The following is a 115,343-nucleotide window of genomic DNA, read 5'->3' on the forward strand; positions in this document are numbered from 1 at the left end:
CCTCATCAGGAGCAAGCTCCATCAGAGATCCGCTCGACTTGCATGTATTAGGCACGCCGCCAGCGTTCGTCCTGAGCCAGGATCAAACTCTCCATGAAAGGAGCTTTCACGGCAGGGCTTCCAGAGGAAGTCCCGAGAGTGAAAGTCTCCAACGCATAGAGCCTTTGAGGCTCATTCACTGCTGGTTTGCCTTCCGACGACCGAAGCCGTCTTCCGACGTTTTTGTTTCTTACGCTCAATGTTCAGTTTTCAAAGAACAATCGGTGTTGCTTGTCCGCTCCGTTCCCGAAGCAAGGTCTTTATCTTACCTCATTCGCCGCCGTCTTGCAACCCTCAATTTTTACCAGATTCGATATTTTTCGAGGATATTCGACTTTGCGAATTCATTCGTTATCCGTCCGTCTCGCGGCCGGAATTAGAATATATCACGTTTCATCATAGATTGGCAACCCCTCAAAATATTCCATTTTAAATCGGGAGTGCAATCTCTATCGTCGTCCCCTCGCCCACAACGCTCTGGATCGCCAGACTCCCTCTATGAGCTTCAATAATCCGGCGGCATACCATTAACCCCAGCCCCGTTCCCTGTTCCTTTAAAGAAAAAAACGGTTCTCCGATTTTCTCCAACCGGTCCTCAGGAATTCCGACTCCTTGATCGACGATGCGGGTCAGAACCATGCTCTCGCCTATCTTCTCCATCGATATTTCAATGCTGCCGCCTGATGGCATGGACTCGATAGCATTCTTTAGAACGTTCATATATACTTGCTTGATTTGGTTCGACTCGCAAGGAACAAAGTATTCGGGAGAACTCGTCGTTAGCTTCATTTCTACATTGAACAGCAACGCCTGAGGATTCATAAAGACAATAACGCTATTCATGAGAGTCAAAATATCGCATTCGATGAAATGATTCACCTGAGGTTTGGCCATGCCCAGAAATTCGTTTACGATATAGCTTATTCTATCGATCTCCATGAGCATGATGTCAACGTAAGCGGTATTTTGGACTTGTAGCAACTGCAGGAACCCTTTGAGAGCGGTCAGCGGATTCCGAATCTCGTGCGCCACGCCCGCGGCCAGCTCCCCCGCGATCGATAGCCTGTCCGACCTGCGGATCATTTCTTCCGTTCTTTTGCGCTCGGACAAATCCCGAATGACCAATTGTACGACGGGATTAGCCGAAGTCCGATTGACGCAGATGGAAGCCACCTCGATGTCTACCAACTCCCCGTCCAGCCTTTTCAGCTTCATCTCGATGAAATCCATCATTGCGTCTATTTGTACGACTTTCGTCATTCTCTCTACAATAATCGGAAGATAACTGGAACAGAAAAAGTCCACAATCGGCTTCCCGACGAAATCCTGGTTGGACTGTCCCTTCAATAGCTTAACGCCTACATCGTTAACAAAAGTAATCATACCCGCTTGATGTAAAATGATCGGTTCGGGGGATAGCTTGATTACTCGGCTGAACTCCTTTTCCTTTGCAGCAAGCTCCAGCTCGGCCCGTTTGCGGTCCGTCATATCCCTGATTAAGAGCTGAACGGCCGTTTCCCCCTGAAAGTCGATCACGACTGCCGTCGCTTCCACATAGATGAGGCTTCCGTCGAGCCGAATCAAGTGTTTCTCCACGCGGTCGGACGATGCGTTGCCAGACATCAATTCCGCAAGAGCCGTCGGCAACTTGACCATTTCTTCAGCGGGAAGGAATCGCGAGACATGCTGACCGAGCAACTGCTCCTGACGATCGGCGCCCATAAGACGCAAAGCGGCCTGATTCACGAAAGCGATCTCATAATTCCGATAAACGACGATCGGCTCGGGCGAGCGTTCTACTAATACCCTGTAGCGTTCCTCGCTCTCCCTCAGCTTGTCCTCGGCTCTCTTTTTCTCCGTCGTATCCCTTTCGATCGCGATGACCGCGACTAGGACCCCTTCCTCGTCGTGTACGGGCGAGATGGTCACGTCTGTATGAAAATAGGTGCCCTGTTTCGTCTTCTTGACCGCTTCGAGCACCGTGATTTGTTCTCCGCGCCTAATTCGTTCCAATATCTGCTTGGATTCGACTCGGACGGCCGGGTCCAGAGGAATTTCCTTGCCGACGATCTCCTCCCGGCTCCAACCGTGCAGCTCCTCGAATTTCTTGTTTGCTTCCAACACAATACCGTTCAGATCGACGACATATACCGCATCCGAAGTCAAATTCAGGAAAGCATTCAGAAGCATTAATCGCTTATTGACGTCTAAGAGCAAATTTTCGCTAATGTTAATCACCCTGAATATGAAATGAGATACTTGAGATACTATTCACCATTCCTCTGCAAAATCCTGTATGTTAACGGAAGCTCCGTAAAAGAATGCTATCTCCTTATCTCTCACTGAGCGAATAATCCGTCCATCGAGCCTGATTGTTGCGATCCAGCTCGTTATCTCCGCCCCTCGAACATCGTAAAAAGCCCTCGGTTCCCGATAACGGGAAAGCCGAGGGCTTTTCTAGTCGAGTTCTATTCACGGGACTTTCCCATCTCCATAACTGAACCGCTCGGCATCGAACCGCCCAGATGCTTCAACCACCCCTTGTACTTCTCCAAAGAAAACGCCGGAAAGCCGAGCAGATAATGATTGCCGTACGTCTGACCGTCGACGGTCCAGCGGATGAGCAGCATCCGTTGGTCGCTATGCGAGATCCGAATGCGGCCCAGCTCGATATTGCCGTTAACGGCGGAGACGAACGGCCCTTCCAGCAGGTTCTCGCCCGAATCGGCGTCCCATACCCGGTACGTTCCCCGCTTCTCCTCCAACGTATCGTTGGACAACACGACCCGGACGTGCCAGTCGGACGGCTCGTCGATCATGACGCACAGATCGCGATGCACGTTTTGCAAGTATTGGAAAGCCAGCTTCTTATTAAAATAGTAATCGACCACCGCATCGGAAAACTGCGGCCAGCCGTCGATCATGTTCCACCAGATGATGCCTGTCCTGCGCCATTTTTTCAGCCGCGTCATCTCGACGAAAAACTTCTTGGCCTCGGCCTGGGAAATTTGCGAAGCCAGCGCGAAGTCTTCAAGCCGGTCCGGCACCTCGCCGAACAGCTCCTTGATCTGATTGGCCATCAGCCCGATCCGGTACCCCCACGTCCCCTTTGTGCCGATCGGATCGGAGGCGTGGATCGCCCACTGCTCGTTGTCTTGCCAGGGCCAGAGATGGTCCGCGTCGATGAACCGCTTGATCGATTCGACGTCCGGACAGCCGTGATAGCCGATTTCGCTGACGAAGTGCATTTTGCTCTCCGTATAATATTTGCTCTTATAGTAATCCCGGGGTCCCCACAAATGTTCCTCCGGCAACAACGACAGGTCTTTCTTCTCCCAGAAGCCGGGCGACAGATACGGAGAGCTGGGCAGATAGGGCCGATACGGGTCGCATTGGGAGACGACCGCTGGCAGCACCTCGCGGGAAATCCGGTTAAGCGCCGGATCGATGCCCCGGTTGAGGCTGAATTGGTCGATCTCGTTGTCCCCGCACCATAGAGCGAGCGAAGGGTGGTTTCTCAGCTTGCGCACGACGAAACGCGCCTCCTCGCGAATTTTCGCGTAAAACTCCTCGGTCTGCGGATACAGCCCGCACGCCAGCGAGAAATCCTGCCACACCAGAAATCCTTCGCGATCGCAACGGTCGAAGAAATCGTGATCCTCGTAGACGCTGCCTCCCCATACGCGGACAATATTGCAGTTCATTTCGGCGAACAGATCGAGCATGCGCGGGATGCGGGCCTTGTCCTTGCTATGGAACATATCGGCCGGCACCCAGTTGGAGCCCTTGCAGAAGATCGGGACCCCGTTGACTTTGAACAGAAACTCTCCCGGACGTTCCGCCGAAGTCGTCTCGCTTCTGATCAGCTCCACCGTGCGAATGCCGAACGTATCCGTCCGCTCCGCCAGTACGTCGTCCCGGTGGCGCAGCTCCATGCGAACCTCGTACACATTCGCGGCCCCGTAACCGCGAGGCCACCATAGATGGGGATGGTCGACCCGAAATTCAACATTGCCCGAGGAAAAATGAACCGGACAGCACTTCTCGAACCGGGAGGTTCCGCAAGTACCGACGATGCGCAGTGTAAGTTCGCCTAATAGCAAAGGGTCCGCTTGTACGCTATAAAGCGCTCCGATCCATGCTCCTTTATCGTCGGCGCTTCGCGTATAGAAATACGGCTCCTTGATTTCCGTTTCCCGGTGAACGGCAAGCTCGACGTCCCTCCACAGTCCTGCGGACACCGCGCGGGGCATAATGTCCCAGCCGAAGCCGTGAGCCGCTTTGCGCACCCAGAGCTGCGCCCAGTTGTAGTCCATCGCCCACATCGACGGATCGTATTCGCGCCCCATCGCCTCCAGAACCGGCGATTGCAGACGGATATGAAGGCGGTTCGCTCCCTCCTGCTTCAACTTGCCGGTGACGTCGAACATATGCGAAATCAGCATATTGTCGCTGCTTCCCAACTCCTCGCCGTTCAGCCAGTACGTCGCGAGACAGTCGACGCCATGAAAGACCAACTCGATCCGGCCGTCGCCCTGGCGAGGGACCGGCGTCTCAAACTCTTTCTCGTACCACCATTCGTACAGCTCGTATTTTTTCAGTTCGCCGATCCGACTCCCTCCGTACGGGTCCTCCAGCCTCCCTGCCCGCTGCATGTCCAACTCCACGTTCCCGGGCACTTCGGCCTCCAGCGAAGTCGGTCCGCCATCCTTCAGCCGATCGGGATGAATCATTCCGCTCTCCCGCTGCGGCAAGCCGTATAGCTTCCACGTTCCGTTAAGACTGATTGTTCGCACTCCGTTCTCCTCCGTTTCCCGCCGTTCCGTCCGCTCGCGCAAGAGAGACGGCAGTATCTATAGATTGGCGATCCGGGCTTCCTCCGCCACGGATAAGCCGGCGTAATCCCCAACGCGCTCATTTAATTCAGCCGGAACGATGCGGCATGCGGACAGCGACAAGGATAGCCCCTCGCTGGCCAGCGCCTCCGTCATCGCCGACTCCAGAAGCTCGCGCTGCCTGGCGTAAATGCTGCCGATCACGATTCGCTCCGGGTTCAGCATATCAACCAGAATCGCCAGTCCCCTCCCAAGCTGCCGGCCGACGAAGCGATAGATTTCCCGCGCCAGCTCGTCGCCCGCATGGGCGGCCTCCGCAACGGCCAGCGCCGTAACGGAAGGGATATCCCGCTCCCGAGGGCAGAACGCGACCGCTTCCCCGCGGGCCAGACGTTCGGCGGCAGCCTCCCGAGCCAATTGGGCGATTCCCGCTCCGCTGCAATAGCCTTCGAAGGAGCCGGCTTTGCCGTAGCCGACCGGTCCGTCCGGCTCCAGCCGGACATGTCCGATCTCGCCTGCCATATCGTTCGTTCCTGTATGCAGCCGACCGCTCAAAATCAAGCCGGCGCCCATACCCGTACCGAATGTCAGAAACACGACGTTGGCAGCCCCCCGACCGGCCCCCCACTTCCATTCGGCCAGCGCACAGGCGTTGGCGTCGTTCTGCAGGGCGACGGGCACTCCGAATCGCTGCCGGAACGGCTTAAGAACGTCGATCCGGTCCCAGCCAGGCAAGTTCGGCGGAGAAAGCGCCAGCCCCCGACGGCTGTCCAGCGGTCCGCCGCAGCTTACGCCGACGGCATCCGGAGAGGAGAAGCCATGCTTGGCAAGCAGCCGCTCCAGCTCCTCCGCCAAGCGGGACAGTATCGCATCCGGTTCTCCGTTCGTAGGGAAAGCGACTCTATCGATCAGCCGAATTCCCTCACTCTCCGCCCCTCCCGTCGCTCCCAGACAAACCGCGCACTTCGTCCCCCCGATATCGATTCCCGCCAGGACGTTCATGATCCGAAAAACTCCTCTTCCAGGCAGATGCACAGGCCGTGATAGATCGGAAGATGCCGCTCCTGCACGTCTGGAGTCGACTGCCAGGGAACGCGGATCGCCACCTCGCACGCCTCGCGCATTCTTCCGCCGCCCTCGCCGGTCAGACCTACAGTGCGCAGCCCAAGCGTCTTCGCCACCTGCATCGCCCGGATGACGTTGGGCGAATTGCCCGAAGTGCTCAACCCGATCAGCGCGTCTCCCGGCCTCCCGTAGCCGTACACCTGCTGGGCGAAGATCATCTCCGCGTCGACATCGTTGCCGTACGCCGTCAGGAGCGCCGTCTGGCTAACCAGCGAGATTGCCGGCAGAGCCCCCTGCAAGCCTTCCGCCAAGCGGGCTCCCTCCAGAGGATCGCTGCGCAGAAACCTCTCGCGCTCCTCCGGCGGCAAGCTTCTTTTCTTCATAAAGCCCTTCATCAGCTCTCCGACGATATGCTCGCTGTCCGAGGCGCTTCCCCCGTTGCCGCACAGCAGCACTTTACCTCCTGAGCGGTAAGTTTCTATTAATAATTCCAGCGCGCGTCCGATATCCGGCAAGCAAACCTCCAAATCCGGATACTTGCGCAGCATGGCCTGCCAAACCGGCTGGCCCCGCATCTTAGCTTCATCTACTTCGCTCATGACGCTCCGCCTCCCGCCGGCTCGGCCAATCTCCCATTCCACGCTTGAAGCGCCCGAAGCTGATAGTCCCGATTGTTGTCGCCCGTTACGCTCCAATCCTTCTGCGACCAGTAATCGTACACCCACAGCGCGGCCAGCGGCACGTCCGCCTTCTCCATCGCTTCAAGCAATTGCCCGAATCTCCGTTCAGCCAGTTCATGATCGACGAGCCCGCCTTCTTCCTCCGCTTCTCCGACGCCGAACTCACCGATAAAAAGCGGCTTTCCGAGCTTACGGGCCGTTTCCTGCATCAAGCCTAGCGTTTTATCCGTATCGAGAGGTGCGCCGAAGCGCGTATTTTCATATAAATAGTAGTGAACGGAAAGCACGTCCAGCGGATCGGGATTGCCCTCCTCCAGAGCAAGCGCGAATTGCTCCTCCGTATCTTGGTCGAAAGTCCCGCGCTCCCGTTGGTTCCATTGGCTAGGCCGCGGAATGCTGCCGCCGCCGATGACGACTCTATGCTTGTCGTACTTCCTGACTTCTTCCGAGAACAACCGATAGGCGGTAGCGACCATCTCCCCCGTTAAGTCGTCCTCCTCGCTTCGCTCCATCGCCGTACCCAGCTCGCCTGCGATTGCCGGACGATTGTCGGCCGCGTTCGGCAGGTCCTGTTCCAGGTTATATTCGTTGCCGAATTCCCAGCCCCAGATCGCCGGGGAATCCGCGTATCTGCCGACAACGTCGGCCACGTACCGACGCATGAACGCGATCGTTCGGCTCTCCGGGTCGCCCCAGCGATTGCGAGGCTCCTTGACCAGATCGGGCACGTTCGAGTGATACCAGAATAATGAAGGAATCAATCCGATTCCGCGGTCCTCCGCGGCTTTGACGAAATCGTCCATGAGTTCGAAGTATCGCTCTTTGTTCTCAAGATACAGCTTGTTGTCGTTCGGCCAATACCCGCCCGCCATAAACCGGATGAACGGAATTTGATACTCGGCCAGTACGTCCAGGCCGTTCCGGTATGAGGTGTCGGTCGGATCGGCCAGCGTTCGCGAGAACGCGTTGAAGTAATTGACCCCGACTCCCTTATAGGGTTTGCCGTCCTTCGTAAGTACGCCGTTCGCGTCCACGCAAAGCCCGGTCGCTTGGCCGCAGCCGGAATCGGGCCGTTCGCTTCCGGTGCAGCCGGATAGCATCGGCAAACATAACATAGCCGCCGACAACAGCATTGGCGCTCGCTTCATCTCTGTTGCTCCCCTCGTCGAGCCGGTATGCGCCCGGCGCTATCGTTGTTACAGCTTAATGCCCGAAGACGTTAGCCCTTCCACGTAATATTTGCTGGCGAAGGCGAAGAGAAGGATAAGCGGAACCGAAGAAATGACGTATGCCGAGAACAGCAGCGGATAGTTCGTCTCCGCCCCCTTCGTGCTCAGTTCCGCCGAGAAATCCCGCAGCGCCACGGCAATCGTGAAAATCTCCCGATCGGTAAGGATGATCGAAGGACCGACCAAGTCGTTCCACACATTCATGACCTGCATGACGGCCAGCGTCGCCAGAATCGATAACGAAACCGGCACCGCGATCCGGTAGTACAAGCGAAAATTCCCGCAGCCGTCCAATCTGCCGGCTTCGAACAACTCCTCCGGGATCGAGGCGAAAAAGCCTCTCAGCAGAAAAATCCCGAAAATCGGAGCGCCGAAGATGCCGGGAAGAATGAGTCCCCATAAGGAGTTGACCAGCCCGAGATCCCGGATCAGAAGATACCAGGGAATGAGCCCGAGAATGCCGGGCACCATCATTAGCGCGATAATGAAATAGAACAGAACCTCTTTGCCGTAAAATCGCATTCGCGCGAATACGAATCCGCCCAGGGAGGAGAGAAACACGCCCCCGACCGTAATCAGCCCGGCGACGAACACTGTATTCCATACCGGTCGACCGATTCGCTCCCACGCCGGCTCGAGGTTAGAAAACCAAAGAGGCAGCGAAGGCGCGAACTGATTATATTGGAATTCCAATCCGTCCTTCGTAAATCCGAACAGCAGAATGGCTAGGGGATACACGCTCATGAACAGCAGCAATAAAATGACGAGATGCAGCAGCAGTTGCGCTTTGCTCTTGGCCATCTTCTTCACCCCCGGTCCGATTGAATATATTTCATGCTGACGATGGTCAGGAGAAGCGCGAACAGGAACAGCATCAAGCCGATCGCGCTGGCGTAACCGAAATTGTTATACGTAAACGCCTGCTTGTACATGTGGTAGCCGGGAACCATGGAGGAATAGCCCGGCCCTCCGTCCGTCAGCACCAGTTGGCGGCCAAAGTCCTGCAGTCCCCCGATCATTCCCGTAACGATGAAAAATTTGATCTGTCCCGTCACGAGCGGAATATCGATGTAACGCACTCTTTTCCACGAGGTCGCCCCGTCAAGCCTGGCGCTGTCGAGCACCTCAGTCGGGATGTTCATCAGCCCGGACAGATAAATCAATGGACCGATCCCCGCCGCCCAAGGAAAACCCATGAACAGCATGGAGAACAACACCGTGCTTCCGTCGCTGAGCCAGCCTCTCTTCCACGATTCCAGCCCCAGGTAATCCAGCAGCGAATTAATAAGCCCGATGTTCGGATCGTAGATGAAATTCCAGACAAGCAGCCCGACGACGCCGGGAACGACCAGCGGAACGAGCAGGACAACCCGGTAAAAGTATTTCATCTTCGGATCGCGGACGAAATAGATCAACTCCGCTACGATCAACGGCACCGTAACTCCGATGACGAGTCCTCCGAACAGCAGGATCAGCATGTTGGGAATCGAATTCAACAACACTTCGTCGTGCGCCATTCTGGTGAAGTTGGTCAAGCCGACGAACGACCATTTGTCGGTCGCCGCGTCCCAATCGAAAAAGGCCTGCCCCAACCCGCGAATCGGAGGATAATAAGCGAACAAGAGCAAACCGCCGATGATCGGCAGCAGCAAGAGATAGGCTTGCAAGCTTTCGCGCCATTGACGGCTCATCGTTATCCCCCTCCCAGTTGAATGTGTCCGTTTTTGTTCGGCTTAGGCTTGCCGCCGTCCTCTTCGCCTTCGGCATCCGTTCCCGACGGCTTGACGACGGGAATGTCGACGAAAGCCTTCTTCTTAATGCCGATAATCTTGCCGACGGAAATGTCGGTAATCGCGATCCGATTGTCTACAATCGGCGTAAAAGGCCCTTCGCGATACGAGTAGTAGTCAAACGAGGCTTCGCCGTCGGCATTTGTCTTGATTCGACTCGCTTTTAATTGGCCGTAGCCTTCCGTGCGGACAAGGGTCAACTCGTCCCCGCCCCGCGGAGTACCGTCCGGATTCGTTACTGTGATCCGTACTTTCATCACGCTTTTACCGTCCGCGGGCAGGGTTTCCGTCTCCAGGCTGGAACGAATGACGACCTCCCGATTGTTCTCCAGCAGTCCGATGACGACCAGCACTGCCGCGAAGACCAGCACCGCAAGCCAAATCCATCCTTTGCTTCTCATTCCCGTTCACCTCGGCGACGCGGAAAGGGGGCTATGCCCCTCCCTCCCGCGCATGATTCCTTACCACTTCGACGTATCCAGCTTCTGGGAAGCGATCACCTGATCGGCTCCGGTCCGGAACGCTTTCTCGATATTGGCGAAGAAGGTTTTGTCGTCCATCTTGTTATCGACCCAGTTCGTTACGTTGCGGCGAACGGCATCATACGTTTCCGAATCGAACCAGACGTTCATGCCGAAGTTAATATCCGGGAGTATAGGCGATTCGGATTCCTTGATTCCGTCGAATAGAGAGAGAGCTTCGGCCCCTTTTACCGTCGGACGTCCGACCGGAATTTCGTTAACCAGATATTCGTTGACGTCCGCCTTGGTCAAATAATGAAGAAATTGGATTGCCGCATTGGTCGTTCCCGCTTTCTCGACGGTCGGCTTGACGATCGCCAGGTTGAACATCGCTTGGATATTTTTCGGAAAGCCTTGCTGCTTCTCATAATCCGCCGCCAGCGGCGTCGAGTCGGACCCGATATACGGTTTCGAGAACATTCCCCAGCGGAACGAACGCTTCGTATCGCTCAGCTCCGAGCTCAGCTCCCACATTCCTCCTTCGCGTATTCCGGCTTTCCCCTGCTGCCATAGCGGCTTCATATCCTGCGTCGCCCAGCCCTGCGGCCATAACGAGGCGAACGCCTTGTATTGCTTCCACACTTCTTGCATTTCCGGTTTGTCCTGGGAGACGATCCCCTTATGAATGGAACGGATCCATTCATCTCCAGCCATCTCCTCGGGCGTCTTGGCGCCAGTGTAATTGTACTCGCCGATGAATTTATTCGTGAGAATCGGTACGGAAACCTGAAGCATCTGCCATAACGTAGGTCCTTTGTTCTCTACAGTCGGAATAATCGGGATGTATCCGGCCTCCTTGATCTTGGTAAGCGCGGATACGAATTCGGCCCATGTGTTCGGAACGGCGAGACCCAGCTCTTCGAAAATATCAATATTATAGAAGAAAGTCGTGGAATCGCCTGCGGCTTGCATAATCGGAACCGTGTACCTCTGGCCGTCGCTGAACTTCGTAATAATCTCCGCATTGGTAAAGGTGTCCAGCCATTTCGCATTCGCATCGACGTACAGGTTGGGTTGATCGAGATAATCGTCGATCGGCAGCAACCAGCCCTGGCCGACCATGTTCTGCGGCGTATCCGTCGCCCAAGTAATGTCCGGAGCGTCGCCAGAGGCGATCTTCGTCGTCATCCAGGTCAAGTATTCCTCTTGCGAGCTTGTGGGCGCTTTCAAGATCTCCACGCTAATGTGCGGGTTCTCTTTCGTAAAATCCTCGATAATCTTGTCAAGCGCCACTCTTGGAACCGGCGTGCCTTCCGTCGGCGTTTTGTCTTCTGTTGGCGTAAACATCTGGGTTGTAATTCTTAACTTCACCGGCTTGTTGTCGTCCGGCTGCTTTGAAGCGGAAGCCGAAGACGGCGCAGAGGACGAAGGCGAACCGCTATCGGTTGCGGAGCCGCCGCTATTGCCGGAGCAAGCCGTCAGAGTAAGTGCGACGAGCAGCAGAATCAGCAGAGCGGAGCTTGCGGAATTGCTCAATCCCTTTTTCATGTAGAGACCCTCCCGAAATTTATTAACCACAATTTGATATTATTTTCTTTTTATTAATTAGTCAAAGATTAATTTTTAGTTAATTTTCCGAGATAAATGCTGGATTAAAGCAATTCCCAATGTTAAGATGTAGTTAATTCATACTTCCGCTTCATGGCTATTATTGTTAAAATGAGACTATAAATGTATACCCGGGGGTTTCCATGGCGAAAAAAGTCACTTTGCTCGATATATCCAAACAGTTGGGCTTGTCGACGGCAGCCGTCTCCAAGGCGCTGCGCGGTCTCGATGGCATTAGTCCGGAAACAAGAAAAGCCGTCATGGATACGGCCATAAAGCTAGGCTACAAAGACTTCGCAGAGAGCGCGCCTGCGCTTTCAACGTCGCATACCTCCCAAAGCGGACGGGTGCTGTTCGTCGTCGATCCCCGCTTTATGACCGAGGCTCATACGATGGCTTCCTATTTCTTCATCGATAAGACGTTGAAGGAGCTCGGCTTTCAATCGTCCCTGCAGGCTTTGTCGGTATCCGGAGAAATGACGGACGAGGCCGTCTTCCGCGACAAGGATGTCGTCGCCTTGTTTTTGTTCGGGAGAATTTCCGCGAAAAGCGTAGAAAGGATGGTCGGCTTGAACAAGCCGATCATCCTTCTGGATCATGAATTTCCTTATGCGGAGATCGATTCGGTGATGGTCGATCACTATGAGGGGGCATTCCTGGCGGTACGGCACTTCGTGCAAAACGGCCACATTCGCATCGGGTACATCGGCGACAATAAGCTGTCTCCGGGATTTCTCGCCCGCTACCGCGGCTTCTGCGACGCGCTCGATTTCTGGGGGTTGGAGCGCCGCTCCGAATATATGTACGACGTTCATTTCGCCGATTCGTTCGGAGACATCCACTTCGATATAATTCCGTCCAAGCTGGATTACGGGAACTTGCCGTCCGCCTTCTTCTGCGCGAACGATCCGATAGCCTTCGTCGTCAATCACGCTTTGACCGCGCAAGGTATCCGCACGCCGGACGACGTGTCGATTATCGGCTTCGATAACCTGGAGTCTTGCCAATGGCAATCCCCGCCGATCAGTTCGCTCGATTATCAGCGGGAGCAGGTCGCCATCCAAGCCGTGAACCTCATGCTGTGGCGTATGGATCACCCGGATGCGCCCCGCAACAAAATTATGGTGAAGCCCGAGCTGGTCGTACGCAAATCCGTGGCCCCTCCGGCAATAAAATAAACGAAAGAGGCTGTCCCATAATTAAAAAGAGTCGTACGAAAAGATGATCGATAGAGAATGTTGCCGTGCATGCATCTCTATGAGGCAGTCTCCAGGAGATACATGCACTTTTTCTGATCGATCATCTTGTACAACTCTGCTTATGGGACAGCCTCTTCGCGCACAACCATCAGCAAATCTTTTCCTTCTGCCAGCGGATCGATTCATCGTACTTCGAATAATGGAATCCGATGCTTTCCCAGTATCTCTGCAAATCTTGACGCTGCCAGCCCTCGTACAGTTCCTCCCACGTATACGGACCGTGCGGCAGCAGCGAGCCGGGCTCGATGACCGTGTCCGGCTTCAAAGCCTGGTACCTGAAATCGCAGGACATTCGGATTTGCCCCGGCTCCTGGTTCGGCATCGACTTGTGAACGGTCAAGCTATTAAAGGTCAACACGTCTCCGGCTTCGAAATCGATCGTCTGCCATTCGTAATCAAGGCCGCACAGAATCGTTTCCAGCCCGCCGGCTCCCGGCGCTTCCGTAACGCCCAGCAATCCGGCTTTATGACTGCCTTTCAGCACAGCGAGACCGCCTAACTGACGGGAAACGTCTCCAAGAGGAATCCAGGCCGTCCAAGTTTCGGTTTCTCCTTGTATATGAAGAAAATCCTGATGAGACGGCGTGATTGTGGCATCTCGATGGGGCAGCATCACCCGGGCGATATTTCTGGGATGGGGGAACGGCTCGTAGCCGAATAACGTGCGATACATGGAGAGCAGCTTTTCGTGATGGGCCATTGCATGAAAAGACTCCAACCCCTGAATCGCCCGATAGATATCCCTCGTCACCCCTACGCCATTCCAGCGAAGCTCTTCGTCGGAATGGCGATTAACCGCTTCCACATCGGCCATCCCGTCGATCAGCGAATAGCGGGAATCCATCAAGCCGCGACTTTCCAGAATCTCCATGACTTCAAGCCTCAGCTTCAGTACGGTCTCCCGCGGAATAAGCCCTTTGAAGAAAAGCATGCCGTCCTTCTCCGCTCGGCCTCGAAGCGCCTCGGAATCGGCAAGCAACGGTGAAGAGTCTAGAAACGTCCCTGCGATCGGACTTAGATTATTGTCCTTGACCGGCTGTTCTTTCACGATTCATCTCTCCTTGGAATATTGATTTTGATGCCATATTATCATAGAGAGAAGATAGAAGGATTTAGCGGCAGCCGGGTCGTATTTGTCATTTATCGGCTTTTTCGTTTATCGTCAGGAGGTATCGCCCATGTCCGACAACGAGCGCAAATTCAACCCTATCGTTCATTATGCAAATCGACTTGCCTGCCGGCCGGGAGAGACGTTCGGTCCGAGAGTAATCGATGATTATCAGTGGCTGTACGTTGAAAAAGGGAAGGGCGAGATCACGATCAACGGTCAAGTGCACCCCGTGGAATCGGGTTGCCTGCTCGGCTACGGCCCGGAGGTTCCGCACCGAATCTCCGCCGATACAGACGATCCCTTCGTCCTGTTCGGCTTGCACTTCGCACCCGATGAATCCGAATACGTCGACCGGCCGCATCATCCCTCCGTACGCAACATCGAGCATTCTCCGGAAATCGTTCACGGCTCCTCTGCCTCGGACGACGTTCCGAACGCCCTGATCCCCCCCTGCTCGCTAGTCGGGTCATGGGCGCTTCCTTTTTTCGAAGAGCTGGTTAAGGAATTTGATCGTCGGGACGAATATGCGCCGCTGGCTCTTCGCGCCGCGATGATTCGACTTTACGTTCGTCTACGTAGAACGGCCAATGCCGATTCCGCCCCGACCAGGCGCAACGACATCGTCGAACGGATTCGCACTGCGCTCGAAAAGCGTGCGGAAGAGGATTACCGGATGGAGTGGCTGGAGGAGATCACGGGGTATAGCCACGACTACGCCTCAAAAGTTTATAAGGAAATCGCCGGAACCTCCCCTCATTCCGATCATCAGAGGATGAGGCTTCAAGTCGCACAAAGGTACCTCGAAACGACCGGGCTGTCGGTGACGGAGATCGCGGATACGCTGCAATTCGGGAGCATTCATTATTTTTGCAAATGGTTCCGCCGTATGTCCGGCTTGTCTCCAAGCGCTTATCGTTCACGAAAACGGATGATCTAACCTATTGCGAACGCCGCCTCAATCGATTAGGATAATCTCAAGTAAACTTATCGACATTGAGGTGATTTGAATGCGCGAAGTTCCTATGAGATATGTAAAGGCAAACCAAGCGGGAATCGTGCTATCGGTTATTTTATTTTTCCTGCTGCATCAGATTTGGATTTTAGCAGCCCTGTGGGCCATCCAATTGGCCGGACTGCTTACCGAGGGAAAGCTGAATCTATTTGTACAGATCGCCAAGCTCGCGCTTAAAAATAAAGGAGAAGAAATGCAGGCGCTTGAGCTGCAGCGCTTCAACAATCTGCTGGCCGTCCTGTTTCTTACGCTTGCGCTAGTCTTTTTCGGCCTGGGCTGGGACATTGCCGGATACGCCTTCGTAGCCATGCTGCTGTTGGCAGCCGGGGCGGCGCTGGTCGGGTTCTGCATCGGTTGCACGATCTATTTCTGGATCAAACAGATACGCGCGGGGCGTTTTCGCCGGAATTAACGGCAAATCCCCCACATACTTTGGTGCATGAAAATATAATTATACGAATATATATTGCGACGGCATCGTCAAGACAAAAACGGCACAGGTTGCCGTTCCTTGAGGTCGACCAGATTAAACGGTCTATGCGTTACTCCGGCCGTTGGGCAATAAGGCACTGATTTGGCCTCCGCTCCACGGCTTGGTTGACACCAGGGCACTTTTTTGGCCTCCACCTGACTCAGACGGATCGATTTAGTCCCTCCCAGACACTTATTCACCTGTCATCGGCTCAGACGGACCGATTTAGTCACTCTCAGACACTTATTCACCTATCACCACTCCGCGGCTTGGGTAGCATAAGGGCACTTTTTTGGCCTCCATTCCGCGGCTCCGGTTGGCTAGAGCATAATCTAATCGGCTGGACCGTGGAGTGAGTAGGTTTAGGCTTAAACTGACAACATTGGGGACTCCCCGCCTTTTGCCTTCAACCGTTGAAAACGGTCAATTTGCCTTTATCTCCACAACCTCGCCTCGCCTCACCGCTCCGCCCCACCACGTTACGTCACGTCACGACTGCCGAATCTGTTTAAAAGAAGAAAAAAGCCCCTGCCCCACTTGTAAAGTGAGCGCAGAGGCTTTATCGATTTGTTCTATTCCGTGCCGCCGAGAAGGCGAACCAACTCTTCCTCATCCTCCAGCACGGGAACGCCGAGGTCGCGCGCCTTGGTCAGCTTGCTGCCTGCGCTCTCGCCCGCAATGACGAGGTCGGTTTTCTTGGATACGCTGCCTGACACCTTTGCACCGAGCGCTTCCAGCTTTTTGGCGGCTTCGTCCCGCGTCATCAGCGTTAACGTACCGGTTAGCACAACCGTTTTGCCGAAGAGAGGATGGTTCGCGTCCGCGCTCGCAGCGGCCGGGGCGGCAGCTTCCGCCCTCACGCCAAGCTCGCGCATCCGGGCGATGCTCGCTTCATTAAGCGGGTCGCGGAAGTAGTAATAGATGCTCTCAGCGACGATGCCGCCGACGTCCGGCAAGCCGATCAATTCTTCCACTTCCGCGACCATCAGGCGGTCCAGGTCTCCGAAATGATCGGCCAGCATTTTCGTCGTCGCCTTGCCCGTATTCGGAATACCGAGCGCGTTCAGGAACGAAGCGAGCCCGCGGGACTTCGACTTCTCCAGCGCATCGAGCAAGTTGGACGCCTTCTTTGCTCCGAACCGCTGCAATCCGACCAACTGCTCCAGGGTCAGGCTGTATAGATCAGCAGGCTCCCGAACGCCGAGCTCATCATACAACTGCTCCGCCGTCTTACCGCTGAACGTCTCGATATCCATGCAATCGCGCGAAGCAAAATGGGTGATTCGTCCGATAATTTGCGGCTTGCAGCCGAGACGATTGTTGCAGAACAGATGAGCTCCGCGCATCTCAAGCGGGAAGCCGCAGCCGGGACATACCTCGGGAACGGCGATCGCCGCTCCTTCCTCGTCATCCGCCTTGCCGAGTATTTCCGGAATAACGTCATTGGAACGGCGAATAAAGACCCTCGTTCCGAGCGCATTCAACAAGTTTTTCCGTTCGATGTCGCCGATGTTGTTGAGCGTACAATTTTGCACGGTCACTCCGGCCAACTCGACAGCCTCCACGCGAGCAAGCGGAGTCACTTTGCCTGTACGGCCCAGCTCCCAAGAGACGGACTCGAGCACGGTTGTCGTTTCCTCGGCCTCGAATTTGAAGGCGACGGCCCAACGAGGAAATTTGTCCGTATAACCAAGCGCCTCGCGCGTTCTCATATCGGTCAGCTTGACGACCGCTCCGTCGATCAAATAATCCAGCTCTCCGCGACGTGCGACGATCGACTCAAGCTCCTTAACAAGGTCGTCCACATTCGAAAAATAGGCGATGTACGGATTCACCGGAAACTTATTTTCCCGCAGGAACGCCATCATCTCGCGGTGGTTGGCGAACGAAATTCCGTCCGAAAAACCGACGTTGTAGAAGAACGCGTCCAGCTTGCGCGAAGCCGTCACCCTCGGGTCGAGGTTGCGGAGCGCCCCGGCGGCGCCGTTACGTGCGTTCTTAAGCGGCTCCGCCGCCGTTTCGTTATACTTTTCCAGCACGGAGAGCCGCATAAAGCCCTCGCCTTGAACCTCGACCGTTCCGCCATTGTACCCGACCGTCAGAGGAACGGTCCTAATCGTACGAACCTGGGCCAAGATGCCTTCTCCGACTTCTCCGTTCCCTCTCGTCGCGGCCTGCGTCAACTCCCCGCCGTCATAAGTCAGATTAAGCGACAGTCCGTCGAACTTCAGCTCGACGACGTACTCCGGATCAGGGAGCGGCTGTTCCGGATTTTTGGCGTTGTAGTCGGCAATCAGCTTATTGACGCGCGCCAGCCATGCGGTCAGATCCTCGATATCCTGCGCTTTGTCCAGGCTCCACAGCCGGGACAAATGGCGGTGAGGCTCAAAGCCTTTCAGAATGTCTCCGCCGACTCTACGCGTCGGGGAGTCCGGCAACACCGTGCCCATCGACGCTTCAAGAGCGGTCAATTCGTCGTAGAGAGCATCGTATTCCTTGTCGCTGACCGTCGGATTATCCTCCGTATAATAACGATGGCCATGCGCATTTAACTCGTCCACGAGGTTCCGCATCCGTTCCAGCAATTCCATTTGCGCCATGCACGTTGTCCCCTCTTAATTAAAAGTAATCTCGGGCTTCTCTTAAGTGTGAATGTTCAACAAGTTCGAGTGATCAAACTCCGACTTACTGAACAACATCTACGTCTATTGTAGCTCGGAAAGCCGCCAAATGATACCCGGGAGCCAGTCGCCTTCATTGAAGGAGTTGGAGCTTGCTCTAGACCGACTAAGTCAGCTTGCAGCTCCAGCTTCCATGCCATTAGCCGCTCCAGGCCGACTCAGTATGCTTCGATTTCTCGCCGCTCCCATCGCGAACTGAACTCTCCAGAAAGAAAAAACTGCATAGAATTTAATTCTACGCAGTTTTCTAAAAACCTTTGAATATTCTGTTTGTCGGAAAAGGCTAGCTTTGCGAGGCTTCCGCAGCAATCTCCGCGGCGGTCAGCGCATAGCGATACAGCTTGACTTCGTCGACCAGTCCGTCCATCGTCCGCGCGGAGTTATGGCCGATCGTTAGCGACAGCTTGTTGGAAATATCGCCGCCGAGCAGCGAGGCGTTCTCCCCGACCAGCACCCCGTCTACGTACAGTCTCAACCCGGCGTCTCGATCCGCGACGGCGGCGACATGGTGCCACTGGCCGTCCGCATATCCCGCAGAGGATTGTACCTGATCCGCGGTGCTGCCGTAATCGAGCCAGAAGCGGATCGTATCGTCGCTTTCGATTCGCAGGGCGTAGCTGGCATTCGTATCGCCTTTGTTCGCGATATATTTGAACGTGCCGGACACGTCGGTCTTGAACCAGGCGGTTAAGGTGAAATCGCCGTCCGTGCCGAAGTCGTAGGCGCCGGAATCCGGATCGCCCAGCTTGACGAACTGCCCGCTCCCGCCGAATCGAACGGCTCCTCCGGATCTGCCCACGGAGCTGCGCGACGCACCGTTAAGCAGCATGCCGTATTCGTAGCTGTTGGCGTCATTAGCCGTCACGATCCCCGCACCCGACTCGTCGAAGCTCCAGCTTCCGGCCATGCCGCCCAAGCCCCGTACTTCTTCTTGGCCAAGGGCGTAGTTGTATAGCTTGACCTCGTCGATCAGCCCCTTCATCGTTAAAGCCGAATCGGCGCCGATCGTCAGCGGCAAAGCGGTAGTCACGCTCCCGCCGACCATCGTCGACGTCTGCGCGGCAAGCGCTCCGTCCACATACAGCTTCAGCCCGTCATCCCGGTCGGCCGAGCCGACGACATGGTGCCACTTGCCGTCCGCATAGGAGACGGCGGATTGCACGGCATCGTACGTACTGCCGTAATCGAGTAGGAAGCGCAGCTTGCCGTCGGCTTCGAAACGAAGCCAGAACGCGGCGTTCGTATCGCCCTTGTTCACGATGTATTGAATTGAGCCGGTATGGCTCGTCCGTACCCAGGCCGACACGGTAAAGTCCTGCGACGTCCCAAAATCGAAAGCTCCGTCGGCCGGACTGCCCAGATCGACGCGATCTCTCTCCGCCGCGAAGCTCAGAGCGGCGCCGAAACGGCCCTCCGCGCCTGGAACGGCGCCCAGAATCGCGCCGCTTCGTCCCGCTGCCGAATCGTCTGCGGCGACGGTGCCGGCCGTTTCGTTGAGCGCCCAGCTTCCCAGCAAAGACCGGTTCCACCAGATACGGGACACGATCGTGCTATTAGGCTGCAGCGACTTCCATTCATTGCTCGTCACGATGCTCAGCTCCGGCGTCACGTCCAACGTTCCGAAGTTGCCGAGCTGTGCCCGGTCCGTCGTATTGGGCATGACGATGCGCTCGGTTTCTTTCATCAACCGCAGCGTTGCCGGATTCACCTCCGCCATCCATAGAGGCGCGCGGTAACGGAACATATCTTCATTGATCGAATCCTGACGGGTGTATACGAGATAGAGGCCGTCCGGACGCGCGATCCAATGCATCTGCGTGTTCATGCTGCCGGACACGGGAGTGCCGTCCTCCCACAGCAAATCGACGGCAGGCTGCCAGAGCAGGCCGTCCGCGCTTTTGGCCAACCGATTATAGGAATCGTCCCGGCTGGTCAGAAAATATTCGCCGCCGAACCGGGTCAACGACGCTTCGATGCCCGATCGGTTGCCGTTCAACCCGGTGTTCGCCACTGTGCCGCTCATGCTCTGGTAGACCAACGCGGTTCCGTCGAACGACGCGGTCACGACCTGCAAGGCGCCGGAACCGGCCGTCGAATGAATCGGCCATAGCACGCTGCCCGTCTGCTGGTCGACGTAAGGGTAAGAGCTTCCCGCATGACCGTATACGGGCGGCCAAGAGAATAACTGCCAATCGGAGCTCCACGTTCCGGAGGACGGATCGTACACGGCATAGGCGGGATAGGTTTGCCTTTTGCCATAGGAGGCGTCGTAGGTTTGAGCCATTCCGAGCAGGAGCACCTTGCCGGTGGCGGCATGGTAGACGGGTACGGGATCGATCAGCATGCCGCCGTAGCCGTTCGGCAGCGTCTTCCATTGATATTGCGGAATAACGGAATAAGGAGTCCAGCTCTCGCCAAGGTCCGTGCTAATCGTATAGCCGATGTCGTAAAACACGTCGGTATGATTGTCGTTCAAATCCTGGGAGGCGGTGCATAGAATCGCCGGCCCGCCCGCCTCTCCCTGCCCGGGAATGGCGGCGCAGCGAGTGTGCGTCCACCAAAAGTCGTTGGAGCCGTCGTTCTCGTATATTCGTTTGGGCTCGATGAGATAGTCGGCAGCGGGCGAGGCCGCGGCGATAGGTGCGGATAACGCCAGAACAAGCAGCGCGAAAACGGCAAACGGACAAACGAAGCTTATAGCAGTCGCGTTATTTTTCATGGTATTCGTCAGCTCCTCGATCGAAATAGGCAGCACATGCGATTCAAACCATTCCGTTTCCTGTTCCTCTGGCGTTTACGCTCTTGTACCCGCCGCTTGTCGCAGCGTTCCGTTGCCTTCGTAAAAAACGCGGATCGCCGCCGTCTCCTCCTCCGTCAACTGCTTAAGAGGCTGCCTGGTCTTCGGAGTGCGGATGATGCCTTGTGCGTAACAAATGTATTTCTCGTACGGAATGACGTCGAACCGAACCATGTGGGCGATGACCTCGTTGGCCTCGGCCTGCAACGCGGGGAGCTGCTGCCAACCTCCCCGCGCAGCCTCCCGATACATCCGGACGAACAGCGGCGCCATCATATTGTAAGTGCTGCCGATTGCGCCGTCGGCCCCGGTAAGCGCGCCGGCCGCATACACCTCGTCATGGCCGTTGAAGACGAGAAAGTCTTCGCCGCAGCGAGCGCGAATCTGCTGCATCTCGAACAGGTTAAGCGAGGTGAACTTGACGCCGATGCATTGGGGATGCCGCGCCAGCTCTTCGTAGAAGTCCATCGACAGCTGGACGCCGGTCGCGCCCGGGTAATGGTACACGATCATCGGCAGCGGCACGGCCGCCATAATGGCATAGTAATGCTCCTTGATCTGGTCCGCCGTCGTTTTATAGTAGAACGGCACTACCGCCGACATCGCGTCGACGCCTTGCCCGTGCGCATGCCGCGCCAGCTCGATGGAGGCTTCCGTGCCGATCGCCCCGATATGGGCGATGATCTTCGACTTCCCTTCGGCCGCCCGCACAACCGTCTCCAGCAGCGACTTCCGCTCCTCCCCGCTCAGGATAAAGCCCTCTCCGGTGCTGCCCCCTACGTAAAATCCCGTTACCTCCTGCTCCTGCAAATGCTGGACAAGACGAACCAGCGATTCGTGGTCGATGCTGCCGTCCTCGTGCATCGGCGTAACGAGCGCAGTGTAAATGCCTTTGAAATCGTTCGATTGGGTCATCTTCAACAGCTCCTTTTATGTGCGTCCGTCGGAAAAATCAACCTTTCACGCTTCCCGCGGTCATGCCTTCGATCAAATATTTCTGAATAAACGCGAACAGGACGATAATCGGCAATATGACGATGACGCCGCTGGCGAGCAGGCCGCCCCAGTTCGTGGAGCCCATGCTTTCCATCAGCTCGGCGATGCCGACCTGAACCGTCTTCGCTTCGATCGAGTTCGTCAGAATGAGCGAATACTGGTAATCGTTCCATCCGAGAATAAAAGCGTACAGCGCGATGGATACGAGTCCCGGCAAGGCGAGCGGAATAATGACGGTGAACAGCGTGCGCCATTTGCCCGCTCCGTCGATAGCCGCAGCCTCCTCAAGCTCGGTCGGAATCGTGCGGAAAAACCCGCTCATGATCCATACCCCGACCGGAATCGTCAATGTGCCGTAGATCATGACCAGAATCGCCTTCGTATTGAGCAGCGAAAAGGCCGCCGCCATTTTGTACCACGGAATCATAATCAGCGGGCCTTGAATCATCTGCGCCAGCACGATCAGGACGACGACGAGTCCGACGCCCGGCACCTTATAACGGGCCAGCCCGTAGCCGCTAATGCAGGAGATCGCGCCGGTGATCAGCGCGGTAGCGCCGCACGCGACGATGGAGTTGAGCAGCAGCCGGGGCAATCTCAGCCCCGCGTCGCCCAGCGCCCAACGGTAATGCTCCCAAGTCAAGTTGTCCACGATCCAGGTCGGTACGGACAGGAATATTTCGTTGTCCGGCTTCAGCGTCGTATCGATCAGCCAAGCGAACGGCAGCAGCGTAAAAGCCATCAGCAGCGCGAGCCAGACGTAATTGGCCGTTCTTTGGACCAACGATTCTTTCATAATGCGTCACCTCTATTCCAGATTCCGGCCGAACAGCCGGGCGTACAGGCCAACGAGAACGAGCACCATCGCCATGGACAGTGCGGCGATCGCGGAGCCTTTGCCCAGATCGAAATACACGAACGAATTCGTATACAGATAGGTCGGCAATATGCTGGTCGCATATCCCGGCCCGCCGTTCGTCAGCGCCCAGATCATCTCGAATTTCGTCCAGGAGGACACGATGCTGACCAGTCCGGTCACGTACATGATCGGCTTGAGCATCGGCAGCGTAATTCGCGTAAATCGCTGCCAGGCGGAGGCGCCGTCCATATGGGCCGCCTCGATCATTTCCTTGGAGATGCCCGTCAAGCCGGACAGCATCATCAGCGTAATGTAGGGGAACCCCTTCCACGCCGACGTCAGCAGCAGCGCGGGCCAGACCAACACCTCGTCCCCGAGCCAGACGATATTTTCCGAGATGAAGCCGGCCAGCTTCAAATAGTGGTTAAACAGCCCGTAATGACCGTCGTAAATCCACTTCCAGACGATGCCGATAATGACGACGGGCGACACCCACGGAACCATCATCAATCCCCGCCACAGCCCTCTCATCCGGATTTTCCCGAACAGGATCAGCGCCGCCGGAATGGCGATGGCGAATTGCAGCACGGTGGAACCGAGCACCCACACTAGGCTGTTCTTGAATATACGCCAGAAGGCGTTGTCGTTCATTAGCAGCTCCTTGTAGTTGTCGAAGCCGTTAAACGACATGCCGCGCCCGGAAATGAGCGAGTAGTCGTACAAGCTCAGCCGGACCGTCTCCACCAACGGATAAAATTGAAAGATCACAATATAAAGGACGACGGGCGCCAGCAAAAAATACCCGAAGCCGAATTCCCGAAAAAACGCCGAAGCGCGTCTCCGCCGCTTGCCGAGCGACGGAGCCCGTTGTTCCATCCGCAGTATGTCGGACATATCTCCCGCTCCCTTTCTCTGCTCCGTACCCCTTGAAGCCAAGAGGAGCCGCAGTGCCTCGGCACGCAGCTCCCCCGGAGTCCGGCCCTATTCCAGCTTGGCCTTGATTTTGTCTATGCCGTCCTTGATGGCGGCGTACGTATCCTCGACGGTCGCCTTGCCGGTCAACAGCTTCACCATCTGTTCCTGCACGACGACCTCCATCTCGCTCTGTCCCGGAATCTTGTCCATCGGGACGCCCGATTCGTCCAGCAGACGGCTGAAATCGTTCAGCAGCGTCTTGTGGCCTTCGATCGCCTTCGGATACACCTTCTCGGCCTTCTTCATGATCTCGTCCAGGCTTGTGCTCTTGATCGCCGTTACGTTAACGACGGATGCGGCCGTACTGTTGAATTCCTGGGACGACCATTCCTGCATCAGCCTCCAGGCGATCTCCTTGTTTTTGCCGTTCTTGAACATCGCGATCCCGACGTTGGACACCGGCGCCTTGGCCGAGGAGGAAGACGGACCGTGCGGGTAAGCAATTGTCCGCGACACGTTAACGATATCCGGATTGATGCTGTACACGTTGGCCGTGAAGAACGTCCCAGCCGCGATCATGCCGACTTCGCCGTTGCTGAACGCCCGGAACATCTCCGGATAGCCCCAGGTAAGGTGCGCCTTCGGCTGATACGGCTCAAGGTTTTGAAAATGGCGCAGCGTCTCCAAATATTTGTTTTTGCTCGCATCCGAAGTATCGCTCAGCAGCAAATCGTTGCTGTACGCCGCCGTAAAAGGCACGCGGAAGGCGAAACGCGCCGTGCCGAGCGGATAGCCGAAGCCGTACTTGCCGTCCTTCGTCATCGCCTTGGCCGCTTGCTCGACGTTCTCCCAAGTCTGCAGGTCCTCCAGCTTCATCCCCGCTTCGTTCAGCATCCGCTCGTTGACCATCAGCGTGAAGGAATTGGCAAGGTTCGGCACTGCATACAGCTTGCCGTCCTCCTGGGCGTACTCCATCGTGCCGGGGAGGAAATCCTCCTTCTTCAGCTGCTCGCCCTCCCGCTCGAAGTACGGCGTCAAGTCCTCCAGCCCGTTCAGCCTCACGAGATTCGTCACGTCCTGCGTCTGCGTCAGATCGGGTACGTCGCCCGAATTGAGCATGACGGCCAGCTTCTTCTCCATATCCGCCCACGACAGATACATATATTCGATATTGACGTTCGGATATTTCTCTTTCATTCTGGCCTTGAACTGCTCGGCCAGCTCCTTCTCCGCCTCGGACGTTCCCGGGTAGACGAAGCGAATGTCCGCCTTGACCGTGTTCCAGTCGATCGCTTCTCCGCCTGCCGATGCCGGCTGGCTGCTTCCGCTCTCCGCCGCTTCGTTCCCGCTGGACGCTCCGCACCCGCCGATCAGCAGCATTAGCGCCAGCGCCGCCGCTCCAAGCCCGAACCCCTTTTTTCCTCTGAGCATGCTTCCCATCATCCTCCCGTTTCGACTTGCTTAGCTTGTGCACACTCTCATCTTACTCGCCGTCTCCCAAGCCAACAATGCGGCAATTTCAAGATTTGGTGGACTTCGTCAAGAACCTCGTCTCCGGGAGCGATTCCCTTATTGAATGCCAAGAAAGCGTTTGCTAATGTAGTAAATGTAGTAAAGCAAGAGATCACGTCTTACTGCCGACGGAGGACCCGCCATGCTCGTATTCAGACAACTGCAGACCAAGCTGTTCGTCTCCTTCGTCCTGCTTGTTCTTATCCCGCTGCTGACGCTCGGCTTCTTCTCGTTCCGCACGGCTACCTCCTCGCTGGAGAAAGAGACGAAGCAGAATCAGGCGCAGACGGTGCGTCTCATAGGCAACAACATCAAGCTGATGCTGGACGACGCCGGAGAGATGACCTCTTATATTATGAACAACGTCAGCCTGCAAAGCTTGCTGAGCCAGGACGGCAACGGTCCGGTCAGCGTGGAGCAGGCCGCGGCGCTCGCTTATCTGGACAACATCAAGTCGGCCAAGAAATACGTCAGCTTCCTCGTGATTTACGGCAAGAACGGATTTCTGTACCGGGATTTCAGCGAATTTTTCCGCCAGGTCATTCCGTATTCCGATTTTATCGAGATGCCGCTGTATACGGCGGTCGCCGCGCGGGACGGCGAAGCTTTCTGGACGTATTCCAGCACTCCGCTCTTTACGTACGGGCACAGCTACAACGAGATTATGGTCGGACGCCGCATCGTGGATCTGTACGACCGGGACAACAAGCTCGGCCTGCTGTTCATGGGCGTCAACCGCGACTCGATCGGCAACATCATTCAGGACATCGAGATCGTGCGCTCGTCCAACATTTTTATTTTCGACGACAACTACAATCTCGTATCAAGCAAAACCCGCGACAACGAGCTGAGAAAAACGCTGACGAACGACATCGGGCTGAAGCAGAAACTGTTCCTGGAGACGCATTCGGATAATTACGAGATAGGCGGTAAAAGCTACGCCGTCGCCAGCGCCGTCGTCGAGCCGTACAACTGGAACATCGTCAGCCTTACGCCGATGGAGGTGATCCGCAGCGAGCACCGCATCGTGCTGAACGCGACGTTGGCGCTATCGCTGTCGCTGCTCGCCCTCGCGGCGATCAGTTCGGTGTTCCTGTCGCGAACGATTACGAAGCCGATCAAGCTGCTGCTGCGCTCGATGAACAATTTCAAACGCGGAGATTTCAACCAGAAGGTCGAGGTCGTCTCGCGCGACGAGATCGGCCTGCTTACCCATAAGTACAACGAGATGGTCACGGAGACGAACAGCCTGATTCAGAAAGTATACGTCAGTCAGACGAACCAGAAGATGATCGAGTTGAAAACCTTGCAAACCCAGATCGAGCCGCATTTTCTGTACAACACGCTCGATTATATTTTCCTCAATTCCAAGATGAACGGGGATGAGAAAACGGCCAAGGTTACGCAATCGCTGACCGAGCTGTTCCGGCTTTCCCTGAACAAGGGGAAGGATTACTATACGATTCGGCAGGAGATCGGCCAGGTGAAAGCCTACATTCACATTCAGCATGCCCGCTTCCCGAACCGTTTCGTGCCCCGCTACGAGATCGATCCGGATATTCTCCCGTTCTACACGATGAAGCTGCTGCTGCAGCCGTTGGCGGAAAACGCGATTTTGCACGCGTTTAACGCGAAGCGCGAGCGGCCGGGCACATTGACGATTACAGGGCGGAAGCTGGACGGGGAACGGGTGGAATTCATCGTCGAGGACGACGGCTGCGGCATGGAGGCGGAGCTGGCGAATTCGCTGCTGTCCGGGGACGGCGGCGGGCTCGGCGAATTCGGGGGATCTCGCGGAGGCGGTGACTCCGGATCGCCCACCGGAAAGAGCTCCGGATCGGGGTATGGCATTCGCAATGTCAACGAAAGGCTGACCATGCTGTTCGGTGCGGAATATGCCCTGCGCATCGAAAGCGAACCGGGCCGCGGAACGAAGATCAGGCTCGCCATCCCGCTCATATCCGACGACAACGAATGGAGGCTGCTCTATGAAAATCATGGTCGTTGACGACGAGCCGATCGTGCCTCAGGCGCTGCGCGCCCTTATCCCTTGGGAGGAGCACGGCTTTACCTGGCTGCCCCCCGCCGAAAACGGCGCCGAGGCGCTGGAGTTGATCGAGCGGGACAGGCCCGACTTGCTGCTGCTCGACTGCCGGATGCCGGGCTTGACCGGGCTGGAGCTGCTGGAGGAAATCAACGCGCGCGGACTTCCGATCAAATCGGTCATTCTGAGCGGACACGACGAGTTCGTATATGCGCAGCAGGCGATCAAGCTAGGAGCCCTCGACTACCTGCTGAAGCCGCCGGACCTCGATCAGCTGCTTCATGTCGTCCTGTCGGTCAAGCAAAGCTGGGAGGAGGAACGGAAACTTAAGCATCAGCTCACGGATCATCTGCCGATGGTTCGCTTCCGCTTCCTGACCTCCCTGCTGGAAGGCGCCCGTTTTAACGAGGAGCTGTTCGAGGAGAAGACGGGTTTTCTGCAAATTCCGTTGCGCGTCGGTCCCATCTATCTGGCGATCGTCGACCTGGAAGAGGATCCGGACGATCCGAAAAACTATTCCTACGAGGATCAGCAGCTCATGAACTTCGCCGTGTTGAACGTCTCTGAGGAGACGCTGGCAGCGTGGCCGCACAAATTCATGATCTGTCCCGGACACAATCGATTCGTGTTGCTGGTTAACGTCGCGGATGCGGACAAACGGAAGTTCCGCAACGATCTGCGCGCCCTTGCCGACAATCTGCGGACGACGCTCCGCTACTCGGCGATGATCGGAGTTTCGGCGCATGGATCGAGCCTGAATACGGAGGGAAAAAGCCTCTATCAATCGGCCAAGACGGCGCTGGAGTACAAATATTACACGGGTCCCGGCGAGGTCGTGTTCGTGGAGGATCTCGAATGGGAGAACGTCGTCGCCCCCGATCTGGAGCTTCCCGCTTCCGCTCCCGTCGACGAAGCGCTTCAGCTTGCGCTCAAAATCGGCAGCCCCGAGCAGTTAGACGCGTGGCTCGGCGACTTTATCCTTCATTTGAAAAGCAGCGATTACCCCGTTCAGGTGACCAAGTCGATCGCCGTCAAGCATATGGTGACGGCAGCGGACTCGCTGGCGACCATGCATCCGAAGCTGACCCTCGACGATTTGCTGCCTCCGCCGCAAATCTCGCTGTTCTTTGCGGCGGCCACGCTCGACCAGTTGGCCGGAGAGCTGCGCCGCTACTTGGACGGGCTGCTGCGGCGGACGCTGGACTTGCGCAAGGACGGCAAAAATGCGGTCGTGGAAAAAACGAAGCTGTTCATCGCCGAGCGCTTTCGCGATAACATCACGCTGGAAACGGCCGCTCAAGAGGTACACATGTCCCCCGTCTACCTCAGTTTTCTGTTTAAGCAGGTCGAAGGCGTCAATCTGTCCGACTATTTGACCGAGACCCGGCTCGGCGAGGCAAAGCGGCTGCTCGCGACCACCTCGCTGAAAACCTACGAGGTTGCGGTTCGCGCCGGCTATGCGGACGAGAAGTATTTCAGCCGCTTGTTCAAGAAGAGAACGGGATTGACGCCGACCGAATACCGCAATCGGGAAGCGTGATAAAGCCCGGCAGCGCGGCTCCGAGGAGCTCCGCTGCCGGGCTTTGTAGTTAGACTTTGGTTACGGGAGCGAACGCCGCAAGCAATCGCTTGACGCCGGTCGGCGCCGGGAAGGCGATCTGTAGCTCGGCGTCGTTGCCCGTTCCTTTGACGGAGACGACGGTTCCGACGCCCCACTTGGCATGCTGCACCTTGTCGCCGGCGGCGATCGCCATACCGTCTCCGACCGGCTTGGCCGCGGAAGGCGTCTGCGGACGGGCAACCGATGACGAGCCGCCTGCCGCGCCGCCGTTCATCGGAGAGACGGTTGGACGCGCGCCGAGACCCGAAGGCGGATAACCGCCTCCTCCTCCTCCGCTTCCCGTCGTCGAGCCGGAACCGGTGTAGGAGGAGCCTCTCTGAGAACCGTAGCCTGAACCTCCGTAAGAGGAACCTGAACTGCCTCCGCCTATCCGAGAGCCGTAGCCGCCGTACGAGCCTGGACGCGCGCCTCCTGCCGGAGCGAACGCCTCCTTCAGCTCGTTCGGGATTTCCCCAAGGAACCGGGACGGCGCGTTCGAGCTTGTGCGGCCGTATAGCAGCCTCATTCTTGCGCAGGTCAGGTACAGTTTTTTCTCCGCGCGTGTAATGCCGACATAAGCCAGCCTCCGCTCCTCTTCCATCTCCTCGTTGTCCATCAGAGAACGGCTTCCCGGGAAGACGCCCTCCTCCATACCGACGATGAAGACGATCGGGAACTCCAAGCCTTTGGCGCTGTGCATCGTCATGAGTATGACGGCGTCGCCGTCGTCTTCCTCGTCGTCGCCCATCGAATCGATGTCCGCGACAAGCGCCAGCTCCGTCAGAAAGCTGAGTAGAGACTTGTCTTCGTTGCGTTTTTCGAACTCCTGGGTAACGGACAGGAATTCTTCGATGTTTTCCAGCCGGGCCTTGGACTCGAGCGTATTCTCGCGCTGCAGCTCCAGCCGATACTCGGACAGTTCCAGCAGCTTCTCGGTCAGCTCCGTTACCGACAAGTAGTCGGTCATCGCGCTGAGGTTACGGATCAAATCGCGGAAGCTGCCGAGCGCCGACTTGGCCCGATTCTGGATATCGAGATGGTATAGACCATCGCCAAGCAAGCCGTCTCCTTCGTTCAGCAGCCGCAGAATCGAGATGCCTTTGCGGGTCGCTTCCGCCTGCACTTTCGTCATGGTCGTATCGCCAAGCCCCCGTTTAGGCTCGTTGACGATTCTTAGCAAGCTGTTGTCGTCATCCGGATTAGAGATTAAACGCAGGTAGGACAAAATATCTTTGATCTCTTTGCGATCATAGAACTTGATGCCGCCGACGATCTGATATGGGATTTCCGACTTGATCAGAATTTCCTCTACGACCCGCGACATCGCGTTTGTTCGATACAAGATCGCATGATCGCCGTAACGTCGGCCGCCCTGACGATTTTTGCGAATTTCTCCGGCGACGAAGTAGCCTTCCTCATGCTCCGAGTCGCCTTGATAAATCGTAATTTTGTCCCCGCCGGCCTGGTCCGTCCATAGATTTTTCGCTTTGCGGCCAATATTATTCTTAATAACCGAGTTGGCGGCGTCCAGAATGTTCGAGGTGGACCGATAGTTCTGCTCCAGCAAAATGCTGCACGCTTCGGGATAATCCTTCTCGAAGTTGAGAATGTTCGTAATGTCCGCGCCCCGCCAGCGATAGATCGACTGATCGCTGTCCCCCACGACGCAGAGATTGTGGTGCTTGCTGGCCATCATTTTACAGAGGGTATATTGCGCTTTGTTGGTATCCTGGTATTCGTCTACGTGAATATATTTGAATTTGTTCTGATAGAAATCGAGCACTTCGGGGGCGTCCTTGAACAACTGGATCGTCAGCAGCAGCAGGTCGTCGAAATCGAGCGAATTGTTCGCCTTCAACCGCTTCTGGTACTGCGTATAGACTTTGGCGACGATGGATTCGAAGTAGTCTCCCTGCCGCTGATCGTACTGCTCGGGGGACACCAGCTCGTTCTTGGCGGCGCCGATGGCGGCCTGAACGGCTTTCGGCTCGAATCTTTTGACGTCGAGGTTGTTGTCTTTCATGATGTTGCGAATAACAGACAACTGGTCGCCGGAATCGAGAATGCTGAAGCTCGAACTGAAGCCGATTTTATCAATATCCCTGCGCAGAATGCGCACGCACATCGAGTGGAACGTGCTGACCCAGATGTCCCGGCCGGACGGGCCGACCAGCTTGGATACGCGCTCCTGCATTTCTCGCGCCGCCTTGTTCGTAAACGTGATGGCCAAGATGCTCCACGGCGCCGCCAGACGTTTGGAGATAATATAGGCGATGCGATGCGTCAGTACTCTCGTCTTGCCGCTGCCCGCTCCCGCCATAATGAGCAGCGGACCCTCGGTCGTGACCGCCGCTTCCTTCTGCCTCGGATTAAGTCGATTGATTGAATCGTCGATATCGATGGAATGTTCGTTATCCCTTTCGAAGAACATCTTTTTGCTCCTTTACCGCTTGGTTAACCGCGTTAACTGTAGCCAACGCGGCAGCCAGATTTTCGTAAATAATATTGCCTACGACAACCGTATCCGCTCTCAGCGCCGCTTGCGCCGCCTTGTCGGGGCCGTCGATGCCCCCTCCGTAAAAGAGATGGGCTTGATGTAGCGTATTGCGGATGGTCCCGAGCAGCTCCATATCGCCGAACGTCCCGCTATACTCGACATACAGCACCGGCACGTTCCACAGTCTGTCGGCCACTTGAGCGAAGGCGACCGCTTCGGCGGGAGAGATGTCGGCGTCCGCTTCGGTCAGCTTGGCGACGGTCGCATCCGGATTTAGCACCAGATACGCTTCGCCAACGATCGAATCCCATGGCAGCAGATGTCCGAATTCCCGAATGGCGGCCGCATGATGGCCGATCAGCCACTCGGCCCGCTTCGTATTCAGCACGCTCGGGATAAAATAGCCGTCGAAGCCCGGCACTCCGCACGCCGGATCGGACAGCTCGAACGCGCAAGGAACCTCGTACCTGCGTATTCGGGACATCAGCTCCACCGTGTTGTCGAAGGTCACCCCGCTCGAGCCGCCGACGAGGATCGCATCCGTACCGGAGGCGCATACCGCCTCCAGCGCTTCGTCTCCGATGTCCCTGTCGGGATCGAGCTTAAACACATGTTTCCAACCGCTATAAAATGAGGGGCGCATACAGCCTCCATAATTCCGCATAATGTAAAATGCCGGCAAACGATTCCGCTCTAATAGAGTCGGCTAACTAGGGCGTGTCTGAATACTCCGAGGGCAGCAAATTTTGCCGAATTTTCGTTCCATGCAAGGAACTTTTGTGAAGGCGTACCGTAGGTACGTCAAGCAAAAGTGACGAAGCAGGGGGCGAAAAGGCGGTGAAAGGTGCCCCTGAGCGGGTTTTCAGACACGCCCTAGTAGAGGGGACTCAAAAGTAACGTAATCCAAACATCGGAAACCTGCAAGCTTGGCCAACGCGCTTGCAGGTGCGTAACATCGCGGTTGGACGCTCTAAGCTTGGCCAACGCGCTTGCAGCTGCGTAACATCGTGGTTGGACGCTCTAAGCTTGGCCAGCACGCTTGCAGCCGCGTAACATCGTGGTTGGGCGCTCTAAGCTTGGCCAGCACGCCTGCAGCCGCGTAACATCGTGGTTGGGCGCTCTAAGCTTGGCCAGCACGCTTGCAGCTGTGTAACATCGTGGTTGGACGCTCTAAGCTTGGCCAGCACGCTTGCAGCTGTGTAACATCGCAGTTGGACGCTCTAAGCTTGGCCAGTCGTCTTACGCATCTCCAAGCGAATTCATTACGTTATTTAGGGATCGCTCTTCTAGTTAATAGTCTACAGGAAATCGGCCGCTCTTCCAACCTGGGAACTAGAACTAATTTAGCCTCGGCTCAAAGTGGTGAGCAAGGCAGTCATGAACGATTCATTCGAAATAAATCTGAACGAATAAGCACGTAGGACGGTCTAATACCTGCCGTTCGACCTGATCCCAGACAAATAAGACCGCGCAGCGGTCTTATCGCTCACACCCCGGCTCCGTTCAGACGAATAAGACCGTGCTGCGGTCTTATCGCTCACATCCCGGGTCCGTTCAGGCGAATAAGGCCGCGCAGCGGTCTTATCGCTCACATCCCGGCTCCGCTCAGACGAATAAGACCGTGCTGCGGGCTTATTACCCACATCCCGGACTCGTTCAGGCGAATAAGGCCGCGCAGCGGTCTTATCGCTCACATCCCGGCTCCGTTCAGACGAATAAGACCGTGCTGCGGTCTTATTACCCACATCCCGGACTCGTTCAGGCGAATAAGGCCGCGCAGCGGTCTTATCGCTCACATCCCGGCTCCGCTCAGACGAATAAGACCGTGCTGCGGTCTTATTACCCACATCCCGGACTCGTTCAGGCGAATAAGGCCGCGCGGCGGTCTTATTCCAGCCGTCCGTCCCGTTGCAAGGCAGATAGGTAAGCAAGTCGTTGGGAAAAAATTATGAAGTCATCATTTCATAAGCAATGTCTTCTGTCTTCTTGAACTTCCTCGTCTTGAATGCAGCATGTTTCACGATTAATTCCTTATTCTTGATTTCAAAAGTAAAACCTTCGCCTGAGAGATTGCCGTTTTTTAAAGACAATCGAACATAGTTTGGCTTGGCGGAGCCTTCTTTTTCTATCCTCGCCCACCACTGGTAAAACAGAACTCGTTCCGTTCGATCCTCATTTTCCCATACCCCTGAAAATTCAATCATCATTTGTGTATACTTCACATATTTCCGGCTCAACTCATCGTTTGCAGCTCTCGACAGCAGCAGATTCGCATGATGAAATTTGCCTTCTTTATATTGGTCAATTCCGTAAGCGGAATTCACTTTTTTGAGGAACGTCACTGCCTCTCTATGATCCTGCAGCTCCTTGAGAACATCGATAGCTTTCGTATATTCTTTTGCGGAAAAATGGCGCTTGCTTATGTTGAGTTTTGCTTGGTAGAGCAGCTCCTCGCTGTCCGAATAACTTCCGAGCTCTTCGTATGCCCGTGCAGCGTTCTCATAATTTTCCGCTTTCATTTGCCGGGCGGCCCTCTGGTATTTCCTTTCCAAGCTACCCTGCGAGGAAAGCTGCAGCTCGATCGTATCCCGAAACTTCCAGAAGGATTCCTTAACACTTACATTTTCCGATTCGGTATATTTGTTCACCCACATAATAACAATAAAGACCACGGTCGCAAGCAACAGCAAATTTCTTCCTAATCCTCCCGGCTTGGAGGAAACGGGAGCGGTTTTCTCGTAGCTGTTCACTTCTTCGCTGCGATTTGTCTCGTCTTCCTCAACTTCGTGGCCTGTCTCCTCTTCCTCTTCCTCTTCCTCTTCCTCTACTTCGAGGTCTGTCTCTTCTTCCGCTGACGCTCCCGGCTCCTCTATCCGCGTTCCGCACAAGCGGCAATAGAGATCCCTCTCGGTCACGGGCTGTCCGCACTGGACGCAATTCATCGCATGTCCCCCTATTCAAACAACTATAGAGTATCATGCTCTCCCAAATTCAGGCAATAAACATCTCCGCTGACGACTTTTTTCGGGATCGAAGGAAAAAGTTCAAGCCGGCGGATAGGCCGCCGGCTTGTTCGTTGTGGATGTGCGCAAATGGGATTATTCCTGAAAATTGACGTCCCGTTAGAGGTTAGCGTCCCAGCTTTTCCTCCAAGTAGGCCCGAACCTCATCCCGCAAGTCCGGACGATCAAGCGCAAAATCGATGATCGTCTTCAAGTAGCCGAGCTTCTCCCCCGTGTCGTACCGAGTCCCCTCGAACTTGTACGCATAGACGGACTCGTCGTGCATCAGACGGTAGATCGCATCGGTCAATTGGATTTCTCCTCCGGCCCCGACGTCCTGGTGCTCCAAAATATCAAAAATCGCAGGCGTTAAAATATAGCGCCCGATAATAGCCACGTTCGACGGTGCGTACCCCGGTGCGGGTTTCTCCACGACCCCGCGGACTTTCATAATCCGTCCCCCGTCGCCTCCGGACGGATCGGGATCGACGATGCCGTAGCGGGACACCTCTGCGTCCGGCACTTTCTTCACGGCGAGCACCGAACCTTGAACCTGATCGTACACGTCAATCATTTGCCGCAGACACGGTACTTCCGACTGGACGATGTCGTCACCGAGCAGTACGGCGAACGGCTCGTTCCCGATAAACTTGCGGGCGCACCAGATTGCGTGTCCAAGCCCTCTCGGCTCCTTCTGGCGAATATAATGAATATCAATCAACTCGGACGGCTTCTGAACCTCCGACAACAGGTCCAGCTTGCCCTTGCTCAGCAAATTGTGCTCCAACTCAAACGAGCTGTCGAAATGATCCTCGATAGCGCGCTTGCCTTTCCCGGTCACGATCAGAATATCCTCGATGCCTGCGGCAACCGCTTCCTCGACAATATACTGAATTCCGGGTTTATCGATAATCGGCAGCATTTCTTTCGGCATCGCCTTCGTCGCCGGAAGGAAACGCGTTCCCAGTCCCGCCGCCGGAATAATCGCCTTGCGAATTTTCATCTTGCAGGCATCCTCTCTACAATTACATTGCGAGCTCGCCCGCCCTGCGAGAGGACGGCCCTGGAATGGATGGCAGCCGTCCGACCCCGATGCAGACAACTCCCTGCGCATTCAGGCTCTCGGCGTCCAAGATATTCCTTCCATCCATAATTATAGGCCGATTCATCCAACTTTTAAAGTTATCTGCCTGAATATGCCTGAACTCGCTCCAGCCAGTGACGACAATGGCAGCGTCTGCGCCGCAAAGCGCCTCCTCCGCGGACGCGCAGATCGCGACCGAAGCAGGCAGCACGGAACGGGCCGCAGCGGCGGCTTCCGGATCGTATGCCGTTAATACGATGCCGGGATGGCGGCGGTTCAGCTCCGCAATGAGGCGCAGCGACGGCGCGTCCCTCATATCGTCGGTTCCCGGCTTGCAGGAAAGACCAAGTAGAGCCACCTTGCGGCGGGCCGGGTCGGACAGCGCCGCTTCCAGCTTGCGCACCATGCGCAGCGGCAGCATTGCGTTAGCGCGTACTGCGGCCTCCACTAGCGTCTGGGGCGCTCCCGCATCGTCGGCCATACGGACGAGCGCATGGGAATCGCGCGGCATGCTGGAGCCGCCGAAGCCGAGACCCGCCTCCAGAAAATACGGCCCGATCCTCGGATCGAGTCCAAGCGATTGCGCCACCAAAGGGTAGTCTGCTCCGACCTGCTCCGCGAATGCGGCCATTTCGTTCGCGAACGAGATTTTGACTGCCAGGCAGGCGTTGGCGGCCAGCTTGGCCAGCTCGGCGCTTCTGCGATCTACCGCAATAATCGGCCCCGGTAGTCTGCGATGAAGCTGCGTAAGCCGATCCGCCGCTTCGGGGGTAGCCGTCCCGATCACAATCCGCGCCGGCTCGAAAAAGTCGCGAACTGCGTTGCCCTCCCGCATGAATTCCGGAATGGACACCACTTCCACCGCGCAGCTCGCCGGCAGCCGGCCGCGCAGACGCGACTCGGCCCTCTCCGCGGTGCCGACCGGCACGGTGCTGGCGATGGCGATCAGCCTTGGGCGGTCGCCATCGGCCGGCCATGCCTCGATGCGGTCGATTACCTTCCAGAGCGCGGCGAGCGACATATCGCCGCGCTCGTCCGCAGGCGTAGCGACGGCAATAAACAGCAGCTCCGCCTCGTTCATAACTGCCGACGGATCGTTACCGAAGCTTAGCCGTCCGGCAGCAAAATTCCGCAGTACAAGCGATTCCAACCCCGGCTCTCGATATGGAACGATTCCCTGCGACAACTGCGCGATCTTCCCTGAATCGCCGTCCACGCATCGCACTGTATGTCCGAGCTCCGCAAACCCCGCACTCATCGTCAATCCGGCCGCGCCCGCTCCCACAATCGCCATTTTCATATTCCGAGCCTCCTCTATGTCCAGCGCACTCATGCGCAATGTTGACTTGAACCGATTGTAGCATCGGAATGAAAACGAGAATGCGCGATTGTGTTAGCGGAGTGTAAATTATGCGCAAAACCCCGCCCCCGCAGCGAGCGGGAACGGGGCCTGGTCATGCCGTTTATTTCACCAGTTGACCTCTAGTAACGCCCAACTGATTGATTGCTTTAAGCTTGCGCCAAACCTCGGTGCCGGAGATACGGCCGTCGATGGCGGCGCGGTAGAGGGTGAGCACCTCGTGCACCTTGTCGGCGCTCTCTTCGAGAAACTCGACGCGATAGGAGCGTACGCCCAGCTCCATGAACAGGTCCAAGTACTCCGAGCCGGACTGCTCGATTGCGTTGTATACCGTATTGCGGCAGCCCTCGTCCACGCGCACCGGATGGGACATGCCGATCCGGTCCTGCAGCGACGCCCGCTTCTCTTCGCACGGACGGCCGCAGTTGGTGTAGTTCGTGCCTTCGCTCATGAACGTGCAGTAGACGCAATGCTCGGTATGGAACATCGGCATATGCTGGTGAATGACGACCTCCAGACGGGATGTGTCCGCCCGGCGCAGCATATCGACCATCTGCTGAATGTTCAAATCGTAGGAAGGCGTCACCCAGTCCAAGCCCGCTTCGCGGAAAAGATTGACCGTCTTATGGTTCGCCACGTTCAGCGAGAAGTCGCCGATCAATAGCGGATGCTCCTGCCCCGGATTCTCCATGCGATTCTTCAAATAGTAGTACAGCGCCCCGGTGTTGCGTACAAGCACGGCATCCGGCTTCAGGTTGAGAATGTTGCGATGGTAGCCGTTCTCGCCCGGCATATGAATACGCGGCGTTACCAACGCAATTCTCTTGCCCGCCTCGCGGCACACTCGAATCGCATCCGGGAACTGCTTAATAAATTCGAAGTCGGCATAGATCAGCTCGACCTCCGTCTTCGCCACCGCTTTGACCTGTTCCAGCGTCCGACACAGCGCAGTCAGCTTCACCTCGCTTGGCTTCACGCTGACATCGACCGCATCGGAATCGAAGGCATCGGCAAACTCGTCGATTTGCCGCTTCACATATTGCGGCGGCAGCTCTCGCATCGCCTCAAGCTGCTCGACGGCTTCGCGGCGCATCCGGTTCAGCTCGCTCTTGGGCACGATGACGTCGCCCTTCAGTCCGACTTCGAGCTGGTCCAGACGGTACAGAGACCCGCCCAGCCGGCCCAACTGCTCGCTCAGCACCTCATGTCCGAGCGGCCGCTTCTCCGCGCGTTCCAACGGCATTTCCGACTCTACGGCCACGGTCGTTCCCTTGCCCGTATCCGTCCAAATCGTTCTAAGCGGCACGCCCTCCTGTCCGAATACCGAGACGGCCAGCGGGAACGTGCGATACGGTTTCTCGGTTTCGAAGCTGGCGCGCAGACGGCGATCCAACGCCGGATCGCTTGTTTTCCAGATCCGGTCGCCCTCGTGCACGCGGTTGAGGTCGATGTCGTTGCGTCCCGGCACGATCTCGATTCGCAGCCCTTCCGCCGCTTCTCCCTCCAGCTTGGCTCCGGACACCCGCACGTCGTAGACGCGTCCGCCTTCTTCCTTCTTCGTCGGATCGCCCGCATCGAAAACGATGCCGTCGCCGCGTTTCAGCGGAGCTTCCAGCTTACAGATCACCGCGTCGCGCAATATTTTCTCGACTTTGCCCAGATAGACGCCGCGGCTCTTCGGGAACGTTCCTTCCACAAGCTGCTTGTTGTTCGTCCCTTCCAGAAAGCCGTGCGTAAAGCCGCGCGAGAAGCTCTGCTGCAGCTCCCGGACCTCCTCCTTCGAAGGCCCGTTCTCGTCTCCGGCGAAATATTTATCAATCTCTTTAGTGTACTTGCTGACGACGTTAGCCACATACTCGGGGCTCTTCAGCCGCCCTTCGATCTTAAACGAGGCGACGCCCGCCTCGATCAGTTCCGGCACGATGTCGATCGCGGCCAGATCTTTCGGAGACAGCAAATACGCAATGTCGCCCATCGGCTGCTGTACGCCGTCAACCATCAGATCATACGGCAGTCGGCACGCCTGCGCGCATTCGCCGCGGTTCGCCGAACGTCCGCCCCAGACCTCGGAAGTGAGACACTGTCCCGAGTAGGAGACGCACAGAGCGCCGTGCACGAACACCTCCATCGGCAGCTTCGCCTGCTCGCCGATTTTCTGAATTTGCTTCAGATTGTTCTCCCGGCCGAGCACAACCCGTTCCATCGCGAACGGCTTCGTGAATTCGACCGCCTCGGGCGACGTAATCGTCATCTGGGTCGAACCGTGGATCGGAAAATCGTGCGAAATCTCGCGGATCATTTTCACCAGGCCCAAATCCTGAACGATCACCGCATCCACTCCGGCGTCGATGCACGCTTCGATCAGCTTGCGCGCTTCCGGCAGCTCGTCCTCGAAGACGAGAATATTAAAGGTAAGAAAACCTTTTACCCCGTACTTGTGCAGAAACGCCATAATCTCCGGCAGCTCGTTCATCTGAAAATTGTGCGCCCGCGCCCGCGCGTTAAACTTCTCCACGCCGAAAAACACGGCGTCGGCCCCATTGGCCACCGCAGCCCGCATACACTCCCAATCTCCGGCCGGCGCCAGCAATTCGATATCTTCACGCCGCAAATCGGCTTTGTCCACCATGTTGTACCATCCTCCAAACCGCTCCGGACGAGCGGTATTCGCTGATCTCATTATTGCGCTTTACGACCGACCAGGTCAAGGAAATTGGGTTTCCAGCCTCTCCATAACCAAAGAGGCCGCCCCTCGTCGACTCCACGGGAGCGACAGGGCAGCCTCTCTTATTCTTGACTCCGATTTAACGAGTAAATGCGAACGTGCTGAGCGCCGCCTCCATGTTTTTCACATTAAAGTCGCTGGCGTTGGCCAAATAGTAGAACCCCCATACGTTGTACACTTTGTCGCCCTTCAGCACGAAATAATTCGTAATCCGATACGGAGTGCTGTCTTTATTGTTGGTCTTATCCTCGAAGACGACCTTCTTGGCGGTAAATCCGGCAAATTGGACGGTTGTGTTCTCGATGATTTTGATCTTGGAATTTTTCCCGGAAAGCTCTTTATAATAATCATCAATCGTCGATGTGAGCTCGCTGAATGTAACCGATTCGTCCTCCCAATAATTTACGCCTGCCCCGACCCCGGTCGTGGTGTACTCCATCTCGGTCTCTTCCAGGCTTTTCTTATCCCCTGTCCAATACTGCGGAAGCGTGATCCGATAACCGTATTTCTCGCTCGTTCTCGTCACGACGGCGCTGCGATCGATATTGTCCAATTCGTCGGCGAGTTCGCCAAAATTGCTCTCTACCGTCGCAAAATCAGCCTTCATGGAGCGAAGTACGTTATCCAACAAGTTGGACTGGGCGGCCGGGGAATCCTTCGGATAGGCTAGCTCTGTATAATAGCGGTACTCCCCCTCGATCGCGAAAATCTCGTACTCCTCCCACCACTTCTCCGTATCCCAGGAATAAGCAAGCTTCATCAACTTGGCGGACACGCCGTTCCAGACGACGTTTTTGATTTCCGGCTCCTTCCGGAAAGCAGTCGCGAAAGTCTGTTCGAAGCGAGCTTGCTTACGCTTAATCCACTCATCCAGCGTATCCCCCGGAACAAGAGAGGTGACGTCTAGGTACAGATACCCGCTATCCTCCAAGTAAAACCACGGAATGGAGGCTTCCGTGTCGGTCTTCCACTCTTTGGGAAGCTTGACGCTGAGCCCGTAATCCTCGTCGGCAAACGTCTTGAGGCCGTTGACGATCTGCGTCAAATCTTTGACCGAAACGTCCGAGCGGTTAAAGGCAGTGCGGAAGCTATCCAGCAATCCGGTGGATTTCGCCAGCTCCTGGGCCGTCTTCGCCTTCTTGCCGAAAATGACGATATACAAAGAGTCGTTGGCTTGGATTCCCCGATATTCGAAGAAGAATCCTCCCTTATTCTTCGTGGTCACCCGCTCGTAGGCTGCGGCTCCGCTTCCGACCGTCTTTTTATCGACGACTTTCTCTCCCTCGTCGAAGTAGCCGTAGATCGTATTCCGCGTTTCTTCCATCGTCAGCTTGTCCTTCGCTTCCTCGACGATAACGGCCAAGTAGTATTCCTTCTTCACATCCTCGAATACGACGATATCGCCGTCCTGCGTCTGCGAGCTCATCGTCAAACCGGTCGGATAATTCATCGACCAGCCGTAATAGCTATCTCCGATCTTGGATTTGCCGGCATCGGTGTCGATGTTCTTGCCTCCGGCGCTCTTGTCGTTGACAGACACAAACTTCAGCACGAGCTCCTGAGTCGCCGCATCTTTCGCCAACGTCGCCTCGAAGCTCTTGGCGATAATCGACAGCGGAACCATCGTGACTCCCTGTTTGCTGGCCGGAGCGACCGGAAGCGTCGTTTTCTTCCCGTCGATCGTTGCGTCTTTGCTGCCCAGAGTAACTACGATTGTATGAGTGCCGTAAGTGAGCTTAATAATTTTGTTGTTCGTCAGTTGAACCTTAGCTCCGAATCCTTTCTTATTCGTAAACACGCTGAGAGGAACCATAACGGTACCGGATTCTTGATACGGAGGTTGAATAGATACGGACTCTCCGTTGATTTTCATCTGTTTGCTGCCGACCTTCAGACGGATTTCCGTCTTGCCCGGAGCCTCATCCGCATAAGCCGGAATGGCGCTTACCGCCAACAGTACGACCGTCAGCAGAAGCATAACGAAGCCTTTTCCTTTATGAAGCATAAATAAATGAACCCCTCTCCACCTTAACGTCCCTAAATGTTAATGCCCCGAATATTCGGACAAAACCAGCTTGCGAGTCACCAAGTCTCCGTCGGACAGCAGCGTCACGTTGACGGTCTGACCCGGAAGAAACGCCTTCAGCAGCTCGTTCAGCTCGACGTTCGTCGAGACTTGTTTCCCGTTCACGGAATAGAGCTGATCCCCGGCGGAAATGCCGACTTTCCTCGCATTCGGCGAAGCGGCTTCGAGCACGGTCATCGGCTCCTCCGTTGGAAGCCCCACGACGGCCGACCAGCTCTCTTCCAGCTCCAAGCCAAGAGAGGCCCTCTTCACTTTGCCGTATTTATCGAAATGATCCAGCACGTATCGCACCGTATCCGCTGGAATGGCGAAGCCCATACTATCGATATCGACATCGACGAACTTCATCGAGTTAATGCCGACGACCTCTCCTTTCAAATTCACGAGCGGACCGCCGCTATTGCCCGGATTAATCGCCGCATCCGTCTGCAGCAAATTATAATCGGAAGAGACCGAGCGGTTCATCCCGCTGATCACGCCCACGGTGGCTGTATTGCGCAGCGAGAAGGAGACGGGCGTTCCAATCGCGATTACCGTTTCTCCCACCTCCACCTTCAGCGGAGCCGCGGCAAGCTTGGCAGGCTTGAAGCCCTTCGCATTGATCTTCACCAGAGCCAGGTCGCTTGCCGGATCGATCTGCTTGCGGGTTCCGGTATATTCCTTGCCGTCGGACGTGACGACAACGATTCGCTCCATATCCTGAACGACGTGCGCATTCGTCACAATCCATCCGTCGCTCTTGACGAATACGCCCGTTCCGTGGGATAGCGCGAACCGGCTCGCGTTTTTCTCGTCCGCCGGTTTTCCGATGATCGCCACGACCGAAGGCGATACTTTCTTGATCACGTCGGGTACGAGAGAGGCTTTCACATACAACTCGCCGTCAATGACCCGAGTCGACGGCCCTTCCTTACTCCCCGCAGCAATAACGCCGCTCGTTGACATCGTCAAAGCCAACAGCGCCGTCGCCAGCATCATGACGACTTTCCGTTGCCGATTTCCTCTCAACAACTTCCTCTCCCAACTTTTTCAAATAAACAGATTTACTTTATCATAGATTCCAGCGAATGGAAATGAAAAAATACATACGTCGAAACGTTGCACGAAATCACAAAAAAACAAGCCCAAAGCTCCGCAGCCTAGGCTTGTTTATGTATCGCGGTATTTTCCTTACCAGCCGCTGATCATCTTGAAATCAGCCGCAAGGAATACGAGAAGACAGACCGTTCCAAATCCGATTGCAAGCATGTTTTTACGAGGCCTCTGCATCAGCAGACGCACTAAACCGATTGCAATGAGAACCGTGAAAATCAACATGAAAATGTCGAAATGCGAGTATGTGCTCTCCACAGCTTCCGTTGCCGCTTCGGCTAGAAACATAAAGGGGACCTCCTTTATCTGACCTAATGAACCCATCTTTATCTATGTTAGCTTCTGAGCGTCTCCGTTGCAAGTCCAATGTTGGTCTCGTAACAACTTTGTCACACAATCCGAACCCCGGCTCGACCGACCTGCGTTAGGGTTAGTATCCGTAAGACAGAAGGATCGTATTCCAAAATCCGGTTGGGTGATAAATGATTTGCACCTGCGTTCGGATTCCAAAGAATGGGAAGTGTCGTTTTGTCCATACTAATGGAGAATCCAAGAAAGGGGCAGAACACGACATGAAACGTTATTTGCACGCTTTGCTGACCTTTACCGCGCTGGCCCTCGCCATCCCGGCGGTTGCTTCCGCCCATCCGGACGGTCATCACCACCACAATCACCAGCAGCCGGCCCGGCCGAACATCGATTGGAGCGCGATGCCTGCCGATATTCAAGCGTTAAAGACCCAGCTCGATCAAATTAAAACGGAGCAGAAAAGCTTGTTCCAACAGATGAAATCCCAGAACGAGCAGATCAGGGAAGCTGGAAAGGCACTGTCGAAGGACAAGCGCAAATCGCTCAAGCAACCTGCCAAGCAGCTGATCGAGAAAATGAAAGCCTCCAAAGAAGCGATCCGCGAAATGCGTGATCTTAAGCGTGAATCATGGAGCAGTTTCCATGAGAATGCCGAGAAGAAGCAGTGGGCTGCCGCCAAAACCGATATGGAAACGATTGTGAAGCAGAAGCGGCAAATTATCGAGAAGCAGCAAAATATCGTTAGGCTGCAGAAGCAGCTGATTACTTTGATTGGCCCTTCGGCTCAATCCTAGATTATGGGCGCCCCACTACCTGAAGATCACGCAGTGATCGGCCGCGATGCGGTCAGGCGGTGCGGGCGTCTTTCTTATTCATAGGGAGATCGCCCGTCCAAAATGGCTCTTGCCAGCTGCGTTCGGTTTTTAAGGCCGTATTTGGACAGCATCGCGTTGACATGCTTCTTCACCGCCGCTTCGCTGACGAACAAAGCGGCTGCAATATCCGAATTGCTCAGCCCTTGGGTGAGCAAGCTTGCGACCTCCTTCTCCCGCGGAGTTAGCGCCGCCATAATCGCTTCAATCGTTCGTGGAATCTCCTCTGCTGCTTCCGCTTTAGCCGCGGCCCCTGCATCCGCATTGTGGCCTTCTATGAGAGCTCCCCTTTGCGGCACCATTTTGCGTAAATAATCCTTCAATCGATTGCCGCGGGTATCAATCTCGTAGACGTAGGCCGGATATGACTCCCCGTATGCTGGATGACTTGGGACATCCGCGCATCCAAAGCCGAGCCCCTCGCAAGCATGCCGGAAATAAGCCAACGGGGGCGGCGATTGCAAAACAAGTCCCCCCTCGGCGATTTTCTCGAAAATGGCCTGCACGATTGCGCTCCTCAGACTCTCGTCCTCCAAATCGACGACATCCATGGCATAAACGAACCATCCTGCGGGATAGCGCTCGCTTCCTTCCGAAAGAATCGTCTCTCGTGTCTCGAAGTACATGCGGGATAAAGGGGCAGAGCGAAGAAAAGCGGCTGTTCCTCCATGGATGGGAACGATGGCGAATAAGCCAAGAACATTCCCTTCCTTCGAACGCACCAGCCGCACCGAATCGGGACCGGTTCTCAGAAGCTCGTTAAGCGGTAAAGCGGATAGCCGGAGCAGGCTCTCCTCCGCCGACATCTCGAACCGAAACAGCGCGCCCGTCTGGGGATCGGAGCAGCGGATACGCTGCGGCTTCGCCGTTCGCAGCCGTTCTTCGATATAGGTCTCCGCATCTGCATAGTTGGCGAAATCAATCGGCTCGAGATAATGACCGCAGTCCCTGGAATGACGCAGATGAGCCCGAAGCACCGGGCTTGAGGAAAAACGCATCAGTTGGTCAATCTCCCAGCCTTTTCCCCGCCCTGTGTGCGCTTGATCCAGCAATCGATTGTAGTGTGCGATCGTCTTGTCCGCGTATTCCGCAAACCGAGACGGCATTCTCGTTTTGAACGATGCTCGGAGCGTCTCCCAGACAAGTTCGGTCAATTGCCAGCCTCTGGGGGTCCTGTTCGTAAAAGACAAGCCGATTAACCGATCGAACTCGGCGTCGGAAACGCTGCGCCCGAGCAGTTCGCCAAGCTGCTCCTGATGGAAGCTTCTCGGCACGCTGGCGGCATATAGCAGCTCCCGCAAGGCGTTATCCGGCGCTTCGCCCAGCCATTGACGGACGCACTCCTCCGGCGGTTCCGGATTGGCGGCCATATCTCGTGACAACACCGTCTCCCCGCGCGAACCATCAAGCGAGAGATTGAGCGACAACGGATGTCCCAACGTTCTTAGCCAGATCTCGTCGAGCTGCCGCTCGTCCGTGACTCCCCGTTGACATAAATAGCCTCGGACGACCTCATAATCCAGCTCTTTCAGCGGTAATTTGACGACAATGCTGCTCCATACGGCCGAACGGCGCCACGGCCCCTCCAAAGAATGTCTCCCGGCAATTACCGTCAAAACGTTGGCATCAAGCCCTGGCAGCAGCTTCTCTCTAATCCGATGATCCAAACTGCCCATTGTCTCGAAACCGTCTATCAATAGCACAACCTTTTGTTCACGAGCTTTATCGTTAATCGCGTTAATGCAGGCTGGGATGTCAGGGATCTCCGTACTCTCGCCCAATGCTTGCAACAGCAAGCCGCAGAAAACCTCCTCGCTGCCGAAAGCCTCCTTTGCATCCACATAGGCCGCACGCGTCCCAACCCGTTCCGCCAGCTTGCCGAAGCGGTTCAACAGAAAGGTTTTGCCGATGCCGGCCGTTCCGTGCAAATTCAGGATGCGCTCGCTTCGCTCCTCCAATCCTTGCAGCATCGTCGTGAAAACATGCTGTTCGAACTCCCGTCCGACGAAATGGTCGTCCATGAGCTTGTTCATTCGTTGTCCGAGCGTTTCACCCAAGTTCCGCACCTCCGCCGCTCCGATTTTTATCGAAAAGTATACTATCAATGTAACCGAAAGGATAGCCTCGATATAGGTCCCGGCGTGGTATTTTGAAGAGGAATATCACTCGGGAGGAAATCGATATGAAGGAGTTAAAAAAGGAAGACCGGGTAACGGGCTCGGAAATTTTACTGAGGATGCTGCTGCTCGAAGGAGTCGAATGCGTCTTCGGTTATCCCGGCGGAGCCGTTCTTTATATTTATGACGCCATGCACGACAATCCGGACTTCCGCCACCTGCTGACTAGACACGAGCAAGGAGCGATCCACGCGGCGGACGGATATGCCCGCTCTACCGGGAAAATCGGAGTATGCCTCGCGACCTCCGGTCCCGGCGCTACCAATCTTGTAACAGGCATCGCAACTGCCCATATGGATTCGGTGCCATTGGTGATCGTCACCGGCAATGTCCCCTCCGACTTGATCGGTACGGATTCTTTTCAAGAAGCCGATATCGTCGGGATTACCCAACCGATTACGAAGCATAATTTTTTCGTGCGGCGGGTCGAGGATCTGGCGCGGACGATCCGGGAAGCGTTCCAGATCGCGGGTACAGGTCGCAAAGGCCCTGTGCTGATCGATATTCCCAAAGATGTCTCGGCCGCCCTGACGACGTTCGTCTACCCGGAACGCCTGAGGTTGCGGAAAATAACCCCCTCCGAGCCCGCGGACGAGCTATCGACGCAGATGGTTCGGTTGATTGAGGCCATCCGCGCTTCGGAGCGGCCTGTACTATTGGCGGGAGGAGGCGTCGTCTATTCGGAAGCGGCCGACGAGTTGGACGAATTCGTTCGGGTTACGGGCATTCCTGTCGTCACCACCTTGCTCGGATTGGGGGGCTATTCCAGCGAATCGGAGCTATGGCTCGGCATGGGCGGAATGCATGGCGCCTATGCCGCGAACGAAGCTCTGATTCAGTGCGATCTGCTGATCTCTGTCGGAGCCCGTTTCGACGATCGGGTTACGATGAGGCTGGACGGGTTTGCGCCGAATGCCTTGATCGCGCACATCGACATCGATGCTGCGGAAATCGGCAAGCTTGTGCCGACCGTCCTCGCGCTGCGAGGCGATGCAAAGGAAATTCTGGCCGACCTCAATCGCCGCATAGGCTCAGAGCTTCACCGTACTGCCGATGTCCGAGACTGGATCGATCTCCTGCTGCGTTATAAAAGGGAAATCCCGCTTAGCTATGAGCACTCGGCGAGCGTGCTGAAGCCCCAGTACGTCATCGAGATGATTTCGCGCACAACCGCAGGCGAAGCGATCGTAACGACGGACGTTGGCCAGCATCAAATGTGGACGGCCCAATTTTATCGCTTCAAGCGTCCTCGCTCCCTGATCACGTCGGGCGGGCTCGGCACGATGGGCTTCGGCTTCCCGTCCGCCATCGGCGCGCAGATCGGCAACCCGGATCGCATCGTCGTCTCTATCAACGGCGACGGAGGGATGCAGATGTGCGCCCAAGAGTTGGCCGTATGCGCCATTAACCGTATTCCCGTCAAAATCGTCGTCTTGAACAACGGTACGCTGGGCATGATCAAGCAGTGGCAGGAGCTGATCTACGAACGGCGGTACAGCCATATCGATCTGGACGGAAGTCCGGACTTCGTCAAACTGGCCGAAGCTTACGGAGTGGCTGCCGGGAGAGCAACGAGCAATGAGGAGGCGGAATCCGAGTGGCAAAAGGCGTTGGCCGAACCCGGCCCCTATCTCATAGACTTTGTCGTATCACGAGACGAACTCGTCTATCCGATGGTTCCTCAGGGAGCAAAACTGCAGGATATGATCCTAGGGAGGGAATGCCCATGACAGACAGGCATGCGATCTCCGTGCTCGTGCGCAACGATCCCGGTGTGCTCCAACGGGTGTCGGGATTGTTCTCCCGGCGCGGCTACAATATCGACAGCATCTCGGTCGGAGATTCCGGGCAGGAGCGCTGTCGCGCACGACGGTTGGAGCCCCCGGGCAGGAGCATCTGTCCCGCATGACGGTTGGAGCCCCCGGGCAGGAGCATCTGTCGCGCATGACGGTCGTTGCTCGCGGAGACGAGCCGCAAATCCGCCAAATCTGCAGCCAGCTCGGCAAGCTGCTCGATGTCGTCAAGGTCGAGCCCCTGTCCGGCAAACCGACGATCGAGAGGGAACTGCTGCTCGTCAAGCTGACAGCCGAGCCCGAGAAGAAGGCCGAGCTGTTAAGCCTCATCGAGACGTTCCGCTCTTCGATCGTCGACGTCGCGCCGCGGACTCTCATCGTTCAAGCGGTCGGCGATCGCGACAAGAACGATGCCTTCCTCCGGCTTCTGCGCCCTTACGGCATTCTCGAAATCGCTCGTACCGGGGAAACGGCGATGCTTCGGGGGTGAAATTAAAAGGGAGTTATTCGGGTTGGACGCTGTTGGCGCCGCTGTAGAGCGCTGTTAGTTCAAACCGCTGAGTGGAATGTATACGCCTTATTGATTTAAAGCGGAAAATCCGCTTTAAATTCGCTGCCGAGTCCTTTTTGGGCTAATTAAAGCGGGTTCTCCACCTTATTTTTCCCATTTTCCTTCTTTGGAGAAATTAAGTCGGATTTTCCGCTCTGAATCTGCGTAGAATTCTCTTTCGACAAAATCAGCGCGGATTTCCCGCTCTAAATTCTCGACACTCCCCTTCAACCGATGCAAACCACCAAAATTCAGCTATCTACCCCGAGAGAATATAAAGGAGCAGGCCGCGGGCCTGCTCCTTCTTAACATCTCATACAACGACGACTGCAGCGATCAAACCTTGGTCATAGCCGCTTCCGTACGAGCGCGATCCCGCTCCAGAACCGGGCCGAGATACTTGCCCGTATAGGACTTGTCGACGGCGGATACGTCCTCCGGCGTGCCGGTGGCGATAATCGTTCCGCCTCCGCTGCCGCCCTCGGGTCCAAGATCGACAAGATAATCCGCCGTCTTGATTACGTCAAGATTATGCTCGATAACGAGTACGCTCTCCCCGGAATCGACGAGACGGTGCAGCACTTGAAGCAACCGATCGATGTCGTCGACGTGAAGCCCTGTCGTCGGCTCGTCCAAAATATACAGCGTCTTGCCCGTGCTCCGACGGTACAGTTCCGCTGCAAGCTTAACGCGCTGCGCCTCTCCGCCCGACAGCGTCGTCGCCGGCTGACCCAAATCCATATAGCCGAGGCCAACGTCCATCAGCGTCTGCAGCTTGCGGTGAATGCGAGGAAGATTGACGAAAAACTCCGTCGCGTCCTCGATTGTCATCTCCAGCACTTCGGCAATATTCTTGCCCTTATATTTCACTTCCAGCGTCTCGCGATTATAGCGCTTGCCTTTGCAGATTTCGCAAGGCACGTAGACGTCCGGCAGAAAGTGCATCTCGATCTTGATAATGCCGTCGCCCTTGCACGCTTCGCAGCGGCCGCCCTTGACGTTAAAGCTAAAGCGGCCTTTCTTGTAGCCTCTCACCTTGGCTTCGTTCGTCATCGCGAACACGTCGCGGATGTCGTCGAATACGCCGGTATACGTCGCCGGATTGGAGCGCGGCGTGCGACCGATCGGAGACTGGTCGATGTCGATGACCTTGTCCAGATGCTCCAGGCCGATAAATTCCTTATACTGACCCGGTCGCGTCTTCGCCTTGTTCAAGTCGCGAGCCAGCGTCTTGTACAGAATCTCGTTCACGAGCGTCGACTTGCCGGAGCCGGATACGCCGGTCACCGCCGTGAATACGCCGAGCGGGAACTTGGCATTCAGATTCTTCAGGTTGTTCTCCTTCGCTCCCTTGATCTCCACCCATTTGCCATTCGGCTTGCGGCGGTTCAGAGGAACGGGGATGAACTTGCGGCCGCTCAGGTAAGCCCCGGTCAGCGAGCTCTCGTTCTCCATCACTTCCGACGGCGTGCCTTCGGCGATGACCTGTCCTCCGTGCTTGCCCGCTCCCGGCCCAATGTCGACGATCCAGTCGGCGGCCATCATCGTGTCCTCGTCATGCTCGACGACGATCAGCGTATTGCCGAGGTCGCGCATATGGTTCAGCGTCTGGATCAGCCGGTCGTTGTCCCGCTGATGCAGGCCGATGCTCGGCTCGTCCAGAATATACAGCACGCCCATCAGGCTGGAGCCGATCTGCGTCGCAAGTCGGATCCGCTGCGCTTCGCCGCCAGACAGCGTGCCGGCCGCGCGGGAGAGCGTCAAGTATTCGAGACCGACGTTGACGAGGAAGCCCAGCCGGTTGTTGATCTCCTTGAGAATCAGGTTGGCGATCGACAGCTCCTTCTCGGTCAGATCGAGGCCGGAGAAGAAGCGCTGCGCTTCGCCGATGGACAGCGAGGTGACGTGAGCAATATTCTGCGCGCCCACCGTAACGGCTAGCACTTCCCTCTTCAAGCGCTGTCCGCGGCACTTGCCGCAAGGCTTGGCGGACATATACACTTCGATGAACTCGCGAATGCCTTCGGAGCCGGTCTCCCGGTAGCGGCGTTCCAGGTTGTGGACGACGCCCTCGAACGGCACCTGCGCATCGCGCGTATGGCCGAATTCGTTCTCGTAGCGGAAGCGGATGCGTTCTCCGCCCGTTCCGTACAGAATGATCTGCAAATGCTTGTCCTGCAGCTGTTCGATCGGCACGTCGGTCGGTATGCCGTAATGCGCGCACACCGCGTTCAGAAATTGCGGATAATAGTTGGAGGTGCTGCCCGCCCAGGCCTCGAACGCGCCCTCTTCGATGCTCTTGGAGCGATCGGGGACAAGCAATTCGGGATCGACGATCATCTTGACGCCAAGCCCGTCGCACTCCGGACAAGCGCCGAAAGGCGAGTTGAAGGAGAACATGCGCGGAGCCAGCTCATCCATCGAGAAGCCGCACTCCGGACAAGCAAGATTGGAGTTGAACATCAGTTCTTCCTTATCGATAATATCGACGAGAACTTGACCCCCGGACAGCTTCAGCGCCATCTCAAGCGAGTCGGCAAGCCGCGTCTGCACATCGTCCTTGACGACAATGCGGTCGACGACGACCTCGATCGAATGCTTCTTGTTCTTCTCCAGCTCGATCTTCTCGGAGAGATCGCGGATCTCTCCGTTGACGCGAACGCGCACGAAGCCCTGCTTCTGAACGTCGGCCAGCAGCTTGGCGTGTTCGCCCTTGCGCCCCGATACGACAGGAGCCAGAATCTGCAGACGCGTCCGCTCGGGATATTCCATAATGCGGTCGACCATCTGCTCGACCGTCTGGGAAGTAATCTCGATGCCGTGATCCGGACAATGAGGCTTGCCGACACGGGCGTACATGAGACGCAAGTAATCGTAAATCTCCGTGACCGTGCCTACGGTCGAACGGGGGTTGCGGCTCGTCGTCTTCTGGTCGATGGAAATCGCCGGAGACAAGCCGTCTATGGAATCGACGTCAGGCTTATCCATCTGCCCGAGAAACTGACGGGCGTAAGCGGACAAAGACTCGACATAGCGGCGCTGCCCTTCGGCGTAAATCGTGTCGAAGGCGAGCGAGGATTTGCCCGAGCCGGACAGCCCGGTTAGCACGACAAACTTGTCGCGCGGAATCGTAACGTCGATGTTCTTCAGGTTATGGGCGCGAGCGCCCTTAATGACGATCTGCTCGTTAGCCAAAACGAAAAAGCCCCTTTCGCGACAAGGCGGGGGCTGCTCTTCCAGCTTGACCGTCCGCAGTCGCACTCCGTATAGGAATGTACGTTCCCGTTAATTATACCGAACTGCGGGCGGCCTTGCAAATAGATTTGAGAGGATGTTCAAAAAGTCAACTTTTGATGACGAAGTAAAGCAGGAAGCGGATTCGACATCGAATCTTGAATTCAGCCGGGCCTTCCGGTGCTCACGTAGGTTTTCCTACGCTCTGCTCCTCACTCCCTAAGCCTCATCCAACCTTCTTGGTCCTGAAAAGCCGACTTTTTGAACACGAACTTGTATGGAAGGTCTGAGAGAGCTACATTGTAGCCTTCAGCTCAAGCAACGCGTCGCGGAGCTCTGCGGCGCGCTCGAACTGCAGGCTCTTCGCCGCTTCCTTCATCTCGAACTCCAGACGCTCGATGACAGAAGCGCGATCCTTCTTCGACAGCTTGCTGAGATCCTCCGCACCGGTCAGGAACGAGCTCTTCGTTTCTACGGCTTTGGTCGCTTCGATCAAGTCTCTGACTTTCTTGATGATCGTCTGAGGCGTAATGCCATGCTGTTCGTTGTAAGCCAGCTGAATGGCACGGCGTCGCTCAGTCTCGCTGATTGCCCGCTCCATCGAATCGGTGATCCTGTCTCCATACATAATGACGCGGCCTTCCGCATTCCGCGCCGCACGGCCGATCGTCTGGATAAGCGATCGCTCCGAGCGTAGAAATCCTTCCTTATCGGCATCCAGAATCGACACCAGGCTGACCTCCGGCAAATCGAGTCCTTCCCGGAGAAGGTTGATACCAACAACGACGTCGAACGTTCCCAGTCGCAAATCGCGCAAAATCGCCATCCGCTCCAACGTCTTGATGTCCGAGTGCAAGTAGCGAACCTTGATGCCGACTTCCTTCATATAATCGGTCAGATCCTCGGACATCTTCTTCGTCAGCGTCGTTACCAGCACGCGCTCGTCCTTCGCGATCCGGTCGCGAATCTCTCCAAGCAGATCGTCGATCTGCCCCTTGGTCGGACGTACCTCTATAATCGGGTCGACCAGTCCCGTCGGACGGATGATCTGCTCGACGACGGTTGGGCAGTGCTCCAGCTCGTAAGGTCCCGGCGTTGCGGAAACGTAGATCAACTGCTTCGCCTTCTGCTCGAATTCCTCGAAACGAAGCGGACGGTTATCCTTGGCCGACGGCAGGCGGAAGCCATGATCGACGAGCACCGACTTCCGGGCCTGGTCACCGTTGTACATCGCCCGCACCTGCGGCAGCGTAACGTGCGACTCGTCGATGACGACGACGAAGTCATCCGGGAAAAAGTCCATCAGCGTGTACGGGGTAGCGCCGCGCTCGCGGAACGTCATCGGCCCCGAATAGTTCTCGATGCCGGAGCAAAAGCCCATCTCGGCCATCATCTCCAGATCGTACCGCGTGCGCTGCTCCAGCCGCTGCGCTTCAAGCAGCTTACCCTGCTCTCTCAGCTCGGCCAGCCGTTCCTCCAGTTCGCGCTCGATGTTCACGAGCGCCCGCTTCATTTTCTCCTCGCCGGTAACGAAGTGAGACCCCGGGAAAATGACGACGTGCTCTCGTTCGCCCGTAATCTCGCCCGTCAGCACGTCGATCTCCGTGATCCGTTCAATCTCGTCCCCGAACATCTCGACGCGAATCGCCGAATCCCCCCGCGACACCGGGAAAATCTCAATCACATCGCCGCGCACGCGGAACGTGCCCCGGACGAAGTTGAGATCGTTGCGCTCGTACTGAATGTCGATCAACTTGTGCAAAATGGCGTTGCGAGACTTCTCCATCCCCACTCTCAGGCTGAGCCTGAGATCGCGGTACTCCTCGGGAGAACCGAGACCGTAAATGCAGGACACGCTCGCCACGATAATGACGTCGCGCCGCTCGAACAGCGCCGCCGTGGAGGAGTGACGCATCTTATCGATCTCGTCGTTGATGCTGGAATCCTTCTCGATATACGTATCGGTAGACGGTATATACGCCTCGGGCTGATAGTAATCATAATAACTGACGAAGTATTCCACCGAGTTCTCCGGGAAAAACTCCTTGAACTCGCTGCACAGCTGCATCGCCAGCGTCTTATTATGAGCGATCACGAGCGTCGGGCGGTTCACCTTCGCGATCGTCTGGGCGATCGTAAAAGTCTTCCCCGTCCCCGTCGCCCCGAGCAGCGTCTGATGCCTCTTGCCCGCCGCTATACCTTCCGCAAGCTGGCTGATCGCACCCGGCTGGTCGCCGGAAGGCGCGTACTCCGAAACCAGGTTAAACGGCTTATTCAACAATTCCGTATCGGCCATCCGTTATCGTTGCCCCTTTCCGCATCCGCAGCTGCACGTGATCGGTTCAATCCCGTTCTTCTCTGCGAATCGTTCGTTTATATCCGTTCCGTCAACAGAATGTGTGTTCCCATCTATTATATCGGTTTGTCGGCGAAGCGTCAAAAGAGCCCGCGCCCAAGACGGGGTCGGATTTTGGCGATTATGCAGCAAACTTTCGTCTTTTTATGATACGATATAACTAATTGAACATATTCGCTAAAAAATCGCCTTTCGAGCGTTCGGAGGCAGACTGGAGAGTGACGCATGGGTTTGTTTGATTTCATTAAAGGACAGTTCATAGAAGTCATCGAATGGCTCGACGATCGGGGGATTGTCGTCTATCGCTTCCCGGCCTACGACAACGCGATCAAGATGGGAGCAAAGCTCATCGTCCGCGAATCCCAAGCCGCTATTTTCGTTAACGAAGGGCAGATTGCCGACGTTTTCGGCCCTGGCACCTATACACTAAGCACGCAAAACATGCCTGTGCTTACAGCTCTTAAATCGTGGAAGCACGGCTTCAACTCCCCGTTCAAATCGGACGTTTACTTCGTGAACATGACCACCTTTACCGATCAAAAATGGGGCACGACAAACCCGGTCATTATGCGCGATCCCGAGTTCGGGATGATTCGGATGCGAGGCTTCGGCAATTATTCCTTCCGAGTGCAGGATCCCGTCATCTTTTTGCGCGATATTTTCGGAACGAAAAAGGAGTTCACGACCGCTGGCATCACCGGCTATCTGAAAGCGGTCGTCGTATCCGGAATCAGCGATCTCGTCGGCGAAGCGAAAATTCCGGTGCTCGACTTGGCGAGCTCCTACGACGAGCTCGGACGAATGACTGCGGAGAAGCTGCTGCCGAACTTTGCGGCGATCGGTCTTGCCCTGACGAACGTAACGATCGAAAACCTGTCGCTGCCGCCGGAAGTGGAGCAGATGATCGACCGCAAATCGTCGATGAACATCGCCGGCAACCTGGATCAATATATGAAGTATCAGACGGCCGAGGCGCTTCGCGAAGCCGCGAACAATCCGCACGGCGGCGCGGCGGGCGCAGGCGCGGAGTTGGGCGCGGGCATGGCGATGGGTCAGATGATGGGACAAATGTTCCAGCAGATGAACTCGGGCGGCGGCGCGGCGGGGGCAGCCGGGCAAGCTTCTGCAGGCCAGAGCTCGACGGGGCAAGGGGCGGCTTCGGGAGATGCGGGGCAGCAGGGGCAAGCTTCAGGCGGCAAGAAGTTCTGCTCCGAATGCGGAAGCCGGCTGAACGAGAACGCGAAATTCTGTTCCGATTGCGGAAGTAAACTTTAGCCGGAGGCGTCATTTAGATGAATAACGCTGCGACCGCGATTCGATTCCCGTGCCCCAGTTGCGCGGGTCCGATGGTATTCGATGCGGAAAGTCAAAACCTGAAATGCCAATATTGCGGAGCGAATAAGGAAATCGAGAAAATTCTCGACGAGCCCGTGGAGCATGCCTTCAACCGGCGCGACGAGAATCTGGATCGCCTGCAGGACTGGGGTGCGCAGCAACAGGCAATTCACTGCGAGACATGCGGCGGAGAGACGCTGATCCCGGCGGGGCAGACGACGTCCACCTGCGTCTTCTGCGGCTCTCCGAAGGTGCTAAGCCAAGAAAATGTACGCAGCATCCGCCCGGAATCCGTTATCCCCTTCCGGGTATCGCGCGATGAGGCGCTCAACTCGTTCGCCCGTTGGAAGAAAAAGAAATATTTTATGCCTAATCACTTCAAAAAAACGGATGTCGACTCCCAGTTGAACGGGATCTATATCCCCTACTGGACTTACGACACCGAGACGTATTCGGTTTACTCCGCAGAGGTTGGCATATATCACTACCGGACGGTAACCAAGACGAGGGTCGTCAACGGCAAAACCGAGACGTACACCGCCCAGGAGAGATACACCGTCTGGCATTCTACGCGAGGGGATTACGGCAGGAGCTTCGACGACATTCTCATCCCGGCTTCAGGGCACTATAACTCCGATTTGCTGAAGGAGCTGGGAGATTTCAAGCTGTCCGAGCTTCACGGCTACAAGCCGGAGTATTTGAGCGGCTACATCTCGGAGCGTTATTCCATCACTCGCGAGGAAGGCTGGGAGAAGGCGCAGCAGCGAGCCGACAGTACGCTTAATACGGAAATCCGCAGTGTGATCGGCGGGGACGAAATCCGCAACCTGCGCATCCGGACTACGTACAATGCCATCACTTATAAACATCTGCTGCTGCCGGTATGGAACGCCAACTACGTCTACAAATCGAAGAAGTATTACTACATGGTGAACGGCCAGACGGGGACCGTCTCCGGACGCGTTCCCCGCAGCGCCCTCAAAATCACTCTGTTCACGCTATTCCTGCTGGGCATCGTCGGCTCCATCGTCTGGTTTATCGCCAGCCACCCGGAAATCACCTCGACTACAACATAACAAAGCGAAGTTCGGTTCATCGCCGGACTTCTTTTTTTGCCATCGACAGATAGTTGACTCCTTTCGATATTTAGCTTATCATCTAAATATAAGATTTAGATATTTATCTAAATATCGAAAAACACCACCCTCGCGAAAGGAGGGGCCGCTTTTATGAACGACGCGTTCAAGGCGCTTTCAGATCCGACAAGACGCAAAATTCTCCAGCTGCTGAAAGACCGGGACATGTCTGCAGGAGAGATCGCCGACCACTTCGACATCTCCAAGCCGAGTATTTCCCATCATCTGAGCATCCTGAAGCAGGCGCAGCTCGTTCAAGACGAAAGACAAGGACAGAGTATCATCTATTCCCTCAACATGTCCGTGATGCAGGAAGCCATGAGCTGGTTTCTCGGCATGATCGGGACTAAAGGAGAGACGCCCAATGACTGACGGCAACGACAAAAAAACAACCCTATGGTCAAAAAACGACTGGCTGCTGCTTGGCATGAACATCGCGATTTTTATCACACTGTTCCTTGTATTCAATTCCCGGCTTCCCGACACTGTCGCCTCCCACTATAACATCAACGGCGAAGCCGATCGCACGATGACAAAATGGAGCTTCTGGCTTTTCAACGCCGCGTTGACAGTTGCGCTGCCCGCTCTGCTGTCCCTGATACGTTACGTTGATCCCCGAAAAAGCAATTACAGCCGATTCGAAGGCTACTATCATCTGATGCGTTGGGCGATTAGCCTTTTCTTCCAATCTGTGATGCTGATTGTCATTCTGGACAATACCGGCCATAAAATGCCGATGCTCAATCTGGTGCTCGGAGGAATCGGGCTATTGTGGATTATTATCGGCAACCGCATGGGGCAAGTGCGCAGCAACTTCTTCATCGGCATCCGTACGCCCTGGGCGCTTATGGATGAGCGCAATTGGCGTTTGACTCACCGTCTTGCCGGTCGCCTGTGGTTCATAGCCGGCATCGTGATGTTCGTGTCCGCCTGGTTTGCCTCAATGCAATGGATAGCGGCAATCGTTATTATATGCGCCTTGGCGAGCGCTCTGGTTCCCGCCGTCTATTCTTACCTGATTTTCAAAAATAAAACGGAGGTATGACCCATGAAAAAAATTAGAAAAACCGCCCTGATCGCAACCGCATCCGCCATGCTTCTATCCGCAATCCCGTTATCGTCCTCTGCCGCCTCAGCGACTGCTTTTAAGCTTAACATCGACGGTCAAGCGCTTCTGTTCCCCGATGCCCAGCCGTACAGGAGCGGCAATGACGTCATGGTCCCGCTTCGTCCAACCGCGCAAGCGCTTGGCCTCAAGGTCGAATACGTTCCCGCTTCCAAGGAAGCGGCGATCACCGGCTCCGCCGTAACGGCAACCGTCAAGTCGGGGAGCAACGAAGCGCATATCGGAGGCCAAGCCAGCATCGCGTTTGGCGCCAATGCAGTCGTCAAATCCAACCGTATGTTCGTCCCGCTCTCCTTCTTCGAGAGAACGCTCGGCTTGCAAACGGTTATTCATGAAGATAGCGCAACGGCTTCTATTCTCACGGCGAAGGCTAGCGAAAACGCCGTGAGGACAATTGTCGAGAAGCTCATTGCGGGCGAATATGAACAGCTGTCCGGCACTTATTTCGATAACGCCCTGCAGAAAGCGGTACCGCCTGAAGCGCTGAAAGCCGGCTGGGAGCAAACGGTTGCTCCAGTCGGAAAATATAGCGGAATCGAAGCGATTCAAGTAAATGCCGCAGCTGCCGATCAGCCTCAGTTCATCGCTCTGCTAACCTTTGCCAAAGCGAAAGTCGCATTAACGCTCACCCTGAACGCCGACAATCAAGTTACCGGACTATGGATGAAGCTTGTTGCAGAGCAAGCTCCCGTTCCGGCCGGCCTAGTTGAAGAGGAAGTCACCGTCGGAGAAGGAACGAAGTATCCTCTGCCAGGTACGCTTACACTGCCCAAAAACAGCTCCGGCAAGCTGCCCGCCGTCGTTCTCGTCCACGGCTCAGGCTCAACAGACCGAGACGAAACCGTCGGCCTCGCCAAGCCGTTCCGCGATCTTGCCTGGGGGCTTGCCGAGCAGGGGATCGCCGTCTTGCGCTACGACAAGAGAACGTTCGCTCATGGACAGAGCTTCACCCCCGATATGCTCTTATCCTTCACGGTTAAGGATGAGACGGTCGACGATGCTATCGCGGCGGCGAAGCTGCTGAAGGCTGACCCGCGCATTGACGCCTCGAAGGTGTTTGTCGTTGGCCACAGCCTGGGCGGCATGCTAGCCCCCCGCATCGACGCCGACGGAGGAGATTTCGCCGGACTTGCGATTCTGGCCGGCTCTCCCCGCACGCTGTGGGAAATTATCGCGGACCAGAACGCTGCGGTGATCGCCACAATGAAAGACGGCGATCCGGCTAAAGCCGCCAACACGGAGCTCGTCGCCGCCGAGGTTAAGAAAGCGCAAGCCCTTGCCGGCCTTACCGACGATGAAGCGAAAAAACAAACCTTATTCGGCATCCCGGCTTACTACTTCAAGGAAATGGACAGCCGCGGCGCCGACGGCATCGCCGCCAAGCTGACAAAGCCGGTGCTCGTGCTGCAGGGCGAAGCCGACGTCCAAGTGTATGCGGACAAAGATTATATTCAATGGCAGGAAACCTTGAAAAACAACAGTAAAGCATCCTTTAAGCTGTATCCGGGCCTTAACCACTTCTTTGCGAAAGACAAGGACGGGCATGTCGACGCGCAAGTCATTCGGGATATCGCCGACTGGATTATCAAGTAATCGCGATTACTCTCCTCCGATTGCCTTAAGACCGACTACAGCCGAAACCACAAGCGCAAGGAAAAAAATTCTCCGGGGCTGGCGGGACTCTCCATACAGCAGCATGCCTACGAGCGTTCCGCCGACCGTCCCGATCGCCGTCCATACCGCATATGCGGTTCCCATCGAGATCGACTTCATCGCTACGGACAGCAGACTAAAGCTGATAATAAAGCCCAAGACAAGCATGAGCATGCTCAGCTTGTCTTTTTTCTCCTTCAGCCGATTCATGGCAAGCACGCCCACAACCTCAAATAACCCCGCGAAGACAAGCGCAATCCACGCCATTATCCGTTCTCTCCCTTCGCTTTGACATCCGTCGTCATTTTCAGTCCCCCGATGCCGACGATTAGCACCGCGACAAGGAGCAGTTTGACCGCATTCCACTCCGCACCGAAAAATAAAGACTCCGCCAGCACCGCACCCGCCGCTCCGATCCCCGTAAACACCGCATATACAGTGCCGACGGGCAAGTCGCGCGTTGCCCGCAGCAATCCCGCGAAGCTGAGTACGATGCCGACGACGGTCAGCGCCCACTCTCCCGCATTCGATGCGTGTTTCAAGCCGGATACCCAGCCTACCTCGCACACTCCGGCCGCAAGCAGCAATAACCAGGATCGATTCATAATTTCATACACCTCCGAATGTAGTGTGTCCCGCCGCCTCCAGTACTTCCGGCCGAACGACAAAAAAAGCCCGAAGCATCGCAGACCATCGCGATCCGTGCAGGCGTCGCGGGTCGTCATCGATACTCCCGGGCTTTTATCCCTCCGTGTTCATCCCGCCACAACGGCGAAGATGCGCTCCCTCTCGGACCGAACCGGCGTTGGCGGCGCCGTGGAACCCTAGGGACCCTATTCCTGATGATCACTTAAAAAATACTAAACCTCTCGCCCCTTGTCAAGACTTCATCCGGACATGGGCGGCGCGAGGAGGCAAGCCGACTTCTTCCTCCGCCTTCTTCCGCTCGGCCTCCGCCAGCGCCTCCGCAGCAGCTTGCGAAGCGGCCGCTTGTTCAGCTGCGGCCAGCTCCGCCTCGCGGCGAGCTTCCTGCTGCCTCATCGTTGGAGAGTTCCTTAGACGCCGCGCTCCCGCTTCTCTTAGCCCTTGCCAGATCGACGCAGAGCGCGGCGAGGCCACGAACTCGATGTCGTCGTCCGGAGCCGGAATAAGCCCCAGCTGATAATGCTCGCCCTCGTAACGCGCTCTTTGGAGGAACTTGACGTGTCCTTCGCGATTGACGACCTCCAGCTTGCAATAGGCCGATTGAAGCTGCAATGCGGCATGCAGATCCATTTTGTTGCGCACGACCGCCCCGTTAACTTTTTTGATGACTTCTCCGGCCTGCAAGCCAAGCTCGGCCGCCGGCGTTCCGGGGAGCACCGCCAACACCTTTACTCCTGTTCCGTCCTGGGAGTACAAAGGATCTTTGCCTGCTTCTCCGATCCGGCTAATCCATAGCAAGCCTTCATGCAGCAGGAAGGCCGCTGCCGAAGCGATCGCGACAAGCGGAGACCAGTAGACAGCGCAGACGGCCAACAAGGCGATAATTACGCCGTAAAGCATTAGCAGATTGCCCGACATCCCGGCCTTGCGTTCCGGCCAATTGGTCGCCGTTCGGTCGCTGAAACCGATCAAAACCGGAAAAGCCAGGAAGCTCCAGGCCGCCGCATCGCCTCCGAACAAAGGCGCCCATGGCAATGTAAACCCGCCGCTCGATGAAGGCACAAGCCAGAGCAGCGGAATGGGCCATACACCGGCAATCGCGTATGCCCCCATTGGCTTGCCTCGTTTTCCTTGCAGAAACAGAGGAATCGCAATCGTCCCTCTCTGCAATCGGACGAGAAAACCTTCCGCGATATGGAGAACGCCTGCTATGAAGAGCAGAGCAGGAACGTCGATCGCCAGAAGCATCCGCAACGCTTCTGCGACAGCCGAACCTTGGGCGGCCTCTATTCCCGCCCATTCCACCCCGGATTGCAGCAGACCGAGCGCCCCCGCAGCGTATGCCAGGCACACGTATCTGAAGCGAAACAACGCTAACACGGCCATTGCGATCCAGACGAACATTAACGTCTCGCCGTTCAGAACGGCGCCGGCTCCCAGGCCGACTACGGAAAGAACGATCCCGACAGCCAGCCCGGACGCCGTTCTCGTCAGCGTTAACCGCATTGCACCGTATAGACGAACATGATATAGCCTGCGCTGCAGCGTGACTGTATGACGGGTATGCCACCATACGAGCGCAATCGCAATATAAAAATATGGAAAAGTGAACAGACCGACCGCGGCTTGTCCAACCTCTTTAAGTATATTCAAAAGATCATCCATCGCGCCTCTCCTCTTCCTTGCAACTCAACGCACGCCAACGCAAAAAAGGAAGCTGATCGAGATCAACCTCCTAATTGATATTCGACGGCGCGAGGGAAAATCCTTCTCCCGCCGTTTCTTTGGAACACACCATTTTATGGAGATTCCGATGACTCCAGCAGTTTGCGGGCTTCGGCGAGCGCCGTCTGCCACTGGGCGTCGTTGGTTTTATCCTGAATAATGGAGTAGAGCTTCTCTTCCAGCCGTTGGGCTGTTGCGGAATCGACTTCGCCGGTCTTCGGCAGCGATTCGTCGGCCTGGAATCGTTCGACGGCCTGCTTGGTCTTCTCGCTGTAATAGCCGTCCGTGCGGTCCGTCGGATAACCGACGCCCGACAGAATCGTCTGCAAATTTCCGATGTCTCCGCCGGTCGAATCGAGCTTCAGCACCCGGTCTCGCGGCAGCCGCCACGCCAGAAAATAATCGGGCTGAGCGACCGGAACATCCGGCTTAAGCCCCTGCTCGTTGATCCAGGTCCCGTCCGGAAGCAGCCATTTGTATACGGTCAGCTTGATCAGACTGTCATCGCCCAATTCACTGTTGAAATGAACCTGTACGGTTCCTTTGCCATAACTCGTATCTCCTACAAGCACGGCGCCGGCCGATTGCTTCAGAGCGCCTGCCAATATTTCCGACGCGCTGGCGCTGCCTTTGTTGATCAGCACGACTAGCGGGTACCGCTCGCCGTTCTTCGCCCCATGCTCGGCAACGTCCACTTTGCGCTGGCCGTCGCGATATTCCGATTGCACGATCGGCTTGCCTTTCTCCAGCAACTGATCGGCAACTTCCACGACCGACTGAAGATACCCTCCCGGGTTGTTCCGAACATCGATCACGAGAGCCTTAAGCCCCTGGCTCTTCATCGCTTCGAGCTCTTCGGCCACTTGCGACGCCGTCTCGCTCGTGAACTGATTGATGAACAGATGCCCGATGCCGTCCTCCCCGACCTCCGACCCGACCGCGATCGGGTCGATCCGGTCGCGAACAAGCTCCAGGTCCAGCGGTTCCGCCCTGCCTGCCCGCTGTACCTTCAGCTTAGCTTTGGTTCCCTTCGGCCCCCTAATCTTGGCTATAGCTTCGCTTAGGGATAAGCCGTACAGGCTTTCCCCGTTAATCGAGAGAAGCACGTCGCGCGATTGCAGTCCAGCTCTCTCAGCGGGAGAGCCCCGAATCGGCGCTTCGACGACTACCGCCCCTTTTTCCATTCTCAGCTCTGCGCCAATGCCCGTGAATGCCCCTTGAAGGGCGTCAACGTACGCATCGGCTTCGTCAGCCGACTTATATATGGAATACGGGTCGCTTAGCGATTCCACCATGCCTTGCAGCGCTCCGTCGAGCAGCCTGTTGCGGTCGGCAGGAAGGAGATAGCGCTTCTCGATCAGAGACACGGCCTTGTTGAGCTTGTCGATCTCGCTCTGTCGAAGGCCTTCCTGAGTCTGCCCGTTTCCCCAGACCGCCGTCCCTGTCGCTATTCCGTTCCACCTCGGAAATTCAAGGACGGCATAGGTCGCGACGCAGGCCGTTACTGCCGTTAGCGCCATCAATGCCGCGACTGTGCGACCTCTGAATCCCACATGCCCCACTCCCCAAAATTTTCCTCGTCTATCGTCTTATAGAGGTTATTCAAAAAGTCCGATTTTGATCACGAAGCCTCCCAGGAAGCCTACTCGACGTCGAATCTTGAATTCAGCCGGAACTTCCGGTGCTCACGTAGCTCCCACTACGCTCCGCTCCTCATTTCCTAGCTTCATCCAACCTTCTTGGCGCTGAAAACCGGACTTTTTGAACTCACACTTATAGTTAGATTATGACAGGCTTAGTTCATTTAGACAATTCCTGTCCAAAAAGAAGCAGCCGATTCTCGACGATTCGTCGGGAGTCGACTGCCCTTGACCGTTGTTACTTCAAGTAAGGCGCCGGATCGACCGGCTCGGAGTTTTTGCGGACTTCGAAATGCAAGTGATTGCCTGTCGATTGACCCGTCGATCCGACCAGTCCAATCTTTTCTCCGCGTTTCACCGTATCGCCTTTTTTCGCCAAAATCTCGCTCATGTGCCCGTACAACGTCCACAAGCCGCCGCCGTGATCGATAATGACGCAGTTTCCGTAGCCGCTCCACGATTGAGCGATGATGACAACGCCCGTCTCCGCAGCATAGATCGGCGTTCCCTTAGGCGCAGCCATGTCCATGCCCGCATGCAGCTTCTTGGAGCCCGTAATCGGATGAATCCTGTAGCCGAACGGAGAAGATAATCGGTACTCCGACTTCAAAGGCATCCCCAGCTTGCCGCCCGTGTAGTAAGTCTTAATCCGGTTCTTCTTCGCTTCCAGCTCGGAAGCCTTCTTCGCCAGCTCCGTGAGCTGCTTGGCCGATTCCTCGCTAATCTCTTCCAGCTCTTCGATCTCCACCGCCAGCTTGGCGATCAGCACTTCCTTGTCCTTCTCTTCCTGCTCCAAGGTCGACTTATGCTGCTCGATCTCTTCGTACAGCAAGCGGATTTCTTCAAGCTCCTGCTCGCTCTGGAGCTTCAAGGCGGCAACCTCGTCTGCATACTTCTTCTTCTCGTCGAGGATATTGCGATCCTGTACGGCGATCGCCTCTACCGCATCGTACCGCTCCAGGAAATCGGAGAAGCTAGAGGAGCTGAGCAGTACGTCCAGGAACGATACCGGTCCTGCCGTATAGGCCATCTTGACCCGCGACGCCATCAGCTGATCGCGGTTGTCGCGCTGCTTGATTGCATTCTCCAGCTCCACGCCCGTCTGGATCAGCTTCTCTTCCGACTCTGCGATTTTCACTTGCGTATTTTCCAATCGCTTCTGTACCGTCTCGATCCGGCCCAGCAGCTTCTCGATGTCTTCCTTGGTCGCTTCCTGCTTGCCTGTCAGCTCTTGAACCGTTTTCTCCGCATATCTCTGGTTGTGGGCCGCTCGGTCCATATCCTTCTTGAGCTCCTTAAGATCCTGCTCGATCTTCTCCAGCTCCGTCTTAGCTTGTCCATCATACGGTCGGCCGACCAGACCGACAACCAACAGCATCGCGAGTAACAGCAACAGCTTCTTTTTCACTAGGCTCCTCCTCTGAATAGCGTGGACGTATTCCACAATATCATTAGACCCTTAAGTATCTGCGCACTGAAATCGTGCTTCCGAATATCCCGAGCAGCGTTCCCAGCCCGATTATCGCGCCGCCTACGCTGTTCATGACTTCGTCCATCGTCGCGAACTGGATCATGTACAACCCTACGGTTGCGCTGGTCGACTCGACCATCTGAGAATATCCGAACATTAGAATAACGGCGCTCACCAGCGAACCGAAAAATCCGATAATCGCCCCTTCGATGAAAAAAGGCCAACGGATAAAGCTGTTCGTGGCTCCGACCAGCTTCATGATTGAAATCTCCCTGCGCCTAGCGATAATCGTCGTCTTGATCGTCGTCGAGATCAGGAACATCGCCATTACGGTCAAACCGAGCACGATGACGATTCCGATGTTGCGTACCGCATTCGTGATGCTGAACAGCTTCTCAATCGTGTCTTTGCCGTATTTGACCCGCTCGATCGACTTCTCGGGATCGGTCAGATTAATCGCTTCGATCTGCTTGGCAATATAGGCGATCTGCTGCGGATCGAACGCTTCGATCTCGAAGGAATCCGGCAGCGGATTGTTCTCTTCGTCGTACCCGTCAAGCGCTTCCCGCCCTTCCTCGCCCATGCTCTCGCGAAACCGCTGCAGCCCCTCTGCCTTGGAGACAAAAGTGACCGTCTTGACCTGGGGAATCCGCTTGATCAGCCTCCCGACCTCCTCCGCTTTCGCTTCGGCGGTCCCGGTCTGCAAGTAAACGTTGATCTGGACCTGGCTGTCCAACTGATCGGCCAGCTTGTTGACGTTCATGGCCAGAAGCATAAAGACGCCGAGAATAAACAGGGAAATGCCGATGGAGCTCATCGAGGCGAAGGTCATCCAGCCGTTGCGGCCGACGTTCTTGAGGCCCTCCCGAATATGGCGGAGAATCGTGCTAAATTTCATAGCCGTATTCTCCTCTCGCCTGATCGCGCACAATGGTTCCCCGTTCGATGGCGATTACGCGCTTGCGCATCGTATTCACGATCTCCTTGTTGTGGGTAGCCATGACGATCGTCGTGCCGCGAAAATTAATCTCCTCCAACAGGTTCATAATGCCCCATGAAGTCTCGGGGTCCAGGTTTCCCGTAGGCTCGTCCGCTACGATTACCGCAGGGTTGTTGACGATCGCGCGAGCGATCGCGATTCTCTGCTGCTCGCCCCCCGACAGCTGCGCCGGCAGGCTGCCCGCCTTATGCTTCAGGCCGACAAGCTCGAGCACTTCCATCGTTCTGCGACGAATGAGACGGCGCGGCGTCTCGATGACTTCCATCGCGAACGCCACGTTCTCGAAAGCCGTCAGCTTCGGGAGAAGCTTGTAGTCTTGGAAAACAACCCCTATGTTGCGTCTCACGAACGGAATTTTGCGATGCTTCAGTTTTCCTATATTAAAGCCGTTGACCGAGATTTGTCCCTTCGATGGATATTCTTCTCGGTAAATCAGCTTCATGAAGGTGGACTTACCCGCACCGGACGGACCCACAATGTACACGAATTCGTTGCGGTCGATCACAACGTTAATGCTTTGAAGAGCTGTCGTGCCGTCTGGATAGGTCTTCCAGATGTCCTGCATTTCGATCACGGTATCACTTCCTGTTAAGATTCAGACTTTAGATACTTCGACATCATGCCTCATTTTCCTCTCTATGTCGATCGATTGCCCGGGAAATCTGTCGAAGGCGCGGACTTCCGAGCCTTATTGGGCTTGGGCTTCAGCCATTTGTTTAGAAATTTTTAATTTTTGGAAAGAACGAATCGATGAAACCGCAGTATAACTCATTAGAAACATTTTACAGACGTTTGCGGTCATTTGATCGCAGGAAAGGCGGGTAGAAAACGACAATGACGCAGACGATGAATACAAGACAGTCCCGTCACGCCGTAAGCAGAAGGAGGAAGGGGTCCGGCATGAAAAAACTCGGCATAATCGTTCTTATCTTCGTATTCCTACTGGTTGGCGCAGGAGTCGGCAGCGCGATGAGCTACGGAAGCGATCAAGCTCTGCCGGACGGCTTCCGCGTCGGCGGACTCGAGCTCGGCGGCAAGTCGCCGGAGGAGGCCTTGGCAACGATCCGGGCGCGCATAGCGGAAGCGCAGGCCGTTCAAGTGTCGCTGGATCCGAGCAGTCTCGGGGGGCCGGTCAGCGCGGTTAGTACGACGGGAGCGAGTTCGAGCGCGGGTATTCCGGCTTTGACGCTTGAGGAGCTCGGCTTACGAATCGCGGCTGACGAGGCGATCCAGGCGATCGAGCGCCGCCTCGATTACTCCTGGTGGGAACGGGCGAAGCTGCGGATTTATGGCGAACAGGGAGCCTCATACGGCATTGACGTGGCGTGGGATTCGGAACGGCTGGAGCAGGCTGCGAAGCAGACATGGGGAGACCTAGTGCGGGAAAAAGGGGCCGACGCGAGCCGTACGATCGACGAACGCGACAATGTCGTGTACACACCGGAAAAGATGGGCCGGAGCATCGAGCTGGGCCCGGCGATTGAAGCCATCCGCGGGCTGGCCCCGTCCTCGTTGGCGGATATCGGCAGCAGCTCGCGGCTCGTCCCGGCCGCTATCGTCGAGACGCCTCCCGAAATTACGGTCGCCAAGCTGAGGGAAGACGGGCTTGAACGCAAAATTGTCGAATTCACCACATCGTTCACTACAAGCGGAGAAGGTCGCTCGCACAATGTCACCGCAGCCGCGCTGTCGCTGAACGACACGCTGCTGCAGCCGGGGGAAGTGTTCGAATACGGCAAAATCGTCGCCAAAGCGGAAAAAGAACACGGCTACAAGGAAGCGCCGGTTATTCTTAAGGGCAAGCTGACGCCCGGCATCGGCGGCGGCATCTGCCAGGTGTCGAGTACGCTGTACAACGCCGCGCTGCTGGCCGGGCTGGAGATCGTCGAGCGACGCAATCATTCGCTGCCGGTCAGCTACTTGCCGCGCGGACTCGACGCCACGTTCGCGGACGGCTACGTCAACTTCAAGTTCCGCAACTCTACCGGCAAACAGCTGCTGATCCGCACCGTCGTCGCGGACAAAACGGTCACGGTCAAGCTGTTCGGAACGATGGACGAACGCGTATCCTACAAAACGGAAACCGCTCAAGTGAAAGTTAACCCGCCGAAAACGGTCTACGTCGCCGACAGCTCCGTCGCGCTAGGCAAGCAGAGCGTGCTGCAAAAGGGCGAGAACGGCTATGTTGTCGAGGCGTTCCTCGTGAAGCTGATCGATGGAAAAATCGCTGAGCGCAAAAAGCTGTCCAAGGACACGTATCGCACGCAAGACACGGTGATCGCCGTCCACCCGAACGACCCGCGGCTGAAGCCTCAGGGCGCCGAACAGACGCCGGGCGGCGGATCGGGCTCGGAGCCGGCTCCCAATACTCCGGCTCCGGAAGACGGCGTTATTGTAGAGCCGGTGTGAGGGAAGCATGACGCTGTAAGATAAGCAAACGGCCAGGCAGTGGAGTGGAGGCCATGAATGTGCCTTGGCTCCTCCCAAGCTGCGAGGTGGAGGCCAAGAATGTGCCTTGGCTCCTCCCAAGCTGCTAGGTGGAGGCCATAAATGTGCCTTGGACCCGCTCTAGCTGCGAGGTGGAGGCCAAGAATGTGCCTTTGCTCCTCCCAAGCTGCGAGGTGGAGGCCATGAATGTGCCTTGGACCCGTTCAATCTGCGAGGTGGAGGCCAAGAATGTGCCTTGGACCCGCTCAATCTACGGGGTGGAGGCCAAGAATGTGCCTTGGCTCCTCCCAAGCTGCGAAGTGGAGGCCATAAATGTGCCTTGGACCCGCTCAATCTGCGAGGTGGAGGCCACGGATTGCTCCACTACCAGTACGTCCTATTGGCCTTCGTTCAAATCCGGTTATTCGCGAGCATGCGACATCGCCGCCTGCAGCCATTTCGTGCAGTTTTCCCGATCCCAGCCGTCGATCTCGCTCTCCCGCTCCAAAGCCTCCCGCCAATGAGTCGCAGCCTCCTCCCACCGCTGTTCGATGGCGCAAAGCTGGCCCAACGATTGCGAGAGGATGGAGCGAAGCTTGGTAGAGACAAAATTATAGTAGCGCGTCAATTCAGCTGTGTCGGCGCTAGGCTCGATAGCAGAAGTATCGGCGGCGGCAAGAGGCGCTTCGAGAATGGCCAACGCCCGCCGGCATTCGGCGATCCGAGCGCGGGGAACGGCTCCGTCATCTGCCGCGGGCTGCCAGCCGAAAACGGCCTCCCCGTCCGTCCTCAGCCACGTATCGGTAAATCTGAGCTTGAAAAACTCCGTATTGTACGCCGTTAGTCCAGACAAGGCGTCCGACAGCCGCTCCAGCTTCTCTCGGCAGATCTCGGCACGCGATCCATACAGATGACGGCATAAGCGATCAATCGCCGTTCCCATCTCTTCTCCACCCCAAGACATCCGGGCAAACACGTATAGATTCGGCCACATCGCGGCTCGCTCCGAGTCCATCTCCCGTCCGGCGTCGGCTGCGTTCACCGCCTGTCCCTCGATCTCCTCCCGGATAATACGGACCGACTTGCCGTAAGGCACGATTAAGCTCATGACGCCGGTCGCCCCGATGCGACGAAAATAAGCCATGTCCTCTCCGATCGTTCGAAACAATGGCGGAAACAAGGAGGTCAGCATCCAGTAGTCGGAGTAATATTCGAACGCCGTCCAGGCGGTTCCGAACGTCCCGCACGCCTCCGCCCATCGGTCGACAGCCGCTTTGAACCTGGCGTCGCGCGGCAGCGTCGGCGCCTCGAACGAGTCCCGATAGTTCCGCCCCCAGCAGGCGATCAAAGTATCCAGCTCGCTTGATGCCGGAACGTCCTCCAACATGCGCCATTCCAACTGCGCATTGTAGGCGATGTGCTCTACGTTTACCTCGATGCCATTCGTCTCGAACGCTTGGCGAAGCCGATCGAGAAACCCTGTATAAGTGGCTATGAACCCGGCTTCGCGGCAAGCGGTGCAGCCGCATACGCGCTTGTTGTCGTTGGGCCACAGCGACAGCGTCCGCAGCACGACGCCCTTTTCCAGCTCCCGCTCCACGAAAGAGACGATGTTTCCGATCATGACCTTGACGCCTGCCTCGCACGAGTAGCACGGCTGATCGGTCATTCGTACGCCTTCCTCGCCCGCCAACGCAAACCATTCCGGATGCTCCGAATAAAGCTCCGCAGCAGGGAAAAATCTGTCCAGATTATGGCCGCCCAATGTCAGCCTCAATTGGCGTTTAGCAAGCTCGGGCCTTAATTGTTCTGCGTCCCGCTCCCATAGCTCGATTGTAAAAAACAGATCGTTTAAGCCGTTTTTGGCGGACCAATCGATGAGAGCCAAGGCGTATTCGGACGTCTCCGCGCTTTCCAGGACGATTCCCCTTCTCGGAAACGACGGTTTGAAGCGTCGGCTGCCGGTTATCGTTGCGGGTTTGTCCATGGGAACAGAGCGGTGTTCAGGCGTCGGCCAGGCAATTCCAGCATGCTCCTCCAGAAAGCGATAGGCGCCATACAATACCGCTCTTGGGCTGCCGCCAACGATGACCATACAGCCGTTCTCAGCGGCAAGCTCAAACTCCTCTTCCCCCATGTCGTTCCTGGAACCGGCGAAGCGAAGCGCAAGCCCGCCGTTTTCCGCCGCCCTCTCCTCCTCTGCTGAACAACGATAGCCAGCAAGCGCCAGATGCATCTTCAACTCGTCTGCGGCAAATCGCAACGTTTCATGAGGCGACGAGGGAAGTGATAGAAGCAACCCGGATTCGCGATAGTCTGCTAAACAAAAGCTTTTTTCCTTTTTCAAAAGGATCATCTCCTTAAATATAAGGGAAGGCACGGTCCGCATCAGGCGCCGCGCCTTCCCGCTTGCTATTGTTCGGGCACGAACAGAACGTCCCGGAAATAGTTCGTATCGTTAAACGTATAGATCGGCATCGTTCCGATCGCGGTCGTGCTTACTCCGCTGCCCGTGTAGGTAACCAGATCCCCGTTCGAGTTCGATTGGGCAAAGCCGTGCGGAGTCGCAGCGTAATAATAATCCGACGGTCCGTTCGTGATCGAGACGATATAGTCCGTCCCGGCGGAGACGGCAACCGGCTCGGGCAGCAGGAACTCCCGCCATCCGGCATGCCGCGTGGACACGTTCCACGTATACGGACCCGCGATTCTCTGCCCGTCGCTTACTCGCCAGAGAGAGACCAGATGAGCTCCCCCTTCGTCCGGATGAGCGTACAGCCGAACGCCGACAATGCGGCCGTCGACCGTCGTCTTGAACTTCGTCCCCAACTCGTAACGGGCATCGTTGGAGAAGCCGAGCGGAACTTCCGATCCCAGAGCGGTCTGCTCGTGATCCGCTACGAAGACGACGTCCCGAAAGTAATTCGTGTCGTTAAACGCATAGGTCGGCATCGTTCCGATCGAAGCCGAGCTTACGCCTTCCTCATAGGAGACGAAACTTCCGCTTCCAGATGGACCCGAAGGACCCCCTTGCCCGCTGACGGCATACAGCTTGTCATACACGCTGTTCGTGACCGACACGACGTAGTCGGCGCCGGCCTTGATCCTCACTGGCTCCGGCAAGACGAACTCCTTCCAGCCGGACGAACCGGCGCTTACGTTCCAATCGTAAGGACCGGCCAGCAGCGTTCCGTCGGCGGCGTTCCACAGTGATACCTTGTGAACGCCTGCCTCGTTCTCATGCGCGTAGATTCTTGCTCTCGTCACGTAACCGTTTGTGTTGGCGGAGAATCGGGTTCCAAGCTCGTACACCGCATCGCTGTCAAAGCGCTCCGGGACTTGCCCGGCCTGCAGGCTTCTGCCGTTGTTCGGAGTGAACACGATATCCCGGAAATAATTCGTGCCGTTAAACGAATACGTCGGCATCTCTCCCAATTGAGACGAGTTGACGCCGCTGCCCGCGTAAGAGACCAGGTGCCCCCGCTCGATCGGTTGCGAGAAGCCTTGCGGCGTATAGACGTAATGTTTGTCTGCCGCGCTGTTCGTGACAGAGACGATATAGTCGGTATCCGCTTGAACGGCCAGTGGCGATGGCAGCTCGAACAGCTTCCAGCCCTCGGTTCCCGCAGGGAAGGTCCAATTCAACGGACCGGCTATCCGCACCCCGTCGTCGGCTCGCCAGATGGAGACATCGTGCTGTCCACCTTCATTGGCATGCGCGTACAGCTTCACATGCGTAATCGTACCGTCCACCGTCGTCCTGAACCGGGTGCCGAGCTCGTAGCGGGCATCGTTGCCTGCCGCCGTCGGTGTTTCTCCGGCCAGAATCGACTCGCGTCCCGACTCGGGAGCGGTCGCAGGCGTTGCCGCCGTCAGGGCCGAAGCGGTAACGAACGCGTCTGCGACAGCAGCCGTTCCCGTGGACAGACGATGCTTGTCCGCAGACACGGTCAGTGTGGCGGTGTGCGTTCCGGCGGGCAGATCCAGCGCCAGAACAAACTCCTTGGCGTGTTCGGTCCGAGCAGCGTACAGCTCGGCGTAAGGGTATTTCACGCCGTCGATCTCGACGTCGATCCGGCCACCGTCCGGTCCGGCGGATGCGATCAGCGACAAATACGGGCCGGAGAAAGAAAACGTCAGCTTCGAGCCTGGAGCGTTCGACGATAATGCAGTGCCTCCGGAGTAAGAAGGGTTTGCCGCATCATTCCATGTCCCTGTTCGGACGACCGAACCGCTTTCGGCTTCGACGGCCGCAGTGTCGTAAGGAACGACGGCGAATAGGGCAGTCGCTTCGGCTTCCAGATCGTAGCGGAAGTTGGATACGTTCTCCCCTACCGTTGCCCGATTCAACACGTCCACCACTCTCGACGGCTTCGGCAGCGCAATCGACTTTATCCCCGCGTTGCCCGGCGCCGAATGAACCATCAACAGCTTGCCGTCGGTGCGGATATTGTCTTTGCCGCCATAGGAATACACATGAGCGCCGCCCAGATTGTCGGCGATCGAGCGGATCAATCCGGCCTTGAGCGGTCCGGAGCCGCTAAAGATCGAGGTCCACGTTCCCATGTCCTTGCGGGCGAAGGCCGTTTTGCCCGGTTCTCCGTCGTAATAGCCGAGCTTGACGGCGGAGGCGTCCGTGACATGGAAGGACGGAGTGTGCGCGTATTCCGCTTCCACGCCGCCGCTGTCTTCACCGACCATCCAGCCTCCGATCGTCGTCGCTCCGCTGCCTTCGGTAGCAGGGTCGGCAAAATTGGAAATGATCGTAGCTGGGCTGGAATAGTCGGACTTGGCGACGGTCATGCCGATCAAGTCGGTAATATTCGCGGCGCTGGAGCCGGAATCGTTGAAATAGCCGGGCGCTCGCAGAAAAACGAGTACGTTGTCGTCCCGCTTCAAGGCGTTAATCTCCGTTCGCTGAGCCGACGTGGCGCGATATGCGTTCAGGAACACGAACGTTTTGACCGAATCGGGGATGTTCGGCAGATCGGACATCACGTAGTAGCCGAACTTCACGCCGCTCCGGGCCATTTCCCGCTGCTGCTGCTCGAACAGATGAAAAAATCCGTAATCCAGATGGTACTGCGGGCCATAAGGATTGTTGGTCGGCGTTACCTGATTGACGTTTAACGTATGGTACGGAAGCGAGTTCTCGTCCACGATGACCGCCACGTCCGGCTTGAACTGCCGGTCGGCGCTTTGCAGATAACGACTCGCTTGCACGGATAACAGCTTCTGATACTCGTCCCAAATCTCCTCCTGCTTAAACCAGCCCTTGGAGTTGATGTCCATCAAGTACTGGCCGCCTCCGGTGACGATCTGATTGCCCGTCTCCCTCCGCAACGCTTCAAGCGTCTCGTCCAACGAGTACGTTCTCGGGGTGAACAAAATATCGTCGCGGTAAGGCAGTCCGTCCACGAGATGCGTGCGGGTGTCGTTTTCCAGAATGAACATTTTGCCATGCAGCGCCAGCGAGTCGAAGGAGCCCATCGGTCCCGCGTTTACGCCCATGGCGCGATCCCCGTATTTGACGGGGGCGCTGATGAAATCGACGGTGGAGGAAGCCAGCACATCGCCCAGTGCATAGTGGCCGTTATTGGACGGACGCGCGTAGTGGGCGGCGACGTAATGATAGCCGTACATCGAGCCGAGCAGCGTCTGCCCTCCCGTTTCCCGCTTGAACAGTCCCCCCGCGAAGTCGATTGTCTCCGCTATCTTTTTGCTGTAGAAAGTCTGATAATCAATGGCCTTGCCTTCAACGGCTATCGAACGGAAGAAATTTTCCTCCGAATGATCTCTCTCGGCCAGCGTCGGAATGCCAGCCGTTGTCAGCGTCACTCCGGAATCGTTCCACGCCGCTTGCAGCGCCGCGTCGGTCCCGTACTTGGCGGTCAGCCATTGCCGGAACGCCGCGACCATCGGAGGCGAGTAATCCTCTCCCGCACCGATTCTGCCCTCGCTGTTGGAGTCGAAGTACCATTCTCCGCTGTCCATGTTCATAATCTGAAAGCCCAGAATCCGGTCCGCATAGGGCTGCTGCTTCAGCCAGGCAATATAATCGACGACCAGGTCGTCCAGTTGATCCCGCCAATCCTGGGACGCCAACGACGGCCACCCGGAACGCAGCCCCCGCTCCGTCACCGCGTGCTGATCGGCCGCCAGATCGAAAAGCTGCCCGTCGGCGATGCCGATGCGCAAAATGCCGTAGGCTTGGGAGTCGCGAGCGAACACATCCTCATTAACCTGCTCGTTCCAGGCCATGTCGTCCAGCACGTTGATCCAGAACGTCACGTGCACGTCGCGCGACTGGGCCATCGTAATCGTATCCAGAAACGGACCGTAGTTCGGATGGATTTTCATCGTGCTGCCGTAGTTAAACTGCGGAACAACGGGCGTCCCGTTAATTTTGAACACCGGCCCGCCGTTCTCATTGGAGATCGTAGCGGTGACGGGCCAACCGGCCGAGGCGCTAACCTGGGAATAAGGCTTTGATGAAAGCGATAACGTTCCGGTCAAACTCAAAACAATGGCCAAGCAGATTCGAAGTGCCGCGGACAAACGGTTCATGTTGTTTCCTCTCCTCATCTTGGGTTGTCGAGCATTGTCAGCCTTTGACCGCGCCGGACATCAGTCCGGACACGAAATGCTTCTGCCCCGCGATAAACAAGACGACCACGGGCAGCGAAACTAAAATTAGAAACGCATATACCAGATTCCAGTTCCGCACGTATTGACTAATAAAATTGTAAACGAGCATCGGGAGCGTCCATTTGCTGCTGTCGTTCAGGAAAAACAGCGGCATGCTCAGATCGTTCCACACGCCGACCAGCATCAGAATCGATTGTGTTGCGATAACCGGCGCCAGCAAGGGCAGAATGATCGACCAAAAAATTCTCGTCGTGCCGAAGCCGTCCACGAAAGCCGACTCGTCCAGCTCGCGCGGAATGCCTTTAATAAAGCCGGTAAACAGAAAGACGGCGAACGGAAGATTCGTCGCGACGACGACCAGAATCAAGCCGGTGAACGTATTCATCAGGCTCAGAAATTGCAGCGTTTTGATCGTTGGAATGTACATCAGAGGCGCGACGAGGCCCGCGATGAACAGAAAATACGCTCCCGACGCAAACCGGCTTTGCCTTCTCGCCGTGACGAAGGATGCTACCGCCGCCAGTACGACCGTCAGCACGATCGAGAACATAGAGATGATCACACTGTTGCTCAGCGATTGCAGCATTCTCTCACCGGACAGCACTTGCCGGAAGTTTCCGAACTCCCACACCTCGGGCCACAGCCGATCGAAGGCGGACGCCTCCATGCTGCTCTTGAACGAACCGAGAATCATCATCAGCACGGGAAAAAAGTAGAAGAAGGCGGCAACGACGAGCACGAGCTCCAGTAGAGGCTTTCCTATCCGTTTTCTCATGCTAGATGTCCACTTCTTTTCTTTTGAAATAGGCCAGCATCAGGAAGGAGATGGCCGTAATGAGCAAAAACAGAATCAGGTTCATCGCCGTGCCGAGTCCCCAGCGGCCGTCCCCGAACATCTGGAAGGCGATCGAGTTCAGCACCGAGGATGCATAACCCGGCCCGCCGTTCGTCAGCACGAACACCTGCTCGAACACTTTGAAGCCGGCGATCAGACTGAGCACGACGTTAACGCTGACCGCCTGCATCATGAGCGGCAGCTTGATGCGGAAAAACTCCTGAAACGGATTCGCTCCGTCAATCTGCGCGGCTTCTCCGTAATCGCGCGGGATCGCGAGCAGACCGGCCATAAAAATAATCATATGAAAGCCGGTGCCCTTCCACACGTCGACGAAGCTGACCGTATACATGACGATGCTTCGGTCCACCAGCCACTCCTGTCGTAGTCCTCCCAGTCCGATAAAGCCGAGAAACTGGTTAAGGAAGCCGTCGGGATGCAGCAGCGCCGTAAATAGTACGCCGACGACAATAAAGCTGAGCACGGTCGGAAGGAAAAAAACGGTGCGAAACAGCCGCTTGAATCCGATCCGGCTGCACAGGGCGACCGCGAGCAGCAGGCCAAGCACGTTTTTCCCGATACTGGTCACGAAGGCGAACAGAACCGTGTTGCCGATCGACAGCATCAGGTCGGCGTTTTTCGTTATTTTGACGAAGTTGTCGAGCCCGGTAAACCGGATCGTATCGCGATAAGCGTTCCAATCCGTAAACGAGTAGACGAAGCTGAACAAGGTCGGAAAAATAAACAGCGCCAAATAAATCAGCAGAGCGGGATACAGATAAAAAAGCGGGTAAAGCCGTCTAGCATTCATGGCGTCTTCCTCCGAGTCTGTGAATAAAGGAAGAAGAGGCTTCCTTGTCGTCGGCCTCTTCTTCGGCGGCTGCGCCTTATCGCTTACCAGCCCGGCAGCTCGGCGGCTTTGGCCAGCTCGGCGACTTTCTCGTCCCAAGCCTCCAGCACCTGCTTAGGCGTCTTGCCTTTGCCGAACATGTCCTGATAGAGCCGGAACAGCTCGGACGTATCTACGGCGATCAGATCGTTGTATTGACGCACGACCTTGCCTTGGGAGATGTACTCGTCGTATTCTCCTTGCATGAGCGGGTTAAAGCTGACCTGGACGTCCTTGAACGCCGAGAATCTCGGATCTTCCGCGTACTGAATGCCGATAATGTCCGGCTGGCTCCAGAAGTCCAGAAACTTCTTCGCTTCTTCGATGTTTTTGGAGTTTTTGGAGATGAACCAGCCGGTTACAGTGCCGACGGTCAGGTCGGGATTATCCACGCCAGGCGTGGCGAAGATGCCGTAGTCGCCCAATTGCTCTCCCGCTTCGATAAAGTCTCCAAGCACGGTCATGGCCGCTTTCCCCGAATTCATCGCCGCCCCCAGACCGTCGAATCCGACGGAGAGATGGTCTTCGTTCACGTAGCCTTTCTCGAACAACTGCATGATTTGTCCCAAAGCCTCTTCGAAGCCCGGAACGTCCGCATGCTTGAGCTGGTTGGCGTTGATGTTGTCCATGATGTCGGTGTCCTTGACGACTTCCGAGAACGTGGTCAATCCCCAGATTTGCGCGACCCAGCCGTCCTTGTTCCCCAGGTAGAACGGCGTAATGCCGTTCGTCTTCAACGTCTCGCTGACCTGCAACAGCTCCTCGAACTTTCTTGGTACGCTCAGGTTGAGATCTGCAAATATTTTCTTGTTATAGACGATGCCCAGCGCGGAGCCGGAAGCGGCGAAAGGCAGATTGTAAATCTTGCCGCCGATTTTGAGAATGTCGGGATTAACGAGACGGGCGACCCACGGTTCGCCGGACAGATCGACGAAATTGTCGGCCGGGTTGTATCTTCTCGCCATGTCGGAGACGTTATGTCCGATAATATCCGGCAGGTTCTTCGTCGCGATGCGCGTTCTGAGCAGCGTGTCGTACTGGCTTCCGTCGACCGTCTGCAGATCGAAGGTCACATGCGGATTGCGCTTTGTGTATTCCTTAGTAATCGTTTCATAGAATTTGTTGTTGCCTCCGACCATGATCGAAAGCGTCACTTTCTCCGGCGCCGTCTCCTGGCTGGCCGACGGCGTTTCGGATGCGGGCTGCGAGCCGCTGGCAGACGGTTCTGCCTTATTCCCCGATCCGCATGCCGCGAGCATAATCAAGACGAAGCTCGTTAGAAGAGCTATCGCGGGTTTCCGTAGACGTAAATTCACTTGCCGATTCCCCCGTTCATATGGATGTCTGACTGTTTTGTCGAGCTTCGGACATGTCCCGATTTCTATTGTAAACGCGTTCAGCAGGAAGAAGAATGGACTCGTTAGGAAAAACGCATGTACGATTCGGCACAAAAATAACGCGCTGGCCGGGCGTTTGACGAATTGTCGAATCGTCTGGTACATTAGGCAGAAAAGTCGGAGCATTGCGAAAGCGAGGGCGGGCGGATGCTGAAAAATTGGAGCCTTCAGACGAAAATTTTCGTCACTTATTCGATTCTTATTCTGTTGATCATCGCCGGCTTTGTCGCCGCCTTGGCCGTGTACGCCTCGAAAATGGTCCAAAAAGAGGTATATACCGGAACCGAACGCCTGCTTCAGAAAATAACGGAGCAGTTCGACGGGCGCGTGAAGGATATGGAGCGGATCAACGTCAGCTTGTTGCTGGACGAAAACCTGGCCAAGCATCTCTATAACCCGGCCAGCCTTCCCGACCTTGGGGTTCAAGAGACGAGGAAGCTGGCCAATACGATTTTCTCGATCAACGGTCCTTTCAGCTCCGCCTATAAAATCGTCGCTTTTAATTTCGAGCATCGGTACGCCCTCTCCCCTCAGTCGGTAGACAATGCGGAAGCGCTCTTCCAAGCCGGACTGGATAGCATCCCGGTCTTCGCACCGCTGGCGGACGGGGACGGCAGCTTCACGCTGCTTCCCCCGCATCTCGACAATTGGTCGCAGCTTCAGGTTCCGGTGTTTTCCCTTAGCCGCAAAATCAAGGATACGGCGGGCAAGGAATACGGCTATATCGAAGTGCAGCAAAGATATAGCGATCTGGCTCGCTTATATGAGCCCGACCCTGCGATCGATTCGGAGTTCTATATTTTCGACGCGAGCGGCGATCTGTTCTACCCTCGACCGTCCGTCGATGTCTCGGCCTCGGTCTCGGGTTCTGCCGAAGATGCCGCGTTGTACAAGCGTTACGTGCTTGCAGGACCCAGCGGTTCGGCATCTGTTCGGAACAGTGCGGGCGAACCGATACTGCTCGCCTACCGCGAATCTCCGCTGACCGGACATGTGCTGGCCATCGCTCAGTCTCGAGAGCAGGCGTTAGCTTCCGTTGGCCGGCTGAACGCGCTGATTGTCGGCGCAGGCTTGCTGTTTCTGCTGGCGACGCTGCTCGTCCTTCATCGCAGCTCGAAGCGGCTTACCCTCCCTCTTCGGACGCTGGGCAGCTCGCTTAAGCAGGTGACCTTGAGCAATTTGGCACTGAACATCGATCATTCGGACAAAAACAACGAGCTGCAGCAGCTCGACCGATTGTTTCGAAAAATGTTTTCACGCTTGCAGCTTTCGATCGAGCAATTGACCGAGGCGGGCGAACGGGAGGCCAAGGCGCAACTGGTGGCTCTCCAATCCCAGATTAATCCGCACTTTATCCATAACACGTTAGCGACGATCGGAGCCGCGGCCAAGCACGGCGAGCAGCCCGAGAAGGTCGCGGAAATGTGCAGGCAGCTCTCCTCGCTGCTTCGCTATACGACCTCCTCCTCCGACTTCGTTCGGGTCGAGGACGAAATCGAATATACGCGGAATTACTTGATTCTGTTGAAATACCGCTACGAGGAGCATTTCGAGTATGAGATCGACATCGATTCCGAGTTGAAGAACATTGAGCTTCCGAGAATCACCCTCCAGCCCTTCGTGGAGAATGCGATGAAGCATGCCTTCTCCTCCGTTCCCCCTCCTTGGCATATTCGGATCGAGGGACGGGTTGACGGCGGACGCTGGGAAATTTCCGTCCTTGACGACGGGGCGGGAGCCGATGAGGCGGCTTTGGAGTCGCTTAAGGCGAGAATCGAGGCTTTGTTCTCTCGCGACGGGAGATCGGAGGAAGAGCTGCGAACGGGACCGGATAGTCTGGGAATCGTCAACACGTATGCGAGGCTGATGCTTCTGCATGGAGAAAGCGCGACGATGAAAATCGCCAACGCTCCGGAACGGGGACTAAAGGTAAGCTTTGGCGGAAAAATCAAAACGGGAACGGAGGACGGACATGTACAGGGTGATGGTAGTCGAAGACGAGCCGCCTTTGATTCGGGACATTCGGTATGAGATCGAGCGGAATTCCACGCTTTTCCAGGTGACGGCTACCGCGATCAACGGGGCGGACGCTCTACGGAAGTTGGAGGAGGAAACTCCAGACGTTCTGTTCACCGACATTCGCATGCCGGTCATGGACGGCTTGGAATTAATCAAGGCGATCCGGCAAAAGCACCCCGAGCTCCCGTTCGTCATTCTGAGCGGTTACCGGGATTTCGACTATGCCAAGGAAGCGCTGAAATTTCAGGCCTACGACTATTTGCTGAAGCCGGTGTCTCCAGACGATGTGCGGGAGGTGCTGATCAAGCTGGAAGCGATGCTCGGGGAGCGGCGGGAGCAGAAAAAGCGGGCGGTGCTGCTCTCCGTGCTGCAGGGCGAGCTGATCAGCGGCGAATTTTCCGAAGCGTTGTTTGCCGGCCAATCGCTGGCTCTGCTTGTGGCGCAATGCGACGGAACGTCCGGAATGGGGGCAAACGCTATGGACTTGGAAGCGGAGCTTGCCTCCGCGCTGGCGGTTCCTGGCGCTGCGATCCGGGTATTAAGCGGGAGAACGCCCTTGGAGAAAATCGCGATCGTGGAATACAATAGTCGTGGTTACGGTGATGGTGATGGTGATGGCGACTGTGATGGTTATGGTGACGGTGATGTCGACGGGAAGTTTGCGGAAAGAGAGCAATTGGCGATAGCGATGCAGCATTGGCTAAGCGGGAAGTCGGGGTCGGCAGTTAACGTCGCGATTGGAGAGCCGAGGGCCCAATTGGCGGATCTCTCCGAATCGCTAGGATTTCTCCGGGATTTGCTGCGGCGGAGGGCCGAGCATGGGGTATCCAAGCTGATACGCGAGAGCGAAACGTTCGAAGCAGCGGGTGGCAGCTCACCTGTCGCCGTTCTGACGAACGAGCGGTTGAGCTCATTGAGATCGATGGTTCAATTGCAGCAGAAAAGCTTGTTCAAAGTCGAAATGTCCTCGCTAATCGGAGAATGGCTTTTAGCGCGACTTCCCGTTCCGGACTTCACGTCTCTTGTGAAGCGAACCCTTCATGCTGTAGGCGAAGGGTACTGGCGAAGGGAAGCCGATATCGATTCCGTCGTCGACGAATGTTTGGAGGGCGTTACTTCGGGCGAAACTATGAGCGAATTTCTGGTGACTCGGCTTGAGAATGCTTTGTTCGAGGAAAGCAGCGCTTCCCGCGACTCTCCGGAAGGAGTCGTCGACAAGCTCGACGACTATCTGATAGCGAATTGCCATCGCAATTTCGATCCGAAGGAGCTCGCCTCAGGCGTCGGCCTCACCGCTCCCTATTTGAGCAAGCTGTTCAAGCTGCACAGAGGGATGCCGCTGATCGAATATCTCGCTTATCTCAAGATCGAGAAGGCCAAGCAGCTGATCCGCTCCGCCCCGGAGCTGCTGGCGAAGGAAATCGGCGAATTGCTCGGGTTCTCCGATCCTTTCTACTTTAGCCGTCTGTTCAAGAAGTTTGAAGGCTGCAGCCCGTCAGAATATAGGAAGAGGTTGGAGAAGCGGTAGTGTCGCTCCAGTAAGCGAAACAAGCCGCCCAAGAGTCTGGGCGGCTTGTCGGTCTTAGAATGGAAGGCTCGAACCGTCGGCATGAATGAAGAAGCCGTTGTGATCCGGCTTGCGCAATGCGGTAGCCAGTTCATAGATTTGCTGCGCCGGCTCCGAGACGTCTAGCGGAGCCTCGGGCCCGCCTTGGTCGGTGCGAACCCAGCCGGGATGAATCGCGTAGACGATTATACCGCTATCAGCCAGCTCATGCCGCAGCTTGCCGGTAAACATATTAAGCGCAGCCTTGGACATGCCGTAGGAATAGTCCGGGCTTCGAACGTCCTGAATAATGCCGGAAGCCGACGACATGTTGAGAATCATCGCCCGGTCGCTCTCCCGAAGAAGCGGAACAAAGTGCTTGCACACTCGCACAGGACCGAACACGTTCGTCTGGAACGTCGCCTCGTAGTCTTCCAATTCGGCGCTCTCGACGCCATCCTTCCGGCCGATGGCGATGGCGGCGTTATTGATGAGAATGTCCACATGACCAAATGATGCCTTAACTTGCCCGGCAGCCGCCCGTACCGAACTCTCGTCGGCGGCATCCAGCTCTAGGATCGTGATTTTGTTGCCATGAGCCGTCTTCAAGCCCGCAAGCTTGTCCGCCGTCGCCGGATTGCGCACAGCTGCGATAACGTCGTGCCCCTGCTCGGCAAACTTCTTTACCATCTCTAATCCAATTCCTCTGCTTGCTCCGGTAATCAATACCTTCATCGTTGTCCCTGCTCCCATCTTGTTGTTTATGTCAACTCCATTCCGGATTAGTTCTCCTGTAGTCACTGGCACAAACCGGCCGTATTGCCGTTCTCTTGCGATCACTAGGTGACCCCGGTCGCACTCCCCAAATCAAGCAAGTATGGCTTTTACGTAATCAGCAACTCGAGCATAAAATGTCGACCCCGGATCGGCACGACCGATTTGGCATGAGCCGGCAACGCAACGCCCTCCAATACGGTGATTTTAGGATGATCGGCCAGTTCGCCATGGAGAGGAATCGCATCGACGCCGGTCGGAGCCGGAACTTCAGACTACATTCAGAGCTTGCGGAGCTTCTCCACTTCGACTAGCGGAATTTCGAGGGTATCCGCCACTTGTCCCGGAGTAAATCCTTTGGCGATCATCCGACGGACAATCGAGGCACGCTCTTCGGCAATTCCTTCGGCAATTCCCTCGGCTTTTCCTTTTTCCAAGCCTTCTTGAATCCCTTCCTCGTACCCCCAACGTTTCCAAGCGGGCATGAGCTCCATCATCTTCACCCTTTCCTCCGGATAGTCTTTCAATATTTCGTCCAACAGCTTCTCGTCCTCGGTCTGATTAGGCTCGAAATATAAATCCGCCACCGACATCAAAAGCGCCATTCGCACGTCGTCGAGCTTGTATCTGAGCCGTAAAAGCATTCGCAAATAGGCCGAACGCATTTCTCTTTTCTCCTTCTCATTGTACCCCATCTTAGCTAAGAGCGCAGCAGCCACAGGATTATCCGAGGCGATAAACCGCCTCCAATCCATAGCTCTCAGTTCGACTTTCAGAAACTTGAAACGGACGATCTCATGATCAGGCATTGCCATTACAAACGTATCCGGCTCCTCCGGTCCTTGCCCCGCAGTAAAAATGGCAATCGGGATAATCATCCGATGCTCCTTGCGATGCCTCTCGAACAAACGGCTGAAGTAGATGAACATCCGTTCGCGGAAGTCCTTTTGATGATACGACTGTGGCTCCATATGCACAAGAATATAAGCGTCGAGCGCTTTATATCGGGTTTCCAGCAGCAGGTCCAAGGTTTTAGCCTCTTCGCCTACGACATCGACAAGCAGTTCCTGCATCAATAATCGAGTATGACGATGATCCAGCGAAGAGCTGAGCTCCGGGAAAAAGAGCTCGATAAACTCCGCAAAAAACGTCTGCAGCAGCTTCTTGAACGCTTCGTCGTGAGGTTTGGCTTTTTTATCGTTCATTCGCATTCCTCGCCTTCTTCGACGGTCGTTTAAAACAAAACGCCGCCCACTCCCCAATAAGGGAGCAAGCGGCGTGTGCTTCACGACCGAATTTATGATATTGGCTTTATCTTACCTGATATCTCGGCTCATGAACAGGCCTATTTTTATTGGCTTTTCTGTTCGTACTCTTCCACCCATTTCGTTGTATGGGACAGCTCCGCTTCTGCGCGTGCGATAGCAGCTTCCACCTGAGGAGTCGCCGTGCCGCCGTAGACGTTACGAGCGTTAACGACCGCTTCCGGCTGCAGCACGGCGTAGATCCGGTCGTCGAACAGATCGGAGAACTGCTTGAACTCGTCCAGTGTAAGATCGAGCAGGAACTTGTTCTGCTGGATGCAGTACAGCACCGTCTTGCCGATAACCTCATGCGCTTGGCGGAAAGGCAGCCCTTTGCCGACCAGAAAATCGGCGATGTCCGTCGCGTTGGAGAAGTCCTGATCGACGGCACGGCGCATCTTGTCCTTGCGCACCTTCATCGTCTCGATCATCGAGGCGAACAGTTGGAGCGCTCCTTGCAGTGTTTTGACCGTATCGAACATGCCTTCCTTGTCTTCCTGCATGTCCTTGTTGTAGGCGAGCGGCAGCGACTTCAGCACGGTCAGCAGGCCGACGAGGTTGCCGTATACTCGACCGGTTTTGCCGCGAACGAGCTCCGGTACGTCCGGATTTTTCTTCTGCGGCATGATGCTGGAGCCGGTGCAGAACGCGTCGTCAAGTTCAACGAACTGGAATTCGGTGCTCGACCAGAGGATCAACTCTTCGCTCAGGCGCGACAGATGCGTCATGATCAGCGAGGCGCCGGCGAGAAACTCCACGATAAAGTCGCGGTCGCTGACAGCGTCAAGGCTATTCTCATAGACGCGTCCGAAGTTCAACTGTTCCGCAGTAAAATGACGATCAATCGCAAACGTCGTGCCGGCTAGAGCTCCGGCGCCCAGCGGCAGCGCGTCGATACGCTTGTAGCTGTCCTGAAGGCGCTCGATATCGCGGCCAAACATCGATACGTACGCCATCAGATGATGCGCAAACAGAATCGGCTGCGCCCGCTGTAGATGCGTGTAGCCCGGCACGATCGTGTCGAGATTTTGCTTGGCTTGTCCGATCAGCGCCGCCTGGAGCTTGCGCAGCATCTCGACGAATTCGACAACGCGCTTGCGGAGGTACAGGTGCATATCCGTCGCCACCTGGTCGTTGCGGCTGCGTCCCGTGTGCAGCTTGCCTCCGACAGGGCCGATCTCTTCGATCAGCGCTTTCTCGATATTCATATGGATATCTTCGTCGGCGATCAGGAACTGCTGCTCGCCGCTGCGGATTTTCTCGCGTACCTTCAGCAAGCCTGCCTTGATCGTCTCTACATCCTCCGCCGGCAAAATGCCGCACTTGCCAAGCATCGTCACATGCGCCAGACTGCCTTGGATATCCTCCTCAGCCAGCTCTTTATCAAATGTAATCGACGCCGTATATTCTTCCACAAGTTGGTCCGTTTGTTTCGTAAAACGGCCCCCCCACAGCTTGCTCATAATCCGAATACCCCTCTCTTATCCTTATCGAGTAACCTCATCCGTTCCCTCGGCGTCCCTCTAGGTGCGGAGGAGCACGTTACGGTCTGGCGGACCGTTAAGAGCACCAAGCTCTCGCGTTCACGGACCTGTAACGGTCTGGCAGACCGTTAGAGCACCAAACTCCCGCGTTCACGGACCTGTAACGGCCTGCCAGACCGTTAACCGATGCGCAAAGTCTCACGCTCAACGCCACCCGCCGATAAACGGCAAAAGGGGAGCGCCGCGCGGCGAAGGTGCCTCCCGTCATAGCCCCGGCTGGCGGGGGATGGTTTGGCAGGCTTCGGGCGCGGTTCTCCCTTTTACACTTTATCGATTAAATGCCGGAAGCTCCGTTGACGCCGGAAGAAACCTTCAGGCGCAGAGCGTTCAGGCGGATAAAGCCGGTAGCGTCGCCTTGATCGTACGCTTGCGTAGGATCGGCCTCCATCGTCGCAATGTGCGGGTTGTAGAGGCTGACCGGGCTTTTCAGTCCGGCGGCGATGATGTTGCCCTTGTACAGCTTAAGGCGCACGGTGCCTGCCACGTTCTGCTGGCTTTCGTTGACGAGCGCTTGGATGGCCAGGCGCTCAGGAGCAAACCAGAAGCCGTTGTACACAAGCGTGCTGTATTTGGAGATCAGGGAATCGCGCAAATGCATCACGTCGCGATCCATGGTCAAAGACTCGATTTTGCGGTGAGCGGCGAACAGGATGCTGCCGCCCGGCGTTTCGTACACGCCGCGGCTTTTCATGCCGACGAAGCGGTTTTCCACCATGTCGACGCGGCCGATGCCGTGCTTGCCGCCGACTTCGTTCAGCTTCTCCATGACGTCAAGCGGGCTCAGACGCTCGCCGTTGATAGCCACGCAGTTGCCGGCCTCGAAATCCAGCTCGATATATTCAGCTTGATCCGGAGCTCTCTCCGGGGAAACGCTGAGCACGTACATCTCTTCCACTTCCGGAGCGCTTGGATCGAACCAAGGGTCCTCCAGCATGCCGCTCTCGAAGCTGATGTGCAGCAGGTTGCGGTCCGTCGAATACGGCTTGGCAGCGGATGCTTGAACCGGAATGCCATGCTTCTCCGCATAAGCGATCATCTCCGCACGTCCCGGGAACGCGGCGCGGAACGCTTCGTCGCGCCATGGAGCCAGCACTTGAATGTTAGGAGCAAGCGCAGCGGCCGTCAGTTCAAAACGAACCTGGTCGTTGCCTTTGCCCGTTGCGCCGTGCGCGATGTAGGTTGCGCCTTCCGCTTGCGCGATTTCAACCATGCGCTTAGCGATGAGCGGACGCGCGATGCTTGTGCCCAGCAGGTATTGCCCTTCGTAAAGAGCGCCTGCCTGGAACATCGGGAAAATGAAATCTTTCGCGAACTCGGCGCGAAGATCGTCGATGTACACTTTGGATGCGCCGGTTTTGAGCGCTTTTTCCTCAAGGCCGTCCAGTTCGTCCTTCTGGCCGATGTCGGCGGTGAAGGTGATAATCTCGGCGTCATACGTTTCTTTCAGCCAAGTCAGAATAACCGAAGTGTCCAAGCCGCCGGAGTAAGCCAGCACGATTTTGTTCTTTGCCATGGAAATTAGAAGCTCCTTTGAACTGAAAAGTGGATATGCAATAAATATTGCCGCTATCTCCCGGGTTCGGTCGACAGATTTACATAATTGCGGCCATGATCGCTTTCTGCGCGTGCAGACGATTTTCCGCCTCGTCGAAAATAACGGAGTTCTTGCCGTCGATGACGCCCTCCGACACTTCCTCGCCGCGGTGCGCAGGCAGGCAGTGCATAAACAGGTAATCCGGATTCGCGTACTTCACAAGTTCTTCGTTCACCTGATAGTTTTTGAACGCCTTCTCGCGCTCCTTCTGCTCTTCCTCGAAGCCCATGCTCGCCCACACGTCGGTGTAGACGATGTCCGCTCCTTCGATCGCTTCGCGGGGATCGCGCAGAATTCGCACGCTGCCGCCGGTTTCCGCCGCCGCTTCAATCGACGACTGGACGGAGCGCTCGGACGGGTCATAGCCTTCCGGCGATGCGCTGGAGAAGTGCATGCCGAGCTTGGCCGCGCCCATCATCAAGGAATGAAGTACATTGTTGCCGTCGCCGATGTAGGCAACTTTCAGCCCTTCCAGCTTGCCTTTGTGCTCCAGAGCCGTCTGATAATCGGCCAGCGCTTGGCATGGGTGGGACTGATCGGATAGTGCGTTGATGACGGGAATCGTCGCGCCGCGCGCCAATTCCACAACGTTGCGGTGACCAAACGTACGCAGGATCATGCCGTCCAAGTACCGAGACATGACCTGAGCCGTGTCGAGAATCGTTTCTCCGCGTCCCATCTGAATGTCGTTGCGGCTCAGGAACAACGCCTGGCCGCCGAGCTGGTACATGCCAACCTCGAAGGATACGCGCGTACGCGTGGACGATTTCTCGAAGATCATACCGAGAGATTTGCCTTTTAGAGGCTGATACGCTTCCCCGGCTTTATGTTTACGTTTAATCTCGACCGCAAGATCGAGCAGGTACCGAATCTCTTCGGGGCTAAAGTCCACCAAACCGAGAAAATCCCGGCCTTTCAGTTGTGCCGCAATCTGTTCCAGGCTCGCTGCCGTAGTCATGGCAAACCCTCCTTCTCTATTTGCAAAGCTGCGGGCTCCGCCGCAACTTCTGTTATTGAGCCGCTTTCGCCGCAGCTTGCTCGGTCAGAACCGCTGCAATCAGGCCGACCGCCGTATCGATCTCTTCGTTCGTGACTAGCAGATTCGGCAGCAGCCGAATGACGTTCGGTCCCGCCGGTACAACGAGCAAACCGCGCTTATGCAATTCGGCGATCGCGTCTCCCGCAGGAGCGTTGCACAGAATGCCGATCAGCAAACCTTTGCCGCGCACCTGATCGACGTTCGGCAAGCCCGCCAGCTTCTCTTGCAGTTGGGCGATCAAATATTCGGAAGCCGCTGCCGCCTTCTCGGCGACATTTTCCTTCAGCATCGTCTCGATCGTAGCCGCAACAACAGCCATCGCAATCGGCGTGCCGCCGAAAGTCGTCGCATGCGCGCCTGGCACGAACGCCGGCTTCACATGCTCTTTGGCCAGCATAGCGCCAACCGGGAAGCCGCTGCCGATGCCTTTAGCCAGCGTGAAGATGTCCGGCTCGACGTCATAGTGCTCGTAAGCGAACAGCTTGCCGGTCCGTCCCATGCCCGTCTGGACTTCGTCCACGATCAGCAGCAGACCGTGACGATCGCATAGCGCGCGAACCGCCCGCAGGAAGTCCTGATCGACGGGGATAACGCCGCCCTCGGCTTGAACCAGCTCCAGCATGATCGCCGCCGTCTTGTCGGTAATCGCCGCTTCGAGTGCCGGCAGATCGTGAAGAGGCACATGCACGAAGCCTTGCGGAAGAGGCAGGAAGCCTTCCTTCACCTTGTCTTGGCCTGTCGCGGTCAGCGTAGCGAGCGTGCGTCCGTGGAACGATTGTGTAAAAGTAATAATCTCGTAGCGTTCGTTGCCCTTGAGCTTCTGATGGTAACGACGGGCCAGCTTGATGGCCGCTTCGTTCGCTTCCGCGCCGCTGTTGCAGAAGAACACCGCATCGGCGCAGCTGTTGTCGACCAGCAGTCTGGCCGCCTTCTCCTGTCCAGGGATATGGAACAGGTTGGAGACATGCCACAGCTCGTCAAGCTGGCTCACCAGCGCAGCCTTGACGGCATCCGGTACGTGACCGAGATTCGCTACCGCAAGCCCGCTCATGAAATCAAGGTACTCTTTCCCTTGATCGTCCCATACGCGGCTGCCCTTCCCTTTCACCAAAGTAATGGGATATCTCGCATATGTCGAAAATAACGCGCTGTCACTCATACCCAATCGCTCCTTTTTCCACCGTGTGGCCTTACGCCCTTTATGCTCTTACGATCCGAGTGCCGATGTCGCCCTCCGTCAGAGCCCTGCTGAGAACCCGCTCCGCCGCGCCGTCCACGATCCGCACTTCCTTGACGTCGCCGTGCAGACAGCTCATTGCCGCTCGAACCTTCGGAATCATGCCGCCGTAGATTTCGCCGCTGGCGATCATCTCCTCGATGTCCGCAAACGTCACGACCGGAAGCACCTGCTTCTCACCGTTCACGGTGCGCATAATGCCCGGCACATCGGTGACGACGATCATCGTCTCAACGCCGAGCGAAGAGGCAACCGCGCCCGCCGCCGTATCCGCGTTGATGTTGTAGCGCTGCCCCGACTCGTCGATGCCGATCGGCGCAATAACAGGCAAGTAGCCAAGCCCGATGACGCCTTCGACCAGCTCCGCATTCACACCGACGACGTCGCCCACATGGCCGATCTCGTCCGCGTTCGCGACCGGTTTCGCCACAATCAGCTTGCCGTCCGTACCGGACAGGCCCAGCGACTTCGCGCCGTTCTGCTGCAGCTTGCGCACGATCTCTTTGTTGATGCGGCCCGCCAGCACCATCTCGACGACGTCAAGCGTGGCTTCGTCGGTTACGCGCAGCCCGTTGACGAACCGGCTCTCGATCCCCAGCTTGCCGAGCGTCTCGTTGATAGCCGGACCGCCCCCGTGCACGATAACCGGCTCGACGCCGCGCTCCTGCAAACTGCGCAAATCTTCGAAAAATACGTCGGGAAGCGCCGCTAAAGTGCTCCCCCCACACTTCATTACAAATCGTTGTTTACTCATGCGCCCGTTCTCCTTACGTCCGATAAGCGGCGTTGATGCGCACGTAATCGTACGTCAGATCGCAGCCCCATGCCGTCGCTTTGCCGCTTCCCATATTAAGATCAACATGAATGCCGACGGTATCGCCCTTCAAATATGCCAATGCAATTTCTTCGTCAAAAGGAACCGGACGGGACTGCTCCAGCACGACAATGTCGCCCAGACGAATGTCAACCGTGGCCACGTTAACCGGCACTCCGGCGCGACCGACAGCGGCAATGATGCGTCCCCAGTTGGCGTCCGCACCGAAAACGGCCGACTTCACAAGGCTGGAGCCGATGATCGTCTTGGCAATCGCCTGCGCCGCATCGTCGCTGTCCGCGCCGACAACCGTCGTCTCGATCAGCTTCGTCGCGCCTTCTCCGTCGCGGGCGATCGCTTTCGCCAGCTCGGCGCACACATGGCGCAAACCGTCGACGAACGCCGCCAAGTCCGGATGGCTGCGGGTCAGCTCGCTGTTGTCCGCCAAACCGCTGGCCATCGCCACGAGCATATCGTTCGTGCTCGTATCGCCGTCCACCGTAATCATGTTAAAGCTCACGTTCGTCACTTCGCGCAGCAGCTCTTGCAGCAGAGAGGAGCCGATCTTGGCGTCCGTCGTTACGAAGCCGAGCATTGTCGCCATGTTCGGATGGATCATTCCCGAGCCTTTGGCCGCTCCTGCAATCGTCACTTGCTTGCCGTCAATCGTCAGCTCGACGCAGCTTACCTTTTTGACAAGGTCAGTCGTCAGAATCGCCTGGCAAAAGTCGTCGGAGCCTTGATTGTCACCTCGCAGCCGTCCCGGCAGCTTCTCGATGCCCGCGTTAACGCGATCCATCTTCAACAGCTCTCCGATGACACCCGTGGACGCTACAGCCACCTCGTCCTTGCTGACGCCCAATGCTTCCGCCGTATTCGCCTGCATCGCGCGCGCATCCGCTTCCCCTTGCGCTCCCGTGCATGCATTGGCGTTGCCGCTGTTCACGACAACCGCGCGCAGCACGCCGCTTCGTCCCAACGCTTCCCGCGTCACCAACAGCGGAGCCGCTTGGAATAAGTTAGTTGTATACACTGCGGCGGCCGAAGCCGGAACCTCGCATACGATGACTCCCAGGTCGTGGCGATCGGTTTTTTTCAAGCCGCAGTGCAGCCCTCCGGCCTTAAACCCTTTTGGCGTCGTAACGCCTCCGTCTTCAACGATCGCGTAGCTTTGTTTTCCCATGATATTCGGTCGTTCCTCTCATCCGTAAAATTGAGCCGCTTTATTATGGATAAACCGGAGTGAACTGAAGCCCGAGCGTCTCGTCCCAGCCCATCAGCAGGTTTAAGTTTTGAATCGCTTGGCCGGCCGCGCCCTTCACCAGATTGTCCGTGACGGAAATGATCGTCAGTCGTCCCGTCCTCTCGTCCACGGAGAAGCCGATGTCGCAATAGTTCGTGCCGTACACTTCCTTCGTCGCCGGCCAATGACCGGCAGGACGAACGCGGACAAACTTGCGACCTTCGTAAAATTGACGGTACAGCTCGACGATCTCTGCATCGGAACGTTTCTCCGTTAGCGTAGCGTACATCGTCGCCATAATGCCCCGGGTCATGGGCACGAGATGAGTCGTAAAGGTCGTTACTACCGGACGTCCCGCCGCCTCGGACAGTACTTGCTCAATTTCTGGCGTATGTTGGTGCCTATTCAGTTTATAGGCTTTGAAGTTTTCGTTGATTTCCGAATAATGAGAGCTTAGGTTGAGACCCCGTCCCGCTCCGGAAACGCCGGATTTCGCATCGATGATAATGCTGTTCGGATCGATCCAGCCGGCTTTAACCGCCGGATACAGACCGAGCAAGGACGTTGTCGTAAAGCAGCCCGGGTTGGAAACAAAATCGGTCGTTTTGACTTGTTCTCCATACACCTCGGACAGACCGTATACTGCCCGCTCTACGAGCGCCGGGTCGGCCGGCTCGTGTTTGTACCATTGCTTGTACGCGTCTCCCGACTTCAACCGGAAATCTCCGGAAAGGTCGATCACCTTCAGCCCCGCTTCCAGAAACTGAGAAGCCAGCTTCATGCTGACGCCATGCGGTGTAGCCAAGAAGACGACATCCGCCTTGTCGCGAATTAAACCCACGTCGACATCGTCGAGCAGATCGGTGCGGATCTCCGTCAAGTGCGGATAACCGTCAGCGATCGGAGCGCCTGCACTGGATGAAGAGATGACGGACGTAACCGTCACATAAGGGTGAGACTCCAATAAACGAATAAGTTCGACGCCGCCATAGCCGGTGGACCCGACAATGGCCGCGCGGATTTGCTTAGCATTCATAATAGTATCCTCCATAGTTTAGAAAAGGATGAATCGCCAAGAAACGGCTTGCGCCGTTGTCAGGACTTTCGGTTGCGAATAGAGTTGCGGTTTGCCCAAACATTCTCAATTGTAACGGATTACGCTAGGGAATGAAAGATGTACTCTTGAGCGGCTTCCGCCATTTTTCGTCCGGTTCGGTTGTGTATTATTATACATTCGATGTATTATTTATGCAATGGTTATATTCGCTCGTCCCTAAACCCCTCGCCCAACACTTCTGCCGCATTTGTAATAATGACGAAAGCATCGGGATCGGCATCTCGAACAAGCAATTTAAGCTTTAACACTTCGTTCTGCCCGACGACGGTCAGCAGCACCGGACGATCGTCGCCCGTAAACCCTCCTGTGCCTTGCAAACGCGTCAGCCCCCGATCCAGCTCGTGCAAAATCGCCGCAGATACCCGTTCCGGATCGCGGGAGATAATGTAGGCGGCCTTCGAGGTTTGCAGACCGGTTTGGATGACGTCGATTGTTTTACTTGTCGTGAACAGAGCGATAAGCGCATATAGCGCGTTCTCCAGAGAGATGAATAATCCTGCGGATAAAATAACGAGACCATCCAGCATCGCGACCGCGAGGCCGAGACGAATGCCCAGCACTCTGTGAAGAATTTGTGCCGCAACATCCAGCCCTCCGGTAGAGCCCCTTCCGCGAAAAACGAGGCCCAGGCCGATCCCCACGCCGAGCCCTCCATAAATGGCGGACAGGAGCGGATCGCTCGTAGGCGGAGTCCAATGGGAGGTAAGAAGCACGAATAGAGGCAGCACGATAGAGCCAACCGCCGTCTTTACGCCGAATTGTTTGCCAAGCACAAGCACGCCTGCGATAAACAGCGGAATATTCAGCGCCCACTGCGTATAGGCGGCCGGAATGTGCGTTAGTGTATTCAGAATGATGGAAATTCCCGATACGCCTCCCGAAGCGATTCGGTTGGGCAGCAGGAATAGATTAAAGCTGGCTGCGATGAAGAAAGCTCCGGCCAGCATGGCGACGTAGCTGAATACTGTACGGGTGTTTTGGGAGAAGCGAGGGGCTCTCCTCTTGTTCGGAAGAGCGGGGACGATATGTTTCCGTTCGTCGATTGTACTCATGGCTCTGCCTCTCTTTTACGATTTACCTTCATTATGTACAAGGAATTAACGGATTACCGCTACTTTCCTCACATTCTCTGCATCGGTTTTGCCGAGCCGCTAAACGACATGGGAAAGGGGCTGTCTCATAAGTAAAAAAGTCGTACGAAAGAATGATCGATAGAGAATGTTGTCGTGCATGTATCTGCTTCCGCTGCTATACGGCAGTCTCCAGAAGATACATGCACTTTTTTCTTAATCGATCATCTAGGGCGTGTCTGAAAACCCTCGGAGTATTCAGACACGCCCTAGTACGACCCTACTTATGGGACAGCCCCTTAGTCGGATGCTGCGCCTCGATTATTGCGCTTCCTGCTTGATCTGGCTGCGAAGGTAGCCGTCGATGAAGGAATCGAGCTCGCCGTCCATGACTGCGCCGACATTGCCGGTCTCCACCTGTGTGCGATGATCTTTAACCATGCTGTACGGATGGAAAACGTAGGAGCGAATCTGGCTGCCCCAGGCGATCTCCATCTGTTCGCCACGAACCTCGGCCAGCTCGCGCTGCTGCTCCTGAATTTTCAGCTCGTAAAGCTTGGAGCGCAGCATCTGCATCGCCTTCTCGCGGTTCTGAATCTGGGAGCGCTGCGTCTGGCAGGCTACGACGATTCCCGTCGGCAAGTGGGTAATCCGGATCGCGGAATCCGTCTTATTGATGTGCTGGCCGCCCGCGCCGCTGGAACGGAACGTATCGACCCGCAAATCGTCGGGGCGGATCTCGACTTCGATCTCATCGTTGATTTCCGGTACGACATCGCAGGAAACGAAGGACGTATGCCGCCTTCCCGAAGCGTCAAACGGAGAAATCCGGACGAGCCGGTGCACGCCCTTCTCCGCTTTCAGGTAGCCGTAGGCATTGTGACCGCGAATCTGAATCGTAACGCTCTTGATCCCTGCTTCATCGCCAGGAAGATAGTCGAGCAGCTCGACCTTAAAGCCGCGTTTCTCCGCCCATCTCGTATACATTCGGTACAGCATTTGCGCCCAATCCTGCGACTCCGTACCGCCCGCGCCAGGGTGCAACTCGAGAATCGCGTCCAGCTTGTCGTAAGGCTGGTTCAGCAGCAGCGTCAGCTCGAAGGCATCGACTTTAGCGGAAAGCTTCCCGACGCTCTCGCTCCACTCTTCGCCAAGCGCCTCGTCCGCTTCCTCTTCGAGAATCTCGAGCATGTCTTCGAGATCTCGGCACTCCGCGGCCAAGCTCTCATATTGGTCGACGACTGATTTGATCGCGTTCATCTCGCCGATCAGAGCTTGCGCCTTCTCGTTGTCGTCCCAGAAATTCGGATCGCTCATTTTGACTTCATAGTTCTCGATCTGTTCCTTCTTCAGATCTAAGTCAAAGAGACCCCCTAAGTTGCTGTAATCGCTTCGCGTTGGCGCGAAGGTCTTGCTTAACAGATGGGTCTAACTCGAACATCGTTGCATCACCTCGTTGAAATCTTAGGCCCTGCGCGACGCTGCCACCCCGCCTTCTAGGCGCAGGACGGCAGCATCGGGCAGCTCTCTATTCTATGCGACCGTGGCACATTTTGTATTTCTTTCCGCTGCCGCATGGGCACGGATCGTTGCGACCGACGACGCTGGCGCTGCGAGTTTTCGGCTTCTTCGGTCCCTCTTCCGCTTTCGTGTCCACGGCTTGGCCCTCGGCAACCGCTTCGCGCTTCGGTGCGGCCTGAACTTGCGCCTTCGTAATATACAGCGTAACTTCTTCCTCGATCCGTTCGACCATGGCGAGGAACATGTTATGACCTTCGAACTGATATTCTCTGAGCGGATCGTTGCCGCCGTAAGCGCGCAGATGAATGCCTTGGCGCAGATGGTCCATGGAATCGATATGATCCATCCATTTGCTGTCTACGGCGCGAAGAACGACGACCTTCTCGAACTCGCGCATCGTCTCGACGCCGATCGACTCTTCACGCTCGTCGTAGAGCTTGTCGACCAGACCGACGATCAGTTCGATCATCTCGTCCTTTTCCTTGCCCCACAGATCGTCCTTCGTCAGGCGATCTTCCGGCAGGTAATGGGAATGCGCGTAAGCGACCAAACCGTCCATATCCCAATCTTCCGGGACGTCGCTGTCGGGACAATGATTCTCGACCGATTTCGCGATAACGGAACGAATCATGCCGGAGACGATATCGCGGATGTTCTCCGCATTAAGAATCGCGCGACGGTCTCCGTAAATTTTCTCCCGCTGCAGGTTGATTACGTCATCGTACTGCAGGACGATTCGGCGTGTGTCGAAGTTGCTGCCCTCAACCCGCTTCTGAGCCGATTCAATCGCACGCGAGATCAGCTTGCTCTCGATCGGGGATTCCTCGTCAAAGCCGAGGCGTTCCATCATCCCCATAATGTTGTCGGCGCCGAACCGTCTCATCAATTCGTCCTGCATCGACAGATAGAATTGCGAGGAGCCCGGGTCGCCTTGACGTCCTGCGCGGCCGCGCAGCTGGTTATCGATCCGGCGAGACTCGTGGCGCTCCGTACCGATAATGTGCAGGCCGCCCTTCTCGGCAACGCCTTCGCCCAGCAGGATATCCGTACCACGGCCGGCCATGTTCGTCGCGATCGTGACTCCGCCGTACTGTCCCGCGTTGGAGATGATCGCCGCTTCCTCTGCGTGATACTTGGCGTTAAGCACTTGGTGGGTTATGCCCTTCTTCTTGAGCAGCTCCGAGATGCGCTCGGAGTTCTCGATCGAGACGGTGCCAACAAGTACTGGCTGACCTGTCGCGTGACGTTTGACGATCTCTTCGACGACCGACTTGTACTTGCCGTTCTCGGACTTGTACACGACGTCCGGTATATCGTTGCGGATCATTGGACGGTTCGTAGGCACTTGAACGACTTCAAGGCCGTAAATGCGCTTGAACTCCTCTTCCTCCGTCTTAGCCGTACCGGTCATGCCGGCCAGCTTGCGATACATCCGGAAGTAGTTCTGGAACGTAATCGTCGCGAGCGTCATGCTCTCGTTCTGTACCGTGAGCTGCTCCTTCGCTTCGATCGCTTGGTGCAGACCTTCGCTGTAGCGGCGGCCGGCCATCAGACGTCCGGTGAACTCGTCGACGATAACGACTTCGTCTTCCTGAACGACGTAATCGACGTCGCGCTTCATAATATAACGTGCGCGCAGCGCTTGATTGACGTGGTGATTCAACGTCACGTGCTCGTGCGAGAACAGGTTGTCGATGTTGAAGGCCTTCTCGACCTTCGTTACGCCAGTCTCGGTAAGAGCAATCGTGCGCAATTTAATATCGACCGTGAAGTCTTCGGTGTCCGTCAGCTTGCTGACCAGCCGGTCTGCCGCATAGTACAACTCGGTCGACTTCTGCGCTTGTCCGGAAATAATAAGCGGCGTACGCGCTTCGTCGATGAGAATGGAGTCGACTTCGTCGATGATGGAATAGTGAAGCGGACGCTGAACCATCTGCTCCTTGTACAGAACCATGTTGTCGCGCAAGTAGTCAAAGCCGAACTCATTGTTCGTGCCGTAAGTGATATCGCACGCATAAGCTTCCTGTTTTTCCTCATGCGAAAGCCCATGAAGGTTACAACCCACCGTCATGCCAAGGAATGTATAGATCTGTCCCATCTGAGCGCTGTCGCGCTGGGCCAGATAGTCGTTGACCGTAATTACATGAACGCCTTCGCCCTGCAGCGCGTTCAAATAAACCGAGAGCGTACCGACAAGCGTCTTGCCTTCGCCGGTTCTCATCTCCGCGATTTTGCCTTGGTGAAGCACCATGCCCCCGATGAGCTGTACGTCGAAATGACGCATGTTAAGCACGCGTTTGGACGCTTCCCTCACGACTGCGAACGCTTCGGGAAGAATGTCGTCCAAGGACTCGCCTTTGGCAATGCGTCCACGGAACTCGTCCGTCTTCGCGCGAAGCTGATCGTCGCTCAGCGAGGAAATGGAGGATTCAAGTCCATTAATTCGCTCGACGGTTTTGAGAAGCCGTTTCACCTCACGTTCATTGGCATCTCCGAATATTTTTTTGACAAGTCCCATCATAATCGAATGTACCCCTCTCTCTCGGGCTAACTATATCTTTACATTTTAACAGTTTGGGGGTATTGGAGCAAGAAAGGACAGCTGGAAACGGAAGTCATTAGATATAAAAAAATGCTGCCCGCGCGGGCAGCGTGAAGATGGATTGGATTAGGGCTTGTTAAGCTGGAGGTCTCGCACGATGTTTTCTTGCTCTAATGAACGAAGACATAACGTTTCGAGGAGACGCATTTGCCTCAATTGGCCGTTCTTTAGTTCGTCCGAATCCGATATTAGTGTGGCTGTGGTTGTCTTCAGTTCGGCAACATCGCGTTCCATCCTGGTAATCTTGGCATCCATCACTTCTACGCTGTGCTTAATAGCAAGCAGAATCTCCTTTGTTTCATCCATTTCGTTTCCCCTCCCCATTCATGGAACTTTTATCCGAACTCATGCAACTTGTCCCTTTATTATACCTCACCTTGTCAGGGAGTGCAGTACCGATAATAACGCCATGAGGGACATACGCATCGTAAAAACAAAACGCCGCCCAACTCCATAGAAAGAAGTTGAACGGCGCGTGCTTCGCGTCCGAATGTTTATTTATTTGGATTATATCATGTGCTGGCTCAGACATCAAACGCTTCCCTTCGATGCCGCAAATCGCTTAATCTCCTCTACCATATACCGAATCTCCTCCGTGCCCAAGCCCGGATACACCCCCAACCAGAAAGAACGATTCATGACCTCGTCCGTATGGGTCAAATCCCTAATGACACGATACCCTTGCCCAGAGGCCCGCATCTCGTCATACAAGGGCTGTCGCAACAGATTTCCCGCGAACAGCATGCGCGTTTGTATGCCCCTGCTTTCTAAGTGTCGAACGATCTCCTCTCTGGTGAAGGGCGCGTTATCCCTTACAGTCAGTAGAAAACCGAACCAGCTTGGATCGGAGTTTTCTGTCGCTTTCGGGAGACGGAACAGATTAGCCAACGGGAGCAGGCCTTCGTGCAGCATCCTCCAGTTGCTTTGTCTGGCAGCGACAATGGTCGGAAGCTTCTCCAATTGCGCGCACCCGATGGCAGCCTGCATATCGGTAATCTTGAGATTGTAACCGAAATGCGTGTACACGTACTTGTGATCGTAGCCTGCCGGGAGCTCGCCGAATTGCTGAGAAAACCGCCGCTTGCACGTATTGTCCTTACCGGAAGCGCACCAACAATCCCGTCCCCAGTCACGGAACGATTCGATGGCTCTTTTCAACCGGGGATCGTTTGTGTACACAGCTCCGCCCTCTCCCATCGTGATGTGATGAGGGGGATAAAAGCTGGACGTGCCGATATGGCCGACCGTTCCCGTCAACCGCCATTGCCCTTCGTAAAAATATTTTGAACCCAGAGCATCGCAGTTATCCTCAATCAGCCACAGCCCATGCTTGTCACAAAACGCACGAACACGCTGCAAGTCGAACGGATTGCCCAGCGTATGCGCGATCATAATCGCTTTCGTTCGGGCGCTTAGCGCCGTTTCCAGATGGGCAGTGTCGATATTGTAGGTTTCCGGGTCGATATCGACGAATACGGGCACAGCGCCAAACTGCACGATCGGGTTCACCGTCGTCGGAAAAGAAGCCGCAACCGTAATGACCTCATCGCCTTTCCGAATTCTTCGATCCTTCAGCATCGGAGAGGTTAGCGCCATAAAAGCCAGCAAATTGGCGGAGGAACCGGAGTTCGTCACAAGCGCATACCGTACTCCGAGATAGTCGGCGAGCCCTTTTTCAAAGCGCTCTACATACCGGCCGCCGGTCAACCAGAAATCAAGCGACGAATCGATTAGATTAAGCACCTCGCGTTCGTCAAAGAAGCGCCCTCCATAGGAGATTGCTTGACCAGGAGAAAAAACCTTCTTCGGGGAGTGTTTCACCCGATAGTGGCGAACCGTCTCCAGCAGAACTCGTTTTCTGAGGACTGCTTCGAGAAGTCGGCTCTCCGCCTGGGCCAGGAAGCCCTCGACCTGATCTTCGGGGAGCGTGTAGGTTTTGTCCGCAACAATGTCCGTTTCAGTTGCACAACTTGGGTTCGCCTCAGGCTTCAGCATTATAAACTGTGCTTCACCGCTGTCGTCGCTATCGGTTACAGCAATCGCCGCCCGCAGCTCCCCTTTCCATTGAACTTGCCAAATCGAGCCCAGTGTAATCGTCATCTCGCCTCCCCCTCCTCATACTCGGCAATCTGGCGAAGGCATAGCTCAGCGACGTTTGCTCCTTGCAAATAGGCTTTGTGCCACTCTACCGTTTTGAGGAGTGCCGTGTGCAGATCCCAACGCGGACGCCAGCCAAGTCGAATGGCAGCTTTGGAGCTGTCGAGCTTCAAGGCTTGAGCCTCCGGCCAACCCGGTTTCCCCATATCAAACGTTAAAAGCCCCTCGCCCGCTCCCCACAATTGCCGAAGCCGCTCCGCAACATGGCCGACCGTCTGCACATCGCGGTCATCCGGCCCAAAGTTCCAAGCCCCTCCGTACGCAGGTCCCTCTTTGTATAAACACTCCGCCAATCGCATATACCCTTCTACAGGCGCCAACACATGCTGCCAAGGCCGCGTCGCATGCGGGTGCCGCAGAGTCATTTCGCTTCCTTGCTGTAGAGCTTGCAGACAATCCGGAACGAGACGATCTTCAGACCAGTCGCCCCCGCCGATAATATTGCCGGCCCTCGCGGTAGCGACGGCTACTCCATGTTCCTTGTAACGCCCCGCCGGAAAAAACGACTCCGAATACGCATGAGTCGCCAGTTCCGCGCACGCCTTCGAAGCCGAATACGGATCCTTGCCTCCAAGGCGTTCATTTTCCCGGTATCCCCATATCCACTCCCGGTTCTCGTATACCTTATCTGTCGTCGCAACGACAACTGCCCGAACCGAAGGGCAGCGCCGAACGGACTCGAGCAAATTAACCGTACCCATTACATTCGTTGCGAAGGTAGAGACTGGATCGGCGTATGAACGGCGAACGAGAGGCTGGGCGGCAAGATGGAAAACAACCTCCGGATCGGCTTGGAACATAGTTTTCTTCAGATCGTCCAAATTTCGAACGTCTCCGTAGTTGTCGGTGAGTAACTGATCAATCCCACCCAGGCTATATAAGCTTGGCTCCGTATCCGGCCTTAACGCATAACCGTACACCACTGCGCCTTGCCGAATCAGCGTTAAAGCTAGCCAACTTCCCACAAAGCCCGTATGCCCGGTTATCAGCACTTTTCGGCCACGCCAAAAAACCTCCATTGCAGAACCTCCTTGCTTGCATAGCTGCCAGGTTGGCAGGTATGCGTTCCGTTCTTCATCATATGGAAAAGGGGGTTGGGAGGATTGTACTTCGGGGCGGGGCGGGGCGGCGAGCTGATGGAGACAAAATGAAAAGCCCCAGCGAGATCGCTGAGGCTGAATTGTTTTAGTTATGGATTATTGCGCTTCAATCAATCCGTACCTGCCGTCGTTCCGACGGTAAACTACGTTCACTTCTTTCGTCTCGGTGTTCGCGAACACGTAGAAGTTGTGGCCGACAAGATTCATCTGCAGTATCGCTTCTTCGACATCCATCGGCTTCAAATTAAACCGCTTCGTTCTGACGAGTTCCATATCTTCGTCCTCGTCGCGGGCCAATGTCGTTACGCTGTTCCCGACGCCGAAATCTTCTATGAACAAAGCTCTCGCCGAGCCCGGTTCGCGAAATTTGCGGTTGATCTTCGTCTTATGCTTGCGAATTTGTCTTTCCAGTTTGTCCACTACGAAATCGATCGCAGCGTACATATCGTCCCGCTTCTCTTCGGCGCGAAGCATTGCTCCCGGAAGGGGAATCGTAACCTCGACGGCCTGATGGCCTTTCGTAACGCTTAGGGTTACGTTAACATCGGATTGTGGAGGTGTTTCAAAATACTTATCCAGACGACTCAGCTTTTTCTCGACGTACTCTCTTAATGCATCTGTGACTTCCATACGCTGACCTCGAATGTTGTATTTCATGGGGCAACTCCTCCTTTGCTTACCTCTATAATATCACATCCGCGATGGGCGTTTCAAAACATTCCGTTAATAATTTTGAATTTTTTGAAAACTTGGCCTATTAACTGCAAATGCCTTTTAGAAAAAGAAAAACCCTGGATTGCTCCAGGGAAGCGCTACGTTGCTTGTATGTGAGTTCGGCGATCGCGCCGGTATGATTACGATTTGGTAACGTTAGCTGCTTGAGGACCGCGTGCGCCTTGCACGATGTCGAATTCGACCTCTTGGCCTTCTTCAAGAGCTTTGTAACCGTCCATTTGAATAGCCGAGAAGTGAACGAACACGTCGCCACCTTGCTCTGTTTCAATGAAACCGTAACCTTTTTCTGCGTTGAACCATTTTACTTTACCTTGCATGTGTTAAACATTCCCTTCATATTCAAATGACGTTAGACATAGGCACCAGTACCCAGCCCACAATTCGAATATAACATTAGGTAAAGATTGGTGTCAATTGTTTTTTGTAAGCGGTGTCATCCTATCCGGAGACGAATTTCCTCAATTATCCTGACATGGCCTTATTCACGTATATTTTGACTGCCAATACATGTTATGGTCCTGAATTCCGAAGTTCATTCAGCTTTTCAGTCAAGAGTAATTCAATATCTGGGTATAATCCCTTGGTAATTCGATATAACCGGTAATAAAGCCTTTACGTTTCGGCGATTTTACACCTAAATAGTCTCGCCTTGGATTTCACTAGGATATCGCAATTAGCTTCAAGATTTTATTATACTTCAACACTTTTCCATCCAAATACTTCCTCCCCCAGGCTCTATCTCTTGAGGCAATAACTTGCGATACTCATCGAAATGATGCAAGCTCAAATAATGATTCCATAGTTTGATTTTAAACGACTCGTTGTACTGTAAGAATGCACGCAGAATATGGGTTTCATTCCACGCCCTTCCTTCATATACCCAATCGGATAAAGGCTCAAATGGATAGAAGATATCATGAAAATGAATAATAACCCCCTTGTTTAATCGTGGTAAAATTTCAAAAATAAGTTTGTTAACGTCGCTTCCGATTTTTGACACATGGGAACTATCGATAAACAGAATATCTCCTGCCTCTAGCTCATCAAATATCTTTAAGTCTACATCTTGCACTCTTTTGGAGATAATGCCTTTGTGATCAGACTCAGTATGCAATAAGGAGAGCAGTCGATCCGGGTAAGGTTCAATAAATGTACACTTAATATTATTATTATAAAAATTAGAATTCGTATCTAACATCACAGCAGATGAATAACCGGACCCTACCTCTATAATTCTTTTAGGTGAATACAACCTTATTACCCCATACAAGCATATCGCATCATTTAATCCTAGATATAAGTTATTAGGACTGTATCTCAAATTATTAGATGACAATTCATGTAGATATGGAAACTCATCGAAGTAATTCCCAATGGAATGTAGCAAAGATATTTGTTCATTTGTATTAAGATCGATTCCCTGTAATACTTTCTCCGATCGATCAAAAAGTTCACTTTCCCGTTCCTTAATATCCTCAATTAAAGGATATGGAGAATAATAATGACCATCTTCATACAAACGAAAGTAACCAAACCGATTCAAATCTTTAATTGAAATATAATGCAAACTTTCTTGAAAACCCATTTGCTTTAATTGCGATGAAATATCTAAATAATGGGAAGCGGCGATAATAATTAATAATTCATCTGCTTTCTCCAATAACAGCTCACTTGGTTTCTTAATCAGTTTTCCGTTAAACTCCGTGCCCCATTTGGTCCTATCATTGTCAACATAATATGAGATGACCAATCCAGGTATAGAATCGCTTAGTCTTAATGCGTATTCCCCAGTCCCGAAAACGATCATTTTCTGTTCTACTGATTTATCCATTGCCTCACAACCTTCACACAAGTGGCTTTCTATCCTATCCTTCATTCGCATTTATGATCAGTGTGTAACCTTCACGCATTGTTATACCACCAAAATAGCGCATGGAGAAACTATACTGCGGAAATGCCTGTATAATGTTAATCACTTCACTGACAAAAAGGAATCCCGAAAGGATAATCAGTGGCTTATTCTCTGTTATCATTTTTTGAGCACCATGTAATGCTTCAATATGTTTTCCACTCATATCCAAATGGAGCATGGTTGGATGTATCTCTTCTGCAAGCATATCCAATCGAATAGAGTGAGCACTGGCAGTCCGATATTCCTCCTGATCAATGAACCTGGAAAAAAAAATCTTCTCCACATAATCGGTTTCCACCTCCTGATCTCCAAGAAGGTAAGGAAAAACCATAACTTGGTCTGAATTATTCTGATGTAAATATTCTTTTGTCTTGGTCCGCCCTGCCCAAGTAGGCTCAAAAAGATAGGCTTCCTTCATTTTTGCAATCGTGCACAGATACTTTTCGTTGTCATCCTTAAAGCCATTTCGGCAGTGCACCAATACATCTTGATTTCCCACCGAAATAAGATCATTATGAAGAATATCGCCATCAAGAGATTTATAAGATCCTAAAACACCACAGTGATTCAATTTGCTTGTCAGATTTGAATAGATAAAGCCCTCGAATCGTTTCTTGGATTTGTCATCAGATAACTTGTCCATTATATGTAGAAGCATAGTCTCATTCTGACGAACATCCTCAACCCACTCTTGAGGCAACAACCTAGGCCGGAAATCTATATCGAGAAAATAGATCCTTTGATATCCTATCGAGTTCAAACGATCTATAAATTCATGATAAAAAGTGGCGGCAGACCAAATTGCGACAATGCAAATCGCATTCGGGCCAGCTTTTTGTATCGCATCTTCTGGAGTCAAGACAGGGATATGCAAAATAGAAGTGCCGGATTTTAATGGATCACTATCTGTAATACAGAAGGGTAATATCCGCCTTTTAAATAACCTCTTAAGTACCTCGCTGCAAGTTCCTCCTGCACCATACAGTATCACTGGATCATCCGAGTGCTGCAATATCTCCTCTAAATTCTCCAATTTGATAAGTCGACTTTCAAAGGGACTCCTTCCCTGATTTATACATTCTTGTAGTGTTTTCCTCATGGCAATGACTCCATTCTAGTAATTCCATCAATCATTTCAGGACGATACTTACGAATAAATGCGATTTCTTCCTCATAAAATTTCTTGACTATTGATACAGATATGCGCTGACTACTTTTCCCATCCATAGGTCCCAGACAATATTTATCTATTTCCGTTATAGGCCGCAGCATGGACGAATAATCACTTGTTAGGTTATCAATAAATTCAAATATATCTTCCTGTTTGGAGGTCATATTCGTTTGAGTCCAAAAAATAAAATCACAGTAGTCATTATAATAATTTGGTGTATTTAGAATTAACCCAGGTCGGTGGGATGGCAAAAATTGTGCATATAATGAGCTTGATTCACCAATAAATGCATCAGCCAAAAATAAAGCAGGATAACTATCCGGATTTTGATCTACAACAATCTGTGCTTGCAATTCAGAGAATTTTATTTGAAGATCTGAGAAAAAGCATAAAGGATGAGGTCTAAAAATTATAAAAATCGAACGATAGCGGTTACAGATGTCAGATAGTAACTTTAGAGTTTTTATAATCATTTCTTTAGTACCAACAAAATTTATTGAATTATCTGAATGAATTACAGGATTAACGTTCCACAAAAGAGTAGTCTTTCCTGCGGATAGTCGGATCCACTCTTCTGGTATTGAAATTTTTTTCTCTCCCGAGAATACCTGGTGGGACAAATCCATCAGTGGGTGCCCAGTAACTATATCTTGACTTCCCCATGTGATAGCGTTATATGAGAATTCCGATGTTCTAAATTGCAGCCAGGTATATGGAGTTGAAGAGTAATTGCTGTCATAAATCAAGACATCGTTTGGATTTAATGCATACTCTAGAAACATAGTCCGATTGAGGATAGGAATTAGGGTAGAGTGTTGCAAATGTAAGGGCATCATATAAGTGTGATTGTGAAAGGAATAGAAAACTGCGTCAGGAAGTTCCTGAAAAACGTCATATTCTGAGTATGGGATATACTCTACACCGGCCGATTCCAAAAATGTGACTAATTGTTCAAACTGTCCATCGGACTGATAGATATCCGCAGGATAATAATCGATTGCAATTATTCGCACATCAACAGATTCATATTTACGTAATTGATGATAAACAAGAAGTAAAAAAACTGCAGTTACAGGTCTAGCAAAGAAAATATCAATGCGAATTTTTACATCCACTATTTGCTCGAGAAGCCGTATCAAACCCTGCATGTCATTAATTAGAATAGTAGAAGTTGCCCCATCATGATCACCTTGGATTTTCTCTAGGTGATTTACGATTTCCAATCTTAACAAATTACTCAAATGAATATCTTCGGAGATCCTGAACCTTAGATCTATTATTATTCCTTTAATCCAAAGTCTCTTAGTAGCATTCAACTCAGTTTTTTCGAGCATCGTTATTATTGCCTGACAATCTTGAATTGCTATCTTAAAAAAACGATAATGCATCTAGACACCTCCCAACATTTAAGCCATGTCGTATCCGCCACAGACAGGGATTACAGCACCGTTAATGTAGCTGTTCATTAAAACGCTATAACAAAAATCCGCAATCTCAAATGGCTCTGCGAATCGATTCAGAGCAATTTTACTTTCAATTCGCTGTCTATGATCAGGTGCCTTACCGATTTGTGCCGGTGTATCCACGAAGCCGGGACAGACCGCATTGATCCTAATCTTCTTGGACGCATAAACTTTAACCATGCTTTGGCAAAGCATATGAAGTGCAGCTTTTGAAACGCCGTAACTGATGGAAATTGCATGAGGATAAATGCCCATCATAGCGCCCATACATACAACAGAACCGCTTTCTGCCATGTGATCATACAAGCGCTGCATCAAAAAAAATGGCATACTAACATTTGAGTCCATGACATGCTGCCATTGCACGAGGGATACCTGTTTGAAATCCGACTTATCCGTAGCATAGCTGTTGAGTATAAGGTAATCCAATTGAGGGCACTGTTTAATAATCATTTCGCAGGCTATGTCTACACCCTCTATGTTGGACATATCGGCTTTGATAATACAATATTTGCTGCTAATTTCGGACAAGGCTTCCCCCGCCACACGCGCATTATCTTCATCATGTGCAAAATTCACAAAAACAAAACAATCTTCATTTAACAACTTCTGGGTAATAGCCAAGCCAATACCTGCAGTCGATCCCGTAACAAAAGCATACTTCATGCGTTAACCCTTCTTTTCAATTACATTTGAATAATATCGTTGTCGTTCAAGCAACTTCTTCTTACCCTTGTAAGCCGATTCAGCAAAGCTTCTGAAATGTTCCAAAGCTACATTACTCATGTTAGAAACTCTAGCAAAATCAGACAGAACCATCGGTTGTAATGCCACTTCGAGATAGGGTTTCATCCCTAGAACAGTGACGAGGTGGTCAGCAAATTCGCAGGCATCTTCTAGAGGCTGGCTTCTAATTTTGAAAATAAAAATGGCATTGGCAATTAAGCGAAGCGCACTAACTGCAAGTAATGTTTCGCCCTGTGGAATATAAGCAGCACACTGTTGCAGCCCCTCCCAACGCAGCTTGAAATCCCGTAAGGAGTCCGCTGTATTAATGGTATACATCATTGAGCCTGGGCGATTAAAATAGACATAATAGGCTTGGCATATGGAGCCGGCAGAGTGGGCAACCGAAAAACAGTTCGCATTAAAAAAGGCATCTTCCCCCATGCTTATCGTTTCTTCGAAAGCTATTTCGTGCTGAGTTAGAAACCCCCTTCGATACACTTTATTGCAAACCGAGTTAGCTTGAGGAGACAATACCCATTTATACATAAAATCTCGTCGGGCTGTATTTAAGAGCGATGTGGTCTCCTTGGGATACTGCAACAAAATTTGCAATGGTCTTCTATCTGCATTATCTCTGAGTATACCGCAAACGCCTATATCTAAAGATTTCTTAGAAGAGAACGAGTATAGCTCGGCGAACATCTCCGGCATTACGTAGTCATCCGAGTCGACGAAACCAACATACTCTCCCTGTGCATAACGCAAACCCACATTTCTAACAGCACTAGCTCCGCGAACATTTTCACTCCATATCATCATTCGACTATCTTTTTTACAATATTCCTCTGAGATTCTATAGCTTTCCTCGCTAGTGCATTGATCCATGACCAACAGAATCTCGAGATCGTTAAGTGTTTGATTACGAAGGGAATCCAAACATCTGGGCAAGTACTTTTCCGTATTATAAATAGGGACAATGATGCTTACTTTGGGTCTCATGAAAACCAACTCTTGTCTATTGTGATTGTTTTATTCTTCAAACAAAGAGTAAGAATATCCTTGAATAATTGCTCATGTTCAGAATGTATGTCATTTATACGACAATAATCTCTTATATATCCCTTTTCATTACATACAGATAAATAATATTCGACCTTCTCGCCTTCGAGAAAACTCGTTATCGCTTCTTGCAGCTTGTCTTCTGGAAGTGAGGCTAGTTGTCCATAAAAAATTATACTTCTTATTCTCGTAAATGCATAAATACTAAGTATAGGGGAAACAAAGTCACTATCCACGCTCTCCAAGAATTTTCTCGCAATATCAAATACAGAAAAGTATATTTTTCCTTGGTTTGTTAGCCTTGCGGTTTGACGTACAGATGAGTCCTCTCTTTGAATGTAGTTATATAAAGATTTAGCCGTGTGTGAAATACGCGGCATAGAACAACTAAGCATTAAATTAAATAGATGGTCTTCACTTGTGAGTACGTCTTCATAACGAATACCGGTTTTTTGAATAAAATCACTTCGGTATAGCCGTGACCAGGCATAATTGTTAGGCTTTGGCCCGGCGTTATATCTGAAGTAATACTCTGCAAAGTTTTCAAGCGAAAGATCTATTGTGAGGTCTTGTAATTGAGAAAATGAAGTTATATGCTTATCAGGGTAAATCATGTTGAAATCACAAACCACAATATCGGCATTCTCAGTTGTTGCAACAGAGTACATCGTTTCTAACATATCAGGTTCCAATGTATCGTCCGCATCAGCAAATGCAATAAACGGAGAGGCTGCCTTCTCCATTCCAAAGTTTCTACCTATTCCACAACGCGAAAAAACATATTTATAATAAAAAAATCTTTCATCATTTCTAGCATACTCTTGTGCAATGGCAGCCGTATTATCCGTTGACTCAACATCTACTACAATGACCTCGAATGCTGTAAAAGTCTGTTTTTGAATAGAAAGTAAACAGCGTTCCAAATATTCCCCCGCATTCCATGCAGGAATGATTACACTAATTTTTGACCCTGCCATCAGATGAGCTTCCCTTTCCTGTAATCTAGGATGCGCTGATAGTCCTCGATGAAATCGATTTCTGCCCAAAAGTGACCTGCAACATCCCCCGTCCAGATGCTGCGCCCAGGAATCATATTATAAAGAATTTGTTCCCACCAAGCGTTATACCTCTGATTTTCAATCATGTATAACAATTCCGATTTGCATTCGCGTATAAAAGATCCTTGAATTTTTGCAAGTCCTACATATTCGCAGTTAGCTTTATTTTTATCCAGACCTTTTCCAAATTCTTGAACTGCACCATTCTCTACCCGAAAGAGATAGTCCCCTTGTTCTACCCTGGAACTATCACTTAGCATAACGCAATCTCGCTCATCTTCAAGCAAAATCGGCAATAAGTTTTCTTCCCAGAAAACGTCTGCATTACCCAGTATAATGGAGTCGCCACTTAACTGTTCTTTAGCAAACCACAAAGATGCCAAACTATTCGTAACGGAATAGAACACATTTTCGTGAAAATGCACAGGCAGGCCTGTAAGAGCATTAATAACTCGCTCTTTCTGATACCCTACAACGATATGGACTTCAATTCCATGTCTTTGCAGCATCTCAACAGTGTGTCGAATTAAAGTAGTACCGCCAATATCCAATGTACATTTACAATTTCCGTCTATATCTCTACTGATTCTGGTCCCCCGTCCAGCGGCCATTAATATAGCCTTTGTCACAAGCAAACCCTCCTTAAATAAAAAACTCAATATAATCTCTTTGTGGAGTGTATCCATAACGTCCTAACTTATCAGTAACCTCCGAAAAATGCTTGTCCATAGAAATAATAATATAGTATTCACTAGATTTCCCATCTAGTTCTTCAATCCTCATAACATAGGAGGAATCAATCGTCGCCCCCAATTCCTGCATACGCTGATCAACAATTCTGTAATGGGAATATCCCTGTTCATGCAATGAGTACTCCAGCATTTGACCGTTCCAACCATATCCCCAAATAACAGGAATACGGTTATTTACGTTAGTAGAAAATATTTTCTCTGATCGGCTTGTGTCTCGTGGTAATAAGTCAGATAAATCTTCACGTCCTAATCGGTATTTAAAAACTTGAAGTGCATCTCCATAAGTGAATGAATCCCGTTCTTTATCCTGAAGAATGTTTAATTCATCTAATGTAAGAGTTTTATAAAGTGCTTGTAAAATTTCTTTTTCCAATCTATTGCTCTCTAAAACGATAAGACTTTGATTGTTGGCATCTTTCTTCTTTAGATTCTCATAGGAAAGATTTTGCCCTTCTCTACGATACAATACAAGGGTTTCAGGTAAATTTGCAGTTTTTAATGAATAAACGACATGTGCAAACAAATCCGTATCTTCCGCTAAAACTTCTTCATTGTATTTTAGTTTTTTTTCAATGAATTTCTCTTTACGCCACATAACTGAAGGATGAAGAAAGCTGATCAATTTCAAGGAGCGACACTGGATTTCCTCATGCTGCAACGGATAGGTAGGATTGCTCCAACTGTTTGTTGTTCCAAATGCTCGGTACTGTGTTCCGCAAAAATCTATTTCAGGATGAGTTCGAAAAAACTCGATTTGTTTCAAAAATCTTTCTGGAAGCGCAATATCATCTGAATCCATACGCGCAATGAATTCACCCTTAGCCTGTTTAACTCCGATATTGAGAGATGTCGCCAAGCAAGATCGCACAGTATTCTGCACAACAATCGTACGTTTGTCGCCAAAAGCAGAGACAATTTTATCTAGAGGGTCATCATTCTGATATTGATTAACTAAAATCAGTTCAAAATCTTGATAGTTCTGCTCATAGATTGAGCGCAGCGCCTCCCATAGATATTGCTGCGAGCGATACACTGGCATTACGACGGTTATGACGGGAGTAGTAGCACTTGATGAGTCAGGTCGATTGGTTATCTGCTTCGCGTGAAAAAAACTTAGTTCAATTAAGTCCTTAAGTCTGACTGAATCATTGTATGACTTGAACAGATTAGAGTTATCAAAGAAAGAATGCATATCTTTTGTCGCACTGAACCAAATCTCATGCAAAATAGCATACGCCTTCTCTGGAGGCATTTGTCGTAATAAGTTCAAGAAACTACGTTTGAGCAAAAAATCGAAATCACGATAAGCTTTAAGCACATCAAAGAAAGTATGTGCATCCCACTGGTTATTCATTTCATCAATTTGAGTAAGGATTTGACGGTCATCTATAGATAATGCGCAACCATATTGCCAAAGTTGGTTCACGAAGGATCCTCCTCGATTGATCACCTTAATTTGGTGAAGAAGTACGATATTTTTATCGACATATTTCGAGTAAATCATTAGCTTAACATCCGTAGGGAAACAGATAGACAACTCTGAGTAAGTCAAGTACGATGAAAATGTCGAATGAGCAACTTAATTGTTTCCGCGCACTTAGACAGCAAGTAAGACATAAAAAATTTATCAGAGTAGGTGTGACCATGAAAGTGGTAATTCTAGCCGGTGGATTTGGGACAAGAATTAGCGAAGAGTCTCATCTTAAACCCAAACCAATGATTGAAATTGGAGAAAGACCAATACTATGGCATATTATGAAGATATTTTCCGCCTATGGTTATAATGATTTTGTAATTTGTCTTGGATATAAGGGATACATCATAAAGGAGTATTTTGCACATTATTTTTTGCATGAGTCTGATGTCACATTCGATTTTAGAGAAAATAATAGTCAGATTATTCACTCGAACAAGGCAGAGCCATGGAGAGTAACTATGGTTAACACAGGATTAGAAACATTAACAGGAGGCAGAGTGAAGAGAATTAAAGATTATGTCGATAATGAAACCTTCATGTTAACCTATGGCGATGGTGTATCGGATATAAATATCCGTGACCTTGTTAACTTCCATCGTTCCCACGGCAAATTGGCAACCATAACATCGACACAACCCTCCGGTCGGTTTGGCTCTCTAAACATCGACCAATCTAACGAAGTAACTGGGTTCAAGGAAAAGCCAAAGGGAGATGGCGGATGGGTAAGTGCAGGTTTTTTTGTATTAGAGCCAGAAGTATTCGATTATATTGATGGGGACCAAACGTCATTTGAAGAGGAACCCTTAGAGGAATTAACAAGGAATAGACAACTTTGCGCATTCAAACATGAAGGCTTCTGGCAACCAATGGATACGTTAAGAGATAAAAATTTGCTCGAGTCTATGTGGAGAAATAATAATGCACCATGGAAAAAAAGCTAGAAAGGAGCCGAAAATGTGGGTGCAAGTATATGGAGCAATAAAAAGGTACTTATTACTGGGCATACCGGATTTAAAGGTTCATGGCTCACGATTTGGTTAAGTCAGATGGGAGCTAATGTTGTTGGTTATGCTTTAAATCCTCCAACAACACCATCACTTTTTTCGCTAGGACAAGTTGATCAATTGGTTCATTCGATTATTGGAGATATCAGGGACCGTGAGAACGTATATCAAGTCATGAATGATTTTGACCCTGATATTGTCTTTCATATGGCCGCACAACCGCTTGTTAGAGAATCATACGTAAATCCTTTAGAAACATACGAAATCAATCTTATGGGCACCTTAAATGTATTGGAATCAGTTCGGCAAAAGAGCAAAAGTTCTTATAAAAAGAGAGTAGTTATTAATGTAACTTCAGACAAATGTTACGAAAATAAAGAGTGGGTATGGGGATATCGTGAAAATGAATCATTAGGTGGATACGACCCTTATTCAAATAGTAAAGCATGTTCAGAGCTCGCCACTAGTTCATATCGAAACTCTTTCTTTCACCCTGATAAATGTGAGGAACACGGTGTTTTGTTAGCATCAGCTAGAGCTGGCAACGTCATCGGTGGCGGAGACTGGGCTAAGGATCGATTAGTACCTGATTGTGTGCGAGCTTTGTTAGCTGAAGAAGCCATTACAATTCGAAATCCTAACTCAATTCGGCCGTGGCAGCATGTATTGGAACCGTTAAGAGGCTATATTCTTCTCGCAGAAAAACTCTATAGTGAAGGATCCAAATATGCTGACGGTTGGAATTTCGGACCTAGAGACTACGATGCAAAAAATGTGCAATGGATTGTAGAAAAATTAATTCGGATGTGGAATAAGAATCTTACATTTCAAATCGATAAAAACGAGCACCCCCATGAGGCTCATTATTTAAAACTCGATTGTACCAAAGCGCATCAATTGCTCGGTTGGAAACCGCGATGGAACATAGAAATCGCGTTAGAAAAAATTATTGATTGGACATATTGCTATAAAGAACAGGGTAATATTCGAGATTTTACGATACAACAAATAAAGGATTATGAAATGTTTATTTGATTAAATGGACTGTACAGGAGGAATTTAAGTATGATAGATGGTGTAATTATTAAGCCTTTACGGAAAATTCCGGATGACAGAGGTACGATAATGAAAATGCAAGAAAGGAGTGATCTCGAATTCAAAGGATTTGGGGAGATCTACTTCTCTACCGTATACCCAGGAATTGTAAAAGGGTGGCACTTACATAAAGAGGCAGTATTAAATTATGCAGTAGTAAAGGGAATGATTAAACTTGTTCTTTATGATAACAGAGAACAGTCAATCACAAGAGGTGAAATCCAAGAAATTTACTTAGGTGATCATAATTATTGTCTCGTACAAATTCCCCCAAACGTTTGGAACGGGTTCAAAGGATTAGGTACCGATTATGCAATTATTGCTGACTTAATTACCATTACACATGATCAAGATGTCATGGAACGATTAGATCCTCATAAAAACGATATTATTAGTTATAATTGGGAGACGAAGGATAGATGAGCAAAATTTTGATAACAGGCTCAGACGGCATGCTAGGAACCGATTTAATTAAACATTGCCATGATCTTGGATATGAAACATTGGCTCTTAACAGAAAAAAATTGGATATAACAGATCGTGCATCAACAAAAGATCTTATAGAAAGCTATAAACCCACCTTCGTTATCCATACGGCCGCTTTAACGAATGTTGATTTCTGCGAACAGAATGACCAAGTTGCATTTCAAGTAAATGGATGTGGCACTGAGAATATTGCATATTATTCGAATAAAGTAAATGCAACCGTCGTGTATATTAGCAGTTGCGGTTTATTTGGTGATGAGATTAGGGCATACAGTGAACATGATAATGTTCAATTAAAAACTAAGTATGCAAAATCAAAATATATGGGTGAACAAAAAGCTATTCAATGGTGCGATCGATATTTTGTCGTCAGACCAGGGTGGTTATTCGGCGGAAATATTAACCATAAGAAAAATTTCGTGTACAATCGATATCTTGAATCATTGAATAACAGTTCAATAAGCAGCGCAGTAGATAAATTTGGTTGCCCGACTTATACAAAGCACTTATCTACCAAAATTACTGACCTTCTAAACACAGATTATTATGGCACGTATCATATTACCAATCAGGGTTTCTGTTCTAGATATGATTATGTGAAAACCATTATCGATAACATGGGCATTAAAACCGAGGTAAAACAAGTGGACTCCAAATATTTCATACGAAATGCACCTGTCCCTGATTCAGAAATTTTAAACAACAATAATCTTTCTAGTAAGAGTTTGGGACTCTTGCCAAGTTGGGAATCAGCATTGGAAGAATATATACGGTTATTGAAGTCTCAAATCTAAATCAAGTCATGGACCCGAGGCGCTCATCATTATAAGTTAAGATTAGTAAAAGGGGAAATTCCTATGCGATTTAAACGTAAGAAGCAGATTTTGGAGCTCATTGATACTTTAAAGGAAGCCCTTCAATACTTAACACTGAAATCCGCAGCCTATTTACATGACGATTGTCTTTTATGCATATCGCATATTTCAGTGGAACTTCAAGAGGTAATAGACAATGAGAATATGGCCATATGCAAATCGTGTGAAACATCCATTCAACATGGAGATTACATGAAAGCATATGAATCAGCCGAACTCCTATCTAATTGGTTGAGTGAATACGTTCCAGCACGTTACGAAATTGTCTTCTTGCCTTACAAGGCTGATATGTGGGATGCCCTTGATAGTGTGTGGGAAGCTGCAAGTGCGGATCCAAATTGTATTGTTCGAACAATCCCAATCCCCTATCAAAGTCTCGACACCCAAGGGCGTCCGATCGCTGAAGAGTACGAAGGGGACCGCTTCCCACCCTACGTTGATATCACTCACTACAAGGACTACGATTTAAGTTCACAAAATCCCGATGTGATTTTTATTCACAATCCGTACGATGGCTATAACCGAGTAACACGAGTTCATCCAGAATATTTTAGTTCCAACTTGATTCATTATACAGAAAAGCTGGTTTATATCCCCTATTTCATTTCATTAGGGGAAACAGAACCACATTTCATCAATCTTCCAGGTATTAAAAATGCTTGGAGAGTATTTGTTCAATCAGAGTTAACCCGCAGAGATTATATGGAATGCAAAGAATTAAGACCAGACCAAATCGTTGCCATGGGTACACCTAAACTAGATTTTCTGTTTAAGAAAATGCAGGAAGGCGTCCCTATGCCTTCTGAGTGGGAAATGA

85 protein-coding genes, 1 rRNA gene, 1 pseudogene and 1 riboswitch (1 of these 88 running past the window's edge) are annotated in these 115,343 nt (G+C 53.9%); of the genes and pseudogenes, 21 read left to right on the top strand and 66 right to left on the bottom strand.

Annotated elements, in window-relative coordinates; all coding sequences use genetic code 11:
• The 10 genes from DFP98_RS10465 to DFP98_RS10510 all read right to left on the bottom strand — a co-directional run.
• Nucleotides 1–98: ribosomal RNA gene (locus DFP98_RS10465) — 16S ribosomal RNA — on the bottom strand; the annotation flags it as partial.
• Nucleotides 99–468: 370 nt separating this feature from the next.
• On the bottom strand, nt 469–2,229 hold the full coding sequence (locus DFP98_RS10470; protein ID WP_147310161.1) for a PAS domain-containing sensor histidine kinase: 1,761 nt from the start codon (nt 2,227–2,229) through the stop codon (nt 469–471).
• A 278-nt stretch (nt 2,230–2,507) separates the two neighbouring features.
• Nucleotides 2,508–4,835, bottom strand: a complete 2,328-nt coding sequence (locus tag DFP98_RS10475) for a glycoside hydrolase family 2 protein (protein ID WP_116060542.1) — start codon at nt 4,833–4,835, stop codon at nt 2,508–2,510.
• A 57-nt stretch (nt 4,836–4,892) separates the two neighbouring features.
• Entirely contained in the window at nt 4,893–5,876 is a 984-nt protein-coding gene (locus DFP98_RS10480; RefSeq protein ID WP_181917604.1) for an ROK family protein, read from the bottom strand.
• Nucleotides 5,873–6,538, bottom strand: a complete 666-nt coding sequence (locus tag DFP98_RS10485) for a D-sedoheptulose-7-phosphate isomerase (RefSeq protein ID WP_246016490.1) — start codon at nt 6,536–6,538, stop codon at nt 5,873–5,875. Before DFP98_RS10485 ends, DFP98_RS10480 begins: the two co-directional genes overlap by 4 nt.
• Complete coding sequence (locus DFP98_RS10490) at nt 6,535–7,767, bottom strand: cellulase family glycosylhydrolase (RefSeq protein WP_116060543.1); 1,233 nt, start codon at nt 7,765–7,767, stop codon at nt 6,535–6,537. The genes DFP98_RS10485 and DFP98_RS10490 overlap by 4 nt, the downstream gene beginning before the upstream one ends.
• Before the next feature lie 48 nt (nt 7,768–7,815).
• The gene (locus DFP98_RS10495; protein ID WP_116060544.1) at nt 7,816–8,649 is read right to left on the bottom strand and encodes a carbohydrate ABC transporter permease; all 834 of its coding nucleotides are present in this window, start codon (nt 8,647–8,649) and stop codon (nt 7,816–7,818) included.
• A 5-nt stretch (nt 8,650–8,654) separates the two neighbouring features.
• Nucleotides 8,655–9,539 (bottom strand): carbohydrate ABC transporter permease, encoded by an 885-nt coding sequence (locus DFP98_RS10500; RefSeq protein WP_116060545.1) that lies wholly within the window; start codon nt 9,537–9,539, stop codon nt 8,655–8,657.
• 2 nt (nt 9,540–9,541) lie between these two features.
• Nucleotides 9,542–10,039, bottom strand: coding sequence for a hypothetical protein (locus DFP98_RS10505; RefSeq protein WP_116060546.1), 498 nt, complete (start codon nt 10,037–10,039; stop codon nt 9,542–9,544).
• 60 nt (nt 10,040–10,099) lie between these two features.
• Nucleotides 10,100–11,647, bottom strand: a complete 1,548-nt coding sequence (locus tag DFP98_RS10510; protein WP_116060547.1) for an ABC transporter substrate-binding protein — start codon at nt 11,645–11,647, stop codon at nt 10,100–10,102.
• A gap of 203 nt (nt 11,648–11,850) precedes the next feature.
• Here DFP98_RS10510 and DFP98_RS10515 point away from each other — a divergent pair, with 203 nt between their 5' ends.
• The gene (locus DFP98_RS10515) at nt 11,851–12,885 is read left to right on the top strand and encodes a LacI family DNA-binding transcriptional regulator (RefSeq protein WP_116060548.1); all 1,035 of its coding nucleotides are present in this window, start codon (nt 11,851–11,853) and stop codon (nt 12,883–12,885) included.
• 169 nt (nt 12,886–13,054) lie between these two features.
• Here DFP98_RS10515 and DFP98_RS10520 read toward each other — a convergent pair whose 3' ends face one another.
• Nucleotides 13,055–14,014 carry a phytanoyl-CoA dioxygenase family protein gene (locus tag DFP98_RS10520; protein WP_116060549.1) on the bottom strand — a complete coding sequence of 320 codons (960 nt, stop codon included), beginning with the start codon at nt 14,012–14,014 and terminating at the stop codon, nt 13,055–13,057.
• A 130-nt stretch (nt 14,015–14,144) separates the two neighbouring features.
• Here DFP98_RS10520 and DFP98_RS10525 point away from each other — a divergent pair, with 130 nt between their 5' ends.
• Together DFP98_RS10525 and DFP98_RS10530 are read left to right on the top strand one after the other, a co-directional pair.
• Complete coding sequence (locus tag DFP98_RS10525) at nt 14,145–15,014, top strand: AraC family transcriptional regulator (protein ID WP_116060550.1); 870 nt, start codon at nt 14,145–14,147, stop codon at nt 15,012–15,014.
• A 70-nt stretch (nt 15,015–15,084) separates the two neighbouring features.
• Nucleotides 15,085–15,501, top strand: a complete 417-nt coding sequence (locus tag DFP98_RS10530) for a DUF4395 domain-containing protein (protein ID WP_116060551.1) — start codon at nt 15,085–15,087, stop codon at nt 15,499–15,501.
• Nucleotides 15,502–16,133: 632 nt separating this feature from the next.
• Here the strand turns inward: DFP98_RS10530 and ligA are convergent.
• From ligA to DFP98_RS10560, 6 genes are all read right to left on the bottom strand, one after another.
• Nucleotides 16,134–18,152: an NAD-dependent DNA ligase LigA gene (ligA, locus tag DFP98_RS10535; protein ID WP_116060751.1), complete on the bottom strand. Its 2,019-nt coding sequence runs from the start codon at nt 18,150–18,152 to the stop codon at nt 16,134–16,136.
• Between the two features lie 373 nt (nt 18,153–18,525).
• Nucleotides 18,526–20,961 (bottom strand): LamG domain-containing protein, encoded by a 2,436-nt coding sequence (locus DFP98_RS10540; protein WP_220377077.1) that lies wholly within the window; start codon nt 20,959–20,961, stop codon nt 18,526–18,528.
• Nucleotides 20,962–21,036: 75 nt separating this feature from the next.
• Nucleotides 21,037–21,954, bottom strand: a complete 918-nt coding sequence (locus DFP98_RS10545; protein ID WP_116060553.1) for a dihydrodipicolinate synthase family protein — start codon at nt 21,952–21,954, stop codon at nt 21,037–21,039.
• Nucleotides 21,955–21,991: 37 nt separating this feature from the next.
• Complete coding sequence (locus tag DFP98_RS10550; protein WP_116060554.1) at nt 21,992–22,831, bottom strand: carbohydrate ABC transporter permease; 840 nt, start codon at nt 22,829–22,831, stop codon at nt 21,992–21,994.
• Between the two features lie 12 nt (nt 22,832–22,843).
• Nucleotides 22,844–23,788, bottom strand: coding sequence for a carbohydrate ABC transporter permease (locus tag DFP98_RS10555; protein ID WP_116060555.1), 945 nt, complete (start codon nt 23,786–23,788; stop codon nt 22,844–22,846).
• Between the two features lie 87 nt (nt 23,789–23,875).
• Entirely contained in the window at nt 23,876–25,240 is a 1,365-nt protein-coding gene (locus DFP98_RS10560; protein ID WP_181917606.1) for an ABC transporter substrate-binding protein, read from the bottom strand.
• 223 nt (nt 25,241–25,463) lie between these two features.
• Here DFP98_RS10560 and DFP98_RS10565 point away from each other — a divergent pair, with 223 nt between their 5' ends.
• The gene (locus DFP98_RS10565) at nt 25,464–27,329 is read left to right on the top strand and encodes a sensor histidine kinase (protein ID WP_116060557.1); all 1,866 of its coding nucleotides are present in this window, start codon (nt 25,464–25,466) and stop codon (nt 27,327–27,329) included.
• Entirely contained in the window at nt 27,310–28,905 is a 1,596-nt protein-coding gene (locus DFP98_RS10570; RefSeq protein WP_181917607.1) for a response regulator transcription factor, read from the top strand. Before DFP98_RS10565 ends, DFP98_RS10570 begins: the two co-directional genes overlap by 20 nt.
• A 49-nt stretch (nt 28,906–28,954) precedes the next feature.
• Here the strand turns inward: DFP98_RS10570 and pcrA are convergent, their stop codons facing one another.
• The 9 genes from pcrA to DFP98_RS10615 form a co-directional block, all read right to left on the bottom strand.
• Nucleotides 28,955–31,396 carry a DNA helicase PcrA gene (pcrA, locus tag DFP98_RS10575; RefSeq protein ID WP_116060559.1) on the bottom strand — a complete coding sequence of 814 codons (2,442 nt, stop codon included), beginning with the start codon at nt 31,394–31,396 and terminating at the stop codon, nt 28,955–28,957.
• Nucleotides 31,377–32,105: a heptaprenylglyceryl phosphate synthase gene (gene pcrB, locus DFP98_RS10580; RefSeq protein ID WP_116060560.1), complete on the bottom strand. Its 729-nt coding sequence runs from the start codon at nt 32,103–32,105 to the stop codon at nt 31,377–31,379. The genes pcrA and pcrB overlap by 20 nt, the downstream gene beginning before the upstream one ends.
• A gap of 1,303 nt (nt 32,106–33,408) precedes the next feature.
• A complete protein-coding gene (locus DFP98_RS10585; protein ID WP_147310162.1) occupies nt 33,409–34,212 on the bottom strand; it encodes an outer membrane protein assembly factor BamD in 804 nt (267 codons plus the stop codon).
• Between the two features lie 379 nt (nt 34,213–34,591).
• Nucleotides 34,592–35,467: a UTP--glucose-1-phosphate uridylyltransferase GalU gene (gene galU, locus DFP98_RS10590; RefSeq protein ID WP_116060562.1), complete on the bottom strand. Its 876-nt coding sequence runs from the start codon at nt 35,465–35,467 to the stop codon at nt 34,592–34,594.
• Between the two features lie 22 nt (nt 35,468–35,489).
• Complete coding sequence (locus tag DFP98_RS10595; RefSeq protein WP_181917608.1) at nt 35,490–36,848, bottom strand: UDP-glucose dehydrogenase family protein; 1,359 nt, start codon at nt 36,846–36,848, stop codon at nt 35,490–35,492.
• A 163-nt stretch (nt 36,849–37,011) separates the two neighbouring features.
• The gene (locus tag DFP98_RS10600) at nt 37,012–39,537 is read right to left on the bottom strand and encodes a U32 family peptidase (RefSeq protein ID WP_246016491.1); all 2,526 of its coding nucleotides are present in this window, start codon (nt 39,535–39,537) and stop codon (nt 37,012–37,014) included.
• A gap of 175 nt (nt 39,538–39,712) precedes the next feature.
• Nucleotides 39,713–41,638, bottom strand: coding sequence for a stalk domain-containing protein (locus DFP98_RS10605; RefSeq protein ID WP_116060564.1), 1,926 nt, complete (start codon nt 41,636–41,638; stop codon nt 39,713–39,715).
• 39 nt (nt 41,639–41,677) lie between these two features.
• A complete protein-coding gene (locus tag DFP98_RS10610; RefSeq protein WP_246016492.1) occupies nt 41,678–42,727 on the bottom strand; it encodes a S1C family serine protease in 1,050 nt (349 codons plus the stop codon).
• Nucleotides 42,728–42,889: 162 nt separating this feature from the next.
• Nucleotides 42,890–43,099 carry a hypothetical protein gene (locus DFP98_RS10615; RefSeq protein WP_116060565.1) on the bottom strand — a complete coding sequence of 70 codons (210 nt, stop codon included), beginning with the start codon at nt 43,097–43,099 and terminating at the stop codon, nt 42,890–42,892.
• Nucleotides 43,100–43,383: 284 nt separating this feature from the next.
• Here DFP98_RS10615 and DFP98_RS10620 point away from each other — a divergent pair, with 284 nt between their 5' ends.
• Nucleotides 43,384–43,914: a hypothetical protein gene (locus DFP98_RS10620; protein ID WP_116060566.1), complete on the top strand. Its 531-nt coding sequence runs from the start codon at nt 43,384–43,386 to the stop codon at nt 43,912–43,914.
• 74 nt (nt 43,915–43,988) lie between these two features.
• Here the strand turns inward: DFP98_RS10620 and DFP98_RS10625 are convergent, their stop codons facing one another.
• Entirely contained in the window at nt 43,989–46,049 is a 2,061-nt protein-coding gene (locus tag DFP98_RS10625; protein WP_116060567.1) for a LuxR C-terminal-related transcriptional regulator, read from the bottom strand.
• Nucleotides 46,050–46,174: 125 nt separating this feature from the next.
• On the opposite strand from DFP98_RS10625, the gene ilvB reads away from it, so the two are divergent.
• Both ilvB and ilvN read left to right on the top strand, forming a co-directional pair.
• Complete coding sequence (gene ilvB / locus DFP98_RS10630; protein WP_116060568.1) at nt 46,175–47,899, top strand: biosynthetic-type acetolactate synthase large subunit; 1,725 nt, start codon at nt 46,175–46,177, stop codon at nt 47,897–47,899.
• Nucleotides 47,896–48,452, top strand: a pseudogene (gene ilvN, locus DFP98_RS10635) (acetolactate synthase small subunit). The gene ilvB and the pseudogene ilvN overlap by 4 nt, the downstream one beginning before the upstream one ends.
• A 396-nt stretch (nt 48,453–48,848) precedes the next feature.
• Here the strand turns inward: ilvN and uvrA are convergent.
• The gene (gene uvrA, locus DFP98_RS10640) at nt 48,849–51,707 is read right to left on the bottom strand and encodes an excinuclease ABC subunit UvrA (protein ID WP_116060569.1); all 2,859 of its coding nucleotides are present in this window, start codon (nt 51,705–51,707) and stop codon (nt 48,849–48,851) included.
• A gap of 334 nt (nt 51,708–52,041) precedes the next feature.
• Entirely contained in the window at nt 52,042–54,042 is a 2,001-nt protein-coding gene (uvrB, locus tag DFP98_RS10645) for an excinuclease ABC subunit UvrB (protein ID WP_116060570.1), read from the bottom strand.
• Nucleotides 54,043–54,327: 285 nt separating this feature from the next.
• On the opposite strand from uvrB, the gene DFP98_RS10650 reads away from it, so the two are divergent.
• From DFP98_RS10650 to DFP98_RS10670, 5 genes are all read left to right on the top strand, one after another.
• Entirely contained in the window at nt 54,328–55,377 is a 1,050-nt protein-coding gene (locus DFP98_RS10650) for an SPFH domain-containing protein (RefSeq protein WP_116060571.1), read from the top strand.
• A 17-nt stretch (nt 55,378–55,394) separates the two neighbouring features.
• Complete coding sequence (locus DFP98_RS10655; RefSeq protein WP_116060572.1) at nt 55,395–56,513, top strand: TFIIB-type zinc ribbon-containing protein; 1,119 nt, start codon at nt 55,395–55,397, stop codon at nt 56,511–56,513.
• A gap of 153 nt (nt 56,514–56,666) precedes the next feature.
• The gene (locus tag DFP98_RS10660) at nt 56,667–56,945 is read left to right on the top strand and encodes an autorepressor SdpR family transcription factor (RefSeq protein WP_116060573.1); all 279 of its coding nucleotides are present in this window, start codon (nt 56,667–56,669) and stop codon (nt 56,943–56,945) included.
• Nucleotides 56,938–57,618, top strand: a complete 681-nt coding sequence (locus DFP98_RS10665) for an SdpI family protein (RefSeq protein WP_116060574.1) — start codon at nt 56,938–56,940, stop codon at nt 57,616–57,618. The genes DFP98_RS10660 and DFP98_RS10665 overlap by 8 nt, the downstream gene beginning before the upstream one ends.
• 3 nt (nt 57,619–57,621) lie before the next feature.
• Entirely contained in the window at nt 57,622–59,292 is a 1,671-nt protein-coding gene (locus DFP98_RS10670) for an alpha/beta fold hydrolase (RefSeq protein ID WP_116060575.1), read from the top strand.
• 6 nt (nt 59,293–59,298) lie between these two features.
• Here the strand turns inward: DFP98_RS10670 and DFP98_RS10675 are convergent, their stop codons facing one another.
• From DFP98_RS10675 to ftsE, 7 genes are all read right to left on the bottom strand, one after another.
• A complete protein-coding gene (locus DFP98_RS10675) occupies nt 59,299–59,619 on the bottom strand; it encodes a DMT family transporter (RefSeq protein WP_116060576.1) in 321 nt (106 codons plus the stop codon).
• Nucleotides 59,619–59,957: a DMT family transporter gene (locus DFP98_RS10680; protein ID WP_116060577.1), complete on the bottom strand. Its 339-nt coding sequence runs from the start codon at nt 59,955–59,957 to the stop codon at nt 59,619–59,621. Before DFP98_RS10680 ends, DFP98_RS10675 begins: the two co-directional genes overlap by 1 nt.
• 123 nt (nt 59,958–60,080) lie before the next feature.
• A riboswitch (guanidine-I (ykkC/yxkD leader) is annotated at nt 60,081–60,191 on the bottom strand.
• 40 nt (nt 60,192–60,231) lie between these two features.
• Nucleotides 60,232–61,662: a PDZ domain-containing protein gene (locus DFP98_RS10685; protein ID WP_116060578.1), complete on the bottom strand. Its 1,431-nt coding sequence runs from the start codon at nt 61,660–61,662 to the stop codon at nt 60,232–60,234.
• Nucleotides 61,663–61,796: 134 nt separating this feature from the next.
• Complete coding sequence (locus DFP98_RS10690; RefSeq protein WP_116060579.1) at nt 61,797–63,275, bottom strand: S41 family peptidase; 1,479 nt, start codon at nt 63,273–63,275, stop codon at nt 61,797–61,799.
• A 325-nt stretch (nt 63,276–63,600) separates the two neighbouring features.
• The gene (locus tag DFP98_RS10695; protein ID WP_116060580.1) at nt 63,601–64,770 is read right to left on the bottom strand and encodes a peptidoglycan DD-metalloendopeptidase family protein; all 1,170 of its coding nucleotides are present in this window, start codon (nt 64,768–64,770) and stop codon (nt 63,601–63,603) included.
• Nucleotides 64,771–64,813: 43 nt separating this feature from the next.
• Complete coding sequence (ftsX, locus tag DFP98_RS10700) at nt 64,814–65,731, bottom strand: permease-like cell division protein FtsX (RefSeq protein ID WP_116060581.1); 918 nt, start codon at nt 65,729–65,731, stop codon at nt 64,814–64,816.
• The gene (gene ftsE, locus DFP98_RS10705) at nt 65,721–66,407 is read right to left on the bottom strand and encodes a cell division ATP-binding protein FtsE (RefSeq protein ID WP_116060582.1); all 687 of its coding nucleotides are present in this window, start codon (nt 66,405–66,407) and stop codon (nt 65,721–65,723) included. The genes ftsX and ftsE overlap by 11 nt, the downstream gene beginning before the upstream one ends.
• A gap of 326 nt (nt 66,408–66,733) precedes the next feature.
• On the opposite strand from ftsE, the gene DFP98_RS10710 reads away from it, so the two are divergent.
• Complete coding sequence (locus tag DFP98_RS10710) at nt 66,734–68,242, top strand: VanW family protein (RefSeq protein ID WP_181917609.1); 1,509 nt, start codon at nt 66,734–66,736, stop codon at nt 68,240–68,242.
• Nucleotides 68,243–68,681: 439 nt separating this feature from the next.
• Here DFP98_RS10710 and DFP98_RS10715 read toward each other — a convergent pair whose 3' ends face one another.
• The 5 genes from DFP98_RS10715 to DFP98_RS39015 all read right to left on the bottom strand — a co-directional run bounded on the left by DFP98_RS10715 (nt 68,682) and on the right by DFP98_RS39015 (nt 77,948).
• Nucleotides 68,682–70,607: a DUF4838 domain-containing protein gene (locus DFP98_RS10715; protein ID WP_181917610.1), complete on the bottom strand. Its 1,926-nt coding sequence runs from the start codon at nt 70,605–70,607 to the stop codon at nt 68,682–68,684.
• A gap of 65 nt (nt 70,608–70,672) precedes the next feature.
• A complete protein-coding gene (locus tag DFP98_RS10720; protein ID WP_181917611.1) occupies nt 70,673–74,827 on the bottom strand; it encodes a DUF4082 domain-containing protein in 4,155 nt (1,384 codons plus the stop codon).
• A 37-nt stretch (nt 74,828–74,864) separates the two neighbouring features.
• The gene (locus tag DFP98_RS10725) at nt 74,865–75,683 is read right to left on the bottom strand and encodes a carbohydrate ABC transporter permease (protein WP_116060586.1); all 819 of its coding nucleotides are present in this window, start codon (nt 75,681–75,683) and stop codon (nt 74,865–74,867) included.
• A 1-nt stretch (nt 75,684) separates the two neighbouring features.
• The gene (locus tag DFP98_RS10730) at nt 75,685–76,554 is read right to left on the bottom strand and encodes a carbohydrate ABC transporter permease (RefSeq protein ID WP_116060587.1); all 870 of its coding nucleotides are present in this window, start codon (nt 76,552–76,554) and stop codon (nt 75,685–75,687) included.
• A gap of 83 nt (nt 76,555–76,637) precedes the next feature.
• On the bottom strand, nt 76,638–77,948 hold the full coding sequence (locus tag DFP98_RS39015; RefSeq protein WP_181917612.1) for an ABC transporter substrate-binding protein: 1,311 nt from the start codon (nt 77,946–77,948) through the stop codon (nt 76,638–76,640).
• A 228-nt stretch (nt 77,949–78,176) separates the two neighbouring features.
• Here DFP98_RS39015 and DFP98_RS10740 point away from each other — a divergent pair, with 228 nt between their 5' ends.
• Both DFP98_RS10740 and DFP98_RS10745 read left to right on the top strand, forming a co-directional pair.
• Nucleotides 78,177–80,060 carry a cache domain-containing sensor histidine kinase gene (locus DFP98_RS10740; protein ID WP_116060588.1) on the top strand — a complete coding sequence of 628 codons (1,884 nt, stop codon included), beginning with the start codon at nt 78,177–78,179 and terminating at the stop codon, nt 80,058–80,060.
• Nucleotides 80,002–81,576 (top strand): response regulator, encoded by a 1,575-nt coding sequence (locus DFP98_RS10745; RefSeq protein ID WP_116060589.1) that lies wholly within the window; start codon nt 80,002–80,004, stop codon nt 81,574–81,576. The genes DFP98_RS10740 and DFP98_RS10745 overlap by 59 nt, the downstream gene beginning before the upstream one ends.
• Before the next feature lie 54 nt (nt 81,577–81,630).
• Here DFP98_RS10745 and DFP98_RS10750 read toward each other — a convergent pair whose 3' ends face one another.
• The 25 genes from DFP98_RS10750 to DFP98_RS10875 form a co-directional block, all read right to left on the bottom strand.
• Complete coding sequence (locus DFP98_RS10750; RefSeq protein WP_181917613.1) at nt 81,631–82,329, bottom strand: SDR family oxidoreductase; 699 nt, start codon at nt 82,327–82,329, stop codon at nt 81,631–81,633.
• A gap of 320 nt (nt 82,330–82,649) precedes the next feature.
• Entirely contained in the window at nt 82,650–83,573 is a 924-nt protein-coding gene (locus DFP98_RS10755) for an Rpn family recombination-promoting nuclease/putative transposase (RefSeq protein WP_181917614.1), read from the bottom strand.
• Between the two features lie 146 nt (nt 83,574–83,719).
• Nucleotides 83,720–85,135, bottom strand: a complete 1,416-nt coding sequence (gene argH / locus DFP98_RS10760) for an argininosuccinate lyase (RefSeq protein ID WP_116060592.1) — start codon at nt 85,133–85,135, stop codon at nt 83,720–83,722.
• A 355-nt stretch (nt 85,136–85,490) separates the two neighbouring features.
• A complete protein-coding gene (locus DFP98_RS10765) occupies nt 85,491–86,729 on the bottom strand; it encodes an argininosuccinate synthase (protein ID WP_116060593.1) in 1,239 nt (412 codons plus the stop codon).
• Between the two features lie 79 nt (nt 86,730–86,808).
• Nucleotides 86,809–87,768, bottom strand: a complete 960-nt coding sequence (gene argF / locus DFP98_RS10770; protein WP_116060594.1) for an ornithine carbamoyltransferase — start codon at nt 87,766–87,768, stop codon at nt 86,809–86,811.
• Between the two features lie 52 nt (nt 87,769–87,820).
• Nucleotides 87,821–89,008 carry an acetylornithine transaminase gene (locus DFP98_RS10775; RefSeq protein ID WP_116060595.1) on the bottom strand — a complete coding sequence of 396 codons (1,188 nt, stop codon included), beginning with the start codon at nt 89,006–89,008 and terminating at the stop codon, nt 87,821–87,823.
• A gap of 40 nt (nt 89,009–89,048) precedes the next feature.
• Entirely contained in the window at nt 89,049–89,840 is a 792-nt protein-coding gene (gene argB / locus DFP98_RS10780) for an acetylglutamate kinase (RefSeq protein WP_116060596.1), read from the bottom strand.
• Between the two features lie 13 nt (nt 89,841–89,853).
• Nucleotides 89,854–91,083 (bottom strand): bifunctional glutamate N-acetyltransferase/amino-acid acetyltransferase ArgJ, encoded by a 1,230-nt coding sequence (argJ, locus tag DFP98_RS10785; protein WP_116060597.1) that lies wholly within the window; start codon nt 91,081–91,083, stop codon nt 89,854–89,856.
• 43 nt (nt 91,084–91,126) lie between these two features.
• Nucleotides 91,127–92,179, bottom strand: coding sequence for an N-acetyl-gamma-glutamyl-phosphate reductase (gene argC / locus DFP98_RS10790; RefSeq protein WP_116060598.1), 1,053 nt, complete (start codon nt 92,177–92,179; stop codon nt 91,127–91,129).
• A gap of 221 nt (nt 92,180–92,400) precedes the next feature.
• Entirely contained in the window at nt 92,401–93,312 is a 912-nt protein-coding gene (locus DFP98_RS10795; protein ID WP_181917615.1) for a YitT family protein, read from the bottom strand.
• A gap of 339 nt (nt 93,313–93,651) precedes the next feature.
• Nucleotides 93,652–94,771 (bottom strand): peptide chain release factor 2 gene (gene prfB / locus DFP98_RS10800; RefSeq protein ID WP_246016493.1). Its coding sequence is split into 2 segments (ribosomal slippage): nt 93,652–94,692 and nt 94,694–94,771, totalling 1,119 coding nucleotides; the frame shifts between segments, so codons are not numbered across the junction.
• A gap of 87 nt (nt 94,772–94,858) precedes the next feature.
• Entirely contained in the window at nt 94,859–97,372 is a 2,514-nt protein-coding gene (gene secA / locus DFP98_RS10805; RefSeq protein WP_116060600.1) for a preprotein translocase subunit SecA, read from the bottom strand.
• Nucleotides 97,373–97,519: 147 nt separating this feature from the next.
• Nucleotides 97,520–97,759, bottom strand: a complete 240-nt coding sequence (locus DFP98_RS10810) for a hypothetical protein (RefSeq protein WP_116060601.1) — start codon at nt 97,757–97,759, stop codon at nt 97,520–97,522.
• A 225-nt stretch (nt 97,760–97,984) separates the two neighbouring features.
• A complete protein-coding gene (gene rfbH, locus DFP98_RS10820; RefSeq protein ID WP_246016494.1) occupies nt 97,985–99,553 on the bottom strand; it encodes a lipopolysaccharide biosynthesis protein RfbH in 1,569 nt (522 codons plus the stop codon).
• Entirely contained in the window at nt 99,550–100,629 is a 1,080-nt protein-coding gene (gene rfbG / locus DFP98_RS10825) for a CDP-glucose 4,6-dehydratase (protein ID WP_116060603.1), read from the bottom strand. The genes rfbH and rfbG (DFP98_RS10825) overlap by 4 nt, the downstream gene beginning before the upstream one ends.
• Before the next feature lie 177 nt (nt 100,630–100,806).
• Nucleotides 100,807–101,367, bottom strand: coding sequence for a ribosome hibernation-promoting factor, HPF/YfiA family (hpf, locus tag DFP98_RS10830; protein ID WP_116060604.1), 561 nt, complete (start codon nt 101,365–101,367; stop codon nt 100,807–100,809).
• A 197-nt stretch (nt 101,368–101,564) separates the two neighbouring features.
• On the bottom strand, nt 101,565–101,762 hold the full coding sequence (locus tag DFP98_RS10835; protein WP_116060605.1) for a cold shock domain-containing protein: 198 nt from the start codon (nt 101,760–101,762) through the stop codon (nt 101,565–101,567).
• 380 nt (nt 101,763–102,142) lie between these two features.
• Nucleotides 102,143–103,276: a class I SAM-dependent methyltransferase gene (locus DFP98_RS10840; RefSeq protein ID WP_181917616.1), complete on the bottom strand. Its 1,134-nt coding sequence runs from the start codon at nt 103,274–103,276 to the stop codon at nt 102,143–102,145.
• A gap of 34 nt (nt 103,277–103,310) precedes the next feature.
• Complete coding sequence (locus DFP98_RS10845; protein ID WP_116060607.1) at nt 103,311–104,456, bottom strand: LbetaH domain-containing protein; 1,146 nt, start codon at nt 104,454–104,456, stop codon at nt 103,311–103,313.
• Nucleotides 104,453–105,916, bottom strand: a complete 1,464-nt coding sequence (locus DFP98_RS10850) for a CDP-glycerol glycerophosphotransferase family protein (RefSeq protein ID WP_116060608.1) — start codon at nt 105,914–105,916, stop codon at nt 104,453–104,455. Before DFP98_RS10850 ends, DFP98_RS10845 begins: the two co-directional genes overlap by 4 nt.
• Before the next feature lie 18 nt (nt 105,917–105,934).
• Nucleotides 105,935–106,657 (bottom strand): SDR family NAD(P)-dependent oxidoreductase, encoded by a 723-nt coding sequence (locus DFP98_RS10855; protein WP_116060609.1) that lies wholly within the window; start codon nt 106,655–106,657, stop codon nt 105,935–105,937.
• Between the two features lie 3 nt (nt 106,658–106,660).
• On the bottom strand, nt 106,661–107,719 hold the full coding sequence (locus tag DFP98_RS10860; RefSeq protein WP_116060610.1) for a glycosyltransferase family 2 protein: 1,059 nt from the start codon (nt 107,717–107,719) through the stop codon (nt 106,661–106,663).
• The gene (locus DFP98_RS10865) at nt 107,716–108,756 is read right to left on the bottom strand and encodes a glycosyltransferase family 2 protein (protein ID WP_116060611.1); all 1,041 of its coding nucleotides are present in this window, start codon (nt 108,754–108,756) and stop codon (nt 107,716–107,718) included. Before DFP98_RS10865 ends, DFP98_RS10860 begins: the two co-directional genes overlap by 4 nt.
• Nucleotides 108,756–109,466: a phosphocholine cytidylyltransferase family protein gene (locus tag DFP98_RS10870; protein ID WP_181917618.1), complete on the bottom strand. Its 711-nt coding sequence runs from the start codon at nt 109,464–109,466 to the stop codon at nt 108,756–108,758. Before DFP98_RS10870 ends, DFP98_RS10865 begins: the two co-directional genes overlap by 1 nt.
• A gap of 13 nt (nt 109,467–109,479) precedes the next feature.
• Nucleotides 109,480–111,015 carry a glycosyltransferase gene (locus DFP98_RS10875; RefSeq protein ID WP_181917619.1) on the bottom strand — a complete coding sequence of 512 codons (1,536 nt, stop codon included), beginning with the start codon at nt 111,013–111,015 and terminating at the stop codon, nt 109,480–109,482.
• Nucleotides 111,016–111,233: 218 nt separating this feature from the next.
• Here DFP98_RS10875 and rfbF point away from each other — a divergent pair, with 218 nt between their 5' ends.
• The 5 genes from rfbF to DFP98_RS10900 all read left to right on the top strand — a co-directional run.
• Entirely contained in the window at nt 111,234–112,007 is a 774-nt protein-coding gene (rfbF, locus tag DFP98_RS10880; RefSeq protein ID WP_116060757.1) for a glucose-1-phosphate cytidylyltransferase, read from the top strand.
• A 15-nt stretch (nt 112,008–112,022) separates the two neighbouring features.
• The gene (gene rfbG, locus DFP98_RS10885) at nt 112,023–113,105 is read left to right on the top strand and encodes a CDP-glucose 4,6-dehydratase (protein WP_116060614.1); all 1,083 of its coding nucleotides are present in this window, start codon (nt 112,023–112,025) and stop codon (nt 113,103–113,105) included.
• A gap of 30 nt (nt 113,106–113,135) precedes the next feature.
• On the top strand, nt 113,136–113,588 hold the full coding sequence (locus DFP98_RS10890; protein WP_116060615.1) for a dTDP-4-dehydrorhamnose 3,5-epimerase family protein: 453 nt from the start codon (nt 113,136–113,138) through the stop codon (nt 113,586–113,588).
• Complete coding sequence (locus DFP98_RS10895; protein WP_116060616.1) at nt 113,585–114,445, top strand: SDR family oxidoreductase; 861 nt, start codon at nt 113,585–113,587, stop codon at nt 114,443–114,445. Before DFP98_RS10890 ends, DFP98_RS10895 begins: the two co-directional genes overlap by 4 nt.
• A 63-nt stretch (nt 114,446–114,508) precedes the next feature.
• On the top strand, nt 114,509–115,343 hold the 5' end (the start) of the coding sequence (locus DFP98_RS10900; protein ID WP_116060617.1) for a CDP-glycerol glycerophosphotransferase family protein. Its footprint extends 1,700 nt past the window's final position; only the first 835 of its 2,535 coding nucleotides appear in the window; the start codon lies at nt 114,509–114,511; the stop codon falls past the right edge of the window.

Origin of the sequence: Cohnella phaseoli (assembly GCF_003386235.1) — a bacterium.
Lineage (GTDB): Bacteria > Bacillota > Bacilli > Paenibacillales > Paenibacillaceae > Cohnella > Cohnella phaseoli.

Coding starts and splice junctions, on each gene's coding strand:
- DFP98_RS10470 (WP_147310161.1), bottom strand. CDS start 2,229: ATGCTTCTGAATGCTTTCCTGAATTTGACTTCGGATGCGGTATATGTC.
- DFP98_RS10480 (WP_181917604.1), bottom strand. CDS start 5,876: ATGAACGTCCTGGCGGGAATCGATATCGGGGGGACGAAGTGCGCGGTT.
- DFP98_RS10485 (WP_246016490.1), bottom strand. CDS start 6,538: ATGAGCGAAGTAGATGAAGCTAAGATGCGGGGCCAGCCGGTTTGGCAG.
- DFP98_RS10490 (WP_116060543.1), bottom strand. CDS start 7,767: ATGAAGCGAGCGCCAATGCTGTTGTCGGCGGCTATGTTATGTTTGCCG.
- DFP98_RS10495 (WP_116060544.1), bottom strand. CDS start 8,649: ATGGCCAAGAGCAAAGCGCAACTGCTGCTGCATCTCGTCATTTTATTG.
- DFP98_RS10500 (WP_116060545.1), bottom strand. CDS start 9,539: ATGAGCCGTCAATGGCGCGAAAGCTTGCAAGCCTATCTCTTGCTGCTG.
- DFP98_RS10505 (WP_116060546.1), bottom strand. CDS start 10,039: ATGAGAAGCAAAGGATGGATTTGGCTTGCGGTGCTGGTCTTCGCGGCA.
- DFP98_RS10510 (WP_116060547.1), bottom strand. CDS start 11,647: ATGAAAAAGGGATTGAGCAATTCCGCAAGCTCCGCTCTGCTGATTCTG.
- DFP98_RS10515 (WP_116060548.1), top strand. CDS start 11,851: ATGGCGAAAAAAGTCACTTTGCTCGATATATCCAAACAGTTGGGCTTG.
- DFP98_RS10525 (WP_116060550.1), top strand. CDS start 14,145: ATGTCCGACAACGAGCGCAAATTCAACCCTATCGTTCATTATGCAAAT.
- DFP98_RS10530 (WP_116060551.1), top strand. CDS start 15,085: ATGCGCGAAGTTCCTATGAGATATGTAAAGGCAAACCAAGCGGGAATC.
- ligA (WP_116060751.1), bottom strand. CDS start 18,152: ATGGAATTGCTGGAACGGATGCGGAACCTCGTGGACGAGTTAAATGCG.
- DFP98_RS10540 (WP_220377077.1), bottom strand. CDS start 20,961: ATGAAAAATAACGCGACTGCTATAAGCTTCGTTTGTCCGTTTGCCGTT.
- DFP98_RS10545 (WP_116060553.1), bottom strand. CDS start 21,954: ATGACCCAATCGAACGATTTCAAAGGCATTTACACTGCGCTCGTTACG.
- DFP98_RS10550 (WP_116060554.1), bottom strand. CDS start 22,831: ATGAAAGAATCGTTGGTCCAAAGAACGGCCAATTACGTCTGGCTCGCG.
- DFP98_RS10555 (WP_116060555.1), bottom strand. CDS start 23,788: ATGTCCGACATACTGCGGATGGAACAACGGGCTCCGTCGCTCGGCAAG.
- DFP98_RS10560 (WP_181917606.1), bottom strand. CDS start 25,240: ATGCTCAGAGGAAAAAAGGGGTTCGGGCTTGGAGCGGCGGCGCTGGCG.
- DFP98_RS10565 (WP_116060557.1), top strand. CDS start 25,464: ATGCTCGTATTCAGACAACTGCAGACCAAGCTGTTCGTCTCCTTCGTC.
- DFP98_RS10570 (WP_181917607.1), top strand. CDS start 27,310: ATGAAAATCATGGTCGTTGACGACGAGCCGATCGTGCCTCAGGCGCTG.
- pcrA (WP_116060559.1), bottom strand. CDS start 31,396: ATGTTCTTCGAAAGGGATAACGAACATTCCATCGATATCGACGATTCA.
- pcrB (WP_116060560.1), bottom strand. CDS start 32,105: ATGCGCCCCTCATTTTATAGCGGTTGGAAACATGTGTTTAAGCTCGAT.
- galU (WP_116060562.1), bottom strand. CDS start 35,467: ATGAAAATTCGCAAGGCGATTATTCCGGCGGCGGGACTGGGAACGCGT.
- DFP98_RS10595 (WP_181917608.1), bottom strand. CDS start 36,848: ATGAAAATGGCGATTGTGGGAGCGGGCGCGGCCGGATTGACGATGAGT.
- DFP98_RS10600 (WP_246016491.1), bottom strand. CDS start 39,537: ATGGTGGACAAAGCCGATTTGCGGCGTGAAGATATCGAATTGCTGGCG.
- DFP98_RS10605 (WP_116060564.1), bottom strand. CDS start 41,638: ATGCTTCATAAAGGAAAAGGCTTCGTTATGCTTCTGCTGACGGTCGTA.
- DFP98_RS10615 (WP_116060565.1), bottom strand. CDS start 43,099: ATGTTTCTAGCCGAAGCGGCAACGGAAGCTGTGGAGAGCACATACTCG.
- DFP98_RS10620 (WP_116060566.1), top strand. CDS start 43,384: ATGAAACGTTATTTGCACGCTTTGCTGACCTTTACCGCGCTGGCCCTC.
- ilvB (WP_116060568.1), top strand. CDS start 46,175: ATGAAGGAGTTAAAAAAGGAAGACCGGGTAACGGGCTCGGAAATTTTA.
- uvrB (WP_116060570.1), bottom strand. CDS start 54,042: ATGGCCGATACGGAATTGTTGAATAAGCCGTTTAACCTGGTTTCGGAG.
- DFP98_RS10650 (WP_116060571.1), top strand. CDS start 54,328: ATGGGTTTGTTTGATTTCATTAAAGGACAGTTCATAGAAGTCATCGAA.
- DFP98_RS10655 (WP_116060572.1), top strand. CDS start 55,395: ATGAATAACGCTGCGACCGCGATTCGATTCCCGTGCCCCAGTTGCGCG.
- DFP98_RS10660 (WP_116060573.1), top strand. CDS start 56,667: ATGAACGACGCGTTCAAGGCGCTTTCAGATCCGACAAGACGCAAAATT.
- DFP98_RS10665 (WP_116060574.1), top strand. CDS start 56,938: ATGACTGACGGCAACGACAAAAAAACAACCCTATGGTCAAAAAACGAC.
- DFP98_RS10670 (WP_116060575.1), top strand. CDS start 57,622: ATGAAAAAAATTAGAAAAACCGCCCTGATCGCAACCGCATCCGCCATG.
- DFP98_RS10675 (WP_116060576.1), bottom strand. CDS start 59,619: ATGGCGTGGATTGCGCTTGTCTTCGCGGGGTTATTTGAGGTTGTGGGC.
- DFP98_RS10680 (WP_116060577.1), bottom strand. CDS start 59,957: ATGAATCGATCCTGGTTATTGCTGCTTGCGGCCGGAGTGTGCGAGGTA.
- DFP98_RS10685 (WP_116060578.1), bottom strand. CDS start 61,662: ATGGATGATCTTTTGAATATACTTAAAGAGGTTGGACAAGCCGCGGTC.
- ftsX (WP_116060581.1), bottom strand. CDS start 65,731: ATGAAATTTAGCACGATTCTCCGCCATATTCGGGAGGGCCTCAAGAAC.
- DFP98_RS10710 (WP_181917609.1), top strand. CDS start 66,734: ATGAAAAAACTCGGCATAATCGTTCTTATCTTCGTATTCCTACTGGTT.
- DFP98_RS10720 (WP_181917611.1), bottom strand. CDS start 74,827: ATGAACCGTTTGTCCGCGGCACTTCGAATCTGCTTGGCCATTGTTTTG.
- DFP98_RS10725 (WP_116060586.1), bottom strand. CDS start 75,683: ATGAGAAAACGGATAGGAAAGCCTCTACTGGAGCTCGTGCTCGTCGTT.
- DFP98_RS10730 (WP_116060587.1), bottom strand. CDS start 76,554: ATGAATGCTAGACGGCTTTACCCGCTTTTTTATCTGTATCCCGCTCTG.
- DFP98_RS10740 (WP_116060588.1), top strand. CDS start 78,177: ATGCTGAAAAATTGGAGCCTTCAGACGAAAATTTTCGTCACTTATTCG.
- DFP98_RS10745 (WP_116060589.1), top strand. CDS start 80,002: ATGTACAGGGTGATGGTAGTCGAAGACGAGCCGCCTTTGATTCGGGAC.
- DFP98_RS10750 (WP_181917613.1), bottom strand. CDS start 82,329: ATGAAGGTATTGATTACCGGAGCAAGCAGAGGAATTGGATTAGAGATG.
- DFP98_RS10755 (WP_181917614.1), bottom strand. CDS start 83,573: ATGAACGATAAAAAAGCCAAACCTCACGACGAAGCGTTCAAGAAGCTG.
- argH (WP_116060592.1), bottom strand. CDS start 85,135: ATGAGCAAGCTGTGGGGGGGCCGTTTTACGAAACAAACGGACCAACTT.
- DFP98_RS10765 (WP_116060593.1), bottom strand. CDS start 86,729: ATGGCAAAGAACAAAATCGTGCTGGCTTACTCCGGCGGCTTGGACACT.
- argF (WP_116060594.1), bottom strand. CDS start 87,768: ATGACTACGGCAGCGAGCCTGGAACAGATTGCGGCACAACTGAAAGGC.
- DFP98_RS10775 (WP_116060595.1), bottom strand. CDS start 89,008: ATGAGTGACAGCGCGTTATTTTCGACATATGCGAGATATCCCATTACT.
- argB (WP_116060596.1), bottom strand. CDS start 89,840: ATGAGTAAACAACGATTTGTAATGAAGTGTGGGGGGAGCACTTTAGCG.
- argJ (WP_116060597.1), bottom strand. CDS start 91,083: ATGGGAAAACAAAGCTACGCGATCGTTGAAGACGGAGGCGTTACGACG.
- argC (WP_116060598.1), bottom strand. CDS start 92,179: ATGAATGCTAAGCAAATCCGCGCGGCCATTGTCGGGTCCACCGGCTAT.
- DFP98_RS10795 (WP_181917615.1), bottom strand. CDS start 93,312: ATGAGTACAATCGACGAACGGAAACATATCGTCCCCGCTCTTCCGAAC.
- secA (WP_116060600.1), bottom strand. CDS start 97,372: ATGATGGGACTTGTCAAAAAAATATTCGGAGATGCCAATGAACGTGAG.
- DFP98_RS10810 (WP_116060601.1), bottom strand. CDS start 97,759: ATGGATGAAACAAAGGAGATTCTGCTTGCTATTAAGCACAGCGTAGAA.
- rfbH (WP_246016494.1), bottom strand. CDS start 99,553: ATGACGATTACACTGGGCTCGATTTGGCAAGTTCAATGGAAAGGGGAG.
- rfbG (WP_116060603.1), bottom strand. CDS start 100,629: ATGGAGGTTTTTTGGCGTGGCCGAAAAGTGCTGATAACCGGGCATACG.
- hpf (WP_116060604.1), bottom strand. CDS start 101,367: ATGAAATACAACATTCGAGGTCAGCGTATGGAAGTCACAGATGCATTA.
- DFP98_RS10835 (WP_116060605.1), bottom strand. CDS start 101,762: ATGCAAGGTAAAGTAAAATGGTTCAACGCAGAAAAAGGTTACGGTTTC.
- DFP98_RS10840 (WP_181917616.1), bottom strand. CDS start 103,276: ATGGATAAATCAGTAGAACAGAAAATGATCGTTTTCGGGACTGGGGAA.
- DFP98_RS10845 (WP_116060607.1), bottom strand. CDS start 104,456: ATGAGGAAAACACTACAAGAATGTATAAATCAGGGAAGGAGTCCCTTT.
- DFP98_RS10850 (WP_116060608.1), bottom strand. CDS start 105,916: ATGCATTATCGTTTTTTTAAGATAGCAATTCAAGATTGTCAGGCAATA.
- DFP98_RS10855 (WP_116060609.1), bottom strand. CDS start 106,657: ATGAAGTATGCTTTTGTTACGGGATCGACTGCAGGTATTGGCTTGGCT.
- DFP98_RS10860 (WP_116060610.1), bottom strand. CDS start 107,719: ATGAGACCCAAAGTAAGCATCATTGTCCCTATTTATAATACGGAAAAG.
- DFP98_RS10865 (WP_116060611.1), bottom strand. CDS start 108,756: ATGGCAGGGTCAAAAATTAGTGTAATCATTCCTGCATGGAATGCGGGG.
- rfbF (WP_116060757.1), top strand. CDS start 111,234: ATGAAAGTGGTAATTCTAGCCGGTGGATTTGGGACAAGAATTAGCGAA.
- DFP98_RS10890 (WP_116060615.1), top strand. CDS start 113,136: ATGATAGATGGTGTAATTATTAAGCCTTTACGGAAAATTCCGGATGAC.
- DFP98_RS10895 (WP_116060616.1), top strand. CDS start 113,585: ATGAGCAAAATTTTGATAACAGGCTCAGACGGCATGCTAGGAACCGAT.